The 115,343-nt window shown below is 37.7% G+C and carries 105 protein-coding genes, 8 tRNA genes, 3 rRNA genes and 2 pseudogenes (2 of these 118 cut by a window edge); 92 read left to right on the top strand and 26 right to left on the bottom strand.

Annotated features, from left to right (window positions below; translation table 11 throughout):
• From AA0017_RS18410 to AA0017_RS18390, 5 genes and pseudogenes are all read left to right on the top strand, one after another.
• Positions 1-283: the end of a hypothetical protein gene (locus tag AA0017_RS18410; protein ID WP_413376845.1), read on the top strand. 317 nt of this gene lie to the left of the window's left edge; the window shows 283 of its 600 coding nt (coding positions 318-600); its start codon lies beyond the left edge, outside the window; the stop codon is at positions 281-283.
• Positions 280-1,410: an ABC transporter permease gene (locus AA0017_RS18405; RefSeq protein WP_413376843.1), complete on the top strand. Its 1,131-nt coding sequence runs from the start codon at positions 280-282 to the stop codon at positions 1,408-1,410. Before AA0017_RS18410 ends, AA0017_RS18405 begins: the two co-directional genes overlap by 4 nt.
• Positions 1,411-1,560: 150 nt before the next feature.
• Positions 1,561-2,004 carry a DUF2521 family protein gene (locus tag AA0017_RS18400; protein WP_413376841.1) on the top strand — a complete coding sequence of 148 codons (444 nt, stop codon included), beginning with the start codon at positions 1,561-1,563 and terminating at the stop codon, positions 2,002-2,004.
• Between the two features lie 74 nt (positions 2,005-2,078).
• Positions 2,079-2,807 carry an N-acetylmuramoyl-L-alanine amidase CwlD gene (gene cwlD / locus AA0017_RS18395; RefSeq protein ID WP_003320449.1) on the top strand — a complete coding sequence of 243 codons (729 nt, stop codon included), beginning with the start codon at positions 2,079-2,081 and terminating at the stop codon, positions 2,805-2,807.
• Between the two features lie 222 nt (positions 2,808-3,029).
• Positions 3,030-4,085: pseudogene (locus tag AA0017_RS18390) on the top strand (P-loop NTPase).
• 105 nt (positions 4,086-4,190) lie between these two features.
• On the opposite strand, the gene gerD reads toward AA0017_RS18390, so the two are convergent.
• Positions 4,191-4,814: a spore germination lipoprotein GerD gene (gerD, locus tag AA0017_RS18385; protein WP_413376839.1), complete on the bottom strand. Its 624-nt coding sequence runs from the start codon at positions 4,812-4,814 to the stop codon at positions 4,191-4,193.
• Between the two features lie 145 nt (positions 4,815-4,959).
• Here gerD and AA0017_RS18380 point away from each other — a divergent pair, with 145 nt between their 5' ends.
• Entirely contained in the window at positions 4,960-5,637 is a 678-nt protein-coding gene (locus tag AA0017_RS18380) for a KinB-signaling pathway activation protein (RefSeq protein ID WP_413376837.1), read from the top strand.
• A 36-nt stretch (positions 5,638-5,673) separates the two neighbouring features.
• Here AA0017_RS18380 and pdaB read toward each other — a convergent pair whose 3' ends face one another.
• Complete coding sequence (pdaB, locus tag AA0017_RS18375; protein WP_413376835.1) at positions 5,674-6,435, bottom strand: polysaccharide deacetylase family sporulation protein PdaB; 762 nt, start codon at positions 6,433-6,435, stop codon at positions 5,674-5,676.
• Positions 6,436-6,594: 159 nt separating this feature from the next.
• On the opposite strand from pdaB, the gene AA0017_RS18370 reads away from it, so the two are divergent.
• The 7 genes from AA0017_RS18370 (at position 6,595) to AA0017_RS18340 (ending at position 13,929) form a co-directional block, all read left to right on the top strand.
• Positions 6,595-6,822, top strand: coding sequence for a hypothetical protein (locus AA0017_RS18370; protein WP_413376834.1), 228 nt, complete (start codon positions 6,595-6,597; stop codon positions 6,820-6,822).
• A gap of 447 nt (positions 6,823-7,269) precedes the next feature.
• A 16S ribosomal RNA gene (locus AA0017_RS18365) occupies positions 7,270-8,820 on the top strand.
• A gap of 529 nt (positions 8,821-9,349) precedes the next feature.
• Positions 9,350-12,288, top strand: a 23S ribosomal RNA gene (locus AA0017_RS18360).
• A 214-nt stretch (positions 12,289-12,502) separates the two neighbouring features.
• A 5S ribosomal RNA gene (gene rrf / locus AA0017_RS18355) occupies positions 12,503-12,618 on the top strand.
• The 16S, 23S and 5S rRNA genes sit together here with 2 tRNA genes alongside, the layout of an rRNA operon.
• 26 nt (positions 12,619-12,644) lie before the next feature.
• Positions 12,645-12,719 (top strand) — tRNA-Asn (locus tag AA0017_RS18350).
• A 27-nt stretch (positions 12,720-12,746) separates the two neighbouring features.
• Positions 12,747-12,819, top strand: a tRNA-Thr gene (locus tag AA0017_RS18345).
• 222 nt (positions 12,820-13,041) lie between these two features.
• Positions 13,042-13,929 (top strand): universal stress protein, encoded by an 888-nt coding sequence (locus AA0017_RS18340; protein WP_413376832.1) that lies wholly within the window; start codon positions 13,042-13,044, stop codon positions 13,927-13,929.
• A gap of 86 nt (positions 13,930-14,015) precedes the next feature.
• Here the strand turns inward: AA0017_RS18340 and AA0017_RS18335 are convergent, their stop codons facing one another.
• The gene (locus tag AA0017_RS18335) at positions 14,016-14,162 is read right to left on the bottom strand and encodes a YjcZ family sporulation protein (protein ID WP_413376830.1); all 147 of its coding nucleotides are present in this window, start codon (positions 14,160-14,162) and stop codon (positions 14,016-14,018) included.
• A 270-nt stretch (positions 14,163-14,432) separates the two neighbouring features.
• Here AA0017_RS18335 and AA0017_RS18330 point away from each other — a divergent pair, with 270 nt between their 5' ends.
• Positions 14,433-14,714 carry a hemolysin XhlA family protein gene (locus AA0017_RS18330; protein WP_413376829.1) on the top strand — a complete coding sequence of 94 codons (282 nt, stop codon included), beginning with the start codon at positions 14,433-14,435 and terminating at the stop codon, positions 14,712-14,714.
• Between the two features lie 129 nt (positions 14,715-14,843).
• Here AA0017_RS18330 and AA0017_RS18325 read toward each other — a convergent pair whose 3' ends face one another.
• Positions 14,844-15,026, bottom strand: coding sequence for a hypothetical protein (locus AA0017_RS18325; RefSeq protein ID WP_413376827.1), 183 nt, complete (start codon positions 15,024-15,026; stop codon positions 14,844-14,846).
• Between the two features lie 170 nt (positions 15,027-15,196).
• Here AA0017_RS18325 and AA0017_RS18320 point away from each other — a divergent pair.
• The 6 genes from AA0017_RS18320 to AA0017_RS18295 all read left to right on the top strand — a co-directional run bounded on the left by AA0017_RS18320 (position 15,197) and on the right by AA0017_RS18295 (position 15,860).
• Positions 15,197-15,271, top strand: a tRNA-Glu gene (locus AA0017_RS18320).
• 151 nt (positions 15,272-15,422) lie between these two features.
• Positions 15,423-15,498: transfer RNA gene (locus AA0017_RS18315), tRNA-Val, on the top strand.
• 12 nt (positions 15,499-15,510) lie between these two features.
• Positions 15,511-15,583, top strand: a tRNA-Thr gene (locus tag AA0017_RS18310).
• Positions 15,584-15,592: 9 nt separating this feature from the next.
• Positions 15,593-15,677: transfer RNA gene (locus tag AA0017_RS18305), tRNA-Tyr, on the top strand.
• Positions 15,678-15,687: 10 nt separating this feature from the next.
• Positions 15,688-15,762 (top strand) — tRNA-Gln (locus AA0017_RS18300).
• Between the two features lie 25 nt (positions 15,763-15,787).
• Positions 15,788-15,860 (top strand) — tRNA-Lys (locus AA0017_RS18295).
• A gap of 282 nt (positions 15,861-16,142) precedes the next feature.
• On the opposite strand, the gene AA0017_RS18290 is transcribed toward AA0017_RS18295, so the two are convergent.
• Positions 16,143-16,319: an aspartyl-phosphate phosphatase Spo0E family protein gene (locus tag AA0017_RS18290; RefSeq protein WP_413376825.1), complete on the bottom strand. Its 177-nt coding sequence runs from the start codon at positions 16,317-16,319 to the stop codon at positions 16,143-16,145.
• Between the two features lie 185 nt (positions 16,320-16,504).
• Between AA0017_RS18290 and sigW the strand changes: the two genes are divergently transcribed.
• The 6 genes from sigW (at position 16,505) to glmS (ending at position 23,923) form a co-directional block, all read left to right on the top strand.
• Positions 16,505-17,068: an RNA polymerase sigma factor SigW gene (gene sigW, locus AA0017_RS18285; RefSeq protein ID WP_413376823.1), complete on the top strand. Its 564-nt coding sequence runs from the start codon at positions 16,505-16,507 to the stop codon at positions 17,066-17,068.
• Between the two features lie 15 nt (positions 17,069-17,083).
• Positions 17,084-17,722: a zf-HC2 domain-containing protein gene (locus AA0017_RS18280; protein WP_413376821.1), complete on the top strand. Its 639-nt coding sequence runs from the start codon at positions 17,084-17,086 to the stop codon at positions 17,720-17,722.
• A 548-nt stretch (positions 17,723-18,270) separates the two neighbouring features.
• Positions 18,271-19,095: a diadenylate cyclase CdaA gene (cdaA, locus tag AA0017_RS18275; protein WP_413376820.1), complete on the top strand. Its 825-nt coding sequence runs from the start codon at positions 18,271-18,273 to the stop codon at positions 19,093-19,095.
• Entirely contained in the window at positions 19,088-20,332 is a 1,245-nt protein-coding gene (locus tag AA0017_RS18270; RefSeq protein WP_413376818.1) for a YbbR-like domain-containing protein, read from the top strand. The genes cdaA and AA0017_RS18270 overlap by 8 nt, the downstream gene beginning before the upstream one ends.
• A 27-nt stretch (positions 20,333-20,359) precedes the next feature.
• Complete coding sequence (gene glmM, locus AA0017_RS18265) at positions 20,360-21,706, top strand: phosphoglucosamine mutase (RefSeq protein ID WP_413376816.1); 1,347 nt, start codon at positions 20,360-20,362, stop codon at positions 21,704-21,706.
• Positions 21,707-22,120: 414 nt separating this feature from the next.
• Entirely contained in the window at positions 22,121-23,923 is a 1,803-nt protein-coding gene (gene glmS / locus AA0017_RS18260) for a glutamine--fructose-6-phosphate transaminase (isomerizing) (RefSeq protein ID WP_413376814.1), read from the top strand.
• Between the two features lie 535 nt (positions 23,924-24,458).
• On the opposite strand, the gene AA0017_RS18255 is transcribed toward glmS, so the two are convergent.
• The 3 genes from AA0017_RS18255 to AA0017_RS18245 all read right to left on the bottom strand — a co-directional run bounded on the left by AA0017_RS18255 (position 24,459) and on the right by AA0017_RS18245 (position 28,040).
• Entirely contained in the window at positions 24,459-25,235 is a 777-nt protein-coding gene (locus AA0017_RS18255; RefSeq protein WP_413376812.1) for a YibE/F family protein, read from the bottom strand.
• On the bottom strand, positions 25,232-26,371 hold the full coding sequence (locus AA0017_RS18250) for a YibE/F family protein (RefSeq protein ID WP_413376810.1): 1,140 nt from the start codon (positions 26,369-26,371) through the stop codon (positions 25,232-25,234). The genes AA0017_RS18255 and AA0017_RS18250 overlap by 4 nt, the downstream gene beginning before the upstream one ends.
• Positions 26,372-26,822: 451 nt before the next feature.
• Complete coding sequence (locus AA0017_RS18245) at positions 26,823-28,040, bottom strand: MFS transporter (RefSeq protein WP_413376808.1); 1,218 nt, start codon at positions 28,038-28,040, stop codon at positions 26,823-26,825.
• Between the two features lie 169 nt (positions 28,041-28,209).
• On the opposite strand from AA0017_RS18245, the gene AA0017_RS18240 reads away from it, so the two are divergent.
• Positions 28,210-28,986, top strand: coding sequence for a MerR family transcriptional regulator (locus AA0017_RS18240; protein ID WP_413376806.1), 777 nt, complete (start codon positions 28,210-28,212; stop codon positions 28,984-28,986).
• Between the two features lie 347 nt (positions 28,987-29,333).
• Entirely contained in the window at positions 29,334-29,429 is a 96-nt protein-coding gene (locus tag AA0017_RS18235) for a hypothetical protein (protein ID WP_413382707.1), read from the top strand.
• Between the two features lie 69 nt (positions 29,430-29,498).
• Here the strand turns inward: AA0017_RS18235 and AA0017_RS18230 are convergent, their stop codons facing one another.
• Together AA0017_RS18230 and AA0017_RS18225 are read right to left on the bottom strand one after the other, a co-directional pair.
• Positions 29,499-31,139, bottom strand: coding sequence for a glutamine--tRNA ligase/YqeY domain fusion protein (locus AA0017_RS18230; RefSeq protein ID WP_413376804.1), 1,641 nt, complete (start codon positions 31,137-31,139; stop codon positions 29,499-29,501).
• Between the two features lie 98 nt (positions 31,140-31,237).
• Positions 31,238-32,071: an AraC family transcriptional regulator gene (locus AA0017_RS18225; protein ID WP_413376803.1), complete on the bottom strand. Its 834-nt coding sequence runs from the start codon at positions 32,069-32,071 to the stop codon at positions 31,238-31,240.
• A gap of 211 nt (positions 32,072-32,282) precedes the next feature.
• Between AA0017_RS18225 and AA0017_RS18220 the strand changes: the two genes are divergently transcribed.
• The 3 genes from AA0017_RS18220 to AA0017_RS18210 all read left to right on the top strand — a co-directional run bounded on the left by AA0017_RS18220 (position 32,283) and on the right by AA0017_RS18210 (position 35,011).
• A complete protein-coding gene (locus AA0017_RS18220; protein ID WP_413376801.1) occupies positions 32,283-33,281 on the top strand; it encodes a Gfo/Idh/MocA family protein in 999 nt (332 codons plus the stop codon).
• A gap of 12 nt (positions 33,282-33,293) precedes the next feature.
• Positions 33,294-34,241 (top strand): aldo/keto reductase, encoded by a 948-nt coding sequence (locus tag AA0017_RS18215; protein ID WP_413376799.1) that lies wholly within the window; start codon positions 33,294-33,296, stop codon positions 34,239-34,241.
• A 212-nt stretch (positions 34,242-34,453) separates the two neighbouring features.
• Complete coding sequence (locus AA0017_RS18210) at positions 34,454-35,011, top strand: cysteine hydrolase family protein (RefSeq protein ID WP_413382704.1); 558 nt, start codon at positions 34,454-34,456, stop codon at positions 35,009-35,011.
• A 53-nt stretch (positions 35,012-35,064) separates the two neighbouring features.
• Here AA0017_RS18210 and AA0017_RS18205 read toward each other — a convergent pair whose 3' ends face one another.
• From AA0017_RS18205 to AA0017_RS18190, 4 genes and pseudogenes are all read right to left on the bottom strand, one after another.
• Positions 35,065-35,592, bottom strand: a complete 528-nt coding sequence (locus AA0017_RS18205; RefSeq protein WP_413376797.1) for a MarR family transcriptional regulator — start codon at positions 35,590-35,592, stop codon at positions 35,065-35,067.
• An 84-nt stretch (positions 35,593-35,676) separates the two neighbouring features.
• Positions 35,677-36,483, bottom strand: a complete 807-nt coding sequence (locus AA0017_RS18200; protein ID WP_413376795.1) for an alpha/beta hydrolase — start codon at positions 36,481-36,483, stop codon at positions 35,677-35,679.
• A 262-nt stretch (positions 36,484-36,745) separates the two neighbouring features.
• Positions 36,746-37,104 (bottom strand): annotated as a pseudogene (locus AA0017_RS18195) (ZinT/AdcA family metal-binding protein); the annotation flags it as partial.
• Between the two features lie 415 nt (positions 37,105-37,519).
• The gene (locus AA0017_RS18190) at positions 37,520-38,131 is read right to left on the bottom strand and encodes a TetR/AcrR family transcriptional regulator (protein WP_413376793.1); all 612 of its coding nucleotides are present in this window, start codon (positions 38,129-38,131) and stop codon (positions 37,520-37,522) included.
• A gap of 160 nt (positions 38,132-38,291) precedes the next feature.
• On the opposite strand from AA0017_RS18190, the gene kynU reads away from it, so the two are divergent.
• The 11 genes from kynU to AA0017_RS18135 all read left to right on the top strand — a co-directional run bounded on the left by kynU (position 38,292) and on the right by AA0017_RS18135 (position 48,892).
• The gene (gene kynU / locus AA0017_RS18185; protein WP_413376791.1) at positions 38,292-39,569 is read left to right on the top strand and encodes a kynureninase; all 1,278 of its coding nucleotides are present in this window, start codon (positions 38,292-38,294) and stop codon (positions 39,567-39,569) included.
• Positions 39,569-40,219 (top strand): arylformamidase, encoded by a 651-nt coding sequence (gene kynB / locus AA0017_RS18180; RefSeq protein ID WP_413376789.1) that lies wholly within the window; start codon positions 39,569-39,571, stop codon positions 40,217-40,219. The genes kynU and kynB overlap by 1 nt, the downstream gene beginning before the upstream one ends.
• Positions 40,220-40,221: 2 nt before the next feature.
• Positions 40,222-41,064, top strand: coding sequence for a tryptophan 2,3-dioxygenase (gene kynA, locus AA0017_RS18175; protein ID WP_413376787.1), 843 nt, complete (start codon positions 40,222-40,224; stop codon positions 41,062-41,064).
• Between the two features lie 30 nt (positions 41,065-41,094).
• Entirely contained in the window at positions 41,095-42,438 is a 1,344-nt protein-coding gene (locus tag AA0017_RS18170; protein WP_413376785.1) for a sodium-dependent transporter, read from the top strand.
• Between the two features lie 490 nt (positions 42,439-42,928).
• A complete protein-coding gene (locus tag AA0017_RS18165) occupies positions 42,929-43,951 on the top strand; it encodes an LLM class flavin-dependent oxidoreductase (protein ID WP_413376783.1) in 1,023 nt (340 codons plus the stop codon).
• Positions 43,952-44,022: 71 nt separating this feature from the next.
• On the top strand, positions 44,023-44,976 hold the full coding sequence (locus AA0017_RS18160) for a nuclear transport factor 2 family protein (RefSeq protein ID WP_413376781.1): 954 nt from the start codon (positions 44,023-44,025) through the stop codon (positions 44,974-44,976).
• A 100-nt stretch (positions 44,977-45,076) separates the two neighbouring features.
• Positions 45,077-46,102: an LLM class flavin-dependent oxidoreductase gene (locus tag AA0017_RS18155; RefSeq protein ID WP_413376779.1), complete on the top strand. Its 1,026-nt coding sequence runs from the start codon at positions 45,077-45,079 to the stop codon at positions 46,100-46,102.
• A 173-nt stretch (positions 46,103-46,275) separates the two neighbouring features.
• Positions 46,276-46,614, top strand: coding sequence for an ArsR/SmtB family transcription factor (locus tag AA0017_RS18150; RefSeq protein WP_413376777.1), 339 nt, complete (start codon positions 46,276-46,278; stop codon positions 46,612-46,614).
• 19 nt (positions 46,615-46,633) lie between these two features.
• Positions 46,634-47,596, top strand: a complete 963-nt coding sequence (locus AA0017_RS18145) for a TIGR03571 family LLM class oxidoreductase (RefSeq protein ID WP_413376775.1) — start codon at positions 46,634-46,636, stop codon at positions 47,594-47,596.
• Positions 47,597-47,629: 33 nt separating this feature from the next.
• Entirely contained in the window at positions 47,630-47,914 is a 285-nt protein-coding gene (locus tag AA0017_RS18140) for a hypothetical protein (RefSeq protein ID WP_413376773.1), read from the top strand.
• 45 nt (positions 47,915-47,959) lie between these two features.
• Positions 47,960-48,892, top strand: a complete 933-nt coding sequence (locus tag AA0017_RS18135; RefSeq protein WP_413376772.1) for an NADP-dependent oxidoreductase — start codon at positions 47,960-47,962, stop codon at positions 48,890-48,892.
• Positions 48,893-49,386: 494 nt separating this feature from the next.
• On the opposite strand, the gene AA0017_RS18130 is transcribed toward AA0017_RS18135, so the two are convergent.
• Positions 49,387-50,604 carry an IS110 family transposase gene (locus AA0017_RS18130; protein ID WP_413376770.1) on the bottom strand — a complete coding sequence of 406 codons (1,218 nt, stop codon included), beginning with the start codon at positions 50,602-50,604 and terminating at the stop codon, positions 49,387-49,389.
• Positions 50,605-50,927: 323 nt separating this feature from the next.
• Positions 50,928-51,356, bottom strand: coding sequence for an NUDIX hydrolase (locus AA0017_RS18125; RefSeq protein WP_413376768.1), 429 nt, complete (start codon positions 51,354-51,356; stop codon positions 50,928-50,930).
• Positions 51,357-51,678: 322 nt separating this feature from the next.
• Here AA0017_RS18125 and AA0017_RS18120 point away from each other — a divergent pair, with 322 nt between their 5' ends.
• The gene (locus AA0017_RS18120) at positions 51,679-52,617 is read left to right on the top strand and encodes a WD40/YVTN/BNR-like repeat-containing protein (protein WP_413376766.1); all 939 of its coding nucleotides are present in this window, start codon (positions 51,679-51,681) and stop codon (positions 52,615-52,617) included.
• Positions 52,604-53,467, top strand: coding sequence for a hypothetical protein (locus AA0017_RS18115; protein ID WP_413376764.1), 864 nt, complete (start codon positions 52,604-52,606; stop codon positions 53,465-53,467). Before AA0017_RS18120 ends, AA0017_RS18115 begins: the two co-directional genes overlap by 14 nt.
• 163 nt (positions 53,468-53,630) lie before the next feature.
• On the opposite strand, the gene speG is transcribed toward AA0017_RS18115, so the two are convergent.
• Positions 53,631-54,149: a spermidine N1-acetyltransferase gene (gene speG / locus AA0017_RS18110; RefSeq protein ID WP_413376763.1), complete on the bottom strand. Its 519-nt coding sequence runs from the start codon at positions 54,147-54,149 to the stop codon at positions 53,631-53,633.
• Between the two features lie 290 nt (positions 54,150-54,439).
• On the opposite strand from speG, the gene AA0017_RS18105 reads away from it, so the two are divergent.
• The 7 genes from AA0017_RS18105 to ribD all read left to right on the top strand — a co-directional run bounded on the left by AA0017_RS18105 (position 54,440) and on the right by ribD (position 60,874).
• On the top strand, positions 54,440-54,877 hold the full coding sequence (locus tag AA0017_RS18105; RefSeq protein WP_413376761.1) for a carboxymuconolactone decarboxylase family protein: 438 nt from the start codon (positions 54,440-54,442) through the stop codon (positions 54,875-54,877).
• A gap of 149 nt (positions 54,878-55,026) precedes the next feature.
• On the top strand, positions 55,027-55,239 hold the full coding sequence (locus AA0017_RS18100; protein WP_413376759.1) for a hypothetical protein: 213 nt from the start codon (positions 55,027-55,029) through the stop codon (positions 55,237-55,239).
• A 118-nt stretch (positions 55,240-55,357) separates the two neighbouring features.
• Positions 55,358-55,792 carry a VOC family protein gene (locus AA0017_RS18095; protein WP_413376757.1) on the top strand — a complete coding sequence of 145 codons (435 nt, stop codon included), beginning with the start codon at positions 55,358-55,360 and terminating at the stop codon, positions 55,790-55,792.
• A gap of 1,479 nt (positions 55,793-57,271) precedes the next feature.
• Positions 57,272-58,108, top strand: coding sequence for a radical SAM protein (locus AA0017_RS18090; protein ID WP_413382701.1), 837 nt, complete (start codon positions 57,272-57,274; stop codon positions 58,106-58,108).
• 383 nt (positions 58,109-58,491) lie between these two features.
• Positions 58,492-58,917 carry a DoxX family protein gene (locus AA0017_RS18085; protein WP_413376755.1) on the top strand — a complete coding sequence of 142 codons (426 nt, stop codon included), beginning with the start codon at positions 58,492-58,494 and terminating at the stop codon, positions 58,915-58,917.
• A 120-nt stretch (positions 58,918-59,037) separates the two neighbouring features.
• Positions 59,038-59,790, top strand: a complete 753-nt coding sequence (locus AA0017_RS18080; protein WP_413376753.1) for a GTP cyclohydrolase II — start codon at positions 59,038-59,040, stop codon at positions 59,788-59,790.
• Positions 59,783-60,874 (top strand): bifunctional diaminohydroxyphosphoribosylaminopyrimidine deaminase/5-amino-6-(5-phosphoribosylamino)uracil reductase RibD, encoded by a 1,092-nt coding sequence (gene ribD, locus AA0017_RS18075; protein ID WP_413376751.1) that lies wholly within the window; start codon positions 59,783-59,785, stop codon positions 60,872-60,874. Before AA0017_RS18080 ends, ribD begins: the two co-directional genes overlap by 8 nt.
• Positions 60,875-61,055: 181 nt before the next feature.
• Here the strand turns inward: ribD and AA0017_RS18070 are convergent, their stop codons facing one another.
• Complete coding sequence (locus AA0017_RS18070) at positions 61,056-61,595, bottom strand: helix-turn-helix domain-containing protein (RefSeq protein WP_413382698.1); 540 nt, start codon at positions 61,593-61,595, stop codon at positions 61,056-61,058.
• Between the two features lie 310 nt (positions 61,596-61,905).
• Between AA0017_RS18070 and licT (AA0017_RS18065) the strand changes: the two genes are divergently transcribed.
• The 3 genes from licT (AA0017_RS18065) (at position 61,906) to AA0017_RS18055 (ending at position 66,369) form a co-directional block, all read left to right on the top strand.
• Positions 61,906-62,736 (top strand): BglG family transcription antiterminator LicT, encoded by an 831-nt coding sequence (gene licT / locus AA0017_RS18065; RefSeq protein ID WP_413376749.1) that lies wholly within the window; start codon positions 61,906-61,908, stop codon positions 62,734-62,736.
• Between the two features lie 194 nt (positions 62,737-62,930).
• Entirely contained in the window at positions 62,931-64,772 is a 1,842-nt protein-coding gene (locus AA0017_RS18060; RefSeq protein ID WP_413376747.1) for a beta-glucoside-specific PTS transporter subunit IIABC, read from the top strand.
• 157 nt (positions 64,773-64,929) lie between these two features.
• Positions 64,930-66,369, top strand: a complete 1,440-nt coding sequence (locus tag AA0017_RS18055) for a glycoside hydrolase family 1 protein (protein WP_413376745.1) — start codon at positions 64,930-64,932, stop codon at positions 66,367-66,369.
• A 1,318-nt stretch (positions 66,370-67,687) separates the two neighbouring features.
• On the opposite strand, the gene AA0017_RS18050 is transcribed toward AA0017_RS18055, so the two are convergent.
• Positions 67,688-69,568 carry a beta-glucoside-specific PTS transporter subunit IIABC gene (locus AA0017_RS18050; protein ID WP_413376743.1) on the bottom strand — a complete coding sequence of 627 codons (1,881 nt, stop codon included), beginning with the start codon at positions 69,566-69,568 and terminating at the stop codon, positions 67,688-67,690.
• A gap of 122 nt (positions 69,569-69,690) precedes the next feature.
• Entirely contained in the window at positions 69,691-70,542 is an 852-nt protein-coding gene (gene licT / locus AA0017_RS18045) for a BglG family transcription antiterminator LicT (RefSeq protein WP_413376741.1), read from the bottom strand.
• Positions 70,543-71,407: 865 nt separating this feature from the next.
• On the opposite strand from licT (AA0017_RS18045), the gene AA0017_RS18040 reads away from it, so the two are divergent.
• Positions 71,408-72,880 (top strand): glycoside hydrolase family 1 protein, encoded by a 1,473-nt coding sequence (locus AA0017_RS18040; protein ID WP_413376739.1) that lies wholly within the window; start codon positions 71,408-71,410, stop codon positions 72,878-72,880.
• A gap of 190 nt (positions 72,881-73,070) precedes the next feature.
• Here AA0017_RS18040 and AA0017_RS18035 read toward each other — a convergent pair whose 3' ends face one another.
• Positions 73,071-73,388, bottom strand: a complete 318-nt coding sequence (locus tag AA0017_RS18035; protein ID WP_413376737.1) for an ArsR/SmtB family transcription factor — start codon at positions 73,386-73,388, stop codon at positions 73,071-73,073.
• Between the two features lie 244 nt (positions 73,389-73,632).
• Between AA0017_RS18035 and tnpA the strand changes: the two genes are divergently transcribed.
• Entirely contained in the window at positions 73,633-74,094 is a 462-nt protein-coding gene (tnpA, locus tag AA0017_RS18030; protein WP_413382362.1) for an IS200/IS605 family transposase, read from the top strand.
• 156 nt (positions 74,095-74,250) lie between these two features.
• Here the strand turns inward: tnpA and AA0017_RS18025 are convergent, their stop codons facing one another.
• Positions 74,251-75,300 carry a 2,3-butanediol dehydrogenase gene (locus AA0017_RS18025; protein ID WP_413376735.1) on the bottom strand — a complete coding sequence of 350 codons (1,050 nt, stop codon included), beginning with the start codon at positions 75,298-75,300 and terminating at the stop codon, positions 74,251-74,253.
• Between the two features lie 15 nt (positions 75,301-75,315).
• Positions 75,316-75,942 (bottom strand): GntR family transcriptional regulator, encoded by a 627-nt coding sequence (locus tag AA0017_RS18020; protein ID WP_413376733.1) that lies wholly within the window; start codon positions 75,940-75,942, stop codon positions 75,316-75,318.
• Positions 75,943-76,334: 392 nt separating this feature from the next.
• On the opposite strand from AA0017_RS18020, the gene licT (AA0017_RS18015) reads away from it, so the two are divergent.
• From licT (AA0017_RS18015) to AA0017_RS18000, 4 genes are all read left to right on the top strand, one after another.
• On the top strand, positions 76,335-77,210 hold the full coding sequence (licT, locus tag AA0017_RS18015; protein WP_413376731.1) for a BglG family transcription antiterminator LicT: 876 nt from the start codon (positions 76,335-76,337) through the stop codon (positions 77,208-77,210).
• A gap of 154 nt (positions 77,211-77,364) precedes the next feature.
• Entirely contained in the window at positions 77,365-78,639 is a 1,275-nt protein-coding gene (locus AA0017_RS18010) for a prolyl oligopeptidase family serine peptidase (protein ID WP_413376729.1), read from the top strand.
• A 53-nt stretch (positions 78,640-78,692) separates the two neighbouring features.
• Positions 78,693-80,321, top strand: a complete 1,629-nt coding sequence (locus AA0017_RS18005; protein WP_413376727.1) for a carboxylesterase/lipase family protein — start codon at positions 78,693-78,695, stop codon at positions 80,319-80,321.
• Between the two features lie 167 nt (positions 80,322-80,488).
• Positions 80,489-81,520 carry an alpha/beta fold hydrolase gene (locus AA0017_RS18000; RefSeq protein ID WP_413376725.1) on the top strand — a complete coding sequence of 344 codons (1,032 nt, stop codon included), beginning with the start codon at positions 80,489-80,491 and terminating at the stop codon, positions 81,518-81,520.
• A 228-nt stretch (positions 81,521-81,748) separates the two neighbouring features.
• Here the strand turns inward: AA0017_RS18000 and AA0017_RS17995 are convergent, their stop codons facing one another.
• A complete protein-coding gene (locus AA0017_RS17995) occupies positions 81,749-82,513 on the bottom strand; it encodes an IclR family transcriptional regulator (RefSeq protein ID WP_413376723.1) in 765 nt (254 codons plus the stop codon).
• A 229-nt stretch (positions 82,514-82,742) separates the two neighbouring features.
• Between AA0017_RS17995 and AA0017_RS17990 the strand changes: the two genes are divergently transcribed.
• The 9 genes from AA0017_RS17990 to AA0017_RS17950 all read left to right on the top strand — a co-directional run bounded on the left by AA0017_RS17990 (position 82,743) and on the right by AA0017_RS17950 (position 93,259).
• Positions 82,743-83,825, top strand: coding sequence for an LLM class flavin-dependent oxidoreductase (locus AA0017_RS17990; RefSeq protein ID WP_413376721.1), 1,083 nt, complete (start codon positions 82,743-82,745; stop codon positions 83,823-83,825).
• A 71-nt stretch (positions 83,826-83,896) separates the two neighbouring features.
• A complete protein-coding gene (locus AA0017_RS17985) occupies positions 83,897-84,952 on the top strand; it encodes a 3,4-dihydroxy-2-butanone-4-phosphate synthase (RefSeq protein ID WP_413376719.1) in 1,056 nt (351 codons plus the stop codon).
• A 56-nt stretch (positions 84,953-85,008) separates the two neighbouring features.
• Positions 85,009-85,218, top strand: a complete 210-nt coding sequence (locus AA0017_RS17980; RefSeq protein WP_413376716.1) for a hypothetical protein — start codon at positions 85,009-85,011, stop codon at positions 85,216-85,218.
• Between the two features lie 35 nt (positions 85,219-85,253).
• Complete coding sequence (locus AA0017_RS17975) at positions 85,254-85,754, top strand: flavin reductase family protein (RefSeq protein WP_413376714.1); 501 nt, start codon at positions 85,254-85,256, stop codon at positions 85,752-85,754.
• 1,329 nt (positions 85,755-87,083) lie between these two features.
• On the top strand, positions 87,084-87,341 hold the full coding sequence (locus AA0017_RS17970) for a hypothetical protein (RefSeq protein WP_413376712.1): 258 nt from the start codon (positions 87,084-87,086) through the stop codon (positions 87,339-87,341).
• Positions 87,341-88,876, top strand: coding sequence for a sodium:solute symporter family protein (locus AA0017_RS17965; protein ID WP_413376710.1), 1,536 nt, complete (start codon positions 87,341-87,343; stop codon positions 88,874-88,876). Before AA0017_RS17970 ends, AA0017_RS17965 begins: the two co-directional genes overlap by 1 nt.
• A 344-nt stretch (positions 88,877-89,220) precedes the next feature.
• Positions 89,221-90,672: an aldehyde dehydrogenase family protein gene (locus AA0017_RS17960; RefSeq protein WP_413376708.1), complete on the top strand. Its 1,452-nt coding sequence runs from the start codon at positions 89,221-89,223 to the stop codon at positions 90,670-90,672.
• Positions 90,673-90,694: 22 nt separating this feature from the next.
• Complete coding sequence (locus AA0017_RS17955; protein WP_413376706.1) at positions 90,695-91,789, top strand: NAD(P)-dependent alcohol dehydrogenase; 1,095 nt, start codon at positions 90,695-90,697, stop codon at positions 91,787-91,789.
• A gap of 474 nt (positions 91,790-92,263) precedes the next feature.
• Positions 92,264-93,259 carry a 2-keto-3-deoxygluconate permease gene (locus AA0017_RS17950; RefSeq protein WP_413382694.1) on the top strand — a complete coding sequence of 332 codons (996 nt, stop codon included), beginning with the start codon at positions 92,264-92,266 and terminating at the stop codon, positions 93,257-93,259.
• A gap of 165 nt (positions 93,260-93,424) precedes the next feature.
• Here the strand turns inward: AA0017_RS17950 and AA0017_RS17945 are convergent, their stop codons facing one another.
• On the bottom strand, positions 93,425-94,405 hold the full coding sequence (locus AA0017_RS17945) for an NAD(P)-dependent oxidoreductase (RefSeq protein WP_413376704.1): 981 nt from the start codon (positions 94,403-94,405) through the stop codon (positions 93,425-93,427).
• A gap of 310 nt (positions 94,406-94,715) precedes the next feature.
• Here AA0017_RS17945 and AA0017_RS17940 point away from each other — a divergent pair, with 310 nt between their 5' ends.
• The 16 genes from AA0017_RS17940 to AA0017_RS17865 all read left to right on the top strand — a co-directional run bounded on the left by AA0017_RS17940 (position 94,716) and on the right by AA0017_RS17865 (position 109,768).
• The gene (locus AA0017_RS17940) at positions 94,716-95,435 is read left to right on the top strand and encodes a FadR/GntR family transcriptional regulator (protein ID WP_413376702.1); all 720 of its coding nucleotides are present in this window, start codon (positions 94,716-94,718) and stop codon (positions 95,433-95,435) included.
• A 382-nt stretch (positions 95,436-95,817) separates the two neighbouring features.
• On the top strand, positions 95,818-96,570 hold the full coding sequence (locus AA0017_RS17935; RefSeq protein WP_413376701.1) for an SDR family NAD(P)-dependent oxidoreductase: 753 nt from the start codon (positions 95,818-95,820) through the stop codon (positions 96,568-96,570).
• A 31-nt stretch (positions 96,571-96,601) separates the two neighbouring features.
• Entirely contained in the window at positions 96,602-97,786 is a 1,185-nt protein-coding gene (locus AA0017_RS17930; protein ID WP_413376699.1) for a CaiB/BaiF CoA transferase family protein, read from the top strand.
• 96 nt (positions 97,787-97,882) lie between these two features.
• Positions 97,883-98,665 carry an enoyl-CoA hydratase/isomerase family protein gene (locus AA0017_RS17925; RefSeq protein WP_413376697.1) on the top strand — a complete coding sequence of 261 codons (783 nt, stop codon included), beginning with the start codon at positions 97,883-97,885 and terminating at the stop codon, positions 98,663-98,665.
• Positions 98,666-98,707: 42 nt separating this feature from the next.
• Positions 98,708-99,733, top strand: a complete 1,026-nt coding sequence (locus tag AA0017_RS17920) for an alcohol dehydrogenase catalytic domain-containing protein (RefSeq protein ID WP_413376695.1) — start codon at positions 98,708-98,710, stop codon at positions 99,731-99,733.
• A 57-nt stretch (positions 99,734-99,790) separates the two neighbouring features.
• Positions 99,791-100,627: a VOC family protein gene (locus AA0017_RS17915; protein WP_413376693.1), complete on the top strand. Its 837-nt coding sequence runs from the start codon at positions 99,791-99,793 to the stop codon at positions 100,625-100,627.
• Between the two features lie 136 nt (positions 100,628-100,763).
• Positions 100,764-101,951 (top strand): thiolase family protein, encoded by a 1,188-nt coding sequence (locus AA0017_RS17910; RefSeq protein WP_413376691.1) that lies wholly within the window; start codon positions 100,764-100,766, stop codon positions 101,949-101,951.
• Between the two features lie 529 nt (positions 101,952-102,480).
• On the top strand, positions 102,481-104,898 hold the full coding sequence (locus AA0017_RS17905) for a Na+/H+ antiporter subunit A (RefSeq protein ID WP_413376689.1): 2,418 nt from the start codon (positions 102,481-102,483) through the stop codon (positions 104,896-104,898).
• Positions 104,895-105,329, top strand: a complete 435-nt coding sequence (locus tag AA0017_RS17900) for a Na(+)/H(+) antiporter subunit B (RefSeq protein ID WP_413376687.1) — start codon at positions 104,895-104,897, stop codon at positions 105,327-105,329. The genes AA0017_RS17905 and AA0017_RS17900 overlap by 4 nt, the downstream gene beginning before the upstream one ends.
• The gene (locus tag AA0017_RS17895) at positions 105,329-105,667 is read left to right on the top strand and encodes a Na(+)/H(+) antiporter subunit C (protein WP_413376685.1); all 339 of its coding nucleotides are present in this window, start codon (positions 105,329-105,331) and stop codon (positions 105,665-105,667) included. The genes AA0017_RS17900 and AA0017_RS17895 overlap by 1 nt, the downstream gene beginning before the upstream one ends.
• The gene (locus AA0017_RS17890; protein ID WP_413376683.1) at positions 105,660-107,141 is read left to right on the top strand and encodes a Na+/H+ antiporter subunit D; all 1,482 of its coding nucleotides are present in this window, start codon (positions 105,660-105,662) and stop codon (positions 107,139-107,141) included. Before AA0017_RS17895 ends, AA0017_RS17890 begins: the two co-directional genes overlap by 8 nt.
• Positions 107,142-107,146: 5 nt before the next feature.
• The gene (locus AA0017_RS17885; protein ID WP_413376681.1) at positions 107,147-107,623 is read left to right on the top strand and encodes a Na+/H+ antiporter subunit E; all 477 of its coding nucleotides are present in this window, start codon (positions 107,147-107,149) and stop codon (positions 107,621-107,623) included.
• Positions 107,624-107,899, top strand: a complete 276-nt coding sequence (locus tag AA0017_RS17880; RefSeq protein ID WP_413376679.1) for a Na(+)/H(+) antiporter subunit F1 — start codon at positions 107,624-107,626, stop codon at positions 107,897-107,899. It begins immediately after the preceding gene.
• On the top strand, positions 107,886-108,233 hold the full coding sequence (gene mnhG, locus AA0017_RS17875; RefSeq protein ID WP_413376677.1) for a monovalent cation/H(+) antiporter subunit G: 348 nt from the start codon (positions 107,886-107,888) through the stop codon (positions 108,231-108,233). Before AA0017_RS17880 ends, mnhG begins: the two co-directional genes overlap by 14 nt.
• 233 nt (positions 108,234-108,466) lie before the next feature.
• On the top strand, positions 108,467-109,270 hold the full coding sequence (locus AA0017_RS17870; protein ID WP_413376675.1) for a nucleotidyltransferase domain-containing protein: 804 nt from the start codon (positions 108,467-108,469) through the stop codon (positions 109,268-109,270).
• Between the two features lie 150 nt (positions 109,271-109,420).
• On the top strand, positions 109,421-109,768 hold the full coding sequence (locus tag AA0017_RS17865) for a hypothetical protein (protein WP_413376673.1): 348 nt from the start codon (positions 109,421-109,423) through the stop codon (positions 109,766-109,768).
• Positions 109,769-109,838: 70 nt separating this feature from the next.
• Here the strand turns inward: AA0017_RS17865 and AA0017_RS17860 are convergent, their stop codons facing one another.
• The gene (locus AA0017_RS17860) at positions 109,839-109,979 is read right to left on the bottom strand and encodes a YrzI family small protein (protein ID WP_413376671.1); all 141 of its coding nucleotides are present in this window, start codon (positions 109,977-109,979) and stop codon (positions 109,839-109,841) included.
• Positions 109,980-110,511: 532 nt separating this feature from the next.
• Between AA0017_RS17860 and AA0017_RS17855 the strand changes: the two genes are divergently transcribed.
• The 7 genes from AA0017_RS17855 to AA0017_RS17825 all read left to right on the top strand — a co-directional run.
• A complete protein-coding gene (locus tag AA0017_RS17855; protein WP_413376669.1) occupies positions 110,512-111,456 on the top strand; it encodes a nucleoside hydrolase in 945 nt (314 codons plus the stop codon).
• Between the two features lie 228 nt (positions 111,457-111,684).
• Positions 111,685-112,287 carry a YdcF family protein gene (locus AA0017_RS17850; protein WP_413376667.1) on the top strand — a complete coding sequence of 201 codons (603 nt, stop codon included), beginning with the start codon at positions 111,685-111,687 and terminating at the stop codon, positions 112,285-112,287.
• 73 nt (positions 112,288-112,360) lie between these two features.
• Positions 112,361-112,930 carry a DUF4256 domain-containing protein gene (locus AA0017_RS17845; RefSeq protein WP_413376664.1) on the top strand — a complete coding sequence of 190 codons (570 nt, stop codon included), beginning with the start codon at positions 112,361-112,363 and terminating at the stop codon, positions 112,928-112,930.
• Between the two features lie 257 nt (positions 112,931-113,187).
• Positions 113,188-113,508, top strand: coding sequence for an ArsR/SmtB family transcription factor (locus AA0017_RS17840; protein WP_413376662.1), 321 nt, complete (start codon positions 113,188-113,190; stop codon positions 113,506-113,508).
• Positions 113,509-113,511: 3 nt separating this feature from the next.
• A complete protein-coding gene (locus tag AA0017_RS17835) occupies positions 113,512-113,901 on the top strand; it encodes an SRPBCC family protein (protein WP_413376660.1) in 390 nt (129 codons plus the stop codon).
• Between the two features lie 429 nt (positions 113,902-114,330).
• Complete coding sequence (locus AA0017_RS17830) at positions 114,331-115,041, top strand: FAD-dependent oxidoreductase (RefSeq protein WP_413376658.1); 711 nt, start codon at positions 114,331-114,333, stop codon at positions 115,039-115,041.
• Between the two features lie 105 nt (positions 115,042-115,146).
• Positions 115,147-115,343, top strand: the start of a protein-coding gene (locus AA0017_RS17825) for a VOC family protein (protein ID WP_413376656.1). 226 nt of this gene lie beyond the right edge of the window; 197 of the gene's 423 nt are visible here — the first part of the coding sequence; it begins with the start codon at positions 115,147-115,149; the stop codon falls past the right edge of the window.

Here is a 115,343-nt window from a genome sequence, read left to right as displayed (position 1 = left end):
CCTCATTTGTTTGCCGATAGCTTATGGTTTTGCTCGGACGACGATGCCGTTAAAGAAATTTTATGCGGCTTTATGTACATTACCAATCATCGTCCCTACATTTATTTCGGCTGCTGGTTTTATTATTATGTTCGGACGTACGGGTTGGGTAACGACCTTATATCAATCATTAGGTGGAGACGGAAGTCTATTTAATGTTTATTCAATGATGGGAATTGTGCTCGTCCAAATCTTTTTTTCTTCCCATTTGCTCTTTGGCCAATGGTGGCTGCTTTTAGATTGAGTGATATTTCATTAGAAGAAGCCTCACAAAATTTAGGAGCGAAAAACTGGATTACAATGGCCTTTGTTACACTTCCTTTGGCAATTCCAGGGATCATCTCAAGTGCTTTATTAATTTTTACAGTGAGTTTCTCAGACTTTGGAACACCAATCATTTTGGCTCCAGACGGCTTAAACTTAATCGTTGTTGAGGCTTATCGTGAAATTTCCGGCTTTTTTAACTGGGCTGGTGCTTCCATTTTAACGGTCGTGATGGTCATTGTAGCGGCTTTCTTCTTTTGGTTGCAGCGTCTTGTCACCAAAGGCAAAAATTATGGTACGTTATCGGGTAAGCCAAAACAAATGAAGTTAAACGATAACAAGTGGGTGACAAACGGTTTAGCGATTTATACGGGTTTAATTGTGTTAATTCCTCTACTCGCTGTTTTATCGGTTGGCTTACAATCCTTTGCGACAACATGGGGAGCCGATTTATTACCTCGTGGTTATACATTGAATCATTATCAAACAATTTTTAGTCGTTCAACGAGTAACATTTTGAATAGTATTGTTCTGGCCATTGGGGCCTTAGTCGTCAGTGTCATTGTTTCGACACTCATTTCTTATTTTGTTGTTAGGCAGAACGCGGTGAAGCTAGACTTCATTTCGTCTATTCCATTAATCGTTCCAGGTATTGCTTTAGGGATTGCTTATATTCAAACGTTTAACACGGCTCCCTTACAATTAACAGGGACGGCGACTTTATTAATAATTGCTTATGCGATTAGGCGGATGCCTTATATGATTCGTTCGACGATGGGAACGATGATGTCGATTAAACCAGATATTGAAGAAGCATCGGTCAATCTTGGAGCTTCAAAGTTAATGGCAATAATGACGGTTGTTGGGCCCTTAATGCTACCAGGGATTGCAGCCGGTTCGATATTAGTGTTTGTGACGGTTATTAAGGAAACGAGTGTGACTATTTTGATGGCTCCATCTGATTGGGCTCCGATGAGTCTCGTCGTCTTCCAAAATTTATTACGTGGAGAAGTGTACACGGCTTCAGCTATGGCGATTTTAATTATCGCCATTGTTCTCGTTTTGCAGTTTATCGCCAATAAAATGACGAAAAACTCCTTATATTAAGTAGGTGGCATGAGCCAAGGACAGATAACGTTTTTTATAATTCTTCAATTATGTGGAAATTATGTTGGTGATTATCGGAAAATAAACCATTGCATGAGTCAAATGCTTGCTCCTCATACTATAAAAAAGCAATGAGGGGAGTTGGTGAGGGTGACTACTGTTATTACAAATTTGTCGGATAAAAGAAGGCAGAAGCAGTGGCGTTTTGAACGGGGGATTTTAAGGCGTTTATCGATTAAAGGGTTAAAACAACATGTTGAACAGCATTTTCGACCGATTATGCCGTTTCAATTTTTAGTGAATCCATTTCTACTTGATCCTGTGATGGATTTAGGTATTGATGCCTATTTAATTGGGGCTGAATTTAGTCGGATTTGTTATTTAGGTGAAACAGATGAAGAGGTAAAAAAGCGTTGTGAATTAGAGTTACAGGAATTATCACACTCTTTATTTCATATTTTATACGGTTGGTTTGATACGAGTGGATATGGTCATGAAGAATCTTTATCGATTGCCTCGGATGCTTTTATTGATTACTGGTGGGAGCGAGGCTTACAAGAAGGGAAAAAGAGGTATCGAATGAAATTGCATTAAAAGTTTAAAAAGGCTCTCATATTATTCTCCTTGTCCCAATATACATATAAGGAAAGGGACAGGAGGGAATTGTGTTGAAGGAGTCGGTGAAAAATTGGCTAAAAGGAGCTGCATTTGCGATAGGGATTGTTGCTCTCCTTTTTATTATTCAATTTCAATTTATAAGCAATGATTCATGGTCCACCTGGAATCTTCCTTTATCAGGAAAAGTGATTATAGTCGATCCTGGGCATGGTGGAATAGATGGAGGTGCTACATCTAAAGATGGGGCACTTGAAAAAGATATTTCATTAGAGATTAGTTTGTCCTTACGCGATTATTTACAGGAAGCTGGTGCTCTCGTGTTAATGACAAGGGAAGAAGATGTCGATCTAGCGAGTGAGGATACGACAAAAGTTAGGAAAAGGAAACAAGAGGATTTAAAACGAAGAGTAGACATCATTAATGAATCGGACGCTGATTTATTTGTGAGTATTCATTTAAATGCCATTCCTTCACCGAAGTGGAGTGGGGCACAAGTTTTTTATCAACGAGCGATTGCTGGAAATGAAGAGTTGGCCAAGTTTGTGCAAAATGAACTGACGAGAAATTTAGAGAATACGACAAGGGTCGCAAAACCAATTCATAATGTATATTTATTAAAGAACGCCGAAATACCTGGTGCTCTTGTGGAAGCTGGTTTCTTATCGAATGAGGAAGAGGCCCAATTACTGACAAAGGAAAAATATCAGGAGAAAGTCGCGGCTTCGATTTATCAAGGAGTGCTTCGTTTTTATACAGATGAAAAAGTACCTGAACAATAAGGGAAGTTTTGATTGCATATCTGTAGGGGTCTCCGGGCATTCCGTAGGCGCCTTTTTGGTTCTTCTCCAACTTTGTTCAATTAATCCCGTTTTAATAGGGGGGTGTTGTCTGAGAGGAGAGTTTTATTTGAACTTTTTAAAGTGCAAGCGTTTACGGCTCAATCCTTCTGTATGCTATACTAGAAAGGTCGAATGAAGTATGGGAGAAGGATGGTGTTAGTTGTGTTGACAGAAGCAAAAGTAAGAGAAGCGTTAAGTCGAGTGAAGGATTGAGACTTAAATAAAAGCATTGGCGAAACAGGTGGAATTCGTGAAATTAAAATAAATGAAGATAAAGTCAGAGTTAAAATCGCTTTATCTCGAATGGGATCTGGTTCACAATTAGAGGTTCAGCAAGAGGTTGTGAATGTCATCAAAGGTGAAGGAGCTTCGTCAGTCGGGCTTCGTTTTGACCAATTAACAGAAGAAGAAATTGAAGTGGCTGGGGGATTCCCAAAACCTAAGTTTGAAGGTCCGGCTCTACTCGACCCTGATAGCCCAACAACATTTATTGCGGTTACAAGTGGTAAAGGTGGAGTGGGAAAATCAACGGTATCCGTTAATTTAGCAACCTCGCTTGTTCGTTTAGGCAAACGGGTTGGAATTATTGATGCTGATATTTACGGGTTTAGTGTGCCTGATATGATGGGAATTGAAGAACGTCCACAAGTAAAGGCGGATCGCATCTATCCAGTCGAGCGTTTTGGAGTGAAAGTAATCTCAATGGGCTTTTTTGTCGAAAATAACGCTCCTGTGATTTGGAGAGGACCGATGCTCGGTAAGATGATTAATCAATTTTTCGCCGATGTTGAATGGGGAGAATTAGATTATTTAATTTTAGATTTGCCTCCTGGTACAGGTGATGTTGCTTTAGATATTCATACGATGTTGCCACATTCTAAGGAGATTTTAGTGAGTACGCCACACGCTACGGCAGCTTTTGTTGCTGCTCGAGCAGGAGCCATGGCGATTAAGACCCATCATGAAATAATTGGTGTGGTCGAGAACATGTCTTATTATGAAAGTCAAAAAACAGGCGAGAAGGAATATGTATTTGGTCGTGGTGGTGGAGAACGATTAGCGGAAGAACTTAAGTGTGATTTGCTTGGACAAATTCCACTCGGACAACCTGAGATTGATGAAAATGACTTTGCGCCATCGATTTACGAGGAACAGAGCCGTATTGGTTCAATCTATATGGGAATTGCGAAAAGGGTTACAGAAAAGACAGTTAAATAAAAGCCCAAAAACCATAGATGGTAACATTTTGCCCTCTATGGTTTTTGTTATGCTTTTTGTACGGACTATATATGTTTTTCGTTTGTTATTGAAGTGACGGAGACCTTATTCTCCTCCTTGTCCACCAGATTCTTCGCTGTTTTCGCCAGAACCACTGTCCCCACCAGATTCATCTTGTTTTTCTAATTGCTCTTCAGTCACTTTTGAGAGGATGTTATTGACTTTTGCGATAAAGTAAGGGCTCTCAAAGGCTTCTGCCATGACGGTCATCTGTTGCTCGCGGTATTCTTTTGACTTTAAAAGTTCAAGAATCGAATCTTCCACTTCTTTATCAGTAAAAATGGCAATCATCATTGCTTGATACTCAGGGTCCTTCATTAATCGTTTAAGGATTTTCTCATTTTCGGATTGCATCGTTTCTGCAAAAGTTTTCGCAAATTCAGGCTCTTGCATCAGTTCTTGCCAATATTTCTTTCCTTGCTCAGACGTTAATGTTTGTTGAACGGTTTGCTTGACAAAAAGGTTATCCATTACGAGGTCATGTCGAACCTCTTCTTCCGTCATTATTTCGTGTATCGCTTGTTTCCCCTCATCGGTTTTAAGCATGTCGACCATCATTTTTTTCATGTTGTCATAGTCGGCATTACTGCCATTTTCTTGAGCGGCAGCACAAGCGGATAGGAGGGTGATTAGTAAACAGAGAACAAGCAATTTTTGAAGGACTTTCATACTTGTTGCTCCTTTCATTCATTTTGTCATTAATTTGAGACATTTTCTTAAATTTTATGCATGAGGAATAAGATAAAGTGGTAATTAGCTTTTATATTTTGTTACAATCGTATTGTAGGTTTTAGGAAAGATGGAGGAAAGCGTCGTGAATAGTAGAAAAGTTGTTTACTTATTTTTTTCCACCTTATTGGTAGGTAGTATAAGTGGTACGCTCGTCGGAATCTATTTTGATTACGATGTTCTTTTTGGTGAGGGCTTCGCGAATTTATTTTTCGGGCTACTCTGGATTATTGGGATTACAGCAGCTTTTAGTTTAATTGCTCAAATGGGTTTTTTCGCGTACTTAACGGTCCACCGATTTGGTTTAGGGTTATTTAAGACAGCCAAGCTTTGGAACTCGATTCAAGTAGTTGTGATTGCTTTTGTCTTTTTTGATTTAATTTATTTTAGATACTTGGCTTTTGCTGAAGGTGGAGAAACGATTTTTCATTATATGATTATGCCGATTATCTTTTTACTTTTTAGTTTGTTAATTGCTTATATTAAAGCGAAAGAAACGAATAAAGGGGCATTTATCCCTGCATTATTCTTTATTTTCGTCGTGACGACAATCGAGTGGGTACCAGCTTTAACGGATAACAATCCGAAGTGGCTTTGGATGTACTTTACGCCACTGATTGCTGCAAACACTTGGCAAATTTTAGTTTTGCACCGCCTGCAAAATAAAGATGATGGCAAAAGTAAATTAGGAAACCCTAATTCTGAACCTGTCGTAACGAATACAACTAAAAATAAAAAAAAGAAAAAAGGTCGAGCTAAATAGTAGCTTGACCTTTTTTCTTATATATCAAAAGAGTTCTTACTTAATTTCTTCACTAGATGTTTTGGCGTTCTCCATCATCTGGTCTACTGAAATAAATTGAAAACCTTTATCTTTTAGCTCTTTAATTACAATCGGTAAAGCTTCATGTGTTTGTTTAACGGAGTCAGAAGCATGGAAGAGGAGAATATCTCCGCCTGTTGTTTCGTCTAAAACATTTGAAACAATTGTCTCAACTCCAGGGTTTGTATAATCCTTTGAATCGATGCTCCAATGAATGATGCTCAATCCTTGTTCGTCTGCTATATTAAGTATCCTTTTATCAAAATCTCCATTAGGTGGTCTTAATAAATGTGGTGATTTACCAGCTAAATCAGTTAAGATGCGTTGACTAGTTTGGATATCCTTAGTGACTTTTTCGTCTTCCCAACTTGTATAATTTTTGTATTGATATCCATGACTACCAAGCATGTGCCCTTTGTCGATAATCTGTTTGGCTAAGTCGGGATATCGTTCAGCCCATGAAGCTGATACAAAGAAGGTCGCCTCCTTGACTCCTTGTTCCTCTAATATTTCTAAAATGGGACTAACGCGCTGTTCCCCCCAACTAATGTTGAAAGTTAAAGCAACTTCCTTCTGTTCAATTTCCGCACGGTAAAAGGCTTGTGGACCCTCAGGTGTTGAAAAAACTGGTAGTTGTGTGCGTTCTACGTACAAAAAAACAGCGGCCATAAATGCAGTAAGAACAATGATTGATAAAGACTTTAATCGTTTAGCATGAAATACCCAAAAGAGATTCATTCTTACTCCCCCTCACTTTTTCCCTAAAATATCTTTATTCAAAAAGGGGACAAGATATGAATAAAAGTTCGTTAGAAAGAAAAGAATTGTAAGGATACCATTTTTTACTTGAAAAGTGGGAGTTGTTCAGTTACTAAAAGTCGAGTTGAGGTGTCGGTTATGTTGGGTTTTCTGCTTACGTCTAAAGAAGTACAAGAAATTGAGTATTTATTAAAGCGTGAATTAGAAGAAATATTGTTAGATTTAACAGACGCGCGGATTGATAATGTGGTCAAAGGAGCCATGGTCGAAAAATATGATATTGTTTACGGGATATATAAACGAGTTGTCTCTCCTGAAGATAGAATAAAGTATGCTTTGCCTCGTGCGAAAAGAGAGTACCAATAAAAAACTAATAAATAGTTAATATGTTTATGGAGCGAATTATAGAGTATGAAGTAATGAAGGAAACGTGGTGGTTAGACAGACTAAGTTTTCTTTTTTACTTTCTATTTGATTTTGTTAGAAGGGGGTTTGTGGAGGATGTTTCAAAAATTAATTTAAGTTTTTTTGAAAAAAGTGTTGCAGTCACTCTCTGAGGATGGTATATTAATTCTTGTCCCAAAGAGGACACGAAACAAATTAAAAAAAGATGTTGACAAACGAATTACTGTTTGTTAAGATTTAAAAGTCGCCAATCGGGCGAAACAAGTTCTTTGAAAACTGAACAAAAGCCAAGCGAATTAAAGAGATACAAGGTATCTCGTCAATGTTAGTCATTGAGAAATCAATGCAAAATGGAACTTCAGTGAAAGCTGAAGCTAGCCAGCAAAAATGAGCGAATCAGCTTATCCTTTAACGGAGAGTTTGATCCTGGCTCAGGACGAACGCTGGCGGCGTGCCTAATACATGCAAGTCGAGCGAACCAAAGGGAGCTTGCTCCTGGAGGTTAGCGGCGGACGGGTGAGTAACACGTGGGCAACCTGCCCTGTAGACTGGGATAACATCGAGAAATCGGTGCTAATACCGGATAATCAAAGGAATCACATGGTTTCTTTGTAAAGGATGGCTCCGGCTATCACTACGGGATGGGCCCGCGGCGCATTAGCTAGTTGGTAAGGTAATGGCTTACCAAGGCGACGATGCGTAGCCGACCTGAGAGGGTGATCGGCCACACTGGGACTGAGACACGGCCCAGACTCCTACGGGAGGCAGCAGTAGGGAATCTTCCGCAATGGACGAAAGTCTGACGGAGCAACGCCGCGTGAGTGATGAAGGTTTTCGGATCGTAAAGCTCTGTTGTTAGGGAAGAACAAGTGCCGTTCGAATAGGTCGGCACCTTGACGGTACCTAACCAGAAAGCCACGGCTAACTACGTGCCAGCAGCCGCGGTAATACGTAGGTGGCAAGCGTTGTCCGGAATTATTGGGCGTAAAGCGCGCGCAGGCGGTCTTTTAAGTCTGATGTGAAATATCGGGGCTCAACCCCGAGGGGTCATTGGAAACTGGGAGACTTGAGTACAGAAGAGGAGAGTGGAATTCCACGTGTAGCGGTGAAATGCGTAGATATGTGGAGGAACACCAGTGGCGAAGGCGACTCTCTGGTCTGTAACTGACGCTGAGGCGCGAAAGCGTGGGGAGCAAACAGGATTAGATACCCTGGTAGTCCACGCCGTAAACGATGAGTGCTAGGTGTTAGGGGTTTCGATGCCCTTAGTGCCGAAGTTAACACATTAAGCACTCCGCCTGGGGAGTACGGCCGCAAGGCTGAAACTCAAAGGAATTGACGGGGGCCCGCACAAGCAGTGGAGCATGTGGTTTAATTCGAAGCAACGCGAAGAACCTTACCAGGTCTTGACATCCTTTGACCACTCTAGAGATAGAGCTTTCCCCTTCGGGGGACAAAGTGACAGGTGGTGCATGGTTGTCGTCAGCTCGTGTCGTGAGATGTTGGGTTAAGTCCCGCAACGAGCGCAACCCTTGATCTTAGTTGCCAGCATTAAGTTGGGCACTCTAAGGTGACTGCCGGTGACAAACCGGAGGAAGGTGGGGATGACGTCAAATCATCATGCCCCTTATGACCTGGGCTACACACGTGCTACAATGGATGGTACAAAGGGCAGCAAAACCGCGAGGTCGAGCCAATCCCATAAAGCCATTCTCAGTTCGGATTGTAGGCTGCAACTCGCCTACATGAAGCCGGAATTGCTAGTAATCGCGGATCAGCATGCCGCGGTGAATACGTTCCCGGGCCTTGTACACACCGCCCGTCACACCACGAGAGTTTGTAACACCCGAAGTCGGTGGGGTAACCTTTTGGAGCCAGCCGCCTAAGGTGGGACAGATGATTGGGGTGAAGTCGTAACAAGGTAGCCGTATCGGAAGGTGCGGCTGGATCACCTCCTTTCTATGGAGTATTTAACTCTAGTCGACGAACAACTTCGGTTGTTTGCGCTTTGGTCCTTTTGTTCAGTTTTGAAAGAGCTATTCTTTCAAACTTAAAACAGTTAAGACGTTTGAGAATATCGAACTTCTTAAGTCTGTTGGCAAGAAGCAACAAGGAGTTCGAGGACATGAAATTCTGGAGACTCGGAGCGTGCTTTAGCACGTGAGAATCGGAAGAAGGAAATGGACGAAGAAATCCGCCGTTGATTCGCAGCCAAGTGGTTCTTTGAAAACTAGATAATAAGATAAACATGATTAATTCATCGGAGTCTATAACGATAGACGAACGAGAATGTCAAGAATTCATATCAAACCTTTGATAATACGACCAACGAGATTCGAGCAATCGAAAATCGGAAGTCAAATTTGGCAAAAAGAAACAAGGAGATCGAGGAAACGAAGCTTCGAAAGAATGGAGCGTACACCCGTACGTGACATGACTGAGAAGGTGAAGTGGACGAAGAAATCCGCCGTTGATTTGCAGCCGAAATGGTTAAGTTAGAAAGGGCGCACGGTGAATGCCTTGGCACTAGGAGCCGAAGAAGGACGCGACGAACGGCGAAACGCCTCGGGGAGCTGTAAGTAAGCTTTGAACCGGGGATATCCGAATGGGGGAACCCACCATCTTTAATAGGATGGTATCCATATCTGAATACATAGGGTATGAGAAGGCAGACCTGGGGAACTGAAACATCTAAGTACCCAGAGGAAGAGAAAGCAAATGCGATTTCCTGAGTAGCGGCGAGCGAAACGGAAACAGCCCAAACCAAGAGGCTTGCCTCTTGGGGTTGTAGGACACTCTATACGGAGTCAAAAAGAAACGAAGTAGGTGAAGCGACCTGGAAAGGTCCGTCGAAGAGGGTAACAACCCCGTAGCCGAAACTTCGTTTCCTCCAGAGTGGATCCTGAGTACGGCGGGACACGTGAAACCCCGTCGGAATCCGGGAGGACCATCTCCCAAGGCTAAATACTCCCTAGTGACCGATAGTGAACCAGTACCGTGAGGGAAAGGTGAAAAGCACCCCGGAAGGGGAGTGAAAGAGATCCTGAAACCGTGTGCCTACAACTAGTTGGAGCCCGTTAATGGGTGACAGCGTGCCTTTTGTAGAATGAACCGGCGAGTTACGATGTCGTGCAAGGTTAAGCTGATAAAGCGGAGCCGTAGCGAAAGCGAGTCTGAATAGGGCGAATGAGTACGCCGTCGTAGACCCGAAACCGTGTGATCTACCCATGTCCAGGGTGAAGTTCAGGTAACACTGAATGGAGGCCCGAACCCACGCATGTTGAAAAATGCGGGGATGAGGTGTGGGTAGGGGTGAAATGCCAATCGAACTCGGAAATAGCTGGTTCTCCCCGAAATAGCTTTAGGGCTAGCCTCGAGGTGAGAGTATTGGAGGTAGAGCACTGATTGGACTAGGGGTCCCCACAGGATTACCGAATTCAGTCAAACTCCGAATGCCAATTACTTATCCTCGGGAGTCAGACTGCGAGTGCTAAGATCCGTAGTCAAGAGGGAAACAGCCCAGACCATCAGCTAAGGTCCCCAAGTATACGTTAAGTGGAAAAGGATGTGGAGTTGCTTAGACAACCAGGATGTTGGCTTAGAAGCAGCCACCATTTAAAGAGTGCGTAATAGCTCACTGGTCGAGTGACTCTGCGCCGAAAATGTACCGGGGCTAAACGTATCACCGAAGCTATGGATTTACACCTTAAGGTGTAAGTGGTAGGGGAGCGTTCTAAATGCAGTGAAGTCAGATCGTGAGGACTGGTGGAGCGTTTAGAAGTGAGAATGCCGGTATGAGTAGCGAAAAGAGGGGTGAGAATCCCCTCCGTCGAAAGCCCAAGGTTTCCTGAGGAAGGCTCGTCCGCTCAGGGTTAGTCGGGACCTAAGCCGAGGCTGAAAAGCGTAGGCGATGGACAACAGGTTGAAATTCCTGTACCACCTCCTCACCGTTTGAGTAATGGGGGGACGCAGAAAGATAGGGTAAGCGCACTGATGGATATGTGCGTCCAAGCAGTTAGGCTGAGAAGTAGGCAAATCCGCTTCTCGCGAAGGCTGAGCTGTGATGGCGAGGGAAATTTAGTACCGAAGTTCCTGATTCTACACTGCCAAGAAAAGCCTCTAGCGAGGTGAGAGGTGCCCGTACCGTAAACCGACACAGGTAGGCGAGAAGAGAATTCTAAGACGCTCGGGAGAACTCTCGTTAAGGAACTCGGCAAAATGACCCCGTAACTTCGGGAGAAGGGGTGCTCTATTAAGGTGAATAGCCTGAGAGAGCCGCAGTGAAAAGATCCAAGCGACTGTTTAGCAAAAACACAGGTCTCTGCGAAGCCGCAAGGCGAAGTATAGGGGCTGACACCTGCCCGGTGCTGGAAGGTTAAGAGGAGGGGTTATCCTTCGGGAGAAGCTCTGAATTGAAGCCCCAGTAAACGGCGGCCGTAACTATAACGGTCCTAAGGTAGCGAAATTCCTTGTCGGGTAAGTTCCGACCCGCACGAATGGTGTAACGATTTGGATACTGTCTCAACGAGAGACCCGGTGAAATTATAGTACCTGTGAAGATGCAGGTTACCCGCGACAGGACGGAAAGACCCCATGGAGCTTTACTGTAGCTTGATATTGGATGTTGGTACAGTTTGTACAGGATAGGTAGGAGCCTTGGAAGCCGGAGCGCTAGCTTCGGTGGAGGCGTCGGTGGGATACTACCCTGACTGTGCTGACATTCTAACCTCGGACCGTGATCCGGTTCAGGGACAGTGTCAGGTGGGCAGTTTGACTGGGGCGGTCGCCTCCTAAACAGTAACGGAGGCGCCCAAAGGTTCCCTCAGAATGGTTGGAAATCATTCGTAGAGTGCAAAGGCAAAAGGGAGCTTGACTGCGAGACCTACAAGTCGAGCAGGGACGAAAGTCGGGCTTAGTGATCCGGTGGTTCCGCATGGAAGGGCCATCGCTCAACGGATAAAAGCTACCCTGGGGATAACAGGCTTATCTCCCCCAAGAGTCCACATCGACGGGGAGGTTTGGCACCTCGATGTCGGCTCATCGCATCCTGGGGCTGAAGTAGGTCCCAAGGGTTGGGCTGTTCGCCCATTAAAGCGGTACGCGAGCTGGGTTCAGAACGTCGTGAGACAGTTCGGTCCCTATCCGTCGCGGGCGCAGGAAATTTGAGAGGAGCTGTCCTTAGTACGAGAGGACCGGGATGGACACACCGCTGGTGTACCAGTTGTTCCGCCAGGAGCATCGCTGGGTAGCTACGTGTGGAAGGGATAAGTGCTGAAAGCATCTAAGCATGAAGCCCCCCTCAAGATGAGATTTCCCATGGAGTTAATCCAGTAAGACCCCTTAGAGATGATGAGGTTGATAGGTCTGGTGTGGAAGCGTGGCGACACGTGGAGCTGACAGATACTAATCGGTCGAGGACTTATCCATTATTATTCTTGACATCATGTTTTTATCGATTATCTAGTTTTGAGAGAACTCTCAAACAAAAGAATAAATTTCATCAAGAATTGATTTGGCAAAGAGAACCAAGAAATTCGAGGAAGCGACTGACTGAAAGAATGAAGTGTACACCCGTACACGACATGACTGAAGGAGGGAAGCTGACGAAGAAGTTCGCCGGTTATCTTGAAGCCAAAAAAAGTCTGGTGGCGATAGCGAAGAGGTCACACCCGTTCCCATGCCGAACACGGCCGTTAAGCTCTTCAGCGCCGATGGTAGTTGGGGGCTTCCCCCTGCAAGAGTAGGACGTTGCCAGGCGACTTTTTTTTATATTTTTTTATTGTTCCACAGTAGCTCAGTGGTAGAGCAATCGGCTGTTAACCGATCGGTCGTAGGTTCGAGTCCTACCTGTGGAGCCATTTTTGTATTATTTTATATATTTTCGGGCTTCCATAGCTCAGCAGGTAGAGTGCTTCCATGGTAAGGAAGAGGTCACCGGTTCGAGCCCGGTTGGAAGCTTTGTATAACAACATAGATAAATTACATCATTTTAGAGCGGTCTCTTATCGGGGTCGCTCTTTTAGTATGAAGAAGAGATGTGTTTTTGTTAAAGACGGGTTTGGTTGTGAATTTATTCACAAATACGTAATCATTTGTATAAATGCCAAACTCTATTATCATTTATAATAAAGGTAGAATTAGAAATAATCTAATTCTTTATCATAGAAGGGGGAATGAACTATGTATAAACGAATTTTGGTGGGTGTGGATGGTTCAAAGCAGTCTGAACAAGCTTTGCTAAAAGCAATTGAATTAGCGACGGTTAATAACGCTACATTAATTATTGGTCATGTAATAGATGTGAAAAATCTTCCAAGTGGCTCACATTCGTTATACACGGGGAATCTCATTGTTGCTTGGGAGAAAAAGACAGAGTCTATGCTTCAGGTGTATAAAGAGCAAGCGCAAAAAAACGGATTAGAGAATGTTGAAACTTATTATATAAATGGTAATCCAAGAGTAGATGTATCGAATAAACTTGTCAAAGAAAGGAATGCAGATTTATTAATTACTTCAAGGACAGGTAGGAATAGGATTGAAAAGTTTTTAACAGGTAGTGTGGCTGAGGCATCTATCCGAAATGCTCCTTGTGATTATTTAATGGTTAAGGATTGTGAGGAAAGTAGTTTAAAATCCTATAAGAATATTTTAATCGCGGTTGATGGTTCAGAACAAGCTGACCATGCTTTTGAAGAAGCAGTAAGGATAGCTAAACAAGTGGGGGGATTTTTAACGATCGCTAATGTTATTCCGAATATGGTATATGTAAATGGAGCGTTATCCTCTGTTCCATTGTCTGTGAATAATAAAGCGATGAAGCAAAGTGAAGAGCTGGTTCAAAGGTATAAAGAAAAAGCTGAAGCAGCTGGAATTACAAAAGTGCAAATTGATATATCAATAGGTGACCCTCGTGATATGTTGACGGGGATGGTCCCGAGGGAAGTAAAGCCAGATCTAATGATTTGTGGGGCAACAGGTCAAAGTAGGTGGATTAGATTCATGGTAGGTAGTGTAGCCGATGCGATGCTTAGACACGCAAAATGTGATGTTTTAGCTGTTAAAAAATAATAATGATAAAACTAAACCCCCAAGTGATTGGCCTATCGTTTGGGGGTTTGGCTTGTAATCATTTTCGTTGATCAGGTTTCATATCATTATTTGCAGTAAGAAGCGCCAATGATGACGAGTAGGATGAATAGAACAACGATTAGCGCAAACCCATTACCACAACCGCCACCATGACCTGCAACTGGTGCATAGTTATAACCACATCCGTAGCCAGCTCCGCCGTAGAATCCCATAAAAACACCGCCTTTCATATGGGGATATTACACGATATGCAGATAGCTAGTATAAGGTTTTAGGCAAATGACACTTTATTTAGGTTCTTGCTTATTGCTGATGGTGTGTTAAGAGGTACTAAGAAGCAGGTGACATCAGTGGAAATCTGAAGGAAAGGGTACTTGTTGTGCCAACTTTCCATTAGAGAAATATAATATATTAAGCACGTCCATCTATTGTTTTGTTTACTTGGAATGTGTTTAAATTCAGTAGTTAGGAGAGGAAAGCAGATGGAGAAGTCTCAAACGGAGAAGTCCCTATCGCAGCTTTCGAAGGATGTTGAACAATTGAAATCAAAACAAGAGACATCAGATAGTCGTATCACTAACTTAGAAACAAAAGTTCAACTACAGGAGCAGGCGTTGGGCAACTTGGTAAAGAGCCTTGATAAAATCGAGGAAAACACGGTTTGGTTAAGGCAGACGATAACTAGGGCAGTTATTTTTGGTTTAGTAGGTGTTGTTTTTAGTGTCCTTACAGCTGTGATTATGTGGGGCTTACGAATTGGTTAGGGGTGACAAGGGGAACAGTTCGAAAAAGCTTTATTTTATCAAGGTAGGGGAAATGGTCGGTCCTCTTTCAAGGACCGGCGATTAATCATTAGACGAATCGCAGAAGAAAAGTGGAGAAACCTTTTTGTTTTAAATTTTTTTTATAATTTCATCTCTTTTTAAGCCGGTTACTGCTCCAATTAGTTGTATGTCAATACCGTAGTCTAACATACATTCGGCTACTTCTAATTTAGTTTCTGCTTGTGCAGATGTTCGCACGTATTCTAGAAGGTGAAGTAGCTTTTTTTCATTTATTTCACTCACTCTCTCCATAAAAATTCACTCCTAGTTATGATAATGTTAATCCTTATTATACGAACGTAAGTTCTTATTTTCAAGGTATTTCTCATTTTAATAAGGAAATAAAAAAAATATAAAATTAAGCTTGTTTTTTTGTGTGGAATTAGTTATAATATTTTTTGTCAGTAAGAAATGTTTATTATGGCCCGTTGGTCAAGCGGTTAAGACACCGCCCTTTCACGGCGGTAACACGGGTTCGAATCCCGTACGGGTCACCAATTTTTAATTGAAGTATAAAAGACTGTTGTCGAAGAGAAGCGAAAAGATCGAGGATGGGAAGTGTTCGAGGGAAGGAGCGTACACCCGTACGTGACTGAAGGAGAAACACGAACTAGACGAAGAAATTTGAAGCTTATCTGAAGACAAAATGGAGGATTAGCTCAGCTGGGAGAGCACCTGCCTTACAAGCAGGGGGTCGGCGGTTCGATCCCGTCATCCTCCACCATTTAATTATTATGCCGGCCTAGCTCAACTGGTAGAGCAACTGACTTGTAATCAGTAGGTTGGGGGTTCAAGTCCTCTGGCCGGCACTCTTTTGTGGAGGGGTAGCGAAGTGGCTAAACGCGGCGGACTGTAAATCCGCTCCTTCCGGGTTCGGCGGTTCGAATCCGTCCCCCTCCACCATTTTGATTAATGGGCTATAGCCAAGCGGTAAGGCAACGGATTTTGATTCCGTCATGCGTTGGTTCGAATCCAGCTAGCCCAGCCATTTTATCTTTGTTAGAGATAATTTTGAGCCATTAGCTCAGTCGGTAGAGCATCTGACTTTTAATCAGAGGGTCGAAGGTTCAAGTCCTTCATGGCTCATTTTTGAATGCTGCTTAAGCTTAAGTAGCATTTTTTGTTTAGCTAAGAGCGTGTAAGAACCCCGCCGCTTTTCATTTCTTAGAAGTACATGCTGTTATTTGTGCGGATGTAGTTCAGTGGCTAGGCTTCATCTGTTTTAAAGCCTGTATTATTTCATCACTGGAATAATACAGGTTTTTTTAAAATGAAAAAGAAACCTTGAGATAAGGGATTATCGAAGGTTTCTTCTTTTTTTTATTGTTTCAATTATTATATATATTATGGAAACTAAAATTTGATTTATTAGGATGAGCGAGGTTGAATCATACTTTGGTATTGATGAATTAATAAATCTAACTGCTGGCTACATGAGATGATTTCGTTCGATTGAAGGTTCGATTCTAATGCTAATTTATTAAGCTTGTCTCGATTTTTTTCGATATCATTCAAAAGTCTGTCGATTGAGGCATATTTTTTCATCTTTGTAATCCCCTTTACAAAAATATAAGTTTGTTCATATACCTTTATAAAAACTGTTCCCAAATAAATTGTATGATAAACATAAAAAGGAAGAAATTTTAAAAATTCGTGGTAAAATAAAAAATAAGTGAAACTTGTATCGAATTGATTCGTAAACCATAGTAGAGAATAATAGGGGATTTGCAATGGATAAATTAGTGAAAAGGATCATAAAGGAAGTGAAGAAGGGTGACGAGCAAGCATTTGCTGAGCTAGTTGAACTTTTTAAAGATAAAGTATATCAAGTGGCCTATCGTATGGTTGGTAATTCTTATGAAGCCCAAGACGTGGCACAGGAAGCGTTTCTTCGTGCCTATACAAATATTGAACAGTATGATATTAATCGGAAGTTTTCTACTTGGCTATTTCGAATTGCCACTAACGTAGCGATTGATAGGTTACGAAAAAAGAAACCAGATTATTATTTACAAGAAGAAGTAAAAGGGGCCGATGGGCTGACATATGAATCCCAAATAGCGACAGATGAAGCTTTACCTGAGGAGCAGGTCGTGACATTAGAACTTCAAGAATGGGTTCAAGATGAAATTAATCGGCTACCTTTAAAATATCGAACTGTTATTATTTTGAAGTACATTGAGGATTTATCGCTTAAAGAGATATCTGATATTCTTGATATGCCTGTTTCGACAGTGAAAACGAGGATACACAGAGGACGGGAAGCTTTAAGGAAACGGATGAAGGATGTATAGAGAGGAGGAATGAAGATGCGATGTGAGCGTCAGTATAATGAACTAATTGATAAATATTTTGATGGAGAAGCAACAAGTGAAGAAAAGCTTGAATTATATAGACATACGGAGAAATGTGAAATATGCCGTGAACATGTGAATCAATTAAGAAAGGCGATTGCCTTTGTTCAAAGTGCTTCACATATCGAAGCACCTGAGGAGTTTACGAATAAAGTCATGGCGAACTTGCCAAAAAAGAAGACGACATCAAAATGGAAGGGGCATTTAAGAAAGCACCCGCTCATAACAGCTGCTGCTATCTTTTTTCTCCTAATGACAGCAAGTATTACGTCAATGTGGTTTGAAAATCAAGAAGGGATTTCTGTAAGTGGTCCTGGCAACGTAATTGTCGACCATGAAACCGGCCAAGTTATCGTTCCGGAGGGAGAAATCATTCATGGTGATTTAACGGTAAAAAATGGAAATTTTATTGTGGAGGGTGAAGTGAGAGGGAATGTTCTATTAGTGAATAGTGAGCCTTACTTAGCTTCTGCTGGCCATGTTTCAGGAGAAATTAGTGAAGTAAATCAAGCTTTAGAGTGGGTTTGGTACCATATAAAATCATTTTTTACAGAAGTTGTCTCGATAACGAATAATAATGATTATGAAGATTAAGTGTGATTTCTATTGTTTATTTGCCTCAGGTGCTTATAGTGCCTGGGGTGTTTTTTTAAGGTTTAGGGGACGAACTAAGGGGGCTGAAACATCTTCATCGCAACATTAGTAGTAAAGTCTAAGATCGTTAGGTTTTTTTGGAAGGGTGGGTCGAGTATATTTGGTGAACGTTATTTTGGCACTACTTGTGTTAGAATCTCTTAAATTCTCTATTCCATTAAAAATGAAATGGAAATTGGCCTAAATCCTTGTTATGACAGTAATCGTTCGGATTCGGTTGTGAAGGGAAACTATGCTATAATAAAGAAAAGTTAAGGAAATAAAAGGATGCATTTAGTGGTATTTGCTTATACTAGAAAGACATTCCTATTTCCTAGAGTATACTTTCATAAGATTTGGCTAGTTGTTAACTTTGATGAAGGTGGAAGCTGGATTTCTTTACTGAAAGGAAGAGCCTTTTTATTTTTTTACATTTTTTTAATAGTTGCTATAAAAGCATAAATGAAAGCAAAGATAGATAACTGGATGATTTGGTTTGGAGGGTAGTCATGTTCCCATTTTTAGAAGATATCGTTATATTTGAATATTTAGGTCAAATTGTTGATATTTTACTTGTTACTTACGTTATATATAAATTAATTATGATTATTCGTGGAACGCGGGCAGTGCAATTAGTAAAGGGAATTACGGTGGTTCTTGCTGTCTGGTTCATTAGTCGTTTATTTGGTTTAAGGACATTAGAATTTATTATGACTCAAACGGTGACTTATGGGGTGCTGGCGGTCATCATTATTTTCCAGCCGGAGTTACGAAGAGCCTTGGAACAATTAGGGCGAGGAAGATTCTTTTCTGGCCGAAGTGCCCCACAGGAGGAAGTGAATCAGCGCTCGGTTGAAGCGATTATTAAAGCTTCTACATACATGGGGAAACGCCGAATCGGGGCCTTAATGTCAATTGAAAGAGAGACAGGAATGACGGATTATGTGGAGACAGGCATTCAGATGAACGCTAACTTAACTTCTGAGTTATTAATTAATACGTTTATTCCAAATACGCCACTCCATGATGGGGCTGTCATCATAAAAGATAATCAAATTCTAGCGGCAGGCTGTTATTTACCACTTTCTGAGAACCCTTTTATTTCAAAAGAATTAGGGACAAGGCACCGTGCGGCATTAGGGGTAAGTGAAGTGACCGATTGTTTAACGGTTATTGTCTCCGAGGAAACTGGAAGTATTTCTTTAACGAAAAACGGAGAGTTGCATAGGGATATTGATGAGGATAAACTAAGAGATCTCCTAAAAGATGAGCTAGATAAATCAGTACCGACCCAATCTTCTCGTTGGCAGTGGGGAGGGAAGAAAAATGGATAAGTTATTTAACAGTCATTGGTTCGTTAAAATCATTTCCTTTTTTATTGCGTTAATGCTTTTTACGATGGTGAATTTAGATAATGTTAACAACCAACCCGGATTATTACCGACTTTATCGTCAAGTACACATACAGTTGGTGAGGTTCCTTTAACGGTTTATTATGATGAGGAAAATTATTCGTTAATCGATCAAACGGAGACAGTCCAAGTGACATTAACAGGGAGTCAAACGGCGATTCAGATGTTTCAAATGATGAGACCAAACTATGAGGTTTTTGTTGATGTTACGGCTCAAGAAGAAGGCACGCATACATTACAAGTGGAGCATCGAGGTTTTCGAAATGATGTTACAGTAGCCATTGTACCTGAATATGCAAGAGTTGTTTTACAAGAGAAGCAGACATACTCTTTACCGGTAACGGTAGAGTTAGTAAATGAAGAAGAAGTTGAGGAAGGTTATTCTGTTGGCACACCGATTGTCACGCCTGTTAACGTGACGGTTAAAGCAGCAAGGGATGCCGTGGCGGAGGTTGCAACTGCTAAAGCATATGTTAATATAAGTGAGGCAGATGGTTCTATAGAAGATACGGTTCCAGTTAAACTGTATGACCGTAATGGCAATGAATTATCGCTTGAAACGGAGCCTTCCATTGTTGAGGTAAAGGTGCCGATTACGAGTCCAAATAAGACCGTACCAATTAAAATCACGCGTGAAGGTGAATTGCCGGATGATTTAAGTTTGGAATCTTTAATAGTTGAACCGCGAGAAGTAACGATTTTTGGACCTACAGAAGTTATTGATGAGATTGATGTATTAGAAGGCATCATTTTAGATTTATCCGAATTAGAGGATGGAGAGCCAGTTGAATTGGAGATTCCTTTGCCAGAGGGCATTGAACAAGTAGAACCAGAAACGTTAATGGTAACCCCGACGATTTCAGAGAAAGTGGATAGAGAATTTGAAGATTTAAGTTTAGAGATTGTGGGTGAATCTGCCGGTACAACGGTCTCGTTAGCGAGTGGAGAACCGTCTACCATTTCGGTGGTAGCCCGAGGAGCTCTTAGCCGACTTGAAGAACTAACAAGAGAAGACATCCAAGTGTTTATTGATGTTAGTCAAGAAGGAGAAGGCGAACACGAGGTCGAGGTCCAAATTAATGGACCAAGAGACTTTGCTTTTGTAGCTAGTCAAAATAAGATTACGGTGAATATCAGGCTAGAAGAATCTGATGATTGATAGGTCTTGAAGGAGAGAATGAATAATATGGGAAAATATTTTGGAACCGATGGTGTTCGTGGTGTGGCGAATACCGAATTAACACCAGAATTAGCTTTTAAATTAGGAAGAATGGGTGGACATGTGTTAACGAAAGATACGACACATCCACGAGTGGTTATAGGGCGAGATACAAGAATTTCAGGAGAAATGCTTGAAAGTGCGCTTGTGGCCGGATTATTATCAATCGGAGCTGAGGTAATGCGACTTGGTGTTATTTCAACTCCAGGTGTGGCCTATTTAACAAAAGCTTTAAGTGCCAATGCAGGTGTGATGATTTCGGCTTCTCATAACCCTGTTCCTGATAATGGGATTAAGTTTTTTGGTCCAGACGGATTTAAATTAATGGATGAACAAGAGGCGGAAATTGAAGAGCTACTCGATAAAGCTGATGAGTTACCACGCCCTACAGGAGGAGCACTTGGACAAGTAAGTGATTATTTTGAAGGTGGACAGAAGTATCTTCAGTTTTTAAAACAAACGGTGCAACAAGATTTCTCAGGGGTTCACGTAGCGCTTGACTGTGCCAATGGAGCGGCGTCTTCCATTGCCCCGTATTTATTCGCTGATTTAGAGGCGGATATTTCGACAATGGGAACTTCACCAAACGGAGTAAACATCAATGAGGAGTGTGGATCAACACACCCTGAGAAGCTGGCAGCTTTTGTTGTTGAAAAAGAAGCCCAAATCGGTCTTGCTTTTGACGGTGATGCTGATCGTTTAATTGCGATTGATGAAAAAGGAAACATTGTCGATGGGGATCATATCATGTTTATCTGTGCGAAGTTTATGAAGGAGCAAGGCTGGTTAAAGCATGGAACGGTTGTCTCGACTGTCATGAGTAATCTTGGCTTTTATAAAGGGTTGGAAGCAGAAGGTATTGAAACAAAACAAACGGCTGTTGGCGATCGTTATGTGATGGAGGAAATGAGAAAAGGTGACTTCAATCTTGGTGGTGAACAGTCTGGCCATATTATTTTCTTAGATTATATTACGACTGGCGACGGTTTGCTTTCGGCGCTTCAACTCGTCAATATTATGAAAGCGACGAATAAACCATTATCTGAATTAGCGATGGAGATGGAGACGTTTCCACAAGAGCTTGTTAATATCCGTGTGACAGATAAACATGCGGTGACAGATAACGAAAAGGTCAAAGAAGCGATTACAAAAGTGGAAGAGGATATGAATGGGGAAGGCCGCGTTCTCGTTCGTCCTTCTGGAACAGAGCCATTAGTACGTGTGATGGTTGAAGCGAAAACAGAAGAGCTTTGTCAACAATTTGTCACATCCATTGCTGAAGTCGTTGAGGCGGAAATGGGCTTAAACGAATAGCTTAGAATGATATGCATAAGTGCACCTTCCCGGACACTTATGCATATTTTTATGATGAGTAACGAAAAATACTCATACCACTAGTAATGATTTTGTAAATTGACGTTCGGACAACTTTACGATATGATTAAATTCGATTCTATGATGGAAAGGTGGATTAGGATTTTAATCATGATTGAAGCGCCAGGACTGTTTTTGAACGGAAAGAAAAGCAGTTGACGAGGTGAGGGTTTATCGATTTTTTCGGCGGATGCCCTCCGGTTGCCGCATGACGACCGTTAAGCTTTTGTAAAAAACGAAGAGGTGACTCTTTGGACAAAATCAAAAGCTGCATGCCCATAAAAAAATGAAAAGAGTGGGGGCGAGTATGTCCCTGAATGATTGCTTGCCCCCAATTATGGGAGGTAACTTATTATGTGTGGAATTGTCGGTTATATTGGAACAAATGATGCGAAGGAAGTTCTTTTGAAAGGTTTAGAAAAGCTTGAATACCGTGGCTATGATTCAGCCGGGATTGCCTTAGTTGCGAAAGAAGGAATCGAGGTATTTAAGGAAAAAGGACGGATTGCGACTTTACGTAGTGCGGTTGACGAAAAGGCTGCCGGTACAGTAGGTATTGGGCATACACGTTGGGCAACACACGGAGAACCAAGTCGGATTAATGCACATCCACATCAAAGTAAAACTGAGCGATTTACATTGGTTCATAATGGAGTCATTGAAAACTACGAACAGCTATCACGCGAATATTTAACAGATGTTCAACCAGCAAGTGACACAGACACGGAAATCATTGTGTTATTAATTGAGAAATTTGTTGGAGAAGGCCAATCTGTTGAAGCCGCATTTAGTCATACATTGTCTTTATTAAAAGGCTCTTATGCGATTGCTTTATTAGATGGGGAAAATAGTGAGATCATCTATGTCGGCAAAAGTAAAAGTCCTTTATTAATTGGTGTTGGTGATGATTTTAATGTGATTGCATCTGATGCAATGGCAATGCTACAAGTGACAAAGCAATTTTTAGAAATCATGGACGAAGAATACGTGATTTTAAGTCGCGATCATGTAGTAATTAAAACATTAAATGGTGAAACAAGAACACGTGAGCCATTTACTGCTGAATATGATGCAAGCGATATTGAAAAAGGCACATACCCTCATTACATGTTAAAAGAAATTGATGAGCAGCCTTTTGTGATTCGCAACATCATTCAACAATACCAAAATGAAGACGGAACAATTCGTTTAGATGATGATATTCGTGACGCCATGAAACAATCTGATCGTATATATGTAATTGCGGCAGGAACGAGCTATCATGCTGGTCTTGTTGGAAAGCAATTAATAGAAAAAATAGCAAAACGTCCAGTAGAAGTGCATATTGCCAGCGAGTTTTTATATAATATGCCACTTTTATCGGAGAACCCACTCTTTATTTTTATTTCTCAAAGTGGAGAAACGGCAGACTTACGTGGTGTGTTAGTCGAAGTGAAAAAACATGGATACCAAGCCTTAACGATTACAAATGTTCCAGGCTCCACACTTTCACGTGAAGCAGACTTTACGTTACACACTTTTGCAGGACCAGAAATTGCAGTAGCCTCCACAAAAGCTTACACGGCTCAAATGGCTGTCTTTACATTACTTGCTGTTGATACAGCGAACGCACAAGGAATTGAGCTTGACTTTGATCCATTACAAGAGCTAGGTATTGTCGCCAATGCGATGGAAGTTCTAACCGATCAAAAAGAAAAGCTAGAAAAAATTGCTCGTCATTATTTAGCGGTATCAAGAAATGCCTTCTTTATCGGCCGTGCCGCTGACTACTATGTATGTCTAGAAGGAGCCTTGAAGTTAAAGGAAATCTCTTATATCCAAGCAGAAGGATTTGCCGGAGGAGAGTTAAAGCACGGAACGATTGCCTTAATCGAAGACGGTACACCAGTTATCGCTCTAGCAACACAAGAGCACGTAAACCTAAGCATTCGCGGAAATGTTAAAGAAGTCGCTGCACGTGGCGCAAGCCCATGCATCATCAGCATGGAAGGAATGAACGAAGAAACAGACGCATTCGTCATCCCAGCCGTCCACGAATTCTTAACACCACTTGTGTCGGTCTTACCATTACAGTTGATCGCTTATTACGCAGCCTTACATCGTGATTGCGATGTTGATAAACCACGTAACTTAGCTAAGAGTGTAACGGTGGAGTAGGTTTGGGGAAGCTGTTTGTGAGTTATAATTAATCCTGTCACTAATTACAACAACGAATATCACTTAATTATAAGATAAGGTGACAGAAAATGATAACGTGATACAGCAGAAAATGTTGCTGTATCACGTTTTTTATGGATTGGAATATTTCTATTTGATAATAAAACATAATTGAACTTGGATACGCTTAACAGAAAAAGTAAAATCGAATTATAATAAACTTTGTCACTTTTCGGTAAGAACCTACTATTGGTAGATTGTTTTCTCCTTATTCTAAACTTCCTCTTATCTTTTTGTATTAGCTTGTGGGTTATGCTGTATAACCCTTGCCAATAAACCAATAACCATAGTCCAAAAAATAATAAAGCAGTCGATAAGTAAGTATCTGCAAAGTTACCTAAACTTCTAATGAAATATTGTGCAGTTGCATACTTCTGGGCAGGGGCAGATAGTATCATCAGTACAACTAACAACCCAATGTATGCCCATCTTAGTTTGGAGTCTCCAGGCTGCCACTTAGAAAGAGTATTTTATCTTATTCAGTATCTTTACTTTTATTTCCTGATTTTGTTAAACTATAGGCGGTAATCCACGATGTAATCGGAATAATTAATGCCACACCGATGCCCGCCGATAGAATAGTAATCATTTCGGCAACAAACACCTTGGAATTTGCTATTTCACCAATTGAATAAGATAATTCCTTAAACCAAATTAGGAGTCCTAAATAGGCCCCGAAAAAGGCAAAGAACAAAGTGTTTGTGCTTGTTCCGAGTATATCCTTTCCGATACTAATACCGGCTAAGAATAAATCTCTTCTATTAATATTATGATTATGAATGTAAATTTCTCGCAGCGGGGAAGAAATCGAAATGGCCACATCAGTAATCGCTCCGATGGTACTCATAATAACCACGGCCGCTCCAATTTTTACAAAATCTACTCCTAGATGCAAGGAAAATACAGTAAGCTCATCTATTTCTTCCTTTCCAAAACCTTGGATCATCGTATTTTCTGTAATGATAATGATAAACAAAAGTAAAATGACCGTCGTAATAATCGTAGCAATAAAGGCAGTTATCGTTTTACTATTAAGTCCATTAATGTAAAAGAGGTTGATACAACTGACCACAGCACAAGCTATTAACGTTAAAAGTATCGGATCAGCATTAGGAGCTGTCATAAATAGAATCGTTAAAAGTAGAACGAATAGATTTAGAAATATGGCAATAAAAGAGCGTAAGCCTTGTTTTCCACCAATAACGATCATTAAGAGAAATAAAATAATGGCTAACGTTACTAACATATTCATGCTTTAGCCCTCATTCGATTTACAAAGAAAATAGAAGTGTATAGCCCAATCGGAATTGCTAGCACAATCCCAATCCCACCAGCTAATGCCCGAGCCAATTCTAGTGAGAGATTAATCGAAATGGTATAGCCAAAGGGAACACTATTCATAAAATACAGTATTAGTATTGGTATAGAACCACTAATATAGACGAAGAATAAAATATTTGTCATGGTTCCCATTATATCTCTTCCAATCCCCAATCCTGAAGTTTTGAGAGCTTGAACTGAAATTTTCTTATTCTTTTCATAGAGGCTGAAGATGGAAGAAGACATCGTTATTGCTATATCCATTACAGCGCCTAACGACCCAATTAATACTCCCACCATAAACATCATTTCTGGTGGCCGAACAAAAAATTGCATTCCCTCGTATCTAAGGCCTGCTCCTTCTGTTATTGCCATGACAACATATGTAATGATTAATAAACTAAAAGTTCCTAGTAATGTCGCTACAACTGCTGCATACGTCTTTAGATTAAATCCATTAACAATTAGCAAGGAAATTACCGTAAATAATATGACACTTATACAAGAGATAACAAGCAAATTGATTTTGTAGGTACTTAAGTATAAATCTAAAGCATAGGATAACAAAATTGCATTAATCACCAAGCTCACAAGGGAAAATAAGCCTTGTTTTTTACCAACTAAAAGGAGAATAAAGATAAAAATCCACGCTACATACAGTACATATTTATCTCGCTTTACATCTTCAATGGTTCCTGTTAAATAAGTACTTCCATCTTCTCTTTCATCTATAGTGACAAATACCTCGTTCTCTACTTCATATTGTTGGTCATAGGCACCAGACGTTGAATACTCATTAACTAACTGGATAAGCTGGCCTTTTTCCTCTCCATTTTTTATTTCCGCTAGTATTGTTTGAGTGAAAAGGATATCCTTATTTCCATGACGATCTATCACTTCACTTGACGCTACTAAATTCGTTTCTACCAATTGTGCAATCGAGCGTTCATATAATGAATGATTGTTCTGAACAAAAGAGAGGGATGCTACAAAACAGATACCTAAAAGGATAAAAACAATAATGTATTTATTGTTTCTTTTAGTAAAAAAAGTTCGTTTAAATTTCAAAGAAAGACCTCCAATTAAATGAGAATGCAACCTTAGCCTATAATGCTGGAATTAGAATAACAGGAATTAATTCTCACCGTCAACTGGTTTACAATCTTCTCTCTTTACGAAAGAACCAATTATTATTGAAGGAATATTCGGTACAAATCAAATTAGAAAAGGAGGAGAAATCGATTGTTTTGGGGAAGAATGGATTTAAAAAATTTAACTAAATGAATTGTAATAGCGTTAAACCTCGAAGGTTTAACGCTATTGTTGTTGATGTTCTAAAGGAGTAGAAACGCTGTAAGAATTAAAGTTGATAGAAGACAAGTTTGAGAAGAAATAAACTTAAACTATAGGTTTTTTAATTAAAGAAGCTATCAAATATAGTGTAATAAATTTAATGCCTTAGAAATAGAAAGAATATATGAATTTAACTATTTAAAAGTGGTCTTTTCCTGAAGGTACATTAATAGTTCGACTTGTAATTTCTAAACGTCTGCCCTCTCCATAAAATGGCAAGAGCAATCATTAATCCAACAATAGAAAAGGAAAAAATGATTAATTGAATATCAAATCCACTAGAAACGAGTAAAGTTACGCTTGCATAGGCAAGCGGATCAAACCCGTTCATTGCTAAGAAGACAATACTCATGACCCTTCCCATAATGCGGGGATCCGTATCTTCTTGTGCTGAAGTGAAAAATGGGATGGCCACAAATGTCATGGTAAATCCTATTAAGAACGCTAATGCTGTCAAAATATACAAATTAGGAATTTGACTAAAGGCTATAGCTACGATTAATGTTGCAATTAATCCAGCAATCGAGGTTAATCCCCTCCGGCGTATTTTGACCACACCGATTATGACTGTACTTACTAGCATCCCAACCCCTAAAGCAGCTTCGATGTAACTAAGGTTAATAGGTGTCCCTCCATACGTCTCCACTAAAATCGGGATGGCAATGGATATCGCTCCAAAGGCAAAGAAGTTTAACGTAATTAAAATAAGGATACCTGTCATTAAAAATTTACTTGCTTTTACATAGGAAAACCCTTCGATGAGATCTTTAAGCGGTGTTTGTTTAATTGTATTGTCTACGGGACCTTCATTTAAGAAAGGTGGAAACATAAAAAAGGCAGACAAAAGAACAATAATAGCCGAGACTAAATAACCAGTTGTTACGCCAGCGAATTCCATAACACTCCCAGCTATAATAGGTCCAATAACAAAACCAATCTGACCCAATCCCTGAATAACGGCATTAGCTTGTTTGATTTGGTTTTTCTGTACTATTTTTGGGATTAAGGATGTCCCAGCTGGTCCAGAAAAAGCATCTAATGTTCCAAAAAAGAATCCCAAAATAATCAGGTATCCAAAGGTTAATTGATTGGCATTGTTCAATAAAAATATGATAACTAGTAATACTCCTTGGATTGAACTCGTACTGAACATAATGGTCGTCTTCTTGAATTTATCCGCGAGAACCCCACCAAAAGCCATCATGAGAATACGTGGCACAGTAATGGCAATAAGTATAAGGCCCAATGAACTAGCAGAACCTAAATCAGAAATGACAAACCAAGTTGTTGTCATAAAAAACATGCTAAAACCAATAATCGCTAAAAAACCACCAATAAATAGAAATATAAAAGGGCGATTTCGAAATAATGATTGTTGTTCCATACATAACCTTCCTCTCAAACTTAATATAGAACCAATCATAGCTTGTGACGTAATGTCGTAAGCAAGCTTTTGTTTTTTTAGCTTAAATATATTATTAAAACGATTAACAGGGATATTGATTGCGACGTTACGTCACAGTATATAATTCAGTAAGGAGGGAGGTCTTAATATGGAAGTAACAATTGGTCAGTTTGCAAAATTAGTAGGTTCAACGGTGAGGACACTACGGTACTATGATAAAATCGGGTTACTTACTCCGAAAAATTTGAATAAAAATGGTCGAAAAGTATATACACGATTAGACTGGGAACTTTTTCAGCAAATAATGATTTTAAAACATTTTGGTCTATCTTTAATTGAAATAAAAGAACAAATGACTAACCAGAAGTTAAAAAATCGAGAGTTATTGTTAGTACAGAAGCAGTTAATTGAAAAAAAACAAGCGGAATTAAATGATAAGTTAGAAGTAATTACAAGAATGGAGCGGCTATACAACATTGAAGGGATTTCTGAGGAAGAATTAGATGAATTTGCTTTTATTATGCTTGATTTATTTAGGCGGGAAAAATCACAAATACAAGTATGGGAAGAACATTTTATAGCTGACAAGCAGCTCATAAAAGAAATAAAGTTGCTTCATGATCCTGAATATAAAGAGAAAATAGATAGAGAAACATGGCATTTAATTCAAGCGATTAGAAATGCTATTCAGTCTAATGATTCAACAAGCAGAAAAAAAGTACGAGAAATTCTAACAAAAATGGATAACTTATTTCCAGCGAGTAAACGCTTTTTAAATCTTACTGATGATGATCATTTTATTTCCAAGCACACTCATGAGTTTAATAATTATTTCCCTGAAGACATAGCTAGATATATTTATAAGGAAATGAAAGCGTATTATGATGATAAAGAAAATAGTAGAGGAAAAGATAATAATAAGTAAGATAAAATGGGTTCTTCTAATTTAACGTAAGATGTGGGTTTGTGAGGTATCTTTGTCAAAGCTACATACGGAGGTAACCCAATTAAAAAATCGGTATCCAAAGTAGATGAAAGAGAGAAGGGGGAAAACAGGAAAGCGCTATGAACTCAACCTTCATTCAATCGTAAAATTAATATAAATTCAGGCTGGATTCAATACATTATTAAATATCTTTTAGAGTATTATAAGGAGTTGATTTAGGGAGAATTCAACTGTTAAATGGTTAAGAAGAAGTAATCTAAAAAAGAAACTATAGCTGCTTAATCCATTAATTAAACGTTTATTTAAAATGAAAGTTTTCTTATTTTATCCATAGTGTCTCGGTCATTGAGGGATTAACAAATACGGTGATTGCCACGGTTCCGGTTGGAAATGAACCATGGGGGATTGGAGTGAACCCTTAGTTAAACATGAGAGCGGGAAGCAGATAAAAGCCCGTGAAAAAGGGATGACTTTTTCACGGACTTTATGTTTTAAAGTTTAAATGAACTCTTTAATGAAACGATGAGATTAAAAACGGGTTTTTCCGTTGTGGTGTCTTTTGGATCGACATTAAAGTAACCATGTCTGAAAAATTGAAACTTCTCTTGTGCTTGAATATCTTTCATTGTTGGTTCAATAAAGCCTTGAAGAACTTGTAAAGATTGTGGGTTGATTTGCTCAAGGAAGCTCTTTTCCGCGCCCCCTTCATTGTTTAAAAGGAGTGGCTCATATAAACGGAATTCGGCTGGTATCGCTTGTGTGGCTTCGACCCAATGAAGCGTTCCTTTTACTTTTCTTCCGGTGAACCCATTCCCGCTTTTGGTTTCAGGATCGTACGTACAATGAATTTCGATCACATTTCCTTCTTCGTCCTTAATTACGTCTTCGCACTTAATGAAATAGGCATGTTTTAAACGAACTTCGTTACCTGGGAATAAGCGGAAATATTTTTTCGGAGGGTTCTCCATAAAATCTTCTTGTTCAATATAAATTTCTCTAGAAAATGGGATTTGTCGCATGCCCATTTCTGGATTTTCTGGATTGATTTCGGCATCCAGCATTTCTACTTGTCCTTCTGGATAATTCGTAATCACGACTTTTAATGGGCGGATGATTCCCATCGTACGTGGAGCCTTCAATTTTAAATCTTCACGTACAAAGTAGTCTAGCATTTGCGAATCGACTTCTCCGGATCCTTTTGAGACGCCTGTTTCTCTTACAAATGTACGGATCGCCTCAGGTGTATACCCTCTCCGTCTTAACCCAGAGATCGTTGGCATTCGTGGGTCATCCCAGCCGTCGACGACTTTTTCGTCTACAAGCTGTTTCAGCTTTCGTTTACTCATAACCGTATTTGTAATGTTTAAGCGTCCGAATTCCGTTTGTTCAGGAATATGCTCCATCTCGCATTCAGCGACTACCCAATTATAAAGCGGGCGTTGATCTTCAAATTCGGTCGTACATAAGGAGTGGGTTACACCTTCAATCGCATCCTCTAACGGATGAGCAAAGGCATACATTGGATAAATGCACCATGCATCGCCAGTGTTATGATGTGTCGCATGGGCAATTCGATAAATGACCGGATCACGCAAGTTGATATTTGGTGAACTCATATCGATTTTGGCACGTAAAACTTTTTCACCGTTACCGAACTCCCCGTTACGCATTTGTTCAAAAAGTTTAAGGTTTTCCTCGATTGAGCGATTTCGATAAGGACTGTCCTTACCTGGTTCTGTTAACGTTCCACGGTATTCACGAATTTCCTCTTGGGTCAAATCATCAACATAGGCTTTTCCCTTTTTAATGAGTAGAACAGCTCGGTCATACATTTCTTGAAAGTAATCCGAAGCAAAGAAAAGGCCATCCCATTTATAACCTAACCATTCGAGATCTTCTTTAATGGCGTTAACATACTCGGTGTCTTCCTTAAGGGGATTCGTATCATCAAAACGAAGGTTCACTTTCCCGTTAAAATCATTAGCTAAGTCAAAATTGATCACAATCGCTTTTGCATGCCCAATATGTAGGTAGCCGTTTGGTTCTGGAGGGAATCGAGTGACGACGTGGTCTCGTTTGTTTGTTTCTAAGTCTTTCTTTATTAAGCTCCGTAGAAAATTGGAATTTTCCATTTTGTATCATCCTATCTTTAAAATTCTATGTGCATCATTTTTCCATATTATCTGTTGACCATATTGTATCACAAGTCATTGTATGAGCAAATGTACGTTTAATGATACATTTGGCGATATTCAGTAGGCGTTATTCCTTCATGTTCAAGAAAGCGTTTGTTGAAATAACTAATACTTGTATAGCCTGATTGTTCGGCAATTTCTTTAACCGTCATTTTTTTATCTTTAAGTAATAATTGTTTGCTACGTTGTAATCTGCATAATGTAATGAATGCCATCGGTGTCATCTGTGTCGCTCGTTTAAATAATCGACAAAAATAGTAGGTGCTAACCTGTGCTTCATTTGCCCAATAATCCAACTCAAATGGTTCACATGCTTTGCTTTGCATTTGTGGCAAAAGGGTATGAATTCGATCATCTAATTCTGCTTTTTCTCCTAAATGTCTGGGCTGAACATTTGTGATGAATTCGAGTAGAAAAGCATAAGTGGCCGTTGAAATTTGTGAGAGCTGTAGTAAACAATGTTGCTCTGCCTTATGAAGAAGATGTTCATGGGCAGCTTCTAAATGGGCGATTTGTTGAGATTTCCACAAGATAAATCGTTGAAATCCTTTTTCGGAAAGAAACGATTGAAGGTGGTCCCCGTAAAAGTGAACCCATCTAATATCCCAAGGATCCTCTTCGCTACTATAATAACATTGCTGTTGCATCGGAAAATATAAAAAAGCATCCCCTCTTTTGACTAAAAAGCGTTCGTGATCGATTTCAACGTAACCAGTTCCTGAGAGAATAAAATGAATGCTAAAGTTATTTAATGTTCCTACTTTTCTCGCTACATAATGTTCTACATCATCCCGATAATGGCCAATCGATTCAGGGAGAATGAGATATTCGTGTTTTGTTAATGTAGGGAATAGTGTTTGTCTGCGCATCAGGAAGCTCTCCTTTTGGTGATGATTTAAAACGTATTTTAGAGTTGATGAATGAATAGAGAGACAGAACATGGTTATAGCAGATGAACGAAAAGTCGCCCTCCTTTTTTATGGGCAATATTGTTTTATCGTAAGTCAATAAGCTTATATTTTTATTTCATTCTTTATTTATTATACTAGCAATATAGTGTTAAGTAAAAGGAGGCTTACAATGGAAAAGATTCGTTGGGGGATTATCGGAAGTGCGAATATTGCCAAGAAAGCAGTGATTCCAGGTATACAGCAATCAGAAACAGGAGAGGTTGTGGCGATTGCTAGTCGAACGAAAGAAAAAGCAGAGGAAATGGCACAAGAGTTATCGATTCCAGTAGCTTATGGAAGCTATGATGAATTATTAGATGATTCAACAATTGAAGCCGTTTACATTCCGCTGCCAAATCATCTTCATAAAGAGTGGACGATTCGAGCAGCTGAAGCGGGCAAGCATGTGTTATGTGAAAAACCAGTCGCCTTAAATGGAGAAGAAGCGAAAGAAATGGAAGAGGCTTGTGAAAAAGCAGGAGTCATATTGGCTGAGGCTTTTATGTATCGATACCATCCCCGTTATTCGATGATTAAAGAGGTAATGAATTCAGGGGAAATTGGTGAGATACGTGGAATACACGGGGCATTCACCTTTAATAACGCACAAAATTCTAGCAATATTCGGTATAAAAAAGAATGGGGCGGTGGTTCATTATATGATGTCGGTGTTTACCCGATTAGTGCAGCACGAATGTTATTAGGGAAAGAGCCTCAAGCAGCAACCGTTCATGCTTTCTTTTCTGAAGAGCATGATGGTGTTGATATGATGGCATCTGGACTATTGGAGTTTGAACAAGGTGTTGCATTGACCTTTGATTGTGGGATGTGGGCGGCTTTTCGAAATACGCTTGAAATTGTTGGGGCAGAAGGTCGAATTGAAGTTCCTTCAGCGTTTATTACGGATCAATCAGAGGGAGATCATTTTTTTGTGATTACGAATGATGGAAAAGTAGAGGTTGAAGTACCGAGGCTTAATCAATATGCATTGCAAGCAGATGCGATTGGGAATAGGATTCGTAATGATGTTCCACTTCCATATCCAGCTTCAGACGCTGTTTTAAATATGAAAGTAATCGATGCGTGCTTATTGTCAGCCGAAGAACGTCGACGAATTGAAATCAAGTAGGAGGGTTTTACTATGAAAACGATTCGCATTCAAGGATTAGAGAAACCAGTATCTGTACTGATTCAAGGATCCGATTATTTTCGCCCAAGTAATTATGAAACCGTTTGTGAAGTGTTAGATCGCTTTTTTTCCATTGGTGGAAATACGATTGATACAGCTCATGTCTATTGCGGAGGAGAGAGTGAAGTGGCGATTGGACAATGGATGAGGGAGCGAGGCAATCGTGAGGACGTCATTATTTTAACGAAAGGTGCTCACCATGATCAAAATGGTTCACGGGTCAATCCGGAAGCTATTTCAAAAGATTTGTTTGAAAGCTTAGAACGTCTTGGAACCGATTATGTTGATTTATATGCCCTGCATCGTGATGATCCGAATGTTCCTGTTAGTGAAATTATGGATGTGTTAAATGAGCATATTGTAGCTGGAAGAATCAAAGCAATCGGTGGGTCGAATTGGACGGTCGAGAGGATTCAGGAAGCTAACGAGTATGCAGCTTCTAAAGGACTGATTGGCTTTACATTTAGCAGTCCGAACTTGAGTTTAGCTAAGCCGAATGAACCGTTTTGGTCAGGGTGTGTTTCAGCAGAAGCAGATGATTGTAAGTGGCATAAAGAGCAACAAATCCCAATTCTTTCATGGTCTTCCCAAGCGCGAGGCTTTTTTACGGGGCGCTTTTCTCCTGAAGATCGGAGTAATAAGGATCTCGTTCGAGTTTTTTATAATGAAGCAAACTGGGAGCGTCTCCGTCGGGCGGAAGTTTTGGCGGAAGAAAAAGGGGCTACAGCTATACAAGTGGCTCTTGCTTATGTGCTCAATCAACCATTTCCGACAGGGGCATTGATTGGTGCACAAAATGAACATGAATTGCTTTCATGTCTAGAAGGCTCAGAGATCCGGTTAACAGAGGACGAGGTACGTTGGTTAGAGGATGTAGATTTACTAGTAGAGAAAAGATAAGTGGTTATAAATGGATATTGGGTGGTAAAGGTATTGCTTCAATTGAGAAGGAATGCCTTTCTTTTTGGGCAAAATACGGAAATCAAGTAGAGATTACAGGTTATAACGGTTTTTATATCGAAACAAAGGTAAAGAAGGAATTTTGTGCCTATTACAGAAAGGAGAAAAGAAGGTTATTATTGATTATTCAAAGGGATGAGGGGAGAAATAATTTGAACCAAGCATTGTTAATCATTGATGCCCAGCAAGAGTTAATCGATGGAAATCAACAAGAGAAAGCGGTTTTTAATAAAGAGCAGCTAATCAAAACGATTAATAAAGTGATTGAGAAAGCGAAAAAACTCGATATTCCAGTTCTATTTGTGAGAGATCTTGATGTCGCTGAAGGGAGAGGGAGTGGGTTTCAAATTCATAATGAAATCGATATGCCTAATGAAGCAAAATTTTTTGATAAAACGGCTACAAATTCCTTTTATGGAACAGGTCTTCTGGAACACGTACAATCTCAACAAATTGAACATATTGTTATTATGGGGTGTGAAACTCAACATTGTATTGATAGTGCAGTCAGAACAGCAACTATTCAAGGAATGGATGTAACCTTGGTTGGTAATGGACATTCAACAAAGGGAAATGATGTTTTAAGTGCAGAACAAATCATCAATCATCATAATAGTACGTTGCATGGTCATTATAACGTTGACCACTTTTCGGTTGTCAGAAAGGCGGAAAAAGACTTATTTGCTCCAACTCATGATACATATAGATAATCGAAGGATAAACTAAAACGATTGAAAATGGTTGAGCAGGAATTGTTTCCTGTTCAACCATTTTTATTTTCTTCATCTATTTTGATCCATTTTTTAGGTGTTTGTTTCTTTGAACTGAAGTGAATTAACGTATCGGAAAAACAATCAAGTAAGGCAATAAAATGTTCCTTGGAGGACTCTGGAATTTGATCGGCGATCCAGAACATTTCGTCGAAACATTCTTGGCGGACAAATTCGGTATATTGCTGATACACTTCATATCCTTTGGTAGATGGTTTTATATAAATATCTTTGCGATTTCCGCTCAGGTGGTATTTTTCAAGTAAGCCTTTTTCTGTGAGATTCTTAGCATTTTTAGAAAAGGCACTTCGACTAACTCCTAATCGTTCCGCCATTTCAGACATTTTCTCATCCTTATCTTCTGCTTCTATAATGTATTCTAAAGTTTGAACTTGTGAAGCAGAGAGAAGAACATCTGTCCCGTAAGCAAACTGTCGTTTATACGTGTTTGAGTAAGCATTGCCATATTTAATGATTTTCTCTATCAGTGCTCGATGATTACCCATCCATTCTAGTTTCATAAATAAACCCTTTCCTTGCCTAAGTTTATGTCACTAAAATGGATCATATCATACCTCAATATTATTTAGTAGAGAGTTGACTGGTTATACTCGTTTTTCAATCCACGAAATGGCTTCTTCGATTACTTCGTCACGGCACGTTTCATTAAAGATTTCATGCATGAGCTGAGCGTAAATTTTTAACGATTTATCTGTGGAAGCGATATCGCCGTATACGATGCGGGAGTCCTCTTCACTGATAAGGCCGTCATTGGCACCATGCATGATGAAGACAGGGTCAATGAATTGCTGCGCATTTGCTTTTAACCATTCTACACCTTGAATAAGGTTGTTTAATAGGTCAACAGATATTTGTTTTTCAACAAGTGGATCATTAACATAAGCGGATACAACCTCAGGATTACTACAAACTCCGTCGCCTAGTTCATTTGGAAGATATGTGCCTGAAGGAAGATTGATTGGTGTGTCACCAAAAATCTTTTTCGTATAACGAGTTAATGCGCCTGATAAGACAATTCCCTTTACTTTGCCGGGATATTTCGTGCCAAAGGCAGTCGAAGCAAATCCTCCCATGCTATGACCGATGACAAAGACAGGGATAGTTGGATTCTCTTGTAAAGCGATATCGACATTCGCATTAACATCGTCAATAATGACATTAAAATCACTATAAAATGTCCGCTTACCTTCTGATCTGGCATGGCCGCGATGATCAAAGCGATAGACGTTGAAACCACGTGCGTTGAGTGTATTCGTTAAATAATCATAGCGGTTCAAATGCTCACATAAGCCATGAACGATAACGACAGCGGCTTTCGCTTCATCTACTATATCCTTTCTCACATAAAGCTTTGTACCGTCAAAGGATGGAAACATTGTTTCAGTCATCATATTCATTCCTCCATTATTATTGTTTTCTTGAGAAATTAAATTGTTTCCTAAGGATACAATGATCATAACACCGTTGGAATTATCTGTCCACAATAAAATGAAAGGGTTATCATAGGTGGTTAGCCTATCTAGTGAGAAATGATAGATACAATCTTTTGATGAACCTTTTTACTTGGACTAATCAACATATCAAAAAAGGATGAATCCAAAAATGAGTGGAGCCAGCCTTTTTTTGAAACGACTATTAAAAAATCGCCTAAATTTAATGTTCCTTCATTTCTTCAACAATTTCCTCACCACTAAATTGAGAAGGGTAGTAAGGGGGACAATTCGTTAATTCATTTAAAAGAGTCTCATGCTCATCATCACCAAAATAAATATGGTAATGTTCAGCTTTTGTTGGGGAAATGCTATGAGCGCTGAATTGGACATGTTTTGGAACACCATCTTCTTCGCCAACTAAGTTAAATAAATAACTCCTCTATTTCCAGACTCGTAAGTAAAGATTTCATACCCGTTATATGTGTATTCTCCTGTTTTTGCTTCACCATTTTGATAGAATGTCATCGTGTTATCTGTAATGACGATACGTTCCATTTCAGTTTCATACCCAACTGTGTAATAGTCTTTGTACTCTTCAAATGTTTTATCTTCGCTTGCATCTGCTTTATTTTCTAAAACTTAAGTACAATCTATATAGCAGGCTCACTAGGAAATGCAATAATGAAGTATATTCTTGAAGCTAAATGGATTGAGAAATCAACTAAAAGTCGGTATCTGAAGTGTAAGAAAGAGAGAAGAAAAAGCGGAGAAAAGAACTATGCACTCAACCTTAATTCAAAAGTAAAATCAATATAAATTCAGGCTGGATTCAATAATAAGCCAGTCTTCTTCTTTCCTTCAAAGCTCCCCGTAATCCTTTTCCCAATAAAGCTTTCAATCATCTTCTATCTTGCCTTATTTTCTCTAGTCTATTTGTATAAGTCCACAGAATTCCTGTTCATTTTCAGGCATTTATCTTTTAATCTTCTTTTCCTTACTTATGATACAAGCCATTCATATAAAGGTAAGTTAATTGTTCTCTAATTTCTTGTATTGAAAAGTGGCTTTCGCCTATTACACTTTCCCACATAAACATTTCATTTGCATAAAACCACCCGCGAGCGATAAGGGTTGGATCAAGATGGTTAGAGGCTAGTCCTTTTGATTGAGCGAAGGTAATGTCTTTAGTGATACTTGTAATAAATCGTTCTTGAATTTCACTCCAACGTTTAGCAACCGCAGTGGAGATACCTCTAGCTTCGTTTAAGACGCTCATCATTTCTGCTTCTTGTTTGGCTAATGATAAAAACAGTTCCACTTGTTCTTGAATACAGCTCTGTGCTTCTTCAACGGTATTGGGTACAAATGAACGCTCAGCAACTTGATAAAATTGGTTCATGAGTTCATCGACTAATTCAATTAAGATCTCATCTTTGTTTTTGAAATAAACATAGGCTGTGCCATATCCAAGACCTGCTTTTTTGATAATTTGTGAAATCGTTGTTTTTGTAAAGCCTTGTTCAATAAAACTCGTTCGACCAGCTTCAAGGATTCGAAGGCGAGTTTGGACTGCTTTTTCTTCTCTTAATGACAACGCTTTCTTCATTAAGTCCTCCTCCTTTTTTCTTTAAAGTGTATTACATTATTTTAATGACATCAAGTCGTTGACATGATGTCATTAATTGTTTTATAGTAAGGGCATAAGGATTCTAACGTTCAGAATAAATTATCTGAAAAAATGAAAGGTTTAAAAAAGGAGGTCTATTATGACTCAGCAATTAACTTATGAAATGGCAATAGACTTAGATAAGCAAGATTCTCTAGCTTCATTTCGAGAAGAGTTTTATTTACAAGACAATCAAATTTATTTAGATGGTAATTCTTTAGGCTTATTATCCAAGCGTGCTGAGAAAACATTGCATACACTAATTGATTCATGGAAAACATTAGGAATTGATGGCTGGACGGAAGGCAATTATCCATGGTTTTATTTATCAGAATCATTAGGCGATAAAATGGCTCAACTTGTCGGGGCTTTTGAAGATGAAGTAATTGTAACCGGTTCCACGACAGCGAACTTACATCAGCTTGTCGCTACTTTTTATAAACCAGCTGGAAAGCGTACGAAAATTTTAGCGGATGAACTGAATTTTCCTAGTGATATTTATGCCCTTCAAAGTCAAATTCAACAAAAGGGCTTCGATTATCACGAGCATTTAGTTCAAGTGAAAAGTGCAGACGGTCATACGTTAAAAGAAGAAGACATTATTGAAGCGATGACCGATGAGATTGCTCTTATTCTATTACCGAGTGTTCTTTATCGTAGTGGTCAGATACTTGATATGAAGCGTCTGACAGAAGAAGCTCATCAAAGAGGGATTATTATCGGTTTTGATCTTTGCCATTCGATTGGCTCGATTCCGCATGAACTGAGCGAATGGGGAGCCGATTTTGCCTTTTGGTGCACGTATAAGCATTTGAACGGAGGGCCGGGATCGGTTGGTAGCCTTTATGTAAATCGCAAGCATTTTGGTACAGCACCAGGTCTTGCTGGCTGGTTTAGTTCGAAAAAGGAAAAGCAATTTGATATGGAACATACGTTAACTCATGCGGAAGATGCTGGAGCTTTTCAAATTGGTACTCCGCATGTTCTCAGCCTAGCTCCTCTAATTGGTTCACTGGAATTATTTCATGAAGCTGGTATTGAGCAAATTCGTCAAAAATCGTTAGCTCTTACTCGCTTTATGAAGGAGTTAATGGAGCAAGAATTAAAAGCTGAGCAGTTTGTTTTCCGTAATCCTGATCAAGATGATAGACGTGGTGGTCATTTATACATTGAACATCCAGAGGCTGCTCGTATTTGTAAAGCATTAAAGGATGAAGGTGTCATTCCAGATTTCCGTACACCAAACGGAATCCGACTAGCACCAGTTGCTCTTTATAATTCATTTGAAGATGTTTGGAATAGTGTCCAAATTTTAAAACGAATTATGAAAGAAGAACTATATAAGAAATACGAGAATAAGCGAGGAGTCGTGGCGTAATGAACCAGGCAAAATGGATCGATATTTCTCAACCATTAGATGACAAGCTCGCACATTGGCCTGGAGACACACCGTTTCAATATGTAACGGAATATACGAAGGAACAAACTGGTTCGGTGAATATTGGAAAAATGACAACGAGTCTCCATTCAGGGACACATGTTGATGCACCATTTCATTTTGATAATAGTGGTGCCCGTATTCTTGATTTAGATATTGAGCGCTTTATCGGGAAAGCTCGTGTGATTGACGGTTCCTCTTATACGATGTTAAATGAAGAGATGTTTTCCCATTTTGATTTAGATGGGGTGGAGCGTCTACTAATTAAGACGTCGATTCCGAATAATCCAATTCATTTTCCAGCGGATTTCCCGTCAGTGACTGCTTGTGGAGCTAACTATTTAGGCGATAAAGGGATTAAGTTGATTGGGGTCGATGTTCCTTCTGTCGATCATCCTGATAGTAAAGAATTAAGTGGACATCATGCTCTTTTAAAAAATGATATAGCGATTTTAGAGAACGTAATGCTTGATTCTGTTTCTGATGGAGATTATGAACTAATTGCTTTACCACTTCCTATAAGAGAGGGGGATGGCAGCCCCGTTCGTGCTGTTATTCGCCCATTACTTTCAGATGAAAAAGGAGAATGATGATGACTGAAAATCCAAAAACGACTGCAAATGAAAAAGGAATTTATACGGACTTTAAGAACAATATGACGTATGGGGAATACTTAAAGCTTGATCAAATTTTATCAGGACAAGAGCGTCTTTCCGATCACCATGATGAAATGCTCTTTATCATTATCCACCAAGTAAGTGAATTATGGATGAAGTTAATTTTGCATGAAACAAATGCAGCGATTGAATCGATTCAGGCAGAAGATTTCCAAGCATCGTTCAAACGTTTAGCCCGTGTGTCAAAAATTCAATCTCAAATTATTCAAGCTTGGGATGTTTTATCAACGTTAACACCAGCTGAATATATGGAATTTCGTGATTCACTTGGCCAAGCATCAGGGTTTCAATCTTATCAATACCGTAAAATAGAATTTGCACTAGGTTATAAAACGCCACATATTTTAAAAATTTATGAAAAGGATCCAATCTTGCATAAAGAGTTAAGTGATGCTTTTCATAGCCCTGGTCTTTATGATGTTGCGATTGAAGCTTTGTCTAAAGCTGGATTTTCGATTAATTTGGATCTCCTTAATCGTGATTACTCAAAACCGTATGCAGAAGATGAGAGTGTAAAGCAAGCTTGGATGGCTGTATATCGTGATGTTGATAAGCATTGGGACTTATATCAGTTGGCTGAAAAGTTAGTCGATATTGAAGATTGGCTTCAACAATGGCGTTTCCGTCATATGAAAACGGTAGAGCGGATTATTGGATTTAAAGTGGGGACAGGTGGTTCTTCTGGCGTTAATTATTTAAAGAAAGTACTAGATCAACGCTTCTTCCCTGAATTGTGGGATTTACGAACAGAACTATAAACTTTCGATTACGCTAAGGGGGGGAACAATATGGGGGAAAAAAGAGAACAATGGTCTTCTAATATTGGATTTATATTTGCATCTGCGGGAGCGGCCATTGGCTTAGGAGCTATTTGGAAATTTCCTTATGTGACAGGTACAAATGGAGGAGGAGCTTTTCTCCTCGTCTTTATTGCCTGTACATTGCTAGTCGGTTTACCGATGTTAATTGCTGAGTTTGTGATCGGTCGTGGGTCGAAAAAAGAAGCGGTTTCTGCTTATCAAAAGCTGGCTCCTAATAGTCGTTGGGGGCATCTTGGTAAGCTAGGCGTTGTCGGTTGTTTTTTCCTCCTCTCTTTTTATTGTGTTGTCGGTGGTTGGGTGCTTATTTATACCGTATTATCACTGACAGGACAAATTATTGGACCGACTACTGATTATGCTCAATTGTTTGGTTCAGTTATTAGTACACCATGGGTAGGACTTCTTGGATTATTTGTTTTCTTAATTTTGAATGTAATCATTTTATCACTTGGGATTAAAAATGGAATTGAACGAGCAAATAATGTTTTGATGCCATTGCTCTTTATCTTTTTTATTATCTTAGTGATTCGTTCGTTAACATTAGAAGGGGCAAGTGAAGGGGTGCGGTTCTTCCTGCAACCAGATTTCTCTAGTTTATCAGCAGAGGGTGCCCTTTATGCACTTGGGCAATCATTTTTTGCTTTAGCGGTTGGTTTCTCTTGTTTAGTTACATATAGTTCTTATTTAGATAAGAAGGAAAGTATTCCGACGGCCGCTGTCTCGGTTGTCGTGATGAATTTATTTGTCTCTATCTTAGCGGGTTTAGCGATTTTTCCAGCCATTTTTGCTTTAGGTTATGAGCCGACGGAAGGACCAGGTTTGCTTTTCGTTATGTTGCCTGCCGTTTTTTCTGAGATTATATTTGGCGAAATTTTTTTAGCGTTATTTTTGTTACTATTTTTATTTGCTACTCTCACTTCTTCCTTCAGTCTGCTAGAAATTATTATTTCAGCATTTACTGAAAAGAAGGTAAGCACTCGTAAGAAAATAACGATCATTTCAGGTTTAGTTGTTTTTGTCGGTGGAATTCCAGCGGCATTAAGCTTCGGGCTATTAGAGCATGTTCAGATTTTTAGTTTATCGATTTTTGATGCGACCGATTATTTGGTTAGTAACATCATGCTCCCAATTGGATGTCTATTAATTTCCTTATTCATTTCATTTAAAATGGAAAGAAAGCTTATGGAAGCGGAATTTTTAAGCGGAAATAATCTTTCCAGTCAATTGTTTAAAATCTGGCTCTTTTTAATGAGATTTGTTGTGCCTCTTGTCATTATCGTTGTTCTGATTGTTTCATTAGGGATTTTTTAATCGTAGAAAGCTCGATCGCTTAGGTGATTGAGCTTTTTATTTTAGACTTTAAGGAAGTTTATCTTTATTGATGGAGTAAATGATAAAATTAATCTGCAAGAATACATTGACATTATGAAGGAAATTTTAAAAAAGTGAATTGTGCTGAGCATTTCACTTTATTTATTTACTGAATATCGTTATATTCAGATATATAGATTTATAGATTTATATTTTATCCAAACTTATCTCTGGATTTATGTATCTATATTATAGACACTACTTATCTAAGGAGGTGATTTCGAAAAAGAATCATTTTCATATGTTTTTTAACTAATATATTGGTAATTCTAGATATATAGATTTTTAGAGTAAGTGACTTAATAAGTTATAGGGTCTTTGATATTCGTTGGTTTGGGGAAGTAAACCTCTACTGATTGAAGTTTCACTTATGATTATTGGTTTATGCGTCATTCACTATTTTTTATTTAAAAAAGAGGAGGACAAAATTATGTCTAAAGAAAATAATACATCAAAAAAACAACTGGGTTCTATTCCAATCTCTATACTTGACTTGGCGACAGTCAGTGAAGGAAGCACACCAGCTGATGCTTTTCGAAACACGCTTGACTTGGCACAGCATGCGGAAAACTGGGGGTACAATCGGTACTGGGTAGCAGAACATCATAATATGAAGCCAATCGCAAGCTCAGCTACATCGGTTCTCTTGAGCTATATAGCGGCTGGAACATCAAAGATTCGACTTGGTTCTGGTGGAATTATGTTACCTAACCACTCTTCCTTAGTCATTGCAGAGCAATTTGGCACATTAGAGTCCTTATATCCTAACCGGATCGATTTAGGGTTGGGGCGTGCACCAGGTACTGATCAATTAACAGCAAGTGCTTTAAGAAGAAATAGAAATGTTGAATTTCCTGATCAAGTGAATGAATTGATGGCTTATTTTGATCCAGCTAAATTTGCTTCAAATAATCCAGTAAAAGCTATTCCAGGTGAAGGATTACAAATCCCTATATGGCTATTAGGGTCAAGTGATTTTAGTGCCCATTTGGCAGCCCATCTTGGCCTTCCATTTTCATTCGCTGGTCATTTTTCTCCATCTTATACATTTCCTGCTATTCAGGCATATAGAGAGAATTTTAGACCTTCAGAGCTATTAGAGAAACCATATGTCATGATGGGGATGAATCTTACAGCGGCAGATACCGATGAAGAAGCACAATTCTTGTTCTCTTCAACAGAACAACATTTTCTCGGACTTGTTCGCGGTAATCCGGTGGCTATCCAACCAGCAAGGGATATGAATACGGTCTGGAACGAACATGAGAAAGCGGCCGTCTATCAATCAATAAATGGAAGTATTGTAGGTAGCCCTCAAACAGTTAAAGAAAAACTCGAGAAATTTATAGATAATGCTCAAATAGATGAAATAATGCTGACATCTTATATTTATAATCATGAGGATCGTCTAAAATCATATGAAATTATCAGTGAGTTCATAAATAAAGATTGATAAATTCAAACGAACATTCAGTGGAGGTAGCTGTTAGTTAATGTGAGATAAAATTCTAGGGGGAATGAATAATGAGTACGGTTAATCAAAAAATGAAACAATCCAATCGCGATGAAATTAGTGAGGTCTTTTCTCAGTTTGCAAAAGCGTATGAAGCTGGTGACCTCTCATCCATCAAACATTTATTTTTAGAAGAGGTAAAAGCGAGTTTTAGTAATCATGGAAATTTCGAAAGTCGAGATGCAATGATAGAAGGATTATCCAATTCGTTGGTCGCTGCTGATATCGCACGACATTTTATAGGGAATGAGTATATTGCAGTTGCAGCAGGAACCGCTCAGCAAAGTGCATATCTTACGGCAATCGTTGCAGATGATCGGGGAGGGCGATTAGAGTCAAGTTGGTTTAGTGGTCATTATGCTAATACGTATCAGCACACGGATGAAGGTTGGAAAATCGCAACTATACGTTATGAATTAGACTGGAAAATAGGAAATCATCAAATGATTAGGGAATGGGAAAATCCAAGAGATTCATTAGGTTGGAATCCAAATGTAAAATTACCTTATATTATTAGTGGTATCGATGCACCATGGCATGCTATACCTCATCCTGAGGAGGCGTATTCTGATGAAGTTCGAATCTTAGACGTTTTTACTCGCTATACTTGGGCCGTTGATCAGTGGGATATTAGCTTGCTTGCCGATATTTTGACAGAGGATATCGTGACAGATGTAGTACCGTTTGGTGAAGTAATTGGACGAAGAAATTTCATGACGACCGTTCAGACGTTTCGAACTGGACGTGTCGATCTTCATCATGTGATCGGTGATTACCGAATTGAAGTAAACGGGGATAAAGCTGCCTTGCAAATATATCGTTTAGTTCCATACAATGTAACAAAAGAAACACTAGACAGAAATATTTTTGGTGCAACTTATAATTGCTCATTACGCCGCGAGGACGGTATGTGGAAACTTGAAAAATTCAGTTATACAGAGGGACAATTGTTTGAAATTCAGTAGTAGGTGACATTCTGAGTATGAAAAAAAGAGAATTTAAATTTTGGTTATGTGATATATAGCAAATCCAACTGTTCACTATAAATGAAAGAAGGAATTTATCTTGAAAAACATTTCCCTATCCGTCTTGGACCCGTCTTCGATTATAGAAGGAGAGTCTGCAAAAGAAGCTTTGGAAAACACATTAAATCTAGCAAAGAATGTTGAGGCGTTTGGTTATAAAAGGTATTGGTTAACAGAACATCACAACTGGGCAGGAATGGCTAGCTCTGCGTCATCATTAGTGATCGGGCGTGTTGCTTCTGTTACGAACTCAATCCGAGTTGGGTCAGCAGCGACTTTACTGTCTCATTACTCGGCTTTATCTGTTGCGGAACAATTTGGGGTATTAGAATCTTATTTTCCAGGTAGAATCGATTTAGGACTAGGCCGAGCACCTGGAACGGATCGTAATACAGCGTATGTATTGAATCCACAGACAGAGAACTCGCCCGAATATATAGATAAAGTTCAAGAACTGTACAGTTATTTACACGGTTCTGGAACGGTTACTTCAGATGGTCATTTTGAATTCCATGCAATACCTGGTGAGAATACAAAAGTTCCCATTTGGTTTCATGGTTCAGGTACTTATAGCGCCCAATTGGCTGGGAAATTAGGATTGCCATTCTCATTTGCGAGTCACTGGTCACCAGATAACTTGGAACTAGCCTTGAAAACATACAGAAATAGCTTTCAACCTTCCGTTCATTTAGATAAGCCTTATGTTATGGTCGCAGTAAGTGCCTTTGCAGCAGAAACGATGGAAGAAGCTTCCGAATTATCCTCTTCTTTATATCAAAAATATTTATTTGAATCGCGTGGAGCACCGAGATCTCTTCAACCTCCAATTAGTATGACTGAATTGTGGAATCAAGGGTGGAGTAAATATGAGAGGTCGGCTGTACAATCGCAACTAGCCGAAATGATTATCGGGGATAGACAAACCGTTAAAGAAAAAATAGAAGACTTGATTCGTCGTACATCTGCTGATGAAGTGCTCGTTCAATCAGAAGTATATGATCAGCAAGCACGAATCAGATCTTATGAGATTATATCTGAAATCTTTCAACTACAAAATCTGTCGTAACAGAAAATCTAAGTTACTGTGATATTGGGATAGGAAAGGAAAATTCTTTTATCGATGGAAATCGAGAACACTTTTTTCGATTGTTTGATGATCTTCTTCATTGACTGATCTTTTATTTCAGCAGATGATGTGGAGAAGATCATCTGTAAGTTCTAAAGAAAGGAGATCAATAAATGAAGGAGGGGCAACAGGGAATGATGGATGAGAAATTTGTGGATATGTTTAAAGCCTTATCCAATAACACTAGATTAATCATTTTACAAATGCTAAAAGAACCGGATAAGAATTTCCCTCCTCAAGCTCATAAGGAGAAGGAGGAATTTCTGGGAGGTGTATGTGTCAAAGATATTCGGGATAAAATTAATTTAGGACAGTCAACAACTTCGCAGTATTTGTCACTGTTACAGAAAAGTGGACTTTTGGAAATGAAACGAATTGGACAGTGGACGTATTACCGAAGGAGCGAAAAGGTAATTAGACAATTAGAAAGTTTTATTGGGGAGAGCCTGTAATGCATGAGGAGGAATTAAATTGGGCCTAGAGCAGAATGGGGCATTTAATCGAGTGTATCAAAAAGATAAAATGACCCTTGGATTTACAACACCTTTTGAACCTATGTCAACGGAGCTTCCCAAAATGGCAAATACGGTAGAACTCGCCCGTAAGATAGAGGATTATGGATTTTCAGCGATTTGGTTAAGAGATGTTACTATGCAGGACTTGAAAATCAATGATCAAGGACAAGTATATGATCTATGGATTTATTTTACTTACCTTGCTGCACGTACCGAACATATTGCCATAGGTACTTCAAGTGTTGTACTTCCGTTGCGTCATCCTGTTCGGGTGGCAAAAGAAGCAACATCTATCGACCAATTGTTCCCTGATAGAATTATTATGGGAATTGCTTCAGGGGATCGTCAAAAAGATTATACGGCTTTGGGAGTAGATCGAGAAAGTAGAGGGGAATTATTTCGGGAGAGCTTTGATTTTCTAGAGCGATTATTAAAAGAAGAAAACCCATCGATAGATTCAGAATTGGGTTCGATCGATGGAAAAAGCATGAAGCTAATGCCTAAGCCAGTTACTTCGATTCCGACGATGGTGACAGGATTTAGCCAACAATCGATCGAGTGGATCGCCGAACATGGTGATGGTTGGATTCAATACCCAAGAAGCATCGCGGAGCAAGCTTCATTAATCAATGATTACCGCACACTTTCTGAAATAAAACAACCAGGGATATTTAAACCATTTACGCAAACATTATTCATCGACTTATCGGAAAATCCCGATAAATATCCAACGCAAATACCCTTAGGTTACCAGCTAGGTCGAAACCATTTGTTAGAATTACTCTATAAATTTCAAGAAATTGGCGTAAACCATCTAGTATTCGTTCCATATTTCGCTAGACGGCCAATGGAAGAAATGGTTCAGGAAATTGGAGAAGAGGTATTACCCCATTTTCCAACCCATGAGTTTAATATATAAAAGGTTGAAAGAATGATGCTTAGGAGTATGGTTATGAAGGAATTTAGTGACAATATTATAAATAAAACAGATTTGGATTTTTTTAGGTATTGTCAAGGTCAGTATGGTATTAATCGGGGAGTCTATAACACGATTGAAAATTGGTTTTATAACAAGAAAATAGAAGAGATTACAGTTAGAAGAAAATATGTTCTCCAATTTCTTCAATTTGTCTACGGAGATCAAAAGGGTACTGGAAAATTGGGGAAGGGTAAGGTGAGTGATAACCTGCATCAGTTTTGGAGTACGATAAACAACCATGCTGAAATAATCAAATAGAGTTTTTTTAAGTTGGTTTCTTTATAAAATCAAGGAGGTATAACTATGCGGGCTTTTGCATTTGATGCATTCGGTGGTCCTGAGGTTTTGCAAGAGTATGATCTAGAAGTACCAGAAGTAGGAGAAAACGAAGTATTAATTGAGGTAGAAAATGTAGGAATCAGCCCATATGATTTTCATGTTCGTCTTGGAGAACAAGAGGGAAAACGTCAACATCCTAAGCCGTTTGTTTTGGGGTGGGACATCTCTGGAGTTGTACGTAAAGTTGGAAGAAACGTTCAATTATTTAAAACAGGCGATGCGGTTGTTGCAATACAAGATTTAGAAAAGAATGGAGGATATGCTGAATACACTGTGGTGAATGAAGAAACAGTGATTAAAATGCCAGATTCACTTTCTTTTGAAGAAGCGGCAACGATTCCTATTAATGGTTTAACGATTTATCAAGCTTTGGTTAAAAATGCAAATATTTCACAAGGTGATCGAATACTCATCCATGGTGGCGCAGGTGGTATTGGGATTTTCGCTATTCAATTGGCCAAAGCAAATAGAGCTTATGTCGCTACCACTGCGAGTGAACATAATCATGATTTTTTAAGACTGATCGGTGCAGACGAACTCATTGATTACCGCAAGGAAGATTTTACGAATGTTATTTCAGACTATGACATTGTGTTAGATACACGAGGTGGAGACACGTTAGAGCGGAGTTATGATGTGTTAAAAGCAGGAGGACATCTCGTTTCGATTCGAAGTCGAGTCGATGAAGAAAAAGCGAAGGAGAAAAATATTAAAGCTTATTTTTGGGATATGGACATGAATCGAGAGGATCTTATCGAGGTCGTGAAGTTATATGAAAATGGAAGTGTAAAAGCCTACTTTGATACGATCTTTCCATTATCGGAAGTGCGTAAGGCTCATGAGCGTAGTGAAGAAGGACATGCAAGAGGGAAGATTGTTTTGAAGATAAAAGAGTAATAATAGCGTTAAAACGAAGAGTAGATACTCACTTTCATTTATTTGTAAAGCTCTCAAGTTAATTGAGAACAGGTTCAGTTTGGGAAGAGAAAACCTAAATTCATAGGTGAAAGAGCATGATTTTCGGGAGCGATGAATAAAAAGCCATTCATCATCATCCACTTCGTTTCCAATAAATAGAACGAAAGCCGGTTACATTCATACCGGCTTTTCATATAAGAGAAGGGTTTTGTCCCAGCCTCTTTCCTACGTTTAGTCAAGGGGTTTCTGATCCATGTAGGTTAAGGTAATTAATTTCTGCAGGGCCCGGAGGGCCCTGCAGAAATTAAAAAGCACTTGCTGATCAACTGAATAAAATTAGACTTTTTGTTGGGTAATCTAACGTAGGAGGATACTACTTATTTTATTTTCTAGTACGACTACGTATGATTAGGCATAAGAAATAAACCTCAAGTCTAGTTCATTTAAAATGAGGTTCATGTGATATAATACTTTTATTGGTCCGTTGAGACCGCGTGCGAGTAATCGTACTTTGTATCATTTCTAACCATGGAATGAATACACTTTATAAGCTTGTTCATACAAGCGACAATGGCAACCTTGTCCTTCTTGGGGGTAGGTTGCTTTTTTAATTTGTAATAGTAATCGACAATGTGATTGGGAGCTGCCTTTTGTTGGCGAATCATGTTTCGGATAATTATATATAAAATCTTTCTCCCTTTGGGATTTCCGCGTTTATTGATATGGTCCTGTCCATGATATTTACCTGATTGATATCTTCGAATATCAATTCCAACAAAGGCATTCACTTGTTTATGGGTGGAGAAGCGGGATACATCACCTAGTTCCCCCATGAGCAGGGCAGCACTTATCTCACCGATACCAGGAAAGCTGATGAGCCGTTCGAATTCAGGAAGGGTTTTAGCTTCTGCAATCATCGCTCGGGACGCGTGTTCTTTTTCTTCTAATAGGTGAAGTAGCTGACGTGCATAGTACTGTACTTTTTGAGTTTGAACACTGTTGGACGGCACAGCTGGATACGATGATTGTGCGTACTCCATAATGGTTATGGCTTTTTGTTTCGCTCGTTCCTGTGATATTTTTTTCTTCGTGTGATTCACTAAAAGATCCTTAATCTTTGTAATACTGGAACCTAAAACAAGATCAGGGTGAGGGAACAGTTCAATCAGTGTTAACGCGTATGGGGTGAGTCTATTTGAGAAGAACTGTTCAAGCTCTGGAAAACTCATATGCAGGGCATTGTGTAAGTACATACGCATACGTTTAATTTGTTCCTCTATTTCTTGATAAAAGCGAGAGAAATCACGCAGATTTTGATAGACATCCGATGGATGGATCTTTTCTTCTCTTCTGTGATGGGTGTGAGATTGAGCTAACATATGTGCATCGTGCTTGTCCGTCTTCCAACTTCTGAGTGTATTTTGTTCGAGTTGCTTTTTAGCTGCCAAGGGGTTTAAGAGACAATAAGGCAGTGCATTCTTTTGGCAAAATGTTTCAACCGGCTTTGAGTAAATACCTGTGGATTCGAAAACCACTGTCACCTTCCCAGGGAGGCTTTGAATTTGATGGAGCAGCTGTTGAAACCCTTTAAGATTATGGGCAATCTCTTGTTCATAAATGCATGTTTGATTTTGATAGATGACGACATAACTTCTCCCCATTGAAACATCTAAAGCAGTTACAAATTCCATGTTTTCTCCTCTTTTCATACGAAAGTTGAAAGTTCTTCACTTATTCATTCCGATTCCCATTTCCTATACACGAGCTCAATGGCCCCAACATACTTAAAACTGATTCAGTAATGAAAGTGAAGAAGCTCGGTTTGATTTCCGGATTCTGAATCCCTGAGGCTTTGGTCGAGCTTTCTTTCACCTCTCACTATACTCCTAAAAGAAAAATAGTGGGTAAAATCATCCGTCGATGATCTTACCCACTAATCTTAGTATGTTTACTCATATTTTATCCCTTTTTGAAATTATGTATCTGTTAGCATAATAAAAGTTTTCAACCAATGTTAAAGCAAAGTTAATAATTGTTCTGGAACTAACACTATCTTTTTATTTTTAAATTCGCTAATAGGCTTCCAATATAATTTAAACGGCACTCCATTATCCTCCACCCCCATAAAAGAAGGTTTCTCATAAAAGGACTTGTCAACAAATTCTGCGTCATATACAAAGGCTATTTCATGCCCAAGGTCTCCGTTATATGTAAAGATATTTTCAATGGCTCCTAAAAACTTTTCATTTGTTATGCTTGCTCCAATTTCTTCAAGAACTTCTCTCTTTAATGCATGAGAACTGGTTTCTCCGTACTCTAGCCCTCCACCAATTGGACGATAATAATATTCTTGCTTTAACTCGTCAAACCCTTCGCAAACAAGTATTAAATCGTTTTTCCTGAATAGACAAATAGCAATGGCTCGAATTTGCCCTTTTTTCATCTGATTTTCAACCCCCTTCTTCCGGTAACTGCATCGATAAATAAAGAATTACCATCATTTATTTTAACATTAAATCCCAAATTACTTATCATGATTTTGAAAATGGTAAACCAAGACTACTTCATTTGGTCAGCTTTTCTATTAATCTTAGAAAATTAGCTCTATATTGATAGGTGAAATTTGGTATTATTGTATTGAAGAGGATTTTTTTGGAGGGTGAATTTTTTTAATAGATGAAGCTATGGTTATTAATGCTTTTCACCATAAAAAGTATGTTAAGAATATGAAAATAGAAAGTAGAACTATAAAAGGAGTCGTTTTCGTGAAAAGATGGATTCTTAGTGTTTCTCTATTGATGGTCGTTTCTTTAATGATTGCGACTGTGTTTTTTCAAAGGTTAGAGCCGGTGATTCCGAGACAGCAAGCCTTACTAAATCAGGTTGAAAATCAAGATGATGCCGAAGAACAAGAAGATTCGGAGTTAATCTTATATCCCGTTACCAATGATCCGATCAGTTACTCTTTACAATATGATGCACTCCATGTGACGTTTAATAGCGGAAATGATTGGGTAGAAGTTCCCATTGAAAAGGACATGCTATTTCAAGGGGAGTATACTGGAGACAAACAAAGGTTAATCGAAAATAGTTTTTTACTGACGGAAGCACAAACAGCTTTTATTTTTTCCGAGGGGGAGGCTGGTTCGAAAGACGTATTTATCATGCGAACGTTAGATCAAGGGGATACGTGGGAAGAGATAGGTGTTGGAGGACCTTATCCTTCTTTACGTTTTAGAAAAATCGATTTTATAGATGAGCATTTTGGATATGTAATCGTTACAGGTGAAAGGACCATGTCCTTTGAGGCGACCTTTGTTTTTATTACGAAGGATGGAGGTGACCATTGGGAAGGAACAAATCTCCCAGATACTGCGAGGTTAATCGTGGATGGTGGTTTTGTAGATGAATCGACTGGTTTTCTTTCCTTCGGTGGCTTTAATCCAGAAGAACCAGCTCTCTACGTTACCCAGGATGGTGGAGAAACGTGGATGGAAGCGATGATTGCTGTCCCAGAGGAGTTCAAAGAAATATTTATAGTGGCAGAAACACCAAAAAAAGAAGATGATCATCTCGTTATTTTGCTTAACCAAGGACCAAATGGTGACTATATAGGTGGTAAGGTGAAAGGGAAATTTATTTCGCTGGATGATGGACTAACGTGGGAGTTTGCTCAGGAGGTAGAGCTAAATGAAACCAACTAAAGGAAAAATTATTGGAGCAATCTTGTTTCTTATAAGCATTGGCTTTTTTACCGTACAAATAGCATATTTCTACGCTCATCATAGATTTCAAGTGGAATATATCGATAACCGGCTCTTTTATGTGATTACCATTTTGTGTGTGATTTGTTTAGCGCTAGCTCTTTTTCTATTACTCTCTTTTTCAAAAAAACAATTGGTCATAGGGGCAAGTATTGTTTCGAGCCTTCTTCTTATTCAAATTGTTCTCTTATTTATGAGTAATCAAGATATAAAGAATATAACGAGCATTTCTCCTAATTTTAAACAAGTTCTTTCCTTGAAAGAAGATCCAAAAACAGGAGAAACGGTTTATTATCGCTCCTACTTCGGTATTTTAGGGAGACCAATCGAAGTCTTGCCTTATGAGACAAATGGAGAGTTTAAGGTGGATTGGTTAGCAAAGGACGTTGCAGCCGTAACATATACGGCTGCAGATGGGATGTTACAACAATTTATTGGAACTTATGGTGAGCGTGGAAGAGGAGGCTCCTATTATTATGTGGGTCCAGAGATACATGGTGTTTGGCAAGGGACGGGAGTGGAGGTCATGAGCACCTCGGAAGGAATCTCGGTGATCATGGATGGAGATAGGGAACTATTTACCTGGGAAAACGTCTTTCAATTTGGTACGTTGGCGATTGTTTTAAAAAAAGATGATGAAGCAGCTTGGACACTATCTTTAAATGAAAACTTTAATTTCCATACAGAGGCCTCCATACCTGCTTCTGGAAATATAACGTTGTATGAAGCAACAATGGATAAAACGGTACCATTTGTTTTAGAGAGGATAGGAGACTATGAGGAAAACTAAACCGTTAGGCATAAGGGAATAAAAAGGATAACTGGCCCCCAGTACAGCAAAGCTCTAACTCACTGGAGGTCAGCGTATTATTAAAAAAGAGGGGAAACATTGAGGAATTTAGCCATTTGATATCATTTGTTAAATGAACTTCATTAGATAGGTTTTATAATTGTTACTTAAAACCTTCTTGGAAAATATACATTCTGAACGCATCACGGTATTGACCTTCTACAAAAAACTCATCTTTTAATTCTCCCTCAATTTGAAAGCCGGCTTTCTTATAAATGTGAATGGCTTTATGGTTTTCTGTATCGACGAGTAAATAGAGCTTGTGCAAATTTAAAATATGGAACGCGTATTTCATTGCTAAATGTGTGGTTGTTAAGGCATATCCTTTTCCTTGTGCATGAGGATCGATAATAATTTGGAATTCTGCTCTACGATGAATATAATCAATTTCAACTAATTCGACTAACCCAATTATTTCAGCATGATCTTCTATAATGAAGCGTCGTTCATTTTGTTTGTGAATATGTTTGTCAAATAAATCTTGTAGCTCAACAAAGGCTTCGTACGGCTCTTCAAACCAATAGGACATGATTCTCGCATCGTTGCTTAACTTATGAACATATTTTAAATCTTCTCGTTCTAGCGGTCTTAATTTAACCGTATTTGTTTGTTTCAACGTCATTTGCTTTCACCTCTAATCATTTGAGCTTAAGAATTTTTCATAATATATATAAGTAGGTACCGTTAATGAGCAATCTTTCAGTAGTAAATGAATGATATTCATTCATTTTCCTATTGTATAAAGGAAAATGTTAAGCGTCAAGTAAAAGGGTTGGTTGGAGGATTTTTAAAAGTTATCTGAATGATACGTTTAATCAACGGTGGAAAAATAAAGTTTAAATGGATTTTTTATGTAATTGTTCCTTGCGAAGGTATATAATAGCCTTATACTAAATTAAGGGGTGTTGCTTTATGAGTCAAAGAGTTTCTTACTATGAGATTGCACCTGATGGTATAAACATTATGATGGATATGGAAAAATACACGAAAAAGACAGGAATCGAACGAAAACTTCGTGAGCTTATTAAAATTCGTGTTTCTCAAATGAATGGCTGTGCCTATTGTTTGAATATGCATACAGTAGACTCTCGAAAAATGGGTGAAACAGAACAAAGAATATACTGCGTTAGTGCTTGGCAAGAGTGTGATTTTTATACAGAGGCAGAAAAAGTAGCTTTAGAACTGGCAGAGCATGTGACATTAATTCCAACCAAACGTGTTCCAGATGAGCTTTATCAACGAGTATGTGAACACTATGATGAGAAACAGTTTGTTGATCTTGTACTGATCATTAATCAAATCAACAGTTGGAATAGAATTTCTATTGCTATGGGTAACAGAGCCACTTAAAAGTAATTACTGTGAATGTTTTTTAATAAGCGATTGTAGGCGAAAACAGTTAGAAGATGATTAAATTCCCCCCTAGTACATCCATTCTCTCTCAAATCCATTTTAACGTAAAATTTCCATTTCCCTTGGTTCAAGAGAAGATAAAACAGTTGTACCATTGGCATTGTGAAATCGTTTATCATCGAATGGATTCGGTGGACACTCGAGTGATTGTAGTTGCTGGGGACGGTGGTTGGTCAGAAGGTTTTGATGAAGTTAATGATCTATCAAGACTTCCAGACAATTTTAGCGGAGGAATTTGGACAAATCGTATTGAGCGAATAGGCCCATGGTTAAAAGGAAAAGAGATAGGGGCAGATTAGCATAAACAAATATATTTACCGTACTATTAATATTGAATTTGGTATACTTTAATTGATAAGCTGGAGAAGATAGTGAGGTAAATATAATTTATTAACTTGTAAAGGGAGTGTGTTCATTATGGTTGGTGTAGAACTTGATATGGTTGTGAAAGATAGCTTAAAAGCATTGGAATTATACGAAAATATATTTGATATCGAGCGTATTGAGGTTTCAGATTTTCCGCGTGGTGAAAATGAGGTTGTTTTTAGCCTTTATAACGTTCACTTTCATATGTTAGATGAAAACCCAGACTTCCATTTAATCGCACCAAGTCCTGATGACCCTAAAACTAGTTGGGTTAATGTGACGGTTCCAAACATTAAGGAAACCTATACAAAGGCGATGGATTTAGGTTGTACAGAGATTCAACCAGTGACTGAGATTCATGATTACGGAGTATCGAATGCGATATTTACGGATCCATTTGGTTATGTATGGATGCTACATCAAGTCCATAAAGAAGTTAGTCATGAAGAACGTATAAAGCTCTGGGAGGAAAAAAAGAAGAGTTAAACATGGGTTTATTAATATAACCCTAAAAAATAGTATCCAAAAATGGATTCCTTAACTTTAACGGATAACCTCATTGCATTTTTAAAATAACTTTAGTAACCACCTATCTGTTTATTGATAGGTGGTGATTGGGTTTGTGTTAAAAATGAAATGATTTTATTTTTCAACACTATGTAGATTAATGAACGATTGAGTGACACATGGTTATTTCGTTAGAGGGTAAGTTTGTTGTTGAAGAGAGAGGAAAACTGAGGATATATTGATGAATTTAAGGACATAGGAGGTAGGTATACAGGTGGATAAATATTAAAGGGAGAGGCTTCCGCTGTCGCTGCAGAAATAACGCTCCGCGTCCTGCGGGGAGCGCTGAGCCTCCTCGGCCTGGCCTGTGGGGTCTCAGCCCTGCTCCTAAACCCCGCGGGAGTCTCCGCGTTATTTCTTCCGCTGGGAAATAGCAGTGCCAACTTAAGTTTTCATTCTAGCTGGTGTCGGGGCGTCTTTTGTATCGCTATGTTGGTTTATATAAACAACTCAAATTTCGCATCGAGAAAATCCGTTCAACTAGTTGACCGAGCGAAAGGGAAGCTCTTAAACAAATGCCCTTGACACGTTTGAAAAGCGAGAACGTACTATTACACAAAACGGATAAATTGTGCATCAAGAAAAAGATAATATGCTGCCCTCCGGCTGTCGCTCCCAAACAGACACTCCGCGTCCTGCCGGAACCTCATGAGCCTCCTCAGCGTTTCACGCTTGCGGGGTCTCATTGGACGGTTTATTCCGGCGGGAGTCTCCGTGTCTGTTTGTCCGCTAGATCATGGAATCGAATCTAGGTTCAGTTTTCTCAATGAATAAAAAAAGAGTCATTCCTTCAACGCACATTAGCTTGAGAATGATTTTTCTCCTTCCATAACCAACAAAGTGAAGAAGAAGGTTCTTCTGCGTTAGAAATAGCTGATTGAGAATGGCCCTATCATCAAGCATCTCCACTACACTTAGCGGACAAAACCATACAGAGACTCCCGCGGGAGTAAACCGCGGAGCGAGACCCCGCAAGGCTTGCCGAGGAGGCTCGCCAGGTTCCCGCAGGACGCGGAGTATGGTTTTGGTAGCGACAGCCGCAGCTCTTAATTTTACTGAACAGTTTCCTTCAACAGCCTACGAAGAGATGTGTTCAGACTGTCAACGATTGAACCGTTCATATAAAGTCAATTTGAGTCTTGTATCGCCTAAAGTCAAACTCTATCAACGATTAAGGATCAATCATACGCTGCGAAAGTTGAGTAAATAAGTTAAATCAAGCAGAAGCTCGAATAGGTATGCTTCAGCTGTGCTCCAGAAATCGCTTTTCGTACTTCGGCAGCTCGGCCCTGCTCCAAAAAAATAGGTTAGTAAAACAGACAGGGGCAGTTTAGCTTGATAAGTGAGTGTTTCTATATTTTTAATAAAATATACAGATGGGAGGTATTCATTTTGAGAATGGAATTAAAAGAAACGTATGCCAAGAAGATTCTGACTGAAGCTAAGGGTTATTTGGATGTTGGTTTTACTCATTCTTTGAATCCATATAGTGGATGTGCGTTTTCTTGTAGGTATTGTTATGTAAGAGAAATGCCGATCCAAAGATTTAAAGAAATTCCTTGGGGGGAATGGGTCGACATAAAAATTAATGCTGCGGATAATTACCGAAATGAGATCATAAAGCTTCGCAAAAAAAACAAGCCTATAAATATATTTATGTCTTCTGTGACAGATCCTTATCAACCAATCGAACGTAGGGTGATGGTTACTCGAAGATTATTAGAAGAAATGATTGAAAACCCTCCTGATTTTATTCAAATTCAAACGAGGAGCCCGCTCATTACTAGAGACATTGATCTGTTAAAGAAGCTAAAAGAAAAGTGTGATCTCCTTGTATCCATGACGGTTGAAACGGATAGAGAAGATATCAAGCAATTATTTTCTCCTTATGCTCCTGGAATCAAATTACGTATTAAAGCGTTAAAAGAAATTTATGAGGCGGGAATATCTACCCAAGCCTCGATATCGCCAGTATTACCATTTACTCCTGACTTTCCAAGCGTTTTGGATGGGAGCGTAAAACATATTTGGATTGATACTTTGAGTATTGGGGATGGTTCCATGGGGAGACGTTCTGAGAGGTTAGGAATGCCAAAGTTATTTGAGGAGGAAGGGTTATTGAAGTGGTATCGAAAAGATTTACATGTAATGGTAGAAAAATATTTCAACAAATTTTACCCTAGTGACATGGTCCGCATTTCTAAACAAGAAGCCTTTCCAAAATTAAAATCATAAAAAGTTAATACGAGTCCTGCAACTTTTATATTTTTAACGTTTCTTATACAGAATATGAGGACAGTTACATTCAGCTGAAGGGTTTTGTTACTTAATCAATAGCGGAGTACTCATCCTAGAACCTAGTAACGAAACAGCTTTATTTGATAAAGGTAAAACATTGACAATTTATATGTATTGTTGTTATCTTATAAGCAACAAAGATTCGTATTTGAATCCAAGGAGGGTGGATGCTTTTTTTGGGATATTTGTTTTTTAATAAGAACAATTTATTTCTATTCGGAATAAATTTAAATAAAGACACTTCGGTTATCGATTGGGAATTTGTATAATTTATCTTCGGAAAAAAATATCATATAAAAAAATTTTGGAGGAAAAATAAAATGAAAAATAAATATGAAATGGGTACATTATTTTTAAGATTGGTATTAGGTTTGATATTCTTTGTACATGGATTTGTGAAATTTCAAGATGGAATTGAAAATACAGCAGGCTGGTTTGACAGTATTGGATTACCGGGGTTTTTAGCTTTAGTTGTAGCATTGGTAGAACTCATTGGGGGACTTGCGTTAATTCTTGGTTTATTTAGCAGAGTTGTATCTGGTCTATTAGCTTTAATAATGGTTGGAGCCATTGTAAAAGTAAAACTAGCGGCTGGCTTTTTAGGGAATGGTGAAATGACTGGATACGAATTTGATTTAGCCTTATTAGCGATGGCTGTATTTATTGCCATGAATGGCTCCAAGGCACTTGCTTTAGATCAACTTATATTCAAGGGAAAAGAATCCGAAAATAGAGCCAGTATGTAGGCAAAATAAAAAGTAGATAAGAAATATTGGAGTTATGATATTTCTGTTTCACCAGAAGTACCACCAATAAAATCAAGTGTTTAAAAACTTAAAACGAGAAACTAGAAGGTGGAGTAATTTATGACTCATACAAAGTTTGGATCAAAGGTTCATTCAATCCTAAAAGATAAAGTTGAATTAATCAATACAAATAAAGGGGCGATATATCTAGTTGGACCAATAAAACTTCCGATTAATTTGGATGGAGAAACGGTTATCTTTCAATGGTATTCTTGGTTGAACTGTGATGAGGTTACAGATGATTTTGATCGAATTATTGAAAAGTTATCTTCAGTTAATTTGGCTGAATTACAGCAGTCGAGTGTTTTAACATACGGGGATTTTTCTCATGGAGACGATGCACTAATAAGAATGCATTCTATTTGCCATACAGGCGATATTTTTGGTAGTAAACGATGTGATTGTGGTTATCAATTAAAGCAGTCGATGAAAATGATAGTCGAGCATGGAACAGGTGCTTTATTTTATTTAGCGAATCATGAAGGGAGAGGGATAGGTCTATTTAGTAAGGCGTTGGCCTATATACTTCAAGAAAATGATTATGATACGGTAGAGGCAAACCAAGCACTTGGGTTTGTGGATGATTCTAGAAACTATAGTGATGCGATACAGGTTCTAAAAGCATTGCGTCCTAAGCCTGTGACACTCATTACGAACAACCCTAAAAAGTTAGAAGCCTTAAAACAATCTGGACTTCCTGTTTCTGGGAGAATAGCTCTTTGGGGAGATGTTTCGGAATTCAATGAAAGGTATCTTGAAACAAAAATAAATCGTTCTGGACATATAAAAGAAGGGACTTGTCCTAATGACTAGTGATGAATTATATATGGACTTAGCTTTAAATAATGCAAAAGCAATGAAAGGACAAACGGATCCAAATCCTTTGGTCGGTTCTGTCATTGTGAACAACAATCGTGTAATCGGTCTAGGCGTTCATCTCAAAGCAGGCGAACCACATGCTGAAATTCATGCTCTTCGAATGGCAGGTGAAAACGCAAGGGGTGGTACACTTTATGTGACTTTAGAGCCCTGCTCGCATCATGGGAGAACAGGGCCATGTGCAATAGCCATTGTAGAGGCTGGGATAAAAAAAGTAGTTATTGCTACTCTAGATCCAAATCCAGTCGTCTCAGGAAACGGAGTAGAAATCCTTCGAAATGCTGGGATTGAAGTAATAATTGGATTCCTAGAAAATGAAGCTAAAAAGATGAATGAAGTATTTAATAAATTTATTGTTCAACAAAGACCGTTTGTTACACTGAAATCAGGAATTACTCTAGATGGGAAGATTGCTACGTATTCCTCTGATAGTAAGTGGATCACATCAGAAGAAGCTAGATTAGATGTCCATCACCTAAGAAATGAGAATATGGCGATTCTCGTTGGGGTAAACACGGTAATAAAAGATAATCCAGAGTTGACGGCGCGTATACCAAATGGTCGAAATCCAATTCGGGTTATTGTAGACTCAACTTTAAAGATTCCAATCGATTCAAAGGTAATTCAGGATAATCAAGCTGAAACATGGATCTTTACAAGTGAAAGTTATGATTGCGATAAGCAAAAAACGCTTATTGCTTTAGGAAAAAAGGTTATTGCAACTAAAGGAAAAAACACGGTGGACCTTACTGAACTTGTTGAAATTTTAGGTGAGAATTCAATCTCTTCATTATTGATTGAAGGAGGGGGAGCAATTAATGCTTCTTTTCTAGAGAGCCAATTAATTGACAAAATCATCCTATATTTTGCTCCTAAATTAATTGGAGGAAAATTAGCACCGACTTTTTTAGAGGGAGTAGGCGTAGAGAAGATGCAAGATGCAGTCAATCTTGTAGATGTAGACTTTGCGAAAATAGGAAACGACTTTAAATTTATTGGCTACCCAAATTACAAATAAATTTCTATTATGAAAAAATAAAGGATATAAGAAATAGGTGTCTCTTTAAATAATATGTATAAAAAGAGCCGAAGATGGTTGAAGGATCATTTTCGGCTCTTTTTGATTTCGGGGTGTGTAGACAAACACCAAGATAAGTGATTGGGCTTGTTGAGAATAGGAATAAAAAAAGAGATAGCTTTTATAATATATCTTTCAATTCAGTATCTGAATAAATGGAAATGAAGACGACCGCTTTCTCATCGCCAATGTTTTTCACAAAGTGTGGGACACTAGCATTCCAACTAAAGGAATCACCTTTTTCTACAATAAAGGAGTCCTCACCTTGTTCAGCTAGTATTTTTCCCTCCAAAACTAAATGGCACTCTTCTCCTTCGTGTGCGTGTGGCTCTCCAATCGTAGAACCAGGAGGAAACTCGACGATCAACGTTTTTAGCCCACCTTTAGAGGCTAGATGTTCGATTTTTAAGTTATTAAAAGAAGAATTTGTTCTGGCATCCTTTCTTACGACACGCATATGTTGCTTCTTTTCTAACAGTAGGTAGGGCAAAGGAACTTTTAGAAAGTCTGCAATTGTACTTAAAGTACTAATAGAAGGTGATGTATTATTATTTTCAACATTACTTATAAATCCTTTGGAAAGACCCGTTTTTTCACACATTTGAGCAATTGTTATTTTTTTTCTATTTCTTATTGCCCGGATTTTTGTACCGATGTCCAGTTGAATCACCTCATTGTTTACTTTTATGAAACATATATATATATTAGCAAAAAACATATTGACATACTACATCCTTATTGTTAATGTTATATATAATGCCCTATTCATTTAAGATAAGGTAATTGAGTAATGAAATAAATATTCAAGGAAAGTATATAAAGTTTAATTAAAGGTTCTTGCATTCAGATATAACATATAGTATCATACTAGAAAACGCATACAAAACGGATTGTGACTGTTAAATCAGGCAAAACCGATTACTTGTTAAAGAGTATGGTTTTGTCTTTTTTGTGATTGGAGGTATAAATAAGTGAAGATTGTTAAAATCCTAAATAACAATGTAATTGTCTCTTTAAAAGACGATGAAGAGGTTATCGTTATGGGCCGTGGAATAGCATTTAACAAACAGGCCGGCGAAGAGGTAAATCAAGAACAAATCGATAAAATCTTCACTTTAGAAGACGCTGATATCACAAAGAAGTTCAAAACTTTTATTGCGGACATACCAATAGAATACATGGAATTATCAGAGGAAATAATTAATTATGCGAAAATCCAACTCGGTAAGAAATTGAATGACAGTATTTACATTTCTTTAACCGACCATATTCATTTTGCGATTGATCGTTATAACAATAGCATTCCAATTAAGAATGCATTGTTATGGGAGACGAAGCACCTTTATAAAGAAGAGTTTGAAATCGGAATTGAAGCTCTAAATATGATATTTGAGCAGTTCAATGTTATTTTACCAGAGGATGAAGCGGCTTTTATTGCTCTACATCTAGTAAACGCTCAGTTTAATGAAGATATGACCAATATTGTTGATATGACAAAAGTAATACAAGATATATTAACGATAGTGAAATATCATTATAAACTTGAATTTGACGAAAGCTCTTTAAATTATTATCGTTTTATTACACATTTGAAGTTTTTTGGTCACAGGCTAGTAAAGGGAAATCATTATAATTCCGAACAAGGTGATGACCTCTTAAATGTAATTAAAAATAAGTATCCTGAAGCGTATAAGTGCTCAGAAAAGATAAAAAGATTTGTCGAAAAACAATACAGGTATGAGCTAACAGAAGAAGAAATGCTTTATTTAACGATTCATATAGAAAGAGTAGCAAATAAATAAAATACCGATAATTAGGGTTGTAACTAACAAGGCAAAACCTAAATTGAACTTTCGAGATGAAAGTTTCAATTTAGGTTTTTTCTTTTGAGAGGAGTGGTAAATATCAATTTAACAAATGATATTAATTGGGAGACAAAACTACTTTGTGCGTTATACATTTTAACAACCAAACACAAAAATTAGGAGGGTAAACGATGAGTTATGAAAAATTAGCAAAAGACATCGTACGCGAAGTTGGTGGCGAAGAAAATATTTCGAGTTTAGTCCATTGTGCGACTCGTCTACGCTTTCAATTGAAGGATACAAGTAAAGCGAACAAAGAAGGACTGGAGGAAATGGAGGGCATCCTAAGTGTTGTACAAGCGGGAGGCCAAACCCAGGTAGTTATTGGTTCGCACGTTTCTGATGTTTATAAAGAAATTAAAAAGAATGATAACATAGGTGAAAGTAATTCTAATTCACCTAAAGGAGAAAAGGGAAGTATTACTTCACAAATTTTTGATGTGATATCACGAAGTTTCTCACCATTACTGGGGGCACTTGCTGGAGCTGGGATGCTGAAAGCCTTGTTAGTTGTTCTGACAAGTCTAGGGTGGCTTTCAACTGAAAGCGGCACATATTTTATCCTGTCAGCTGCTGGAAACGCTGTTTTCTTCTTTCTTCCTATCTTTTTGGGAATTACATTAGCGATTAGGTTAGGGGCAAATCCTTATGTGGGTGGTTCGATTGGAGCTGCACTTCTTGAGCCAAACATTACAGGTTTTCTGGCTGAAGGTGGGGCTACTTCATTTCTAGGTATTCCTGCTATTATTGTTGATTATTCATCAACCGTTTTTCCTGTTTTTATCGCCGTTTGTATATATGCAATGGTTGAGAAGTTATTAAAGAAGTTGATTCATAAAGAATTACATTTGTTTATGATTCCTATGTTGGCATTGATTCTTGTAGTGCCGTTAACTGTTTTAATTTTTGGTCCATTTGGCGTCTATGTTGGAAATGGAATTGGTGCAGTTATTGGATTTTTAGCTGAACGAAGTGGGTTAATTACGGGAGCCGTAATGGGGGCTAGTTGGACATTCTTAACTTTATTTGGATTACATTGGGGACTTGTACCAATTATTATCCAAAACCTTTCTGCTGGAGGGGATCCATTGTTATCAATGCTTGCAGCTGGAGTCTTTGCACAAATAGGTGTAGCAACTGGTATTTTCTTTAAAACAAAAGATAAAAAATTAAAAACATTAGCTGGATCTACCCTTCTTCCTGGTACATTAGCTGGTGTTACTGAACCGATGCTTTATGGTCTTATTCTCCGCTATAGAAAAACATTAATTTATGTGGCAGGTGCTGGAGCAATTGGTGGAGCGATAAACGGTGTCTTAGGTTCACAGTCTCTAGTCTTTAATTTTGTGAGCTTTCTGTCAATCCCAGCGTATTCACCTATGGTTTTCCATATGATTGGTGCGTTCACAGCTTTTGCATTAGCTCTTTTAGCAACGATTATGTTAGGTTTTGAAGTCAAAGGTAAGAAAGAAAAAGAAGTAACAGAAAAGACAGACCCTGATACTCAGTCTCTAACAAGGAAGGAAAGTATTTCAAGTCCGCTAACTGGTGAGGTGAAAGCGTTGAAGGATGTAAATGATCCTGCTTTTGCATCTGAAGCGATGGGAAAAGGAATTGCTATAAAACCAACAGTAGGTGAAGTAGTCTCTCCAGTTGAAGGTACAGTAACCGCTGTTTTTCCAACGGGACATGCGATCGGCATTACCTCAAGTAACGGAGCTGAAATTTTAATTCATGTAGGTATTAATACTGTTCAACTAAATGGGAAATTCTTCACGCCCCTTATCAAACAAGGAGATAGTGTAAAACAAGGGGACTTATTAGTGGAATTTGATCTTGAAAAAATAAAGGAAGCTGGATTTGATGTGACCACTCCTATTATTATTACAAATACAGAGAAATATATAGAAGTTGTCGGGTCTAATAAGGAAGTTATTCAAGCGAAAGAAGACTTATTAACTCTTGTTGTATAGTTTTAAGGGTATTTGGATACCCATTTTAATATAATATTTTCTTATTGGAATCCGTTTTTTTAATGGTCTTCAATAATAACCACTCATCGTGTGAAAGTTAAATTCACACGATGAGATAAAAAGAATAATTTCTTTATGAACATAGGAGGTAATACAGATGGTACACAATAAGAAATTTCCGGAAGGTTTTCTATGGGGGGGGGCAACTGCTGCCAATCAGATGGAAGGTGGCTTTCATGCAGGGAATAAAGGTTTAAATATTGCGGATGTTCTTCCTGGAGGAAAAGAAAGGTTAAAAGTATTAAAAGAGCCTAATTTTAATTTTGAACTTGATTATGAAAAATATAGCTATCCTAATCATGAGGGAATCGATTTCTATCATCGATATAAAGAAGATATTGCGTTATTTGCTGAAATGGGGTTTAAAGTATATCGGATGTCGATTGCTTGGACGCGAATTTTTCCAAATGGAAATGAACTAGAAGCAAATGAAGAAGGCCTCGATTTTTATGACCGTGTCTTTGATGAGTTAGCTAAGCATGGAATTGAGCCAGTTGTGACGATTTCTCACTATGAAATGCCTTTAAATCTTGTGAAAAATTATGGTGGTTGGAGAAGTAGAGAGGTAGTTACATTTTTTGAACGATATGTTAATGTGATTTTTAATCGTTATAAGGATAAAGTGAAATATTGGATGACGTTTAATGAAATCAACAGTGCTTTTCACTTTCCGATTATGAGTATGGGATTCTCTGTTGGAAATGAAGAAAATAAGCATCAATCTATTTTCCAAGCTTTTCATCATCAGTTTGTTGCAAGTAGTATAGCTGTAAAGGCTTGTCATGAAATTATCCCTGATGCTCAAATCGGTTGTATGCTTCTTTTTGCTCCTGTTTATTCTTATGATTGTAATCCGGAAAACGTTTTGTATTCATTACAAGAGGAGCAAATGTTGAACTTCTTCTGTGGGGATATCCATGTACGTGGAGAATATCCAGCGTATTCTAAACGCTTTTTCAAAGAGCATAATGTATCATTAGAAATTCAAGATGGAGACCTAGAATTAATCAAGGATCATACCGTTGATTATATAGGCTTCAGTTATTATATGTCACAAACACAGACTAAAGACAAATCTGGCCTTGAGAGGACTCCTGGGAACCTTTTAGAAGGTGTTAGAAATCCATTCCTTACAGCAAGTGACTGGGGTTGGGAAATTGATCCAGATGGATTGCGTATCAGTTTAAATAAGCTATATGATCGTTATCAAATTCCTCTTTTTGCTGTAGAAAACGGATTGGGAGCATATGACAAAGTGGATGAAGATGGTTCCATTAATGATGATTATCGTATTGATTACACTCGTAAACATATAGAAGCAATGCGTGAAGCAATTGAAGATGGCGTTGAACTTATGGGGTATACGAGCTGGGGATGTATTGACCTTGTTAGTGCATCAACAGGTGAATTCTCCAAACGTTATGGCTTTATTTACGTAGATAAGCATGATGATGGCAGTGGAACTTTAGAGCGTAAAAAGAAAAAATCTTTTTACTGGTATAAAGATGTAATCAAAAGTAATGGAGAAAATCTATAATAGATTAAAAAAATTTTAAAAAGGCACTCTATAGAAAGACACTAAAAATGTGTTCTCTCTATAGGGTACTTTTTTGTATCATTTGAATGGTTCTTTAGGTTTCTATTTTCGGTGAGATTCTGATTCTTCTTCCACATCTCTTTTCTCCCATCCCGTCCTTTTCTTTAAGAGTAGTATAATAAGTAGAGTAGCATTTATAGAGTTAGGGTTGGTCTATTTATATAAGGCTAAGGGTGAAGCTGTACAAGTTGTACGCTCCACCCTATTATTGTTTACTTAGAATTAGAAGTTGACCTATAAAGAGAAAGTCCAGTGTATACCTGTTCCTAAGATAGGTATAAATAACTCAACTTTCGCAGCGTATAATTGACCCTTAACCGTTGATAGAGATTGACTTTAGGGCGATACAAGACTCAAATTGACTTTACATGAACGGTTCAATCGTTGACAGTCTGAACACGTCTCTTAGTATGCTGTTGAAGGAAACTGTGCAGTAAAATGAAGAGCTTCGGCTGTCGCTACCAAAACCATACTCCGCGTCCTGCGGGAACCTGGCGAGCCTCCTCGGCAAGCCTTGCGGGGTCTCGCTCCACGGTTTATTCCCGCGGGAGTCTCCGTATGGTTTTGTCCGCTAAGTGTCGTGGAATGCTTGATGATATGGCCATTCTCAATCAGCTATTTTTAACGCAGAAGGACCTTCTTCTTCACTTTGTTGGTTATGGAACTAAATAGGTCGTTGCAACCTATTTTTTTTCCTAAGTCTACAGCCATGAAAAGACATGATTCAAATCGAAACAAGCTCGATCATCTAGCTAACGTACAGAGCCTCCACACTGATTTGTTTACAACTGTAACGGAATGAGTCATGGAAGGAGAAAAATCATTCTCAAGCTCATGTACGTTGAAGTCATGACTATTTTTTTATTCAATGAGAAAACTGAATCTAGATTCGATTTCATTATCTAGCGGACAAACAGACACGGAGACTCCCGCAGGAATAAACCGTCCAATGAGACCCCGCAAGCGTGCTGAGGAGGCTCATGAGGTTCTCGGCAAGGACGCGGAGTGTCTGTTTGGGAGCGACCGCCGGAGGCATTGTACATTGTATATTTTTTCTTGATGCACAGTTTATCCGTTTGGTGTGATAGTGCGTTCTCGCTTTTCAAACGTGTCAAGGGCATTTGTTTAAGAGCTTCCCTTTTGCTCTGCTAACTAGTTGAACGGATTTTCTCGATGCGAAAGTTGATTAAATAAGCCTCTATAAACTGTTCTACCTCAATCGCTTAAGCTACTTCTTCCGTGAGAGTCTTTCAAAAGTTTAAACTTCTAGTTCCATTAACCGATCGTGTTGACGAGTCGATGTAAACTCAGGTAATTTCAACGATTTAAATTTGTCGCTATTCGTAATAATGACTGGTGTAATAACATCAAACCCAGCCTCTTTAATGGCTTCAATGTCGAACGATATAAGGAGATCACCTTCTTTAATTGTATCGCCATCATTTACATGAGAAGTGAAATATTTACCTTCAAGTTTTACAGTATCAATCCCAATATGAATGAGTATTTCCACTCCAGTGTCGCTTGTTAAACCAAGTGCATGCTTAGTATGAAAAATAGTTGCGACTGTTCCGTTGATAGGAGACACTACATGTCCATCAGATGGCTCAATGGCCAGCCCTTTCCCCACCAATCCACTAGAAAACGTAGAATCGTTGACTTGTTCTAAAGGTTTTAATACTCCGTTGATTGGACTAGTAATAACACTTGACTTCATTATAGAATTTTCTTCTACGCTTTCCGTTGCCGCTGCGGCCTCTGTCTTTGAATTTGAGTCTGTTGCCATTTCTGGTTCCTTAAAGCCAAGGAAATATAGGGCGATAAATGGTACAACAATTGCCATAATCATCCCAATGATCGCAAAGGTAAATGTTTCTCCAAAAAACATTGGAACACCTTGTATCCCTGTTTTTACAAAGATATAAGCTTTCGTATCAAATGCCATCATGAAAGCCCCAGCAGTACCACTACCGATCATAGCGGCTATAAATGGTTTTTTCAGGCGAAGATTAACCCCATACATTGCCGGTTCTGTAACTCCAAAGAGGCCAGTAACACCAACAGATGCTGAAAGAGATTTTAGCTTTTTGTTTTTTGTGTAAGCGAAAACGGCGAGTGCTGCTGCACCTTGAGCTATGTTGTTTACAGTTAAAAGCGGTAAAATGTAGTCAAAGCCATGAGTTGCTAGTGACTCTATGAAAATGGGAACTAATGCATAATGCATCCCAGTCATAACGAGTAAAGGCATAAATCCTCCAAGTACCAAACCAGCTAATATTCCTGCATGAGCAAATAAAAATTCAATACCTGTTGCTAAACTGCCTCCTATAATTATTCCAATTGGACCTATAAAAGTTAAGAAAATGGGAACTGAAATTAATAATGTAATAGTTGGGACAAAGATAATTTTTAATGTCTTTGGTGTAAATCTGTCGACGATTCGTTCTATATGTGAAGCAATATAAATCGTTGCAAACATTGGGATAACAGAATAAGCATACGTAGCAGGGGTAACAGGAATGCCCATAAATGAGAGCGTTTCACCCGCAGAATTGGCCTCAGCTAATAAATTTGTTAAATTCGGGAAAAGAACAGCACTAGCAATAGCTACCGCGACAAATTGGTTCATTCCAAACTTAGCTGCAGCACTAAATGCGATTAGTAAAGGAAGAAAATAAAAGGCACCATCACTTAAAGCCATAAAAATTTGATAAGTTTCGCTCGTCGCTGGGACTAAATCGTATGCATCGATGACAGACATAACACCTTTAAGCATTCCTGCCCCTACGATGGCTGGCAGGATCGGCACAAATACGCCTGCCAATACATCAAGAAATCTGCTGATGATATTTTTATTTTTCCCTTTTGATTTGCCTTGATTTCCTCCAGCTGAAAAACCAGTTATTTTTATAAATTCTTTATAAACATTTGATACATCATTTCCAATAATAATTTGGAACTGACCTCCACTGGATTTAGTAGCCATGACCCCATCTGTATTCTCTAGTTTAGTTACATTTACTTTGCTTTCATCTACAAGGTTAAAACGAAGTCTTGTCATACAATGGGTAACATGTTCAATATTATCTTGCCCGCCTAAATGCTTCAATATTTCATTTGATAGCTCACTATAATTCATAATCTTTCCTCCTTATTTTTCAATAAAAAAAACCTAAATTGTATACTTTTCTGGACAAAAATCATAATACCCAAAAAGTACACAACTTAGGTTTTGCCTGCTTAACCAGTAACAATCCCAGTTCATTTATATTCAGCTCTTAACGTCACCCGGTGGACATGTAATGTTAAATAAACCCTTTCGTCATTTGAAATTTTCCAGTCGTAATTTTCAGCAAGATGCGTCGCTATTTTCTCAGTACAGGAAAAGGCTTTTTCATATTTTTGTTTTACTTGATCAAATAGAAATCCGTCTACCCCATCATAAGAGTCTGCTTCTTTTCGGATATACCGAAGAGCAAAGAATCGTAGGTGTGTAAGAAACCTTTCATAATTAATTGTCTTTTCGTCAAGGTCCATCCGATAATAATATTTTACAATGTTCAAAATATTATTAACCATTTTTGTTGCAGCAACCATCGATTCTAGGCCCTCACCAGATACTTGGCTATTTACGAGATGTAGGGCAATGGAGCCAGCCTCATCCTTACCAAGTTTTATTCCGGTCTCTTCTTCAATGAATTCTATAGCCTTTTCCCCAATTTGAAATTCTTGTTTATAAAACTTTTTAATTTCCCACAACAAGGCATTTTTTATATTTAAGCCTTGTTTATAACGTGTAATGGCAAAGCTAATGTGATCAGTTAACGAAACATATAAATGATCATCGACTTTGTAAGGTAGCTGCAACTTTGCATAAGAAATGATTTTATCAGTTATGGCTAAGTACTGGTCTGGAATATCCTGTAATAATTCTACTAACTTATCAGAAATTCCATGATTGCCTAATACGAATGTTTTTTCAATTTTTTCCTGATCGATTTGGTCACCTACCTTTCTTTGAAAGGCAATGCCTCTACCCATAACAACCAATTCATTTCCAGTTGAACTTTCCGTTAAGACGACATTATTGTTTAATACTTTTTTTATATCCATATCACACGCGCCCTCATAAATAAATTTTGTTTTGGTAGAAAAAAAACCCAAATTTGTCTATAAGAATACCAATTTAATGGATTCTTAACACAAATTTAGGTTTTGCCTGACGGACAGTAACAATCCTAGTTTATTTGTAAACGCTTAACTAATTTTTATCATACTAAAAATAATGTGTCAATATAAAAAATGAATTTTCTTTTGGAACTATTGTTATGTTGAAAAAATTAGTAAATATTTTCAAAGGGATTTACTTCAATATTTAATATACTTGATTGACATCGTTTTCAATTAAACCTATAATACAAATAAATTCATAATAAATACAGGATTGTAACCTTTCTGGGCAAAACCTAAGTTGATGATAGTATTGCAGTTTGCAATATTGTCACTAACTTAGGTTTTTTTGATATTAGTTATGGAGGTGAAAAGTAAAATGTCATCCACTAAGGTTTTGACTCTATAATTTTTGTCTAGTTATAAGAAACGAACGGGAAAGTATTGTTTGAAAAAGAAGTAGTAGGATTGTCAAATAATAAAAAGTGAAAAACACATGGTGAAATAATGAGTGGCCACTGAAAAAACAGTCTACTCGTAAAAGTAGGGTTACATTAGTTAGCCTACTCCGCGAGCTGCATGCCCTCCCATCCTTCACTATTAGGCAGTCCGCTCGCTCCGTTTTGGTCATCAAAAAAAGATTGGGGCCAACTTTTAGCAAATTACTTTGGATGAAGTTCCTTTTCTTTTAGTCATAGAATCCTACTTTTTTAGTGGCTTCAAATAATGTAGGTTTGTACATGGAATGGCAGTAAGGACTTTTTATACTTTGACTTTACGAATATCTTATATTGGAGGGTTTTCAACTATGTTTCAAGTAAAAGCAAAATTTCCGGAAAATTTCTTATGGGGAGGGGCAACAGCCGCTAATCAATTCGAAGGAGGAAGCGATGTCGGCGGTAAAGGCCTTTCTGTCTCTGATGTGTATACATTTGATGAAAATATGCCAAAAGAGCATTTGTCTGATCAATGGCTTAGGATGACTCGTAAGCAAGTAAAAGATGCTCAAGATTCTTCTCGTAATAACTATTATCCAAAGAGACATGGAATAGACTTCTACCATAATTATAAAGAAGATATCGCTTTATTTGCTGAAATGGGCTTTAAATCATTTCGGATGTCCCTTGCTTGGACACGCATTTTTCCGAATGGGGATGAAGTGGAGCCAAATGAAGAGGGACTAGCCTTTTATGATCGTGTGTTTGACGAACTAAATAAATATGGAATTGAACCAATTGTCTCGTTATCACATTATGAAATGCCACTTTATCTTGTGACGGAATATGGGGGATGGGAGAACCGAAAGCTAATCGATTTCTTTGTTCACTATGCGAACATCGTTTTTGAACGATATAAAGGGAAAGTGAAGTACTGGATGACTTTTAATGAAATCAATTCTTGTAAGCATCATCCCTTTGTAAGTCTTGGGGTGATAGAAGAAGACCATCCTTGTTTGGAACAAGCGAAAGTTCAGGGCGCCCATCATCAATTTGTTGCGAGTGCATTAGCAACGAAAGCCTTGAAGGAAATTGACCCTAAGGCAAAAATGGGTTGTATGGTCAGTTACACGGTATTTTTCCCTTATAGTTGCAATCCGGATGATGTTCAGAAAACAATGGAAAGACAACGTGATGCATTATTATTTAGTGATGTTCAGGCGAGAGGTTATTACCCTGAATATACAGCCAGAATGTTTGCCGAGAAGAATGTCGTTCTGAATGTTGAACCTGGGGATGAACAAATTTTAAAGGACTATCCAGTAGATTACATATCCTTTAGTTATTATATGTCTAGTGCAGTCAGTGCTCATCCAGAAAAACTTGAAGGAGCAGTTGGTAACTTATTAGTTGGAGGAATTAAAAACCCACACCTGCCGGCAAGTGATTGGGGATGGCAGATTGATCCTAAGGGCTTAAGGATTGCTTTGAACCAACTGTATGAACGCTATCAAAAGCCATTATTCATTGCGGAGAATGGACTAGGAGCCATCGATACATTGCAAGAAGGTGATGTTATAAACGATGATTATCGAATTTCTTATTTAGGAGAACATATTAAACAGGTGAAAGAAGCTATTGCAGACGGTGTTAATGTATTTGGTTACACAAGCTGGGGTTGTATTGATATGATCAGTGCTTCAACTAACCAAATTTCAAAACGGTATGGTTATATTTACGTTGACCAGGACGACATGGGCAGAGGTACAAAACGTCGCATAAAGAAAAAATCATTTGAGTGGTATAAAAATGTTATTACTAGTAATGGAGAACAATTAGATTAGTAAGTGTTAAACCGTCCTATAGAGGGGAGGGGGGAGCATTTTATTAAAAGCATTCTTCTCATACTTTTAATAGAAAGGGAGTTGTGTAGAACTGAATATTAAATTCAATCTTTCACAGCTCCCGATAAATGTTGAACTAGTTAAGTATCGTTATATCAAGATTTATCGAAGTTTCGTTCGAAAAAAGATCTTAAAGATCATTTTTTATATAGTCGGCAAGCCTTTTAATATTTTCTTCATTCCTTCGATAGTAAGTCCATTGTCCGTGACGCTCAGCTTCTAAAAGCCCTACTTTCTGCATCATTTGTAAATAGTGTGATACGGTAGATTGTGACATATTTGCTTTTTCTTGAATATCACCTACACATACTCCTCCTTTTTCACTTATATTTTTTGACATATGCATAGACGGCTTATCGAAATGTTCCATTGGTTCTTTCAACCATTTCAACATTTCTAATCTTGTTTTGTTAGCTAATACTTTAAAGATCTCAATTGAATTTTCCATGATCATAAGTTAACCAATTAATTTCGATATGTCAAATATGATAGAACCAATACTAAAACCAGTAGATGTTTACAAGGGAATCTACTGGTTTGTTTATTAGTGGTTTCGAAAACCCCTGGCTATGCCGGGGGTTCTAAAAAGCTTCAAGCGTGGTATTAAAAAAAAACCTCACTTCATGGTAGGATAAAGTTGGTTTCCCGACCGCTTCATCGCACCAAAGAAGGAGGTATGCCCTGTGAAGGACATGAATAGTTTAGCACACACAACATGGAATTGTAAGTATCACATCGTGTTTGCACCAAAATACAGAAGACAAATCATCTATGGAAAATACAAAAAAAGTATCGGACAGATCATAAGAGATTTATGTGAAAGAAAAGGGGTCGTGATTCATGAAGCAAATGCTTGTCCGGATCACATCCATATGTTAGTAAGTATTCCGCCGAAGTTAAGTGTGTCACAATTCATGGGGTACTTAAAAGGGAAAAGTAGTCTCATGATATTTGATCGACATGCCAATTTGAAGTATCGCTACGGGAACAGGAAGTTTTGGTGTAGAGGCTTCTATGTTGATACAGTGGGAAGAAACAAGAAGCAGATACAAGAATACATTAGGAATCAGCTAAAAGAAGACTATATGGGTGATCAGTTATCATTGTTCGAAGACTATGACCCGTTTACCGGAGAGAAAAATAAGAAGAGATAAAGAAATTCTTTAGAATTAGTGGGTGAATGTGGTGCAAAAGGGAAACCGGTTCAGTGGGCCTTTAAGGCCTAGGCCGGTAAGAAAGGCTTTCAGCCGCAGAGTAAACCACCAGTTCACACTGGTGGTTTTGATTAAAATGGATTAAATTTAAGGATATTATTTTTCACCGCTAAGCTTTACGAGAATTTTTGCCTGTGTTTTATCGTTAGTTAACGCCTCAAAGCCATTTTCAACAATGTTATCTAATTCAGTAAGACTCGTAACAATTTTATGGGGCTCTAATTGTCCAGAGTTCATTGCATTGATTGTCTTCCTGAATGTTGATGGTGAGTAAACGATAGAGGCTTTGATAGTAACACCTGTGTTCGTGATTTGCATTGGGCTCCATTGAATTTCTCTAGCAAAGATTGATACAACATCTACTACTCCTTGTGCTTTTGTTACATCAATTGCTTGTTTGAATGTAGGAGCTACACCGGCTACCTCAAATGCTACATCTACCCCGTCAGGACAGAGATTACGGATTTCCTTTACAGGATCGGCATTTCCAGAGTTGATAATATGAGTAGCGCCTAATTCTTTCGCTTTCTCTAAACGGAATTCTGCTATATCAGTAACAAAGATCTCACTTGCCCCTGCGGCTTTAGCAGCAAGAATGGTCAATAATCCGATTGGACCAGCCCCAAAAATAGCGACAGTATCACCCAATTTCACACCAGCATCAAGTACGGCTTGTACCGTTACCGCCATTGGTTCAACTAAAGCACCGTCCTGTAAGGATAAATGTTCTCCTAATAAATAGGCATTATCTTCTGGTACAATTGCATATTTTGTAAATCCACCGTTACCGTTGAGCCCAATGAAGCTCATACCATCGTATCGGTCCACAGATTCGTGTTTATTTCCATGTGTAATGGTAGGGTTGATGGCAATGCGGTCTCCGACTTTTACTGAAGTTACATTCGAGCCGGTTTCCTCTACAACACCTGCGAATTCATGTCCCATTATTACTGGGGCAATGTCACCTGTAAACGGGTCTGGTTGCTCTGTATTGATGAAGATTGGTCCGTGTAGATATTCGTGCAAGTCACTGCCGCAAATTCCTGCCCATGCGACTTTCACTTTTACTTCATTTTCTTTAAGTTCTCCTAAATCAACTTCCTCGACTCTAATATCTTTCACACCATGCCATATTGCTGCCTTCATAAATGACTCCTCCAATTATTTTAAAATTGATATCCACAAAATAACATCTTTAATAGCCGTATGGGCATTGTCGAAATCTTTCATTTCAATCCACTTGATAAATGTACGAATGGATGGATGATAGGCTTCAATTCGTTCCAAGTCCCACTTCGTTTGTGCTGCAACATTTGTTACAAATGTAGTTTCTTTAAAGAATCGAAAGACTGCTACATTTTCTGCTACTTCAAAAAATAATTGTAAAATGTGTGCAACTGCAAGAACATATTCAAAAACCTTTTTCTCGGACTTTCTTTGTTCCAGTATCTCAAAACGCCGCATGAGTTCTTGATGTGCAGTAGCAGACCATTTTTGTTCACATTTTTTAAGAGCAAAATATAACAAGTGGTTAAGCGCTTCCAAATAATCTTCCAATTCCTGATCTGAAATCGTTTTAACTTTTACGCCTTTATGTTGTTCCTTTTCGACTACACCGTCTTTTTGTAAGAGATAAAGAGCCTCACGAACAGGTGCATGACTGACTTGTAATTCTTTTGCTATTTCTGCTTCTATTAAGCGTTGACCTTGATTGTAATATCCAGAAAAGATGCGAGCTAATAATTGTTCGGCTATTTGTTCAGCCAGTGTTTTTTTGATGAAATCCATTTAACCACTCCAATAAATTGATACTTTCTATTGTAATAGTTTTATGGATTGAATGGCTAGTAAAGGTTATAAATTATGGATTATCTATTATCGATAATAGATAATTTAATATTAATATAATTATGAAATACTTTCAATCCTTTAGCTCTATCCAAGTGTTCATGTTAAAGAGAAGTGATGTGCTTGAAGAAACAGCCTCATTATCCGCATCGTGAGGGTGAGTGTGTATAAAGTTTAATAACAAGAAGTAGAAAAATGTCTTGCACCGTGGTTTTTTATGATATAAAATGTGAGAAAGCGTATACAAGATGGATTGTGACTGTTAAATCAGGCAAAACCAATTACTTTCTAGGAGTATGGTTTTGTCTTTTTTGTGATTGGAGGTGTTTAAAGTGAAGATACTGAAAATATTAAACAATAATGTCATCGTCTCATTAAAGGATAGGCAAGAGGTTATCATCATGGGGCTGGGAATAGCATTTGATAAACGTATTGGTGATGAGATAAGTGAAAAAAAGATCGATAAAATCTTTACTTTGGAAAACAAGGATATTACACAGAAATTCAAAACGCTCATTTCCGAAATCCCAATGGAATACATGGAAATCTCTGAAAGAATCATAAGTAACGCCAAATTACAGCTTGGAAAGAAGCTAAATGATAGTATTTATATCTCTTTAACGGATCATATCCATTTCGCCATTAAACGCTACAATAATCATATACCAATAAAAAATGGACTGCTTTATGAAACAAAACACTTCTATAAAGAGGAGTTTGAAATCGGTTTAGAAGCATTAGACATGATTTGTGAGCAGTTTAATGTCATTCTACCAGAGGATGAGGCCGCCTTTATGGCCCTACATCTAGTCAATGCTCAACTCAATGAAAATATGTCAAATACGGTGGATATGACCAAGGTGATTCAAGATATATTAACGATTGTTAAATACCATTTTAAGATGAACTTTGACGAAAGTTCATTAAATTATTATCGATTTATTACTCATTTAAAGTTTTTCGCACATAGATTAGTAAAGGGTAATCATTTTAAGGACAATCATAGGGATGACCTCTTAAATGTTATTAAAACAAAGTACTCCTACGCATATAAGTGCTCTGAAAAAGTGAAGAAGTTTATTGAGAAGCAATTTAATTATGAGTTAACAGATGAAGAAATGCTTTATTTAACTATTCATATAGAAAGAGTGGAAAAAGTGAATACAGGATTCTATTCTAGGGTTGTAACTGATAAAGGCAAAACCTAAATTGAGCTTTCAATTGTGAAGGCATCAATTTAGGTTTTTTTTTATGGAAGGGGTGATGAAGAGCAGTCTGGATAAGGGTCATGGCTGTCATCTTTCCGATGTTTTTTAGGAAATAGTAAGAGTAATTAAAAATTCTATTAGGAGGTTATAAGGAATGACTAGAAAAAATGTATTTCTTAAATTAGTAGCATCTTCTCTACTTATATGTTTATTTACAGGTTGTGCATCAGAAAATGAGGTGAGTTCGAATGAAGGGGAAAGTGAAGTGATTTTAGGAAAGCTTTCTTCAGAAAATGTAACATTAATTACGAAGGTGCTTCCACTAGGTGAAGTAGTCTATGCAATGGCAGCCGATTTTGGAGATGAAATAGATGGAGCAACACTAGATCCTTCGAGTTTTGAAGTGGAAGTTGCTGTCGGCGATGACATAGAAACACGAACGATCACAAATGTATATACAAATGATCAAATGGAAATTAGTGACGTTGGTCGAGCTGGAAGATACGTGATTATTGAAATGGATCCTATTGAAGCAAGTGCAAGTACTTTATCTTTTAATATTGATTCTTTCTTAAATACTAGAAATGAGTTGAACTACTTGTTAGTTCAAAAAGAAACTATTTTAACAGTAAACGGGACAGTTTTTGAAGCTTCTGAGGAAAAAATAGAGCACACTAATGAAGTAACACCGATCGTTGATGAATTTGGAAAGTTCACTTATCAGGATGATTTTGGTAATGAAATGCCATATCGCCTTTTTGAGCCACAAACGGAATCGGATAAAAAATATCCACTAGTATTATTCTTACATGGTTCAGGTGAACGAGGAAGTGATAATTCCTTACAACTTTTAGGGAATGAAAGTGCATTAGTATGGGCTACACCAGAACAACAAGCTAAGAATCCAGCTTATGTTTTGTCTCCACAAGCCCCAACCCAAGAAATATTAACTACTTATTGGGCCGACGAACCAAATTATTCTATGGTAGAAGAATTACTTGTAGAAACAATAGAGAAATATCCGATTGATACTAACCGTATTTATGTAACGGGTGTCTCTAATGGTGGAGTTGGGACATGGCATATTGCAATTCAAAACCCGGAATTATTTGCTGCGATTGTTCCTGTGTGCGGATATCCAGATGTTGCGAATAATGAAGTTTTAGAACCTTATGTTCCTTTAGAAGATGCTTCACTATTGGAAGGGATTAAAGATTTACCAATTTGGGTTTTCCACGCAGCAGATGATGAGCTTGTAGATGTAAATTATAGTAGGGATGCAGTTGCTGCTATTGAATCTTTAGGAGGTTCTTCGATTCGTTATACTGAGTATCCAGAAGGAGAAGTAGAACCGAATGGACATCATGCGTGGATTCCCGCCTACCAAAACCAAGAAATGATTGATTGGGTATTCGAACAATCCAAGTAATTAAATAGTAATTAGCAATCACGGAAAATAATCTATTAAAAAGGGGAACAAAAATGTTTAAGTGGAATAACATAGTACGCTTCATGTTAGGGATCACAATATGGATGATAATAACTGCTTGTTCAACTGAAACAGAAAATGAGAGCAAGGAATCAAATGCTGAGCTAGAAAGTGTAAAATTGAACCCATCAAAGCCTATTAATGTAAGTGGTGGTCAAATCACAGGAGTACTATCTTCTAATTCCGAAGTAGCGATATACAAAGGAATTCCATATGCAGCACCACCAATTGGAGATTTAAGATGGAAAGAGCCACAGTCTGTTATTCCATGGGAAGGTGTAAAGGAAGCTAGCCAATTTGGACAGAGCTGTATCCAGCCAGAACAAGCCCCATTTATGATGTGGTCAGAGGAATTTATTATTAATACATCAAAAGGATACTCTGAAGATTGTTTAACATTAAATGTATGGACTAACACCGATTCAACTCTAAAAGAACATCCTGTGATTGTATATATTCACGGTGGAGGAAATACAACAGGAGGTTCATCAGTTGAAGTATATGATGGAGAGGCTATTGCTGAAATGGATGCGGTTTATGTAAGCATCAACTACCGGCTAGGAATTTTGGGGTTCCTAGCACACCCAGAGTTATCGGCTGAATCTATAGATGGAGTATCTGGAAATTATGCATTGCTCGATCAAATTGCTGCTTTAGAATGGATAAAGAACAATATATCTGAATTTGGTGGCGATCCGAATAATATTACAATTATAGGACAATCAGCTGGCTCGATGAATGTAAATATGCTAACCTTGTCACCTAAAGCAAAGGGGCTTTTCAAAAATGCTGTAGCTATGAGTTTTAATGTATTAAACAGCGAGTTTGATACTTTAACTGAGAAGGAGGCTGAGGCCTCTAAATTGTTCGAAGGGAAAACATTAAAAGAAATGAAATCTATGCCTGTAAACGAATTGCTAGCTTTAAATTATAGTGGTAGTTACAATATCGACGGTAAAGTAGTGACAGATAACCCGGTAAATGTACTTAAGGAAGGTAATCAAAATGATGTTACTATGATGAGTGGTAACGTAAAAGGTGACATAGGAATAGATGGAATCCTTCCATTATCCAATATATTTGAACTTCCAACTACTATTAGCAAAGAAGATTATGAGGATTTAGTTGAACATGTATTTGGCAGTAAAGCATCAGAAGCTCTTGCTTTGTATCCAGCACCGGATGACGATGCAATTAATCCATTTAATGAGATGAATCAAGATGCGATGATGGCAGCACAACTAACTTTTGCAAAATTGAGAGGTTTACAAGGAAAAGCTCCAACGTATGTTTATTATTTTGATCATGTAATGCCAGGAAATGAATCAGGAGTGTACGGAGCATTCCACACGGCAGATGTACCATATTTTTTAAATTACTTCTCTCCACTTAGAGAGGAATTCTGGACTCAAATGGATTATGATTTAGGGGAGTTGGTTTCTGAATACTTAGTTATCTTAGCTAGGACAGGAAATCCTAACGAGGAAGAGCTGGAAAGTTGGAAGGCATATAACGGAGATATGTCCTTTATACATTTTGGAGAGCAGGTTACGACAACTAGTTTAAGTGATGAAAAGGGAGAATTTTGGAGGGACTATTATAATCGTTTATTTGGTCTGTAAGTAGAAATAAATCATACAGCTCTTGAGTTTTGCAAAAGGATAAAAGCGAATGATTAAGTAAATTAGAGGTATTAAATGATAGTCGAATTAATTTCTTTGTTTCTTTACCATTTTTTTCGACTTTAGTAGGTCCGAAGATAAGTAAATGGAGAAGGGGATAATTAAAAATGAAAAAGAGATTGTTTTCAGCATTAGTAGGGGGAACATTATTGTTTGCAGGAGTAGTAGCTGGTTGTTCAAGCACCCAAGAAACGAACATTGATGATGAAGAACCGATCGAAGAATCCATTCAGACTTCCACTTCGCCAGCGGTTACTGTGCTTGGAGGGGATTTCACTTTTCCGAACAAGATTGAAGGAATGCCTGCCAAATTATCAGAATTCGAAGATCTAGAAATCGGTTCGTTCGAAACTAGTGATGGCGTGAAGTTATCTTATTGGACAGCCGGTACAGGTGAGCCGCTAATCCTTCTTCCCGGGTGGTCAGTTAATGGTGCACATTTTCTGAACGTGATGTATCTTCTTCACGACAACTACCGCGTTTATACACTTGATCCTCGTAACCAAGGATTATCGGAAGATGTCAAATATGGAAACCGTATTTCCCGTTATGCTACCGATCTTAAGGAGTTCTTGGATCATATCGATGTAAAGTCTGCAGATTTCGCGGGCCACTCGATGGGGGCTGCTATGTTGTGGAGTTATATTGACCTTTACGGAACTAAAGGAATTAACAAGGTCGCTTTTATTGATCAACCACCAGTAATTGTTCCTACTCCTAGTATGACTGATGAGGAACGCGAGGAGTTATCGGTACCTTTTGAATCATCGGAGCAGTTACAAGATATTCTATCATCTGTAGATTTTTCTCTGATGGATAGTTCGAGTACTCCATACTCCGAAAATACGGCGAGTCTATCTAATCAGTTTGCCAACAATGATATGGATTACTTAATTCGTGTAATGTATAATCACGGCACTAACGATTGGCGAGACGTGATTGAAAATAAGATTGATGTACCGACTGCAATCTTTACGGGAGAACTTAGTATATATTTAGAAAATCAGCGTTGGATACATTCTGCTATTCCTAACTCTACTCTTTATGTTTATTCAGAGGAGGAACATGGGGATCATAGTTTAATGGAAAAGAATCCGGAAAAATTCGCCAAAGATCTACAGGAATTCTTGGAGTATTAAATAAAAATAACAAAACTTAGTAGTTTACTATTGTGACAGATTAATCTTTTTAAAGAACTAAAAGTAATATGGCAGCTCACGAATGTGACTGCCATATTTACGGTCTATAGAAGATGTTGTTAAAAAGTTTTTACTTTTAAATTTACTAGGATGAGAAGAGGTGGAAGGCAAAGTGTTCACCAGAAAAGCTACAAGTTATCTCTTAGATGAGTGAGCATAGGTTGAAAATTATAAGTAAACATATCCTAAACTACTTGATAATTCCCTCGCTGTTTTTAATACTTCTTTCGTTACCTGAGAATCCGGTGAGATATCTAATACTCCAGATAACCCGATCACACATATAGCAGCAACGAGTTCATTTTTCTGATCAAATACGGGTGCAGAAATAGCAGCTATTCCTGGTATATAAGATGTAGTATATGAAAAATTCATTTTTTTAATATTTTCGATTGTTTGATTAAACTCATCAACGTTTACAGAGTATTTTTCTATTTCATTTTTAATGATATTTTTTGTTTTTTCAGGATGATAATACGTAGCAAAAATCGTACCAGTAGCACTTGTTGTTAGAGGGGCTACAGACCCTACTCTAACATTCACGTTAATGGGCTTTTTGCTCTCTTCCCAACTTATAAAAATCGGCCCTTCATTCTCAACCCAAATAGCGAGGGATACTGTTTCATCAAGTAATTCATTCAATTTCTTAATATAGGGCAATGCTTTAATACGGATATCAACTTTCTCCATTCCACGTAAACCAATTAACGTTAGTTCACTCCCAAGTGAATAACGAAGATCCTCGCTTTTTTCGAGAAATCCAATTCGACATAAACTTATTAAGTATCTATATAATTGGCTTTTAGGCATATTGCATAATTTAGAAATTTCTGTAATTGTTAATGGTTCCTCGGTGTTTGAAATCTCCTTTAATATGGAAAATCCTACCTCGATCGATTGAATGCCCTTTTTATGTGTTTCTTCAATACTCATTTTCATCCTCCATTTTCTTAGACACTTACTAACAATCATTCATATTTTATCAAACAGTTAACCATTGGTAAACTTCATTAGTATTAAATGGCTAAGGCATTTAATATGAGTAGTTTAAAGAATCTGAAAATTTGTTGACAAGATAACGCTTACTTATTATACTGAACATAACAACCATTGATTAACAATGTTAACCATAGTTGAACAATATAAAAAGGGAGAGATTATTATGAAATTTGGTTATTTTACTTTGACAGACAATCCGATTGAATATGGGGATGAGCGTAAAGATCCGAACCAGATGATCAAAGACCTTGTTGATCAATGTGTTTATGCAGAGGAATTAGGTTTTAATTCGGTATGGGTTCCGGAACATCATTTTAGTGTTTTAGGAGTATTACCTTCACCATCAGTATTTTTATCACACGTCGCTGCGAAAACTAGTAAAGTACAACTTGCTCCGGCAACTGTTTTATTACCTGCAAATCATCCGATTAGAATGGCAGAAGAATACGCGTTACTTGATCTTTTGAGTGATGGAAGAGCGATTTTTTCAGCTGGCAGAGGGTATGATGAGCGTGAGTATGATGTATTTGAAGTCAGTTTTAATGATAGTAGAGATATCTTCTTTGAACAGTTAGACATTATGAAAAAAGCTTGGACCCAAGAGTCTATCTCATATAGTGGGAAGTTTTATAATTTCCCTGAAGTGGAATTAACACCTAAGCCAGTACAAGATCCTCACCCGCCTATTTATGTAGCCGCTTTCAGTGAGCCGTCGGTTTTAAAAGCCGCAGAAATGGGAGAGAATGTCATTTTTGCTCCGTTTGCTGCTTCAATGGTTTTTGGTAGTATTGCCAATGCGGTTAACCGATTTACAGAGGCTTCTGAGAAACACGGTTTTTCGGGAAAACAGGCCAAATGTTCTTATTTCTTAAATGTAACCGATTCCGCGATTGAGGCAGAAAAAACGAAGGAGCGTATGCTTAAATATTTTACCGGTTTAGTACCAGCATTCCCAAGTGATCCTTCAACGGCTCCACCACATATTCGTTATTTTGTAGATATTGTAGAGAAACTGAAGAATATGAAAACAGATGACTTAAGTGAAAATAGTATTATCGTGGGTGATGCCGATTATGTCACAGCAAAACTAAAGGAAATTGAGAAATCAGGAATTGAGGAAGTGATTATCTATTTCGATTTCGGGGGACTTTCACACGCTGAGACTCTTAAAGCAATGGAGCGGTTTTCAAAGCATGTTATGCCACATTTCGAAAATAGCCCTGTGAAAGTTGAAACGAATATTTAAGGAAGATAAGAGAGAGTGGCGATTCGTCATCTCTCTTTCTATAAAAATGAACAGAAAAAGAGGTGAAGAGAATGAGAGGTGCTCATGTTGAAAGGGTATTGAAAAAATTAGAAAAAGGTCATTTAGTTATTCTAGTTGATCAACAAGGTCACGGGAAGCTTATCAGTCTAGTAAATAAAGTTACAGCAGAGGATATTAACTTTATGGTAACTAATGCTAGAGGCCTTGTAAGTGTCGGGATAAAGCCGGAAAGAGCAAAGGAATTAGACATAATATTACAGCAAAATTGTAATAGTGATGAATTTACGCCAGCATTTGCTGTAAGTGTTGACGTCGAAGGAACAACTACTGGTATTTCCTCTTTTGAAAGACATGAAACGATTAAGGCTCTAATCGACGATGATAGAAAACCAAGCGATTTTAAGAGACCCGGGCATATTTTCCCTGTCATTTCGCATAATGAAGGAATTTTTGGAAAACAAAGCCATGTGGAGGCGGGGATAGAACTCGCCATAATGAATAGCTCTTATCCTGCGATTGTCATGTGTGATGTTTTAAATAAAGATGGTGAAATAGCTAGTAGCGAGGAACTTAAGGCATTCTCAGAACTTTACCAATTAGAGCTTTTAACGATAGATGAGTTATTAAAATATTGTTTGGATCATAAATCGATTGTTGAGAACGGAGATTACTCTCCATTCAAAAGTCGAATGGGGGAGCTTGATTCGATGTTAGTTACTAATCGAATCGATCAAAAAGTTGATTATGTCCTTACTAATAGGAATCTACAATCAAAAAAAGTAACCCCAGTGTATATTCATAAACAATGTCATTGTCCTCTAAGATTATGTGACTGCCAGATAGATTTAGAAAAATCGATTCTAAAGGCAAAAGAATTTGGCGGTTTGTGTATTTGTTTACAGGATAGGAGCGACCACTCCTTATTAAATGTAAGGGATTACGATGGAAATACGTATTTCGTTCTAAAAATATTAGAAAAGCTCGGTGTTAAAGAATTTAGATTAATGAATGAATTCAATTTAAATAGTGAGATGATTGGCGCCAGTTGTTTGCAAATTTTTGAAAAGGATCCTGACTATAGAATTGTAAGAGAGAAAGTAGTTTAAGCCTATAGCTTTTACACAAATGCTTATTTTTTAGTAGGGTTAAAAGGAGGGGAACTATGTTAATGAATCTCGAAGAACTCATTTTAGATTGTTTAGAAAAACACCCTGGTGCAAGTTCAAATACAGTCACGAGGTTTGTCGACAAGGAACAAAATATAAATATCGATCAATTTAAGCCTATCATTTTTAAGAAGATGAGAATCTTAAAAAAAGATAGACGAATATTAAATAAAGGTAATTCATGGTATTTGATGAGAAGGAAATAAACTGAATTTAGTGAAGATTGAAGGGGGAGTTTTTAATGGAAAATACGTTAAGTCAAGTAGATCGTTTTAAAGAGGTAATGGGAAATTATCCTACTGGGGTGACTGTGGTAACAACGAATGACGATAAAGGGGTTCCTTATGGACTAACGGTCAATTCATTTGCTTCAGTTTCATTAGAGCCGTTATTAATTTTGTGGTCAATCGATCATAGAGTATCATCACTTGAAACATTTAAAAAGACGGAAAAGTTTGCTGTTCATGTATTAGCAGCTGAGCAACAGGACATTTGTCGATTATTTGCTAGTAAAGAAAAAGAGCGTTTCAACAGCTGTGAATGGAAGGTCTCAGATTTGGGTTTACCTATTATTTCTGGTGTATATGCTACACTCCAATGTAAAAAATTCAAGCAAATAGAAGCTGGTGATCATACGATTTTAATTGGAGAAGTATTAGATATTAATATTAAGGAGCAAGAACCAATGTTATATCACCGTAGAAAATTTGGTCGAATTCCCACCGAATTTTATCGTCAATAATTATTTTTTCACCTAAAGACTTTAAATGGCTAGCTATTACTCTATTATCTTCATCTACTTAGAGTTTCGTGTTCATTATAACTCAACTTTCGCATCGAGAAAAACCGTTCAACGAGTTGGTAGAGCGAAAGGGAAGCTCTTAAATAAATGCCCTTGACACGTTTGAAAAGCGAGAACGCACTATCACACAAAACGGAAAAACTGTGCAGTAAGAAAAAATAATAGGCCCTCCGGCGGTCGCTCCCAAAACCATACTCCGCGTCCTTGCCGAGAACCTGACGAGCCTCCTCGGCAAGCCTTGCGGGGTCTCGCTCCACGGTTTATTCGAGGCTGCTGAAAAAGTTCTGTTAGTTACAATAGGGTTGGATGATTTGGCTTACTCCGCCAGCTGCATACCCTACGCGTTCCGCGGGTGAACCGGGAGCCTCCTCACTCATCGCTTGAGGGGTCTCCCGTGTTTCACTTCTCCCGCAGGAGTCTCCGGGTATTCCGCTGGCTCCGTTTTGGTCAAAGAAAAACCAGCTGAGCCCTAATAGATCATCTAATGAATCACCTAATTATTTGAGATTCTTCCCCGGTAAAGGTGAGAATAAGACTTTTTCAGTAAGCTCGGTTTATTCCTGCGGGAGTGTCTCCGTATGGTTTTGTCCGCTAAGTGTCGTGGAGATGCTTGATGATAGGGCCATTCTCAATCAGCTATTTCTAACGCAGAAGGACCTTCTTCTTCCCTTTGTTGGTTATGAAACTAAATAGATAGTTGCCACCTATTTTTATCGAAACCAGCTCGATCATCTAGCTAACGTACAGAGCATCGACACTGATTTGTTTACAACTGTAACGGAATGAGTCATGGAAGGAGAAAAATCATTCTCAAGCTAATGTACGTTGAAGTAATGACTATTTTTTTATTCAATGAGAAAACTGAATCTAGATTCGATTCCATTATCTAGCGGACAAACAGACACGGAGACTCCCGCAGGAATAAACCGTCCAATGAGACCCCGCAAGCGTGCTGAGGAGGCTCATGAGGTTCCTGCAGGACGCGGAGTGTCTGTTTGGGAGCGACCGCCGGAGGGCCTAAGCGACAGCCGGAGCGCTTCATTTTAGTGAACAGTTTCCTTCAACAGCCTACGAAGAGATGGGTTCAGACTTATCAACGATTGAATCGGTCATGTAAAGTCCATTTGAGTCTTGTATCGCCCTAAAGTCAATCTCTATCAACGGTTAAGGGTCCATTATATGCTGCAAAAGTTGAGATTATAAAGTATATGATATAAACTTTTTTCTTATTTTTATCTCGTTTGTTTGATATAGAGGAGATGATTTTATATGTCCATAGGAATAAAAAAAGCTATAGTGATCGTATGTTTCTTGCTCTTAACTATTTCACATTTTGACTTCTGGTGGTTTGGGAAGACAGAGCCTATAATATTGGGGTTTATGCCTATAGCATTATGGTTTCAAGTATTAACTGGCGGAATTCTTGCTTCTGTCTTTCTTTTTTATGCCTATAAAGTGATCTGGCCAGATATTCCTGATAGTTTTGAAAATGAAGAAGAAGTAACCCTAAACAGGGAGGACAAATAATGGATAATCGTATATTAGTCGTTTGTCTTGTTTCTATCATTTATATGATTTTCATTATTGGAGTTGGTTGGATTTCTCAAAAACGGACGAGTAAAACGGGTGAGGATTATTTTTTAGCTAGTCGATCAATATCAGGTTTTTATTTGTTTTGTGCGATAATAGGGGCTAATTTATCAGCATTTGTTATGATGGGAATGCCAGGGGCTGCCTATCATAATGGGTTTGGTATGTACGGATTAATAATGGGTGCAGGTTCATTTTTGATAGCGTTTACAACTTACTATTTTGGGGTTAGAATTTGGATTTTGGGGAAGAAATTTGGCTATAGTACCCCAAGTGAATTATACGGTGATCGTTTTAAAAGTAACGGTGTTTCGAATATCATGTTTTTAATCTTTGCGATCTATACGATACCATATATTGTTACAGGTCAAATTGGTGCTGGGGCTGGTTTTCAAACTTTTACAAATGGAGTCATCCCATATTGGCTTGGTTCCCTCATTATAACGGTTTTAGTAGGTTATTATGTTTGGGGTGGGGGAATGAGGGGAACGGTCCTTACTAATACGATTCAAGTCTTAATTTTTACGGTTTTCCTATTGCTTGCTGTTATTTTGCTTTCAAAAGAAGGCGGTGGTTTTTCCGGGATGACCGAAAGAATATTAGCTGAAAAACCTCATTTACTTCAGAGAGAAGGAATTCCTTCATTTTCTTGGCAAGTCTGGTTTAGTCAATGGCTCTTATTTGCGTTTGTTGTACTCAGTTTTCCGCATGTTTTTATTCGCCTTTTAGCAGGAAAAAATAGTAATGCACTAAAACAGAATAGCATTATGTATCCGCTTGGAATGGCATTTATTTATATTTTAGCGGTTACGCTTGGGGTGTGGGGAGCAGTATTAATTCCCGGATTAGAGGGGAGTGCCTCAGATAATATTGTCTTTTTACTTACCTTTGAATATTTACCGATTTGGATGAGTGGACTAGCTCTTGTAGGGCTTTTCTCGATGGTAATGTCTACTATGGATGCACAGCTTTTGACAATGAGTAACTTGTTTACAAATGATATCTTAAAGAAATATGGAAAGGTAAAAGGAGAAGCTACTTCAGTCGTCTATGGAAGGTTGTTTGTTGTGCTCATTTTAGCGGTTTGTTATTTAGTATCGTTAATTAGACCGGCAAGTGTTTTTGAAATAGCTAATTTGTCATTTACCGGAACATCGGCAATGATACCAGTTATAGTAGCATCACTTTACTGGAGAAGGTTGAATAAAGCCGGAGCAATTGCTTCTTTACTTACTGGTGCTATATTAGTACCTGTGTATTTTTTAACAAACTGGCTACCGAATTTTGGATTTTTACCAATTGTTCCTGTATTAGTTTTATCTACATTTGTGATGATATTAGTCAGCTATTTAACAAAACCTGAATATGAAAATGCTGATAGACACTTGAACTTCTTAAAAAAGTTTTACAATAAGGATAAAAAGGTTGGAAATGGGTCGATAGAAACTATCGTAACGAAAAAAGTTCAATAAAACTAAGACTTACTTATCGTTAAAGGACTCTTCAATGATTAATATTCTATTTTTTCTGACAAGTCATTTACAAATGTATTTACATCGTTTATATTATAAATACAGAATAACAATAATCCAATCGTGTTAATCATTGGTGAACTTTTAAGTGAGGAGGTAATGTACAGGTTTAGATGAAATTTTGGTAGAATATCTATTACAAAAATCCTTTTAATCGAATTATTTGGTTGATCTATTTTGTAAGCGTTTTAAAGGAGTGCCTTCTCGTTTATTGGACGACTTAAGAATACGTAAGTCTAATGATTATAAAGTTAATTTTTGTTAATCCGAAAGGGGATAAATAAATGAAAACATTAGCGAAGAATAAAGTAAATCTATTAATCAATAACCGAGAAATATCAACCCAAAACTACTTTGAAGTCCGAGATCCAGGAAAACTAGATGATTTAGTCGGTGAAGTAGCTTTAGGTACTAATAAAGATGTGGACGACGCGGTGAAAGCAGCACATCATGCATTCTTATCGTGGAAAAATATTAATGTTCAAGAACGGATTCGATTAGTGTTATCTGCTGCAAAAGTGTTAGAGGATTCTATGTCAGAGTTAAAGGAACTTTTGGTCAGAGAGCATGGTGGGGTTTTATGGGAGGCTGAAACCGATTTCTATTTAGGGAATGGAGTATTGAATTATTACGCGAGTATTGCTGAAAGCTATCTGAAAGCTGAGCAAACAGAAGATGAGAATAGTTGGATTAGTGTTGAAAAAGTACCAAAAGGTGTAGTTGGTGCAATCGTTCCTTGGAATATGCCGATTATCTTGACGATGATGAAATTAGCACCTGCTTTAGTTACTGGTAATACGATAGTTGTTAAACCATCACCAACAGCCCCAATCGCTTTAAGTATTCTTCTACAAAATATGGCTAAAGTATTACCTGATGGTGTTATTAATGTGATTCACGGTAATGCAGAGGTAGGCTCAGCTTTAACACAGCACCCATTAGTTAAAAAAGTAGCTTTTACAGGTGGAACTGAAACAGGAAGGCTCGTTGCTACTAATGCTGCTAAAAGTTTTAAAACGGTCACATTGGAATTGGGTGGAAATGACCCGGCTATCATTCTAGATGATGCTCCAATAGAAGCGATTATACCAAAGTTATTAAAAGGTGTTTATACAAGAAGTGGTCAAATTTGTTTTGCTGTTAAGCGAATCTATGTTCCAGAAAATAAGATAGATAAATTCTATAATACTTTCTGCGAATATGTTGACGAATATAAAGTAGGGCATGGATTAGATGAGCAAGTATCTTTTGGCCCCCTTAATAATAAGAAGCAATTTGAGAGTGTTAAGAATTTAATTGAAAAAACAAAGCATAGTGGAGTTACTGTCAGGGAGCTTGGACAGAAAATAGATCCAGATAGTTGGGAAAATGGCTATTATATATTACCTCATGTTGTAAAGGATATCACTCAGTCATCTTCTTTAGTATCTTGTGAACAATTTGGACCTGTTATTCCGATCGTTTCCTATAAGACTGTTGATGACGCGATAGAAATGGCAAATGATTCAGAGTATGGATTGGGTTCTTCTGTATGGTCTAGCGATTTCGAGCAAGCATTAGGTGTTGCAAGAAAAATTGAATCTGGTTCCACGTTTATTAACACCCATAGTTTTGAATCACTATCATTAGGTATGCCATTTGGCGGTGTTAAAGACAGTGGGGTCGGAAGAGAGCTTTCTGGAGAATCAACATTATCCGCCTATATTGATTATCATTCTATTCGTTATTTAAAGTAATAAAAATTTGGGGGGATAAAGATTGAAAATTAAAGCGGCAGTTGTTCATGAAACGGGTCAAGAATTCCAATTTGAAGAAATTACATTAGATAAACCGAAGTCGGGTGAAGTCTTAATTAAAATGGTTGCATCTGGAATTTGTCATACAGATGTTTCGGCACAACATCAACTTCTTCCTGTTCCACTTCCAGCTGTACTTGGGCATGAAGGGGCAGGTATTATTGAAAAAGTTGGAGAAGGTGTTAAAGAGTTAAACCCTGGAGATCATGTCGTGCTATCATATGCATCTTGTGGGCATTGTGAATATTGTCTGACTGGACAGTCTTATGCGTGCGAACATATTCTGGAAGCAAATTTTTCAGGAAGAATGGATGATAAAACTCATCGTCTCCATCAAGACAATCAAAATATGTCTACTTTCTTTGGACAGTCTTCTTTTGCAACTTATGCAGTCGCAAATGCCCGTAATGTTGTTAAAGTAGATCATGAAGTTGACTTGCGCTTGTTAGCACCGCTTGGTTGTGGAATCCAAACTGGAGCAGGAGCAGTTCTGAATATTTTCCAGCCGCCTTCTGGTTCTAGCATTGTGGTTTTTGGAAGTGGAACAGTCGGTATGAGTGCACTCTTGGCTTCTAAGGTAGCAGGGTGTACGACTCGAATAGTTGTTGATATTCATGATTCACGTTTAGAGCTAGCCCAAGAACTAGGGGCCACACATATCCTGAACTCTAAAAAGGTAAATGTTGTTGAGGAAATAAAAAAAATAACAGGCAAAGGTGCGAACTTTGCTATTGAATCAACAGGAGTTCCTGAAGTGTTAAGAGATGCAACACAATCATTAGCTCCACTTGGTAAAGTTGGCGTAATCGGTGCTCCTAAGATGGGAACCAACGTCCACTTGGATGTAATGGATTTATTAATTAATGTGAAATCAGTTGTAGGTGTCCATCAAGGGGGGAGTGTCCCCAAAATCTTTATTCCAAATTTAATCAAATTATATAAAGCAGGTCAATTTCCTTTTGACAAATTGATAACGCTTTATCCGTTCGCAGAAATTAACAAAGCAGTAAGTGATACAAAGAATGGAACGACTATTAAACCGGTATTATCAATGTAAGCTAACTAGATGTTTAGTAGGAACTAAGTGTAGAAGAACACCTTATCAGTAAATGGGTAGGGAGTTCTTCTTTCTTTCACTACTAATGTAAAATTATTCTGAATATTATATAGACAAACAGAACGTCGTTTGTTAATATATTTTGTAAAGGTTTTCATTTTTCGTACAACTTGGACATCTTGTCTGATAACCTTATAACATTCATGGTGAGAGGATTTTAGTAAGCGCTTTCTCTTTGTGATGTGATTTTCGGTTATCGTACATATACATAATCAGGTTGTCAGATAACCTATGTTGTCAGATAACTAATTTTTAATCAGGTTGTCAGATAACCATATAATTGAATCAGTCGATCTGGGGGTGAAGGAGAACAAAAGGAGAAATCAACGTTATAGGATTGGAAAAAAGGCAAGGACTGACCTAATAAAAAAATTTAAAGATGTAAATTTGCTTTGAAATGGAGGAGCATTTATGATACCGATTAAAAGTACATTGGACCGTATTCCTGGTGGAATCATGATTATTCCACTAATCCTAGGCGCATGTATTAATAGCTTTGCCCCAAATTTATTACGAATTGGAGGATTTACAGAAGCATTATTTGTCAATGGAACTGTCCCGTTAATTGCTTTTTTCTTTGTTTGTATAGGGGCTGAAATTAACTTGAAAACGGCAAAAGGTGCTATGTTAAAAGGAACAACGATGTTAGTTACAAAGTGGGTCATTGGTGCTGCAGTTGGTATCCTTGCCTATATGCTTGCTGGGCCAAATGGGTTGTTCTTAGGTCTTGCCCCTCTTGCTATCATTGCGGCTATGACAAATAGCAATGGGACGATGTATATAGCTATTGCTAATCAATTTGGAAAAAAAGATGATAGAGCGGCGATTGGCGTTTTATCGTTGAATGATGGACCGTTTTTAACTATGTTGGCGTTAGCTGCGTTTGGAGCTATGGGTTTTGGCGGTAACCTATTCTCACTTTTAGATTTTATTGCCGTTCTTTTCCCGCTTATATTAGGAATGATTTTAGGTAACCTAGATACTAATATGAGGGAATTTTTAACTAAAGGTGTCGACGCCCTTATTCCATTCATGGCTTTTGGACTAGGTATGGGCATTAGCTTTAGTTCTATTCTTGAAGGGGGATTAGCAGGAGTTGTTTTAGGTGTACTAGTTGTGTTTTTAACTGGTACTGCTTGTGCTTTTATCTTCTATAAATTAGGTTGGAATCCAGTTGTAGGTTTAGGGGAAGGTGCTGTAGCGGGTAATGCGATTGCGACTCCTGCTGCGATTGCGACTGTGAGTGCCACTTTTGCCTCTGAAGTAGGGATTGCTACGGTTCAGATTGCTGCTGCTTGCGTAACCTCAGGACTGCTGTTGCCGTTCTATGTGGCTTTTCTAGCAAAGAAATTAGAAATAAAAGAAAAAACACAACAACAAATAACCATTCAAGAAAAAGAGTTAGCCTAGCGATGAGGACACTGAAAAGTCTACTATGAGTTTCCCATAGTAGGCTTTTCAAACAGGGAAATACCTTATAGTTCAAAGGAAATCAACTTAACGAAAATAGTCAAATAAATAAAACCTTGCTGCCGGCAAGGTTTTATTTATGGTTTATCTTCTATTTTAATATAATTAAACAGGTTGAGTTGTATATGGTGAATTGTAAATGCGGCCTGACTCTCTGTTTGCTTTATCTCTTGCTTCTAATTCTGCCTCTGAAAGCTGCCAGCATAGTCCGCCAATCGGTAAAAATAAATCGATATCATTTGCTGATTCAACGGCAAGCTTTATATCCTTTGTTAAGAATGTGTAGACATCCTTTGTTCCTGCTAATGAATGCGTTTGCATCATATTGCCGAAATAATCCCAGTTTTCAACTATAAAGCTATTTCCAGTACTTAAATGGGCAACTTCCATAAGCTGCTCTTCAGAAATACCGTATCCTTTTGCTAATTTGACTGCCTCTAAAGCTACTAGATTATTACAAAGTGCCATGAGATTATTGGCCAGCTTAATCGCTTCGCCAGAGCCAGTTGGACCAACATAGAATACATTACTTCCTAAACAGTCTAAAATAGGGCGAATTCGTTCGAACAATGTTTTATCATTACTTCCAACCATAAAGGTAAGGGTACCTTCAATTGCTCCAGGTTCGCCACCACTCATTGGAGCATCAATTACGTTAACTCCCTTTTTAATGGCTAAGTCCGCCATAGAAATAATGGTTTGTGGATTAACACTACTGTTAATGATAATTAATTTTTCAGGTGTAGCATATTCTAATAATCCGCCTTCTCCAGCAATAACAGACTTAACTTGATTATCTGTGAGAACGGATACAAATAATGTTTCACTTACTTCGACCAGTTGTTTTAATGATTGAACAGGTTTTGCCCCGAAGGCAGCAACATAATCTAATGCTTCCTGTTTCTTGTCATAGACAAATACTTCATAGTTACCCTTTATTAAGTTATGAACCATGTGTCTCCCCATCGTCCCTACGCCTATAAATCCAATCCGTCCTTTATTTGTAGTCATATCATTTCTACCCCTTTCGTAACGTTGCTTTCTTGTTAAAAATTCTTTTCTTCTCAAATTGTTACTCGTTTGCATTAACCTCCTCACCTTATAGTCTGATTAATATATTATAAGGTTATCTGACAACTAATAAGTGCGATTATCAGACGACTTAATAACAAAAAAATAACATCAATAGTTTTGATATTATTTTTTTGTTATTAAATAGCCGATGTTCTAATATAATCATACTAAAATATGGTATTATGTATATAAGGTTATCAGACATGAAAGGGTTAACTTTCTGAAAAATATAAATATTATATGAACATATATTAACAAATTATGTTTTAAGAGTCTATATCTAATTTACCGAAAATTATATTTGTAAATGAAGGAGGAAAACATGCAACCACTTAAAATGACTTCATTAAGAATTTATGAAAAAATTGCTGATCATATTAAACAACAAATTTTAGAAGGTCAACTAAAGCCAGGAGAAAAATTACCTTCCGATAAAGAATTGTGTGAGCTCTATTCGGTTGGACGTTCGACACTCAGAGAAGCACTGAGTGCCTTGAAAATTATGGGGTTTATTGAAACGAGGCAGGGGGAAGGGAGTACTGTATGTAAAATTGACCCCCAACATATAGGGATGCCAGACTTTACGGGATTACTTTTGAGTGACAAGTCTATTTTAGAATTAGTGGAAGCACGTAAATCATTAGAAATTTCTAATGTCGAGTTAGCAGCGTCCAAAAGAACGGATAATGATTTAAAAAAGTTTGAAGAAATTATAAATCAAATGGAATTAAAAGTATTAAATAAAGAGGAAAGTGAAAAAGAAGATATGATCTTCCATCAAACAATAGCTAAAGCAACGCAAAACTCGATTATGGTTCAACTAATAGAGACCATTTCTATACAAATGGAAAAAGCGATGAGGGAAATACGGAGAATGGGATTCATTAACCCAAAATCAACGAACATTCTTTTAGAAGAACATAAAAGGATTTACCAAGCTATTGCGGAACAAGATGTCGAGAAGGCTCATAAAAGTATGAAGGATCACTTAGAACGATTTGAGTACGAGTTACAAAATTATATGGAGTCAAAATATAACTAGTTTATTTTTATTTACCAAGAGTTTGCCAGAGGGGAAAACCCTCTGGTCTTTTTTTATGATTAGTTTTTAGAAAATTTGGATTAATATATAGACAAAAAAAGGGGAATGTGTTATTTTTCTATTAAGCTTCTATCTTATTCTTCTAGTTGTCTGATAACCTTATAACTGAAGGTCTTCTGCTTAACTTGTCTGATAACCTTATAGGTAGAGGTTGTGAATCGTCCGAATGGACTATTTGATATTAGATTGGACAATATCGAGATTTTCTTAATCCGATTCAAAAGTAACTTTTTTCGTATATATAGGATGCAAAAAAAAGAAAGCGCTTAATTAGGAGTTCTGATTTTTATCGTTACGTCTAAATTCAGAAGGGATAATCAAAATGAATGTAAACAATCGAGTCATTTTAGTTACAGGTGCTGGAAGTGGAATTGGGAAAGGGATTGCTAAAAAGTTAGCTCAAAAAGGTGCCAAAATAGTTATTAATGATGTAGACATCGAAAAGGCTAAAAAGGTTGCAAGTGAAATAAGTGAAAAAGGTCAAACTGCGATTGGTTTAAGGGCAGATATCACAAAAACGAATGAAGTCCACGTAATGGTAGAGGAAGTCATAGAACGATATGGAAGAATTGATGGCTTAGTCAACAATACGGGAGTTGTTAGAGATAACTTGATCTTAAATATGCCAGAGGAAGATTTTGACTTTGTTATGGATATTAATTTAAAAGGTGCGTGGATTTGTTCAAAGGCTGTCTTAAAGCATATGAAAGACGCAGAATATGGACGAATTATTAATATTTCCTCACGTGCTTGGTTAGGGCAGGTTGGTCAGTCGAACTATTCCGCATCTAAGGGAGGTCTTGTAAGTTTAACTCGCTCCCTCGCGCTTGAATTCGCGAAATTTAATATTACGGTAAACTGTATTGCCCCAGGATTAATTGATACACCTTTAATTAGAAGTCTTCCTCAAAAGGTACAAGATAATCTAATTAAAGCTCAGCCTACTCCATTAATTGGAGAACCAGAAGACATAGCTAATTCAGTTTTATTTTTCTCATCAGAGGAAGCTAGATATGTTACAGGTCAAGTATTACATGTTGATGGAGGTAAAAGCTTGGGAGCAAGAAATATATAAGAGATCATATTAAAAGTAAGGAGAGATATAAATGCTGCCATTAGAAGGTATCAAAATCCTTGATTTATCAAGAACCCTTGCTGGCCCCTTCTGTACGATGTTATTAGGTGATGTAGGAGCAGATGTTATTAAAGTGGAACAACCTGGAACAGGGGATGAGGCGAGGAAGTTTACTCCACCTTCATGGGATGGAGAAAGTTGTTATTACCTTACTGCAAATAGAAATAAAAAAAGTATAACGGTGGATTTAAAGAGTGAAGAAGGGAAGGAAATTATTTATAAGCTCGTCAAAGAGGCGGATGTATTAGTGGAAAATTTCCGAACGGGAACTCTCGATAAAATGGGTTATGGGTATGAAGAATTAAAAAAAATCAATCCAAGTTTAATTTACTGCTCCATATCTGGTTTTGGTCGGACAGGTCCTGAAAAGGATCGAGCAGGTTATGATTTATTATTGCAAGGTTTTGGGGGGTTAATGAGTATTACCGGTGAGCCGGATCGAGCACCCGTAAAGGCAGGGATGTCGATTGTAGATTTAACAACAGGGATGTTTGCAGCCTACGGGATACAAAGTGCTCTTTTTTCAAGGCTAAAGACAGGTAAAGGGCAGTTCTTGGATGTTAGTTTGTTAGATGGTCAAGTTATGCTGCTAAATCACATGGCCACCGGATATTTAGCAACTGGAAAACCAGCGGGAAGAATGGGTTCGGGTCATCCTACGCTTGTTCCCTACCAAGCATTTCAAACAAAAGATTCAAATATTGTGCTGGCCGTTGGTAACGATCGATTATGGGCGAAATTCTGTAAGGCTATGGGTTGGTTGGATTTATTGGAAAATGAACGTTTTCAAACAAACCAAAACAGGGTTACCAATCGAGAGGAGCTAATTCCAATCCTGATGAGCAGGTTTGTTTTGATGGAAAGTGAGGAGGTATTTGAAAAAACAGAAAAGGCTGGGGTTCCGTGCGGTCCAATTCATACGATTGATCAAGTGCTCAACCATCCTCAAATTATTGAAAGAGAAATGATAATCGATGTGGAACATCCACAGATTAAAAATTTAAAAATGCCGGGTTTTCCAGTCAAATTTTCCGATACACCAGGTCAGGTAAGACAATACCCGCCATTGCTTGGGGAACATACTGATGAGGTGCTGTCACAAATAGGTTATACAGAGAAGGAAATAGCGAAACTGAAAGCCGACCAAGTAGTGTAAAAACTAGATGAAATGATTCGGATAGGTTGTCTGATTATAGGATTGTATTTGTAGGCATTCTTGAATGATGATGAATAAAACAGGGGAAGTGATGAGATGGCTTATGCAAGGTGGGAAAGAATAGGTGAAAATAATACAATAGGAAAAATCGTATTAGATCGACCTGAAGCCCGTAATGCATTTAATACTGAAATGGGAATAAAGATCATTGACATCTGTAAGGAAATTTCTAATAGTGATGTTCGCGTTGTGTTGCTAACTTCGTCGGATTCTAAAGCATTTTGTTCGGGAGCTGACCTTAAAGAAAGAAATGGAATATCTGAAGAGGAATTTCATCGTCATCATGAAATTTTTGTGAAGATGTTTAATTCAATTGCCGATTTACCACAGCCGATTATTTCTGTAGTAGACGGATTTGCACTAGCGGGTGGATTCGAATTAGCCCTTAATTGTGATATGATTCTCGCTTCAGAAAATGCGGTCTTTGGTCTTCCGGAGGTAACTCGAGGAATTATGCCGGGGGGAGGAGGTTCACGCTTGTTGCAACGTAGGGTTGCTACGCATATTGCAAAAGAGTGGCTTTTTACCGGAAAACGCGTTACAGCTGAAGAGGCTAACCGGGTAGGGTTATTAAATGAGTTAACAGATTCAGCCGTATTACAAAGTAAAGCTATTGAGCTTGCTGAACGTATGGCAAAAAATGCACCGATTGCTGTTCAAAACTGTAAATCGTCGATTAACGATTTACATGGAATGTCTGATAAAGAAGCAAGAAAGCAGGAGGATGTTTACTACAGTCGTTGTTTGACTACGGAAGATAGATATGAAGGCATCCGAGCTTTTGTAGAAAAAAGGTCCCCTGTATTTTCAGGTAGATAGTCTATAGCTGTTTAGTTATTTTTGAAAAGAAAGGGTGATTCTATGACAATGAAATCTCTTATTAAAGAGCGTGCAGGACAAGGCCTTACATATCGTCAATCTGAAATACCGAAGCCTAATCGTGGAGAAGTATTAATTCGTATCAAGCTATCGGCCATATGTGGATCGGATCTTCATATTTACCAGTGGAATGATTGGGCGGCAGGTGTTGGTATTAAAGTTCCTGGTATAGCAGGACATGAATGTACTGGAGAGGTTGTTGAACTTGGGTTAGGTGTTACATCTCTTGTTGTTGGAGACCGAGTAAGTGTAGAAACTCATATACCATGTGGCGAGTGTGAATTATGTTTAAATGATAACCAACATATTTGTGAGAATTTAACATATTTTGGTCTTCATACTGATGGTTGTTTTGCCGAATGGGCCGTTGTGCCAGAAGTGTGTCTGCGTAAAATCCCTGATTCGATCCCAGAAGAAATTGGAGCGATTCTTGAACCTTTAGGAGTAGGAGTACATGCTGCTCAAGTAGGTGATGTAAAGGGGAAAAGGGTTGTGGTTCTAGGGGCAGGTCCAATTGGTCTGTACTCAGCATGTGCAAGCCAAGCTTTAGAAGCTGAATCAGTCTATATCAGTGATTTAAGAAAAACGAGATTAGATGTTGCTTCTCAATGTGGTGACTTTAAAGTCTTTAACCCAGTTGAGACGCCAATATCAACTTTATTTAGTGGGAATAACAAAGTTGATGTGATAATAGAAACGACAGGAAGTGCTCGTGCCTTTAACGAAGCGTTTCCATATCTGAAAAAGGGTGGAACAGCTGTGATGGTTGGGCTGTTCCCAGGAGAGGTAGCAACTGATTTATCAAGTTTGGCAACAAAAGAAATCACTTTGCGAGGAATTAGTGGCCGCGAGATGTGGAGCACATGGGATTTAATGGAACAACTTTTACTTGAAAATAAATTAAATGTTGCTCCTTCCATCACTCACCAATTTTCATTAGAAGATTTTGAAGAAGCTTTTAAGGTTGCTTTAAATGGAGAAGGGGTAAAGGTATTATTAAGACCGTAATTCATATCAGATTCGTATAATTATAGCTTTTATATTAATAAATTTAGGAGTGATCAAATGAAAGTTACATTACATCATTATAATTTTAGTACAAATAATGTAGAAGAAATGTCCTCTTTTTATAAAAATGTATTAGGTTTAAAAGAAAGTATGGAAATACGTGGGGAGAGAATTACGGATCAAGGCTATGGTGGTGATACCCGATTTTTATTAGCAGGGGGAGATTATCAAGTTCATATTGCGACGAGGGATCTATTTAATGGTTTTAAAACAGGACATTATGTCAATCCGCTTCTAACAGGTCATTTAGCCTTTCGTACAGACAACATTGAAGAATTAAAAACAAGATTAGATAAACATAATGTCCCTTATTCAGATTTTGGAGAATGGTCGATTAAAGGTTGGTATCAAATCTTTTTATATGACCCAGACGGTAATTGCCTTGAAGTTCAACAAGTTGATGCAGAGCCAGAAGATCATAAAATGGATATTCAACTGCACCACAGGAATTTCAGTACAAATCATGTGGAAGAAATGACCTTTTTTTACAGGGATATATTAGGTATGACTGAGAGCACGGAAATGAGTGGGGGAAGAATTTTAAATCAGTATGATGGGGAAACAAGGTTTTTAGTAGACGAGAACGGAAATCAAGTTCATATCGCTACAAGGGACCTATTAAATGGCCATAAAACAAAACATTATGTCAACCCTCTTCTAACGGGACATGTAGCTTTCCGAGTGGATGACATCGAGGCTGTAAAGAAGAGATTAGTAGAGCACAATGTAGCTTTCTCAGATATGGGAGAGTGGTCGATTGAAGGTTGGTATCAAATTTTCCTCTACGATCCAGATGGAAATGTACTTGAACTTCAACATATACGCGAGGATTAAATATTTACACAAGAGGCTTGAACAGTCAATATTGTTCAAGCCTTGATCTCGCTAGAGTCTAACGGTCTTAGATAGAAAGAGGAATGGTGTCTGTTATGGTTATGTATCGCGAGTTTATTAAAGGGGGAATAGAGCAGTGAGTGAAAGAGTGGTAATGGTAGAAGGTATTCGTACAGCAATTGGGCGATATGGAGGAAGTTTAAAAGACGTTAACTCAGGGTATTTGGCCTCACATGTCATTGAAAATCTAATATCAAAAACTCATATTTCTGCAGATAAAATTGATGAAGTAATCTTGGGTGAAGTACGACAATCGACAGAGTCATCGAATGTTGCACGTGTAGCGGCTATTCGAGCTGGAATTCCAGTAGAGTCGCCAGCATTTACCGTTAATAGATTATGTGCTTCAGGAATTCAGGCTATTGCATCGGGTGTCCAACAAATACAATCTCAACAGGCAGAAATTATTATTGCTGGAGGAACGGAGAGTATGAGTCAAACACCAATCTATTTACGTGGTGCGAGATTCGGCGGAGACCAGACGTATCTTGTTGATTCAAATAAAGAAGCAGGTCATCAGCCGAAAGAGATCTATGGTGAAGAAATGGGAATGGGCATGACTGCAGAAAATGTTGCCACTAAATTTCATATTTCCCGTCAAGAACAGGATGAATTTGCTCTTACTAGTCAAAAAAGAGCTTCGGAAGCTATTAATACAGGTAAATTTAAAGAGGAAATTGTTCCTGTTGAAATAAAAATGAAAAAAGGAAGCCATATCTTTGATACCGATGAACATCCACGAGCCGAGACAACATTGGAAAAACTTCAAAGTTTGAAGCCCGCATTTAAGCAAGGTGGGACAGTGACAGCAGGGAATTCTTGTGGGCGAAATGATGGAGCAGCTGCTGTTTTATTAATGTCTGAATCAAATGCAATGAATCTTGGTTTACAACCGAAGACAGCGATTGTCGATTGGACATCTGTAGGGGTCCCCCCAGAAATCATGGGGGTTGGTCCGATCCCGGCCATTCAAAAGTTATTGGAAAGAACAAACTTATCTATTGAGGATATCGATTTATTTGAAATTAATGAAGCATTTGCTGCACAAGCTTTAGCCGTTCAAAAAGAGCTTTCAATTGACCCGGCAAAATTAAATGTGAATGGTGGTGCGATTGCACTGGGTCATCCTGTAGGGGCGTCCGGGGCAAGAATTGTCGTAACGCTCATGTATGAGCTACAACGCAGAGGTGGACGATACGGTATTGCATCGCTATGTGCAGGAGGTGGTCAGGGAATGGCCATATTAATAGAAAATCTAACGTAAAATTAACAATTAAATTCCCATTGTTAAAAGCAGATACCATTGTATATCTGCTTTTGTTTTTGGGTGGAAATATATTTCTATTGTGATGCTTTCCTGTAACATACCTTTTTCGTTAAGGGTACATTTGAGCAAATGAACATGTACACCTTGTTTTACCAGAGGAATAAATTTCATTTTCTAGATCATAATAAATTTGAGACTCTAGTGTTATTTTTAAATATCATTCGATTTCGTTCTTAATTAATGGGTTCCTGTCAGTTTTTATCCTCTCTACATACATCAGCAGTCTTTTAAGAAAAATATCCTTTTTCTTTGGCAAGAATAAAAATTTTTTTTTTGCTAATTTACCCCCTTTCTTCATATTTAATATAGGAAATTAAAAGTAAGAGAAGGCAAGACTAACTTTGGTGCATGGTGGTTTAATTTGCGTTATAATCCTATTTAGTTCTTAATAAATGCTCTGACTAACATATGTATGAACAAATATCTTAAAGCTTTTTAAAGATTAGGATTTAAGGAGGTATGTCGTTTGACTGTATTGCATTGGGCTACAATTTCGCCGTTCTTATTCGCGATAATAGTCCCTTTTCTTTTTAGGTACGCAAAAAAAATTCATACAGGTTGGTTTGTATTAATACTGCCACTTGTATTGTTTGGTTATTTCTTGCAATATCTTTCAGTTACATCCAACGGTAAAGTGGTCGAACACACCGTACAGTGGGTACCGTCTTTAGGAGTTAATTTCACGGTTTATATTGATGGTTTGAGTTTACTTTTCCTTTTATTGATTTCTGGGATTGGCTCTCTTGTAGTCCTTTATTCAATATTCTACTTATCAAAGAGTACTGAAAAGCTTAATAACTTCTATGTCTATCTGCTCATGTTTATGGGAGCGATGTTAGGAGTTGTTATCTCAGATAATTTAATCGTTCTTTATATTTTTTGGGAATTAACAAGCTTAGCTTCATCACTCCTTATTAGTTATTGGTTTACTCGGGAGAAATCGACTTATGGAGCATTAAAATCCATGTTGATTACAGTGTTTGGTGGCTTCGCAATGCTTGCTGGGTTCTCTCTTTTATATGTAATGACCGGAACATTTAGCATTCGTGAAATTATTGCTAGTGTAGATTTAGTAGTATCTAGTTCTCTTTTCTTACCTGCAATGCTATTGATTTTACTGGGGGCATTTACAAAGTCAGCTCAATTTCCATTCCATATCTGGTTACCAGATGCAATGGAAGCCCCAACTCCTGTTAGTGCATATTTACACTCAGCAACAATGGTTAAGGCAGGTATATATTTAGTAGCACGTTTAACCCCTATTTTTGGTGGGGCATCAGAATGGTTCTGGCTATTAACCGGATTTGGTTTACTGACTTTAATTTGGGGTTCTGTATCTGCAGTACGTCAAAAAGACTTAAAGAGTATTTTAGCATTTTCAACGGTTAGCCAGCTCGGGTTGATTATGAGTTTATTAGGTGTTGGGTCAGCGGCTATTTATTATGCTGATACCCCTGAACCTGCTTACTTTGCGTTTCCAATTATGGTAGCAATCTTTCATTTAATTAATCACGCTACATTTAAAGGCAGCTTGTTTATGGCCGTAGGTATCATTGATCATGAAACTGGTTCTCGTGATATTCGAAAACTCGGTGGATTAATGACGATTATGCCAATAACGTTTACCGTTTCATTAATTGGACTAGCTTCAATGGCGGGTCTTCCTCCATTTAACGGTTTCTTAAGTAAGGAAATGTTCTTTACAGCCTTATTACGTGCTCAAGAAATTGGTGCATTTAATATGGAGACTTTTAGTATCATCTTGCCAATTGTAGCTTGGGTTGCAAGTATCTTTACATTCTTGTATTGCTTAATTATGTTCAGTAAGACATTTTTAGGAGAATTTAAGCCTGAGAACTTTAAAGTGAAAGTTCACGAAGCACCAATTGGCATGTTAATCAGTCCTATTATTTTAGCGTCACTCGTCGTCGTGTTTGGTTTATTTCCGAATATTCTTTCTTACACACTTATCGAACCGGCTATGCGTTCAGTATTACCAATGTTACTTGAACCTGGAGAAACATTCTATGTTGATATTTATATGTGGCACGGATTTAACACAGAATTATTTATGACAATCGGTGTTGTAGTTGTAGGAATCATCCTATTTATGTTAATGAAAAGATGGGCAAACACAAAGTTCTATTTATCTGAACGCGATCCGCTTAACTGGTATTATGATAAAGGCTTTGATGGTGTCATCAAAGGTTCGCAAGCTGTAACTCGTGTACAAATGACCGGATTATTACGTGATTACTTTGCATATATGCTCATCTTTATGATTCTGCTATTTACTTATACAATGGTTCGCTATGACGCGTTTTCTATCGATATGACAAATGTTTCATTTATTCACCCTTATATGTGGTTTATCTTTGGAATCATGATTCTTGCGACTTTAAGTGTGCCATTTATTCATAATAGAATGGCTATTGTTATTGTTGTTGGTGTCATTGGGTTCTTATTAGCCCTTGTGTTTGTTGTCTTTAGAGCTCCTGACCTTGCATTAACACAACTATTAATTGAAACGGTAACGGTTGTTTTATTTATGATTGTGTTTTACCACTTGCCTGAATTGAGGAAAATAAAATCTAAACCAAGATTTAATATTGTGAATCTTATCATTTCAGCGGCTGTCGGTATTCTTGTTACGACAATTGCGTTTAGTGCTCTAGCATTAGGAAACGAGGCTGGGATTGAGTCTATTTCTCAGTATTATATTGAGAATTCTAAAACTTTAGCAGGTGGATACAATATGGTTAACGTTGTTTTAGTTGATTTCCGTGGACTTGATACGATGCTTGAAGCGTTAGTATTAGGTATTGCAGCACTAGGAATTGTTGTGTTAATTAAATTACGTATGAGTGGGAGGGAAGATGTGTGAAAAATATAAAGACAAATGATGTTATGCTACAGACTATCACTCGTGTCGTTGTTTTTATTATCCTAATCTTCTCTGTATATCTCTTTTTAGCGGGACACAATAGCCCCGGTGGAGGCTTTATCGGTGGATTAATGACAGCTAGTGCATTATTACTTATGTATTTAGTATTTGATATTAAAAGCATTAAAAAGACATTAAAAATTAACTTTGAAGCCGTAATTGGTATCGGATTAATAATAACAATTCTTACAGGGTTTATAGGTGTGTTCAGTGGTGATGCTTATTTAACTCAGTACTTTGAATATTTTCAACTACCTATTCTTGGCGAAACAGAGCTAACAACGGCCCTTCCGTTTGATCTTGGGATTTATTTAGTTGTTGTTAGCATTGCACTCACCATCATATTAGCAATTGCGGAGGATGATGCGTAATGGAAATACTAATGTCCATCACAGTTGGTGTCCTCTTTATGGTAGGAACCTATTTGCTTCTATCAAAAAGTTTACTAAAAGTAGTCATTTCGTTAATGTTACTTTCACACGGGGCACATTTACTTTTGTTAACAATGGCTGGATTACAATCAGGAGCACCACCGTTATTAAGTCTTGATGCAGAGTCTTATACAGACCCATTGCCTCAAGCATTAATTTTAACAGCAATCGTAATTAGTTTTGGGGTCACTTCATTCTTACTTGTGTTGGCTTACCGCACATATAAAGAGCATAAAACAGATGATTTGGACCAGTTAAGGGGTTCTGCAGATGAGTAATTTAATCTTATTACCTATTTTAATCCCGTTTTTAATCGGAGCTATTTTAATTTTATTTGCAAAGAAGATCAGAATTCAACGCTTTATTAGTGGGTTAACTGCGATAAGTATGTTCCTCGTATCAATCTTTCTTGCTATACATGTCTATCGGGAAGGAATTGCTGTACTAGAGCTAGGAAATTGGCAAGCGCCATTTGGAATTGTCATTGTAGCTGATATGTTTGCTACAATGATGGTGGTATTGTCTAGTATTGTTGGTTTAGTTTGTTTATTCTTTGCTTTCCAAACACTTGCAACCAAGAGGGAAAAAGCTTATTTTTATCCATTTTATTTTTTCTTATTAGCAGGCGTGAATGGTGCCTTTTTAACAGGTGACTTATTTAACCTATTCGTATTCTTTGAGGTAATGTTAATTGCCTCTTATATCTTAATCGTCATTGGAGGTACTAAATATCAGTTACGAGAGTCATTCAAATATGTTGTCATGAATGTATTTGCTTCGATTTTATTCCTAGTTGGGGTAGCTTATATTTATTCAGTAACTGGAACGTTAAACCTTGCCGATTTAGCAGTTAAAATCGAAGGGCTAGAGCAAGTCGGTGTGTTAAATGTTATCGCGGTTATCTTTTTAGTTGTATTCGCGATGAAAGGTGGGTTATTCCCATTATACTTTTGGCTACCTCGTTCTTATTATGGCCCACCAGCAGCCATTGCAGCACTATTTGGAGCACTCTTAACAAAGGTTGGGATATATGCGATCATGCGTACTTTCACTCTCGTTTTCACCCATGATCCTAACTTTACCCACACCCTTATTTTAATCTTAGCCGGTCTTACTATGTTCTTTGGGGTATTAGGAGCTGTTTCTCAATTTGACTTCAAACGAATCTTGTCTTACCACATCATTAGTCAGGTAGGTTACATGGTTATGGGCTTAGGTATTTTTACACCACTCGCGATTGCCGGAGCCATTTATTATATAGCCCACCATATTATCGTGAAGGCTGCGTTATTTTTATTCGCTGGTGCTACCCAAAAAATAACTGGTACGACCGATTTAAAAAAAATGGGCGGTTTATTAAAAACACATCCAGTACTAGCGTGGCTATTCTTTATCTCAGCTATCTCATTAGCAGGAATTCCACCATTAAGTGGTTTCTTTAGTAAATTTGCATTAATCTTAGCGGCATTTTTAGAAGAAAACTACCTGATTGCGACTGTTGCATTAGTTGTCGGTTTACTTACGTTGTTTTCAATGATGAAAATCTTTATGTATGCATTTTGGGGAGAGCAAAAACATTCAGAAGAACAAGCACAAATGAAAATTGGAAAACTTTTAATCCCTATTATTCCACTTGTTGCTTTGACAATTGGATTAGGTTTATTGGCAGAACCCATTTTTCAATATTCACTTCAGGTTGCCGAACAATTGTTAGATCCGACAATTTATATCGATTCTGTTCTTAAGGAGTAGTTGCTATGGCTTTTCAAATCTTATTAAATCTTTTAATTGCATTTGCTTGGGTGAACTTTCAACATAGCTACACAGGCGTCGATTTTTTAGTTGGTTACGTTATCGGGATTTTTATCTTGTTTTTCTTACGTCGCTTTATGAAATTTGACTTTTATATGCGTCGGGTATGGGCGATCATTAAACTAGCTGTTTTATTTATCGTCGAGCTTATCAAAGCAAATATAGATGTTGTACGCGTCGTTTTAAAGCCTAAATTAGACAATCAACCTGGGATTGTCGCGGTACCGACTAAATTAACAAATGACTGGGAAGTTTCGTTACTTGCAGCGTTAATTTCCCTTACCCCGGGTACTTTATCAATGGATTTCTCTAAAGATGGCAAGTATATTTATGTTCATGCTTTAGATATTCCTAATAAAGAACAAATGGTTCGTGATATTCATGATTCTTTTGAACGTGCCATTATGGAGGTGACTCGGTAGATGTTTGAAACGATCCTGTTTGGCGTTCTCATCATAATGTCACTCTCTTTATTTATTTGCCTGATACGTACGATTATTGGACCAACTACGTCTGATCGAATTGTAGCCCTAGATACATTTGGAATTACGTTAATTGGCTTTATTGGTGTGATTATGCTTCTACAAGAAACGCTAGCTTATACAGAGGTTATTCTTGTTATTAGTATCTTAGCGTTTATTGGAACAGTAGCGATGTCTAAGTTCATTGAAAGAGGTGTTATTATTGACCGCGGTTGAGATCCTCGTCAGTATTTTTGTTATTATCGGTGCTCTATTTAGCCTTCTAGCTGCTGTTGGTATTATTCGCTTACAAGATGTATACAGCCGAATTCACGCGGCATCTAAAAGTGCAACACTTGGTGTCATGTCGATTATGCTAGGTACCTTTTTATTTTTCTTGTTAGGGCATGGAGAATATGTTGGCAAGATTCTCTTGACTATTTTATTCGTCTTCATGACTGCACCAGTAGCAGGGTTAATGATGGGACGTTCAGCCTATCATGCGGGTGTTCCATTATGGGAGAAAAGCGTTCAAGATGACCTAAAGAAAATGCATCAAAAAGGACAATAAAAGGCAAGTAAACTTGAATATAATCTTATTAAATAAACAATATACGAACGGCCTTATCTCGATTTCTAAACGGGATAAGGCCGTTCAATTTTTGTTGAATGCTTTAGCCTAAAGAAAGTTTCTCGAGTGATGCAGAATCTGGAAGCCGACAACCTTTACTATTCTAGAACCTCAACATTTTTATTGATATAATGAGGGAAATGCAGGAATTAGTGAAGAGGGAGGAGATTGAAATGGCGACTTTGAGAGCTGGGTATGGTCTAGATGCTGATGGATTTATTGTGAGCGATGTAAGTAAAGATAAAATTAATAATGTCTATATGCCTTGTATCATGGAATCTGTCGAGAGTCTTAGAAAGGTGTTTCAGCAACAACTGCACAGTGTTTATGTGTATGGTAGCGTACCTAGAGGTGAAGCGATTGCTCTTAAATCGGATTTAGACCTGATCGCTTTGTTTGATAGTGAACTTGGGTCGGATAAGTTAGATGAATTGAGGGAACTTGCTAGAGAGCTGTCTCAAAAGTACGGTGCTCTTGTTCGTGATGTTGGGATAGCTGTTGCCTATTACGATTATACAATTGATCCCTCAAATTATTATGAAAATGCATTTCTTAAGGAACTCTGTGTTTGTGTGTACGGAGAGGATTTAGGAGAAAGATTTGGACCGTATAAACTTACATCAGAGATAGCTATCCGCTTCAATGGAGATATTTATGCGGCTCTTACTCGGACGTTAAATAGGTTAGAAACAGCTGCTAACAAAGACTTTAAGACATTTTCACAAGGCTTCTGTCGAAAGCTCATTCGAACCTATTATTCAATGGTGATGGTACGTTCTCAAATTTGGTCGACACGACTCCACGAGCAAGCTGAAGTCGTTATACATCACTATCCAAATAAAGAACCTATTATTCGTACCCTGCTAAAGTGGATAGATGAACCACCAACAGACCGCGAGACTGTATATGAGCTGTTTAAGCGTGAGGGTGAGTGGGCAAGTGCTAACTTTACCGAAGAAGCCAATATTTCACCTTAATATAGTGAGAGCAATACTTGAACAATCGTATTGCTCTTTTTTATGGAATAAATGAGGGGTATAGTGACAGAAGACGGCCTAGCTATTGGCTATAAATAATATCTCAGTTAGTTTATGATGAATATATATGACATTAAGGAGTAGATGACAGTGAGCTTTTCTTTTCCTTTCTACTTAAAGGCTTTAAAAAAAGAAGTTTTTCTATTAATTGGGTTGCTTGTAATACTTGGATTTACGTATCCGTATTGGTTATTCTATCCAATTTACTTATTTATTGAATTACCACCTTTAGCGATGATCTTATTATCACCACTCGTTTCAGCCATTTTATTTTCAATAGGTGTTTTGATGTTACATGTTAATATAGCTAAAAGTATGAATCAATTTAATCAAGAAAGAAGTGTGACTAAAATCATTGTTGATTTGCAGTTAAGGACTGTTGGGGTTATTTATATATTTATATTGGGTGTATATTCAGTTCTTCTTCTTTTTAATTAATAGGAACATTATAAGATGATAAACAACGGGTACAGGCATTACGCCTGCACCCGTTTTAAAATTAATTTAATTAACGATAAAAATCGATCTTTGATAAACGGTCAGAGATTTCTTGATTGATTTTCTCTTGTCTGATGAGCTGTTGAAGCTCTTCTTCCGTATAAGACCGCTTTTTAATCGTAATGGTAAATACGAGAAAATGAAACGTCATACGATTGGACCTCCTTTAGCATACTCTTTCAGGTAAATCCTTTCACCAGTGCGTACCAGTCTAATAAAACAATATCAACATGAATAAAAAACATGTATTATCCCCCCTTTTTTTAGTTTTGACTGTTTGCTTGAATTGAAACGAAATAACCTATATATGAAAACCCAACTTTAGCTGGGGAATCAATAAAAAAAACCACAGGGGATCTGTGGTTTTCGCCAATATAAAAAACCACAGAGATCGCCCCTGTGGTTGGATAGACTAAAATGAGCCTTACTAGATCAATGCTTTGGATTCCAAGACAGGTAACGATGATTATATAAAGTTATGTTGTAAGTTTTCTTAGATTGTAATTTCAACATGTTCATCTACCTCCTTGGATTAATTTAACAACTTACATTATTGTAACTAATTTTCTGAATAAAGTAAATAGTTTTTTGTGGATAGCAAAAGATTGGGTTATTTAACTATTTAAAGAGCATGCACCTAAAATAAGGTCATTACATATTACTGTAAAAAAGTGGGTGTGACAATGGGGTTGAAAGTCCTTTTTTTGGGTGACATAGGGATTGATGATATTATTGCACTGATCTATGCTCATTTAAATGATGACATTGATGTAGTTGGGATTGTTGCAGATTATGGGAATGTTTCAAGGGAAGATGCTGTTGCGAATGTTCATTATTTGTATGATGTAATGAATATTCCTACTGATGTACCGATCCTAGGAGGAGCGGAAATTCCAATGACGGGTGAAACGCCCATCTTTTATCCAGAGATTCATGGAGAGTATGGTATGGGGCCAATCGTACCTGGAACGTTTGAGGGTGTCATTGAAAACTTTTATGAAATTGTTAAGATTGTTGAAACTTATCAGGATGATTTAATCATTGTTAATGTGGGAAGGCTTACCTCCTTAGCAAATCTGTTTATTCTATATAATACGCTGATGAGTAAAGTGAAAGCTTTTTATATTATGGGGGGAGCTTTTTTAGTTCCAGGAAATGTAACGGCTGTTTCAGAAGCTAACTTCTATGGAGACCCTATTGCGGTTCGAATTGTCTTAACATATGCTCATAATCTTACTATCATCCCTTTAAATGTTACGAATAGGGCAATTGTCACACCAGAAATGGTGGACTATATCGATTACAAAGGACAAGTAAAAATTGTCAAACCTTTATTAGATTATTATTATGCTTTTTATAAAAGCCGAAACCCACAAATAGAGGGAAGTCCGGTTCATGACGCACTTACTCTCATGGCCCCGCTTCACGAAGAGATGTTTACTTATACTACTTCACTTGTACACATTGTAACGGAATCTGATGAGATCCATAGGGGCCAGAGCATCGCTGATTTTCGTCCTCAAGTACAATTAGATGAATCAAAAAGGCATCGGATCGCTTTGGATTTTGATTATCATAAATTCTTTAATCACTTTATGAGTGTGATGACAGGGGAATCATTCAAATGAAATTGCTCAATTTTTATTTGAAGGTAATAAGATAGGAGGTTTCGAATAAAGTTGGAATGTTTTTGCTCTAGATTAATTATCTAGAGTTTTTTATTGAGTAAAAGCAATTGGGACCTTTATTCGATCGGCATTTTATATAAGGTAAGGTTTAGTAGAAAATCATTAGGTGAATTATGGTAAAATGATCAAATAAGTAAAAAAACATTAGGGCGGTAGTGGTAAACCTATATGATACAGAAATATCAGACTAGAATAGTTGCTGCTTTAACAATTATAGCTATCTTGGTAATATTCATCGTTCATACTGCTATAACTATTTGGGCATTCGGTGAAGAAAATCAGTTAGTCGAGACAGATGTGGCTGTTGTATTAGGGGCTGCTGTCTGGGAGAATGAGCCATCACCTGTTTTTCGTGAAAGGATTAATCATTCGATTTGGCTTTACGAAAATGATTACGTGGAAAAGATTATCTTTACTGGAGGGAAAGGTGAGGGCGATGATTATACGGAATCAGAGATTGCAAGGGAGTATGCAATTATAAAAGGGGTCAAGCCGGACGATATATTAGTAGAAGATGTATCTACAATTACAGAAGAAAATCTTCAAAATGCTTTTAGTCTTTCTAATGAACACGGATTCGATACCTTTACGATTGTTAGTGATCCCCTACATATGAAAAGAGCGATGTTAATGGCTAATGACATTGGAATGGAAGCGTACTCAGCGCCTACGCAAACTTCGGCCTATACAACTTTAAAGAGTAAAATTCCATTCTTAGCACGTGAGGTTTTTTTCTATATTGGTTATATTTTAAGTATGTTTTTTAGATAAGGTAACGAGAGTATCTGCGAGGATAATGATTGGAATATTGACCTGATGAAAAAATGAAAGTGAGGATATTAACATGACAAAGAGTAATAAAGTCGAATTATCACAAGAACAGTGTGAAGAATTATTCAAAGTGTTAAAAGGCCGTTTTGAGAAAAACCTGAATCGGCATAAAGGTCTTGAATGGGGGAAACTCCAAGAAAAATTGGAAGCGAATCCCCAAAAGCTGTGGTCGCTCAATGAAATGGAGAGAACTGGCGGTGAACCAGATGTCGTTGGTTATGATCAGGAGTCAGACGAATATATCTTTTATGATTGTTCAAAGGAAAGTCCTAAAGGGCGTAGAAGTGTTTGCTATGACCTTGAAGGATTGGAGTCTAGGAAAAATCATAAACCAGAAAATAACGCTATTGATATGGCAACTGCAATGGGTATCGAACTTTTAACAGCAGAACAATATCAAGAATTGCAGAAACTTGAAAATTTTGATGTGAAAACGTCGAGCTGGGTACGAACACCTTCTGATATTAGAGAACTTGGCGGTGCCCTTTTTTGCGATTATCGTTTCGGCCACGTCTTCGTGTATCACAACGGAGCGTCCTCTTACTATGCATCCAGAGGGTTTCGTGGTTCGTTAAAGGTTTAAGCTTTTTAAAGTTAGCTTCATTTTAATTCAATTCAATATAAAATCAGGCTGGATCTTATCAATAGGTCCAGTCTATTGTTTGTTGTTGGAAATGCCGAAACCGTATGGATTCAATTACTTTGCAAATTAAAGGATGAATCTACTTCAAGAAAATAATACTAATGTTATTATGTAAAAACTAATTGACTAGACACCATTAAGTGTCATATAATCATGACACTTAATGGTGTCCAATTTATAAAAGAGGTGGGAGGACTATGAATACTGCTTACCAAGAGCGTGACGTTTATGTAGCCATTGCCGATCCGACAAGACGTAAGTTAATACGATTGTTGGCTGATTCAGATGAGGTACCCCTTTATGAACTGACTCCTCATTTTCAAATAGGACGTACGGCCGTTTCTAAACATTTGGCTATTCTTAAAAAAGCTGATTTAGTAATGAACCGTAAAATAGGTAGAGAAACAAGGTATCGATTAAATGCAGCTCCCTTACAAGAAGTGAAGGATTGGTTAGCCTTTTATGAGAAGTTTTGGAATGAAAGAGCGATATTATTAAAGAATATATTGGAGGAATAGATAATGGCAGATTTATCATTAGATTTTCAATTCAAGAGTCCGATCGATAAGGTATGGGATGCTTTAACCCATTCGGATACACTGGCCCAATGGATAATGGAAAATAATTTTAGACCAATCGTAGGATACAAATGTCAGTTTCGTAATGAGGAAATAGGTTTAGTTGTTGATAGTGAGGTATTGGTAGTGGACAAGCCTTATAAATTATCTTACACATGGGTAGGTGGACCGATAAACACTATCGTTACATGGACATTACAACAAGAGGGTGAAACAACCCACTTACATCTTGAACATTCAGGATTCGAAAAAGAAAATCAAGCGTTCAACGGTGCGAAATATGGCTGGTCAAGTATGGTCGATGAACTTAAAAAAATGTTAGAGGACGTGTAAGGTTGAGTCTTGGATCTTTTGTTTGGAAAAAAGCAAGGCTGGGACAAAAGAGTTTTTACTAATAACTCAACTTTCGCAGCGTATGATTCACTCTTAACCGTTGATAGAGATTGATTTTAGGGCGATACAATACTCAAATTGACTTTACATGAACGGTTCAATCGTTGACAGTTTGAACACATCTCTTCGTAGGCTGTTGAAGGAATCTGTTCACTAAAATGAAGCTCTTCGGCTGTCGCTCCCAAAACCATACTCCGCGTCCTTGCCGAGAACCTGGCGAGCCTCCTCGGTACACCTGTGGGGTCTCGCTCCACGGTTTATTCCTGCGGGAGTCTACGTCTATTTCCTCTGCTAATGTTGTGTTTTGTTCGCATTCTCGGTTAAACACTTTCGTTTTGTCCAAGTGCCAATAGAAAAGGAGATAATGAAATGAGTTTTCTTAAAGATACATTATCAATATTCAAAAAAAATGAGCTGTTATTTTTAGAAAGATATAAAGAATCAGAAGATGTTTATACCTTTTTATTTGAAAAGGAAAAAGATTTAACTTGGAAAGCCGGTCAACATGGTTTGTTTTCAATTACTCATAAAAAGATAAAAAATGGTACACGACCATTTAGTGTTGCCTCTGTTCCAACAGAGGATGTTGTAAAAATTACAACAGGCATTAGCGATAAGCCAAGTGATTTTAAAGCGGCTTTGTTAGAATTAGAAAAAGGGATGAAAGTTAATATGAGTGGCCCTGTAGGATCCTTTTATTTGAAAGACAACAGTCACTCACTCTTAATTGCAGGTGGCATTGGCATTACACCATTTCGAGCCATTGTAAAACAATTAGAGGCAGAAGAGAACGGGGGCGACAAACGAGTAAAAATTCTCTATTTAGATAGTGCAAAATCATATATATATAAGGATGAACTTGATGAAACTGTCCATAATAACTCAATAGATGTATCTTATCTTGAATCAAGGGATGAGTTATATCAAGAAATAGATAAGTTTATTACCACATATAAGAATGATGGTAACTATTTTATTGCAGGCTCGAAGTCAATGGTAGACTCAGTTACTACTCATTTAAAAAATAATAATATCTCAAAACGGAATATTAAGAAGGATGCCTTTTGGGGAATTAATTAAAAAAAAGGATAATTATATTTATTTTCGTTTTCAAACAGATACTATATGCGGTATAATACGAATGTACGTTCTTGTTTTTAAAAAATGAAAAAAGAGGTGTCGTTTATGATTTTAGGAGTTTATGCGTATTTAAAAATGGATGGTAACGGGAAAGAGGCTGTGAAATTTTATGAAAATGCATTGGAGGCAGAAGTTCTAGGAGTTCAAACTTACGGAGAATTGCCTGACAACCCAGAATTTACCCTACCTGATGAAGCAAAAGACCGTGTCATTCATGCCCAATTAAAAGTTGGCAATACATT

Origin of the sequence: Alkalihalobacillus phoenicis, from assembly GCF_047302405.1 — a bacterium.
Taxonomy (GTDB): Bacteria; Bacillota; Bacilli; order Bacillales; family Bacillaceae_D; genus Alkalihalobacillus.
This window is presented reverse-complemented; position numbering and strand designations above follow the sequence as displayed.

Bases quoted from the DNA above. Each gene is read 5' to 3' on its own strand.
- gerD (WP_413376839.1), bottom strand. From the start codon at position 4,814: ATGAAAGTCCTTCAAAAATTGCTTGTTCTCTGTTTACTAATCACCCTC.
- pdaB (WP_413376835.1), bottom strand. From the start codon at position 6,435: ATGAATCTCTTTTGGGTATTTCATGCTAAACGATTAAAGTCTTTATCA.
- AA0017_RS18370 (WP_413376834.1), top strand. From the start codon at position 6,595: ATGTTGGGTTTTCTGCTTACGTCTAAAGAAGTACAAGAAATTGAGTAT.
- AA0017_RS18340 (WP_413376832.1), top strand. From the start codon at position 13,042: ATGTATAAACGAATTTTGGTGGGTGTGGATGGTTCAAAGCAGTCTGAA.
- AA0017_RS18335 (WP_413376830.1), bottom strand. From the start codon at position 14,162: ATGGGATTCTACGGCGGAGCTGGCTACGGATGTGGTTATAACTATGCA.
- AA0017_RS18330 (WP_413376829.1), top strand. From the start codon at position 14,433: ATGGAGAAGTCTCAAACGGAGAAGTCCCTATCGCAGCTTTCGAAGGAT.
- AA0017_RS18325 (WP_413376827.1), bottom strand. From the start codon at position 15,026: ATGGAGAGAGTGAGTGAAATAAATGAAAAAAAGCTACTTCACCTTCTA.
- AA0017_RS18290 (WP_413376825.1), bottom strand. From the start codon at position 16,319: ATGAAAAAATATGCCTCAATCGACAGACTTTTGAATGATATCGAAAAA.
- sigW (WP_413376823.1), top strand. From the start codon at position 16,505: ATGGATAAATTAGTGAAAAGGATCATAAAGGAAGTGAAGAAGGGTGAC.
- AA0017_RS18280 (WP_413376821.1), top strand. From the start codon at position 17,084: ATGCGATGTGAGCGTCAGTATAATGAACTAATTGATAAATATTTTGAT.
- cdaA (WP_413376820.1), top strand. From the start codon at position 18,271: ATGTTCCCATTTTTAGAAGATATCGTTATATTTGAATATTTAGGTCAA.
- AA0017_RS18270 (WP_413376818.1), top strand. From the start codon at position 19,088: ATGGATAAGTTATTTAACAGTCATTGGTTCGTTAAAATCATTTCCTTT.
- glmM (WP_413376816.1), top strand. From the start codon at position 20,360: ATGGGAAAATATTTTGGAACCGATGGTGTTCGTGGTGTGGCGAATACC.
- glmS (WP_413376814.1), top strand. From the start codon at position 22,121: ATGTGTGGAATTGTCGGTTATATTGGAACAAATGATGCGAAGGAAGTT.
- AA0017_RS18255 (WP_413376812.1), bottom strand. From the start codon at position 25,235: ATGAATATGTTAGTAACGTTAGCCATTATTTTATTTCTCTTAATGATC.
- AA0017_RS18245 (WP_413376808.1), bottom strand. From the start codon at position 28,040: ATGGAACAACAATCATTATTTCGAAATCGCCCTTTTATATTTCTATTT.
- AA0017_RS18240 (WP_413376806.1), top strand. From the start codon at position 28,210: ATGGAAGTAACAATTGGTCAGTTTGCAAAATTAGTAGGTTCAACGGTG.
- AA0017_RS18230 (WP_413376804.1), bottom strand. From the start codon at position 31,139: ATGGAAAATTCCAATTTTCTACGGAGCTTAATAAAGAAAGACTTAGAA.
- AA0017_RS18225 (WP_413376803.1), bottom strand. From the start codon at position 32,071: ATGCGCAGACAAACACTATTCCCTACATTAACAAAACACGAATATCTC.
- AA0017_RS18220 (WP_413376801.1), top strand. From the start codon at position 32,283: ATGGAAAAGATTCGTTGGGGGATTATCGGAAGTGCGAATATTGCCAAG.
- AA0017_RS18215 (WP_413376799.1), top strand. From the start codon at position 33,294: ATGAAAACGATTCGCATTCAAGGATTAGAGAAACCAGTATCTGTACTG.
- AA0017_RS18205 (WP_413376797.1), bottom strand. From the start codon at position 35,592: ATGAAACTAGAATGGATGGGTAATCATCGAGCACTGATAGAGAAAATC.
- AA0017_RS18200 (WP_413376795.1), bottom strand. From the start codon at position 36,483: ATGATGACTGAAACAATGTTTCCATCCTTTGACGGTACAAAGCTTTAT.
- AA0017_RS18190 (WP_413376793.1), bottom strand. From the start codon at position 38,131: ATGAAGAAAGCGTTGTCATTAAGAGAAGAAAAAGCAGTCCAAACTCGC.
- kynU (WP_413376791.1), top strand. From the start codon at position 38,292: ATGACTCAGCAATTAACTTATGAAATGGCAATAGACTTAGATAAGCAA.
- kynB (WP_413376789.1), top strand. From the start codon at position 39,569: ATGAACCAGGCAAAATGGATCGATATTTCTCAACCATTAGATGACAAG.
- kynA (WP_413376787.1), top strand. From the start codon at position 40,222: ATGACTGAAAATCCAAAAACGACTGCAAATGAAAAAGGAATTTATACG.
- AA0017_RS18170 (WP_413376785.1), top strand. From the start codon at position 41,095: ATGGGGGAAAAAAGAGAACAATGGTCTTCTAATATTGGATTTATATTT.
- AA0017_RS18165 (WP_413376783.1), top strand. From the start codon at position 42,929: ATGTCTAAAGAAAATAATACATCAAAAAAACAACTGGGTTCTATTCCA.
- AA0017_RS18160 (WP_413376781.1), top strand. From the start codon at position 44,023: ATGAGTACGGTTAATCAAAAAATGAAACAATCCAATCGCGATGAAATT.
- AA0017_RS18150 (WP_413376777.1), top strand. From the start codon at position 46,276: ATGAAGGAGGGGCAACAGGGAATGATGGATGAGAAATTTGTGGATATG.
- AA0017_RS18140 (WP_413376773.1), top strand. From the start codon at position 47,630: ATGAAGGAATTTAGTGACAATATTATAAATAAAACAGATTTGGATTTT.
- AA0017_RS18135 (WP_413376772.1), top strand. From the start codon at position 47,960: ATGCGGGCTTTTGCATTTGATGCATTCGGTGGTCCTGAGGTTTTGCAA.
- AA0017_RS18130 (WP_413376770.1), bottom strand. From the start codon at position 50,604: ATGGAATTTGTAACTGCTTTAGATGTTTCAATGGGGAGAAGTTATGTC.
- AA0017_RS18125 (WP_413376768.1), bottom strand. From the start codon at position 51,356: ATGAAAAAAGGGCAAATTCGAGCCATTGCTATTTGTCTATTCAGGAAA.
- AA0017_RS18115 (WP_413376764.1), top strand. From the start codon at position 52,604: ATGAAACCAACTAAAGGAAAAATTATTGGAGCAATCTTGTTTCTTATA.
- speG (WP_413376763.1), bottom strand. From the start codon at position 54,149: ATGACGTTGAAACAAACAAATACGGTTAAATTAAGACCGCTAGAACGA.
- AA0017_RS18105 (WP_413376761.1), top strand. From the start codon at position 54,440: ATGAGTCAAAGAGTTTCTTACTATGAGATTGCACCTGATGGTATAAAC.
- AA0017_RS18095 (WP_413376757.1), top strand. From the start codon at position 55,358: ATGGTTGGTGTAGAACTTGATATGGTTGTGAAAGATAGCTTAAAAGCA.
- AA0017_RS18090 (WP_413382701.1), top strand. From the start codon at position 57,272: ATGGAATTAAAAGAAACGTATGCCAAGAAGATTCTGACTGAAGCTAAG.
- AA0017_RS18085 (WP_413376755.1), top strand. From the start codon at position 58,492: ATGAAAAATAAATATGAAATGGGTACATTATTTTTAAGATTGGTATTA.
- AA0017_RS18080 (WP_413376753.1), top strand. From the start codon at position 59,038: ATGACTCATACAAAGTTTGGATCAAAGGTTCATTCAATCCTAAAAGAT.
- ribD (WP_413376751.1), top strand. From the start codon at position 59,783: ATGACTAGTGATGAATTATATATGGACTTAGCTTTAAATAATGCAAAA.
- AA0017_RS18060 (WP_413376747.1), top strand. From the start codon at position 62,931: ATGAGTTATGAAAAATTAGCAAAAGACATCGTACGCGAAGTTGGTGGC.
- AA0017_RS18055 (WP_413376745.1), top strand. From the start codon at position 64,930: ATGGTACACAATAAGAAATTTCCGGAAGGTTTTCTATGGGGGGGGGCA.
- AA0017_RS18050 (WP_413376743.1), bottom strand. From the start codon at position 69,568: ATGAATTATAGTGAGCTATCAAATGAAATATTGAAGCATTTAGGCGGG.
- licT (WP_413376741.1), bottom strand. From the start codon at position 70,542: ATGGATATAAAAAAAGTATTAAACAATAATGTCGTCTTAACGGAAAGT.
- AA0017_RS18040 (WP_413376739.1), top strand. From the start codon at position 71,408: ATGTTTCAAGTAAAAGCAAAATTTCCGGAAAATTTCTTATGGGGAGGG.
- AA0017_RS18035 (WP_413376737.1), bottom strand. From the start codon at position 73,388: ATGGAAAATTCAATTGAGATCTTTAAAGTATTAGCTAACAAAACAAGA.
- tnpA (WP_413382362.1), top strand. From the start codon at position 73,633: ATGAATAGTTTAGCACACACAACATGGAATTGTAAGTATCACATCGTG.
- AA0017_RS18025 (WP_413376735.1), bottom strand. From the start codon at position 75,300: ATGAAGGCAGCAATATGGCATGGTGTGAAAGATATTAGAGTCGAGGAA.
- AA0017_RS18020 (WP_413376733.1), bottom strand. From the start codon at position 75,942: ATGGATTTCATCAAAAAAACACTGGCTGAACAAATAGCCGAACAATTA.
- AA0017_RS18010 (WP_413376729.1), top strand. From the start codon at position 77,365: ATGACTAGAAAAAATGTATTTCTTAAATTAGTAGCATCTTCTCTACTT.
- AA0017_RS18005 (WP_413376727.1), top strand. From the start codon at position 78,693: ATGTTTAAGTGGAATAACATAGTACGCTTCATGTTAGGGATCACAATA.
- AA0017_RS18000 (WP_413376725.1), top strand. From the start codon at position 80,489: ATGAAAAAGAGATTGTTTTCAGCATTAGTAGGGGGAACATTATTGTTT.
- AA0017_RS17995 (WP_413376723.1), bottom strand. From the start codon at position 82,513: ATGAGTATTGAAGAAACACATAAAAAGGGCATTCAATCGATCGAGGTA.
- AA0017_RS17990 (WP_413376721.1), top strand. From the start codon at position 82,743: ATGAAATTTGGTTATTTTACTTTGACAGACAATCCGATTGAATATGGG.
- AA0017_RS17985 (WP_413376719.1), top strand. From the start codon at position 83,897: ATGAGAGGTGCTCATGTTGAAAGGGTATTGAAAAAATTAGAAAAAGGT.
- AA0017_RS17980 (WP_413376716.1), top strand. From the start codon at position 85,009: ATGTTAATGAATCTCGAAGAACTCATTTTAGATTGTTTAGAAAAACAC.
- AA0017_RS17975 (WP_413376714.1), top strand. From the start codon at position 85,254: ATGGAAAATACGTTAAGTCAAGTAGATCGTTTTAAAGAGGTAATGGGA.
- AA0017_RS17970 (WP_413376712.1), top strand. From the start codon at position 87,084: ATGTCCATAGGAATAAAAAAAGCTATAGTGATCGTATGTTTCTTGCTC.
- AA0017_RS17965 (WP_413376710.1), top strand. From the start codon at position 87,341: ATGGATAATCGTATATTAGTCGTTTGTCTTGTTTCTATCATTTATATG.
- AA0017_RS17960 (WP_413376708.1), top strand. From the start codon at position 89,221: ATGAAAACATTAGCGAAGAATAAAGTAAATCTATTAATCAATAACCGA.
- AA0017_RS17945 (WP_413376704.1), bottom strand. From the start codon at position 94,405: ATGCAAACGAGTAACAATTTGAGAAGAAAAGAATTTTTAACAAGAAAG.
- AA0017_RS17940 (WP_413376702.1), top strand. From the start codon at position 94,716: ATGCAACCACTTAAAATGACTTCATTAAGAATTTATGAAAAAATTGCT.
- AA0017_RS17935 (WP_413376701.1), top strand. From the start codon at position 95,818: ATGAATGTAAACAATCGAGTCATTTTAGTTACAGGTGCTGGAAGTGGA.
- AA0017_RS17930 (WP_413376699.1), top strand. From the start codon at position 96,602: ATGCTGCCATTAGAAGGTATCAAAATCCTTGATTTATCAAGAACCCTT.
- AA0017_RS17925 (WP_413376697.1), top strand. From the start codon at position 97,883: ATGGCTTATGCAAGGTGGGAAAGAATAGGTGAAAATAATACAATAGGA.
- AA0017_RS17920 (WP_413376695.1), top strand. From the start codon at position 98,708: ATGACAATGAAATCTCTTATTAAAGAGCGTGCAGGACAAGGCCTTACA.
- AA0017_RS17915 (WP_413376693.1), top strand. From the start codon at position 99,791: ATGAAAGTTACATTACATCATTATAATTTTAGTACAAATAATGTAGAA.
- AA0017_RS17895 (WP_413376685.1), top strand. From the start codon at position 105,329: ATGGAAATACTAATGTCCATCACAGTTGGTGTCCTCTTTATGGTAGGA.
- AA0017_RS17890 (WP_413376683.1), top strand. From the start codon at position 105,660: ATGAGTAATTTAATCTTATTACCTATTTTAATCCCGTTTTTAATCGGA.
- AA0017_RS17885 (WP_413376681.1), top strand. From the start codon at position 107,147: ATGGCTTTTCAAATCTTATTAAATCTTTTAATTGCATTTGCTTGGGTG.
- AA0017_RS17880 (WP_413376679.1), top strand. From the start codon at position 107,624: ATGTTTGAAACGATCCTGTTTGGCGTTCTCATCATAATGTCACTCTCT.
- AA0017_RS17870 (WP_413376675.1), top strand. From the start codon at position 108,467: ATGGCGACTTTGAGAGCTGGGTATGGTCTAGATGCTGATGGATTTATT.
- AA0017_RS17860 (WP_413376671.1), bottom strand. From the start codon at position 109,979: ATGACGTTTCATTTTCTCGTATTTACCATTACGATTAAAAAGCGGTCT.
- AA0017_RS17855 (WP_413376669.1), top strand. From the start codon at position 110,512: ATGGGGTTGAAAGTCCTTTTTTTGGGTGACATAGGGATTGATGATATT.
- AA0017_RS17850 (WP_413376667.1), top strand. From the start codon at position 111,685: ATGATACAGAAATATCAGACTAGAATAGTTGCTGCTTTAACAATTATA.
- AA0017_RS17845 (WP_413376664.1), top strand. From the start codon at position 112,361: ATGACAAAGAGTAATAAAGTCGAATTATCACAAGAACAGTGTGAAGAA.
- AA0017_RS17840 (WP_413376662.1), top strand. From the start codon at position 113,188: ATGAATACTGCTTACCAAGAGCGTGACGTTTATGTAGCCATTGCCGAT.
- AA0017_RS17835 (WP_413376660.1), top strand. From the start codon at position 113,512: ATGGCAGATTTATCATTAGATTTTCAATTCAAGAGTCCGATCGATAAG.
- AA0017_RS17830 (WP_413376658.1), top strand. From the start codon at position 114,331: ATGAGTTTTCTTAAAGATACATTATCAATATTCAAAAAAAATGAGCTG.